General features: G+C 62.9%; 103 protein-coding genes (2 of these 103 running past the window's edge). 37 read left to right on the forward strand and 66 right to left on the reverse strand.

What is annotated here, in order from left to right:
• On the forward strand, positions 1-183 hold the 3' portion of the coding sequence (locus CEW89_RS04390; protein ID WP_096805037.1) for a GntR family transcriptional regulator. It extends 465 nt beyond the left edge of the window; 183 of the gene's 648 nt are visible here — the last part of the coding sequence; its start codon lies off the left edge, out of view; its stop codon occupies positions 181-183.
• A gap of 12 nt (positions 184-195) precedes the next feature.
• On the opposite strand, the gene CEW89_RS04395 is transcribed toward CEW89_RS04390, so the two are convergent.
• The 6 genes from CEW89_RS04395 to CEW89_RS04420 form a co-directional block, all read right to left on the reverse strand.
• Positions 196-945: a sulfite exporter TauE/SafE family protein gene (locus CEW89_RS04395; protein ID WP_096805038.1), complete on the reverse strand. Its 750-nt coding sequence runs from the start codon at positions 943-945 to the stop codon at positions 196-198.
• Positions 946-2391 (reverse strand): aldehyde dehydrogenase family protein, encoded by a 1446-nt coding sequence (locus tag CEW89_RS04400; RefSeq protein ID WP_066709207.1) that lies wholly within the window; start codon positions 2389-2391, stop codon positions 946-948.
• A 54-nt stretch (positions 2392-2445) separates the two neighbouring features.
• Positions 2446-2733: a 2Fe-2S iron-sulfur cluster-binding protein gene (locus CEW89_RS04405; protein ID WP_066709210.1), complete on the reverse strand. Its 288-nt coding sequence runs from the start codon at positions 2731-2733 to the stop codon at positions 2446-2448.
• 60 nt (positions 2734-2793) lie between these two features.
• Positions 2794-3087, reverse strand: coding sequence for a ferredoxin (locus CEW89_RS04410; RefSeq protein WP_066709213.1), 294 nt, complete (start codon positions 3085-3087; stop codon positions 2794-2796).
• 87 nt (positions 3088-3174) lie between these two features.
• Positions 3175-3468, reverse strand: coding sequence for a 2Fe-2S iron-sulfur cluster-binding protein (locus CEW89_RS04415; protein ID WP_066709215.1), 294 nt, complete (start codon positions 3466-3468; stop codon positions 3175-3177).
• Between the two features lie 50 nt (positions 3469-3518).
• Complete coding sequence (locus CEW89_RS04420; protein WP_066709217.1) at positions 3519-4250, reverse strand: iron-containing redox enzyme family protein; 732 nt, start codon at positions 4248-4250, stop codon at positions 3519-3521.
• Positions 4251-4542: 292 nt separating this feature from the next.
• Between CEW89_RS04420 and CEW89_RS04425 the strand changes: the two genes are divergently transcribed.
• Positions 4543-6072: a gamma-glutamyltransferase family protein gene (locus CEW89_RS04425; RefSeq protein ID WP_096805039.1), complete on the forward strand. Its 1530-nt coding sequence runs from the start codon at positions 4543-4545 to the stop codon at positions 6070-6072.
• Positions 6073-6120: 48 nt separating this feature from the next.
• Here the strand turns inward: CEW89_RS04425 and CEW89_RS04430 are convergent, their stop codons facing one another.
• From CEW89_RS04430 to CEW89_RS04450, 5 genes are all read right to left on the reverse strand, one after another.
• On the reverse strand, positions 6121-7149 hold the full coding sequence (locus CEW89_RS04430; RefSeq protein ID WP_096805040.1) for an ABC transporter ATP-binding protein: 1029 nt from the start codon (positions 7147-7149) through the stop codon (positions 6121-6123).
• Positions 7146-8174 carry an ABC transporter ATP-binding protein gene (locus CEW89_RS04435; protein ID WP_096805041.1) on the reverse strand — a complete coding sequence of 343 codons (1029 nt, stop codon included), beginning with the start codon at positions 8172-8174 and terminating at the stop codon, positions 7146-7148. Before CEW89_RS04435 ends, CEW89_RS04430 begins: the two co-directional genes overlap by 4 nt.
• A gap of 22 nt (positions 8175-8196) precedes the next feature.
• Positions 8197-9165, reverse strand: coding sequence for an ABC transporter permease (locus CEW89_RS04440; RefSeq protein WP_096805042.1), 969 nt, complete (start codon positions 9163-9165; stop codon positions 8197-8199).
• 3 nt (positions 9166-9168) lie between these two features.
• Positions 9169-10089: an ABC transporter permease gene (locus CEW89_RS04445; protein WP_066709227.1), complete on the reverse strand. Its 921-nt coding sequence runs from the start codon at positions 10087-10089 to the stop codon at positions 9169-9171.
• A gap of 89 nt (positions 10090-10178) precedes the next feature.
• On the reverse strand, positions 10179-11678 hold the full coding sequence (locus tag CEW89_RS04450; RefSeq protein WP_096805043.1) for an ABC transporter substrate-binding protein: 1500 nt from the start codon (positions 11676-11678) through the stop codon (positions 10179-10181).
• 566 nt (positions 11679-12244) lie between these two features.
• Here CEW89_RS04450 and CEW89_RS04455 point away from each other — a divergent pair.
• Together CEW89_RS04455 and CEW89_RS04460 are read left to right on the forward strand one after the other, a co-directional pair.
• Positions 12245-13009: an SDR family NAD(P)-dependent oxidoreductase gene (locus CEW89_RS04455; RefSeq protein WP_096805044.1), complete on the forward strand. Its 765-nt coding sequence runs from the start codon at positions 12245-12247 to the stop codon at positions 13007-13009.
• A gap of 3 nt (positions 13010-13012) precedes the next feature.
• Positions 13013-13840 (forward strand): sulfite exporter TauE/SafE family protein, encoded by an 828-nt coding sequence (locus CEW89_RS04460; RefSeq protein WP_096805045.1) that lies wholly within the window; start codon positions 13013-13015, stop codon positions 13838-13840.
• 17 nt (positions 13841-13857) lie between these two features.
• On the opposite strand, the gene CEW89_RS04465 is transcribed toward CEW89_RS04460, so the two are convergent.
• The 3 genes from CEW89_RS04465 to CEW89_RS04475 all read right to left on the reverse strand — a co-directional run bounded on the left by CEW89_RS04465 (position 13858) and on the right by CEW89_RS04475 (position 17812).
• Entirely contained in the window at positions 13858-14622 is a 765-nt protein-coding gene (locus CEW89_RS04465; RefSeq protein ID WP_096805046.1) for an aspartate dehydrogenase domain-containing protein, read from the reverse strand.
• Positions 14623-14788: 166 nt separating this feature from the next.
• On the reverse strand, positions 14789-16459 hold the full coding sequence (locus CEW89_RS04470) for a flavin monoamine oxidase family protein (protein WP_096805047.1): 1671 nt from the start codon (positions 16457-16459) through the stop codon (positions 14789-14791).
• A 57-nt stretch (positions 16460-16516) separates the two neighbouring features.
• Complete coding sequence (locus tag CEW89_RS04475) at positions 16517-17812, reverse strand: NAD(P)/FAD-dependent oxidoreductase (protein WP_096805048.1); 1296 nt, start codon at positions 17810-17812, stop codon at positions 16517-16519.
• 144 nt (positions 17813-17956) lie between these two features.
• Here CEW89_RS04475 and CEW89_RS04480 point away from each other — a divergent pair, with 144 nt between their 5' ends.
• Positions 17957-18880: a LysR substrate-binding domain-containing protein gene (locus CEW89_RS04480; protein ID WP_198403495.1), complete on the forward strand. Its 924-nt coding sequence runs from the start codon at positions 17957-17959 to the stop codon at positions 18878-18880.
• A gap of 99 nt (positions 18881-18979) precedes the next feature.
• Here the strand turns inward: CEW89_RS04480 and CEW89_RS04485 are convergent, their stop codons facing one another.
• The 3 genes from CEW89_RS04485 to CEW89_RS04495 are packed head-to-tail and all read right to left on the reverse strand — an operon-like array spanning position 18980 to position 21050.
• Complete coding sequence (locus tag CEW89_RS04485) at positions 18980-19783, reverse strand: SDR family NAD(P)-dependent oxidoreductase (RefSeq protein WP_096805050.1); 804 nt, start codon at positions 19781-19783, stop codon at positions 18980-18982.
• Positions 19780-20622: a fumarylacetoacetate hydrolase family protein gene (locus tag CEW89_RS04490; protein ID WP_096805051.1), complete on the reverse strand. Its 843-nt coding sequence runs from the start codon at positions 20620-20622 to the stop codon at positions 19780-19782. The genes CEW89_RS04485 and CEW89_RS04490 overlap by 4 nt, the downstream gene beginning before the upstream one ends.
• A 2-nt stretch (positions 20623-20624) precedes the next feature.
• Complete coding sequence (locus CEW89_RS04495) at positions 20625-21050, reverse strand: cupin domain-containing protein (protein ID WP_066709252.1); 426 nt, start codon at positions 21048-21050, stop codon at positions 20625-20627.
• A 379-nt stretch (positions 21051-21429) separates the two neighbouring features.
• On the opposite strand from CEW89_RS04495, the gene CEW89_RS04500 reads away from it, so the two are divergent.
• The 11 genes from CEW89_RS04500 (at position 21430) to CEW89_RS04550 (ending at position 34835) form a co-directional block, all read left to right on the forward strand.
• Positions 21430-22218, forward strand: coding sequence for a cyclase family protein (locus CEW89_RS04500; protein ID WP_066709255.1), 789 nt, complete (start codon positions 21430-21432; stop codon positions 22216-22218).
• 13 nt (positions 22219-22231) lie between these two features.
• Positions 22232-23797, forward strand: coding sequence for a phytoene desaturase family protein (locus tag CEW89_RS04505; RefSeq protein ID WP_096805052.1), 1566 nt, complete (start codon positions 22232-22234; stop codon positions 23795-23797).
• Positions 23794-24240, forward strand: a complete 447-nt coding sequence (locus CEW89_RS04510; protein WP_096805053.1) for a MarR family winged helix-turn-helix transcriptional regulator — start codon at positions 23794-23796, stop codon at positions 24238-24240. The genes CEW89_RS04505 and CEW89_RS04510 overlap by 4 nt, the downstream gene beginning before the upstream one ends.
• A 39-nt stretch (positions 24241-24279) precedes the next feature.
• Positions 24280-26424 carry a thiamine pyrophosphate-dependent enzyme gene (locus tag CEW89_RS04515; protein WP_096805054.1) on the forward strand — a complete coding sequence of 715 codons (2145 nt, stop codon included), beginning with the start codon at positions 24280-24282 and terminating at the stop codon, positions 26422-26424.
• A gap of 12 nt (positions 26425-26436) precedes the next feature.
• Positions 26437-27987, forward strand: coding sequence for an indolepyruvate oxidoreductase subunit beta family protein (locus tag CEW89_RS04520; protein WP_096805055.1), 1551 nt, complete (start codon positions 26437-26439; stop codon positions 27985-27987).
• 3 nt (positions 27988-27990) lie between these two features.
• Entirely contained in the window at positions 27991-29535 is a 1545-nt protein-coding gene (locus CEW89_RS04525) for a phytoene desaturase family protein (protein ID WP_096805056.1), read from the forward strand.
• 134 nt (positions 29536-29669) lie between these two features.
• Complete coding sequence (locus tag CEW89_RS04530; protein ID WP_096805057.1) at positions 29670-31211, forward strand: ABC transporter substrate-binding protein; 1542 nt, start codon at positions 29670-29672, stop codon at positions 31209-31211.
• Between the two features lie 67 nt (positions 31212-31278).
• Positions 31279-32286, forward strand: coding sequence for an ABC transporter permease (locus CEW89_RS04535; RefSeq protein ID WP_096805058.1), 1008 nt, complete (start codon positions 31279-31281; stop codon positions 32284-32286).
• Positions 32279-33145, forward strand: coding sequence for an ABC transporter permease (locus CEW89_RS04540; RefSeq protein ID WP_096805059.1), 867 nt, complete (start codon positions 32279-32281; stop codon positions 33143-33145). The genes CEW89_RS04535 and CEW89_RS04540 overlap by 8 nt, the downstream gene beginning before the upstream one ends.
• Positions 33142-34029: an ABC transporter ATP-binding protein gene (locus CEW89_RS04545; RefSeq protein ID WP_096805060.1), complete on the forward strand. Its 888-nt coding sequence runs from the start codon at positions 33142-33144 to the stop codon at positions 34027-34029. The genes CEW89_RS04540 and CEW89_RS04545 overlap by 4 nt, the downstream gene beginning before the upstream one ends.
• Positions 34026-34835: an ABC transporter ATP-binding protein gene (locus CEW89_RS04550; protein ID WP_096805061.1), complete on the forward strand. Its 810-nt coding sequence runs from the start codon at positions 34026-34028 to the stop codon at positions 34833-34835. The genes CEW89_RS04545 and CEW89_RS04550 overlap by 4 nt, the downstream gene beginning before the upstream one ends.
• Before the next feature lie 100 nt (positions 34836-34935).
• Here the strand turns inward: CEW89_RS04550 and CEW89_RS04555 are convergent, their stop codons facing one another.
• From CEW89_RS04555 to CEW89_RS04565, 3 genes are read right to left on the reverse strand one after another with little or no spacing between them, the layout of a single operon-like run.
• Entirely contained in the window at positions 34936-36234 is a 1299-nt protein-coding gene (locus CEW89_RS04555; protein WP_066709281.1) for a TRAP transporter large permease, read from the reverse strand.
• Between the two features lies 1 nt (position 36235).
• On the reverse strand, positions 36236-36757 hold the full coding sequence (locus CEW89_RS04560) for a TRAP transporter small permease (RefSeq protein WP_198403496.1): 522 nt from the start codon (positions 36755-36757) through the stop codon (positions 36236-36238).
• On the reverse strand, positions 36754-37788 hold the full coding sequence (locus CEW89_RS04565; protein ID WP_096805062.1) for a TRAP transporter substrate-binding protein: 1035 nt from the start codon (positions 37786-37788) through the stop codon (positions 36754-36756). The genes CEW89_RS04560 and CEW89_RS04565 overlap by 4 nt, the downstream gene beginning before the upstream one ends.
• A 118-nt stretch (positions 37789-37906) precedes the next feature.
• Between CEW89_RS04565 and CEW89_RS04570 the strand changes: the two genes are divergently transcribed.
• On the forward strand, positions 37907-38395 hold the full coding sequence (locus CEW89_RS04570) for a MarR family winged helix-turn-helix transcriptional regulator (protein ID WP_244906159.1): 489 nt from the start codon (positions 37907-37909) through the stop codon (positions 38393-38395).
• 17 nt (positions 38396-38412) lie between these two features.
• Here the strand turns inward: CEW89_RS04570 and CEW89_RS04575 are convergent, their stop codons facing one another.
• Genes CEW89_RS04575 through CEW89_RS04610 form a run of 8 tightly spaced genes read right to left on the reverse strand, consistent with a single transcriptional unit; the run spans position 38413 to position 45169 of the window.
• Entirely contained in the window at positions 38413-38916 is a 504-nt protein-coding gene (locus CEW89_RS04575) for a flavin reductase (protein ID WP_066709288.1), read from the reverse strand.
• A gap of 3 nt (positions 38917-38919) precedes the next feature.
• Complete coding sequence (locus CEW89_RS04580; RefSeq protein WP_096805063.1) at positions 38920-39882, reverse strand: PDR/VanB family oxidoreductase; 963 nt, start codon at positions 39880-39882, stop codon at positions 38920-38922.
• Between the two features lie 2 nt (positions 39883-39884).
• On the reverse strand, positions 39885-40643 hold the full coding sequence (locus CEW89_RS04585; RefSeq protein WP_244906196.1) for an SDR family NAD(P)-dependent oxidoreductase: 759 nt from the start codon (positions 40641-40643) through the stop codon (positions 39885-39887).
• A 2-nt stretch (positions 40644-40645) separates the two neighbouring features.
• Entirely contained in the window at positions 40646-41140 is a 495-nt protein-coding gene (locus CEW89_RS04590; protein WP_096805065.1) for an aromatic-ring-hydroxylating dioxygenase subunit beta, read from the reverse strand.
• Positions 41137-42414, reverse strand: a complete 1278-nt coding sequence (locus CEW89_RS04595) for an aromatic ring-hydroxylating oxygenase subunit alpha (RefSeq protein WP_096805066.1) — start codon at positions 42412-42414, stop codon at positions 41137-41139. The genes CEW89_RS04590 and CEW89_RS04595 overlap by 4 nt, the downstream gene beginning before the upstream one ends.
• A gap of 23 nt (positions 42415-42437) precedes the next feature.
• Positions 42438-42800, reverse strand: coding sequence for a hypothetical protein (locus CEW89_RS04600; RefSeq protein ID WP_066709303.1), 363 nt, complete (start codon positions 42798-42800; stop codon positions 42438-42440).
• Between the two features lie 57 nt (positions 42801-42857).
• Positions 42858-44009 carry an acyl-CoA dehydrogenase family protein gene (locus CEW89_RS04605; protein WP_096805067.1) on the reverse strand — a complete coding sequence of 384 codons (1152 nt, stop codon included), beginning with the start codon at positions 44007-44009 and terminating at the stop codon, positions 42858-42860.
• Entirely contained in the window at positions 44006-45169 is a 1164-nt protein-coding gene (locus tag CEW89_RS04610) for an amidase (RefSeq protein WP_096805068.1), read from the reverse strand. The genes CEW89_RS04605 and CEW89_RS04610 overlap by 4 nt, the downstream gene beginning before the upstream one ends.
• A 242-nt stretch (positions 45170-45411) precedes the next feature.
• Here CEW89_RS04610 and CEW89_RS04615 point away from each other — a divergent pair, with 242 nt between their 5' ends.
• On the forward strand, positions 45412-45984 hold the full coding sequence (locus CEW89_RS04615; RefSeq protein WP_096805069.1) for a nuclear transport factor 2 family protein: 573 nt from the start codon (positions 45412-45414) through the stop codon (positions 45982-45984).
• 73 nt (positions 45985-46057) lie between these two features.
• Here CEW89_RS04615 and CEW89_RS04620 read toward each other — a convergent pair whose 3' ends face one another.
• From CEW89_RS04620 to CEW89_RS04630, 3 genes are read right to left on the reverse strand one after another with little or no spacing between them, the layout of a single operon-like run.
• Complete coding sequence (locus CEW89_RS04620; protein WP_096805070.1) at positions 46058-47383, reverse strand: TRAP transporter large permease; 1326 nt, start codon at positions 47381-47383, stop codon at positions 46058-46060.
• Between the two features lie 6 nt (positions 47384-47389).
• Positions 47390-47902, reverse strand: a complete 513-nt coding sequence (locus CEW89_RS04625; RefSeq protein ID WP_066709478.1) for a TRAP transporter small permease subunit — start codon at positions 47900-47902, stop codon at positions 47390-47392.
• 41 nt (positions 47903-47943) lie between these two features.
• On the reverse strand, positions 47944-48999 hold the full coding sequence (locus CEW89_RS04630; protein ID WP_244906160.1) for a TRAP transporter substrate-binding protein: 1056 nt from the start codon (positions 48997-48999) through the stop codon (positions 47944-47946).
• A 530-nt stretch (positions 49000-49529) separates the two neighbouring features.
• Between CEW89_RS04630 and CEW89_RS04635 the strand changes: the two genes are divergently transcribed.
• From CEW89_RS04635 to CEW89_RS04645, 3 genes are read left to right on the forward strand one after another with little or no spacing between them, the layout of a single operon-like run.
• The gene (locus CEW89_RS04635) at positions 49530-51029 is read left to right on the forward strand and encodes an efflux RND transporter periplasmic adaptor subunit (protein ID WP_096805072.1); all 1500 of its coding nucleotides are present in this window, start codon (positions 49530-49532) and stop codon (positions 51027-51029) included.
• Entirely contained in the window at positions 51029-54406 is a 3378-nt protein-coding gene (locus CEW89_RS04640; RefSeq protein ID WP_096805073.1) for an efflux RND transporter permease subunit, read from the forward strand. The genes CEW89_RS04635 and CEW89_RS04640 overlap by 1 nt, the downstream gene beginning before the upstream one ends.
• Positions 54407-54436: 30 nt before the next feature.
• Positions 54437-55381 carry an NAD(P)-dependent oxidoreductase gene (locus tag CEW89_RS04645; RefSeq protein WP_096805074.1) on the forward strand — a complete coding sequence of 315 codons (945 nt, stop codon included), beginning with the start codon at positions 54437-54439 and terminating at the stop codon, positions 55379-55381.
• A gap of 2 nt (positions 55382-55383) precedes the next feature.
• On the opposite strand, the gene CEW89_RS04650 is transcribed toward CEW89_RS04645, so the two are convergent.
• Positions 55384-55572, reverse strand: coding sequence for a hypothetical protein (locus tag CEW89_RS04650; protein ID WP_096805075.1), 189 nt, complete (start codon positions 55570-55572; stop codon positions 55384-55386).
• Positions 55573-55742: 170 nt separating this feature from the next.
• Here CEW89_RS04650 and CEW89_RS04655 point away from each other — a divergent pair, with 170 nt between their 5' ends.
• On the forward strand, positions 55743-56081 hold the full coding sequence (locus CEW89_RS04655; RefSeq protein WP_096805076.1) for a hypothetical protein: 339 nt from the start codon (positions 55743-55745) through the stop codon (positions 56079-56081).
• 2 nt (positions 56082-56083) lie between these two features.
• Here the strand turns inward: CEW89_RS04655 and ade are convergent, their stop codons facing one another.
• Together ade and CEW89_RS04665 are read right to left on the reverse strand one after the other, a co-directional pair.
• Positions 56084-57778 (reverse strand): adenine deaminase, encoded by a 1695-nt coding sequence (gene ade, locus CEW89_RS04660; RefSeq protein ID WP_096805077.1) that lies wholly within the window; start codon positions 57776-57778, stop codon positions 56084-56086.
• A 10-nt stretch (positions 57779-57788) separates the two neighbouring features.
• On the reverse strand, positions 57789-58769 hold the full coding sequence (locus CEW89_RS04665) for an NAD(P)-dependent oxidoreductase (protein ID WP_096805078.1): 981 nt from the start codon (positions 58767-58769) through the stop codon (positions 57789-57791).
• Between the two features lie 221 nt (positions 58770-58990).
• Here CEW89_RS04665 and glpD point away from each other — a divergent pair, with 221 nt between their 5' ends.
• Together glpD and glpK are read left to right on the forward strand one after the other, a co-directional pair.
• Positions 58991-60586, forward strand: coding sequence for a glycerol-3-phosphate dehydrogenase (gene glpD, locus CEW89_RS04670; RefSeq protein WP_096807131.1), 1596 nt, complete (start codon positions 58991-58993; stop codon positions 60584-60586).
• 31 nt (positions 60587-60617) lie between these two features.
• The gene (gene glpK / locus CEW89_RS04675; protein ID WP_096805079.1) at positions 60618-62084 is read left to right on the forward strand and encodes a glycerol kinase GlpK; all 1467 of its coding nucleotides are present in this window, start codon (positions 60618-60620) and stop codon (positions 62082-62084) included.
• Positions 62085-62137: 53 nt separating this feature from the next.
• Here glpK and xylA read toward each other — a convergent pair whose 3' ends face one another.
• The 5 genes from xylA to xylF all read right to left on the reverse strand — a co-directional run bounded on the left by xylA (position 62138) and on the right by xylF (position 68186).
• Positions 62138-63442 (reverse strand): xylose isomerase, encoded by a 1305-nt coding sequence (xylA, locus tag CEW89_RS04680; RefSeq protein WP_096805080.1) that lies wholly within the window; start codon positions 63440-63442, stop codon positions 62138-62140.
• Positions 63439-64878: a xylulokinase gene (xylB, locus tag CEW89_RS04685; RefSeq protein ID WP_096805081.1), complete on the reverse strand. Its 1440-nt coding sequence runs from the start codon at positions 64876-64878 to the stop codon at positions 63439-63441. The genes xylA and xylB overlap by 4 nt, the downstream gene beginning before the upstream one ends.
• A gap of 56 nt (positions 64879-64934) precedes the next feature.
• The gene (locus CEW89_RS04690; RefSeq protein WP_066709345.1) at positions 64935-65702 is read right to left on the reverse strand and encodes an ATP-binding cassette domain-containing protein; all 768 of its coding nucleotides are present in this window, start codon (positions 65700-65702) and stop codon (positions 64935-64937) included.
• A 12-nt stretch (positions 65703-65714) separates the two neighbouring features.
• Positions 65715-66980, reverse strand: coding sequence for a sugar ABC transporter permease (locus CEW89_RS04695; protein WP_425321030.1), 1266 nt, complete (start codon positions 66978-66980; stop codon positions 65715-65717).
• 165 nt (positions 66981-67145) lie between these two features.
• Positions 67146-68186, reverse strand: a complete 1041-nt coding sequence (xylF, locus tag CEW89_RS04700) for a D-xylose ABC transporter substrate-binding protein (protein WP_096805083.1) — start codon at positions 68184-68186, stop codon at positions 67146-67148.
• A gap of 223 nt (positions 68187-68409) precedes the next feature.
• Between xylF and CEW89_RS04705 the strand changes: the two genes are divergently transcribed.
• Both CEW89_RS04705 and CEW89_RS04710 read left to right on the forward strand, forming a co-directional pair.
• Positions 68410-69717: an ROK family transcriptional regulator gene (locus CEW89_RS04705; protein ID WP_096805084.1), complete on the forward strand. Its 1308-nt coding sequence runs from the start codon at positions 68410-68412 to the stop codon at positions 69715-69717.
• Positions 69714-71222, forward strand: a complete 1509-nt coding sequence (locus tag CEW89_RS04710; RefSeq protein WP_096805085.1) for a CRTAC1 family protein — start codon at positions 69714-69716, stop codon at positions 71220-71222. Before CEW89_RS04705 ends, CEW89_RS04710 begins: the two co-directional genes overlap by 4 nt.
• A gap of 2 nt (positions 71223-71224) precedes the next feature.
• Here the strand turns inward: CEW89_RS04710 and CEW89_RS04715 are convergent, their stop codons facing one another.
• The 5 genes from CEW89_RS04715 to CEW89_RS04735 all read right to left on the reverse strand — a co-directional run bounded on the left by CEW89_RS04715 (position 71225) and on the right by CEW89_RS04735 (position 77565).
• Positions 71225-72523 (reverse strand): cytochrome-c peroxidase, encoded by a 1299-nt coding sequence (locus tag CEW89_RS04715; protein ID WP_244906197.1) that lies wholly within the window; start codon positions 72521-72523, stop codon positions 71225-71227.
• A complete protein-coding gene (locus CEW89_RS04720; RefSeq protein ID WP_096805087.1) occupies positions 72513-73346 on the reverse strand; it encodes a TolB family protein in 834 nt (277 codons plus the stop codon). The genes CEW89_RS04715 and CEW89_RS04720 overlap by 11 nt, the downstream gene beginning before the upstream one ends.
• 75 nt (positions 73347-73421) lie before the next feature.
• Entirely contained in the window at positions 73422-74465 is a 1044-nt protein-coding gene (gene mgrA / locus CEW89_RS04725) for an L-glyceraldehyde 3-phosphate reductase (protein WP_096805088.1), read from the reverse strand.
• A gap of 11 nt (positions 74466-74476) precedes the next feature.
• Positions 74477-75163 carry a D-lyxose/D-mannose family sugar isomerase gene (locus CEW89_RS04730; protein ID WP_096805089.1) on the reverse strand — a complete coding sequence of 229 codons (687 nt, stop codon included), beginning with the start codon at positions 75161-75163 and terminating at the stop codon, positions 74477-74479.
• A complete protein-coding gene (locus tag CEW89_RS04735; protein ID WP_096805090.1) occupies positions 75160-77565 on the reverse strand; it encodes a beta-mannosidase in 2406 nt (801 codons plus the stop codon). The genes CEW89_RS04730 and CEW89_RS04735 overlap by 4 nt, the downstream gene beginning before the upstream one ends.
• 216 nt (positions 77566-77781) lie before the next feature.
• Between CEW89_RS04735 and CEW89_RS04740 the strand changes: the two genes are divergently transcribed.
• Genes CEW89_RS04740 through CEW89_RS04750 form a run of 3 tightly spaced genes read left to right on the forward strand, consistent with a single transcriptional unit; the run spans position 77782 to position 80326 of the window.
• Positions 77782-78294: a TRAP transporter small permease gene (locus CEW89_RS04740; RefSeq protein ID WP_157779760.1), complete on the forward strand. Its 513-nt coding sequence runs from the start codon at positions 77782-77784 to the stop codon at positions 78292-78294.
• Complete coding sequence (locus tag CEW89_RS04745; RefSeq protein ID WP_096805092.1) at positions 78291-79613, forward strand: TRAP transporter large permease; 1323 nt, start codon at positions 78291-78293, stop codon at positions 79611-79613. The genes CEW89_RS04740 and CEW89_RS04745 overlap by 4 nt, the downstream gene beginning before the upstream one ends.
• A complete protein-coding gene (locus tag CEW89_RS04750; RefSeq protein WP_096805093.1) occupies positions 79613-80326 on the forward strand; it encodes a phosphotransferase enzyme family protein in 714 nt (237 codons plus the stop codon). Before CEW89_RS04745 ends, CEW89_RS04750 begins: the two co-directional genes overlap by 1 nt.
• Here CEW89_RS04750 and CEW89_RS04755 read toward each other — a convergent pair.
• Entirely contained in the window at positions 80323-80814 is a 492-nt protein-coding gene (locus CEW89_RS04755; RefSeq protein ID WP_096805094.1) for a MarR family winged helix-turn-helix transcriptional regulator, read from the reverse strand. The two genes, CEW89_RS04750 and CEW89_RS04755, sit on opposite strands and share 4 nt — an antisense overlap.
• Positions 80815-80895: 81 nt before the next feature.
• Between CEW89_RS04755 and CEW89_RS04760 the strand changes: the two genes are divergently transcribed.
• Positions 80896-81765: an EamA family transporter gene (locus CEW89_RS04760; protein ID WP_096805095.1), complete on the forward strand. Its 870-nt coding sequence runs from the start codon at positions 80896-80898 to the stop codon at positions 81763-81765.
• 43 nt (positions 81766-81808) lie between these two features.
• Here CEW89_RS04760 and CEW89_RS04765 read toward each other — a convergent pair whose 3' ends face one another.
• The 6 genes from CEW89_RS04765 to CEW89_RS04790 form a co-directional block, all read right to left on the reverse strand.
• A complete protein-coding gene (locus CEW89_RS04765) occupies positions 81809-83563 on the reverse strand; it encodes a SulP family inorganic anion transporter (RefSeq protein WP_096805096.1) in 1755 nt (584 codons plus the stop codon).
• A gap of 71 nt (positions 83564-83634) precedes the next feature.
• Entirely contained in the window at positions 83635-85311 is a 1677-nt protein-coding gene (locus CEW89_RS04770) for a bifunctional protein tyrosine phosphatase family protein/NAD(P)/FAD-dependent oxidoreductase (protein WP_096805097.1), read from the reverse strand.
• Positions 85312-85404: 93 nt separating this feature from the next.
• The gene (locus tag CEW89_RS04775) at positions 85405-85818 is read right to left on the reverse strand and encodes a protein tyrosine phosphatase family protein (RefSeq protein WP_096805098.1); all 414 of its coding nucleotides are present in this window, start codon (positions 85816-85818) and stop codon (positions 85405-85407) included.
• Between the two features lie 51 nt (positions 85819-85869).
• Positions 85870-86760 (reverse strand): MBL fold metallo-hydrolase, encoded by an 891-nt coding sequence (locus CEW89_RS04780; RefSeq protein ID WP_096805099.1) that lies wholly within the window; start codon positions 86758-86760, stop codon positions 85870-85872.
• Positions 86761-86884: 124 nt separating this feature from the next.
• On the reverse strand, positions 86885-87325 hold the full coding sequence (locus CEW89_RS04785; RefSeq protein WP_096805100.1) for a DUF6691 family protein: 441 nt from the start codon (positions 87323-87325) through the stop codon (positions 86885-86887).
• A gap of 1 nt (position 87326) precedes the next feature.
• Positions 87327-87773: a YeeE/YedE family protein gene (locus tag CEW89_RS04790; protein WP_096805101.1), complete on the reverse strand. Its 447-nt coding sequence runs from the start codon at positions 87771-87773 to the stop codon at positions 87327-87329.
• A 285-nt stretch (positions 87774-88058) separates the two neighbouring features.
• Here CEW89_RS04790 and CEW89_RS04795 point away from each other — a divergent pair, with 285 nt between their 5' ends.
• The gene (locus tag CEW89_RS04795; RefSeq protein ID WP_096805102.1) at positions 88059-89672 is read left to right on the forward strand and encodes a Na/Pi cotransporter family protein; all 1614 of its coding nucleotides are present in this window, start codon (positions 88059-88061) and stop codon (positions 89670-89672) included.
• An 18-nt stretch (positions 89673-89690) separates the two neighbouring features.
• Here CEW89_RS04795 and prfB read toward each other — a convergent pair whose 3' ends face one another.
• From prfB to CEW89_RS04810, 3 genes are all read right to left on the reverse strand, one after another.
• Positions 89691-90812, reverse strand: coding sequence for a peptide chain release factor 2 (gene prfB / locus CEW89_RS04800; protein WP_066709406.1), 1122 nt, complete (start codon positions 90810-90812; stop codon positions 89691-89693).
• A 92-nt stretch (positions 90813-90904) separates the two neighbouring features.
• Positions 90905-91666: a hypothetical protein gene (locus CEW89_RS04805; protein ID WP_096805103.1), complete on the reverse strand. Its 762-nt coding sequence runs from the start codon at positions 91664-91666 to the stop codon at positions 90905-90907.
• A gap of 68 nt (positions 91667-91734) precedes the next feature.
• Positions 91735-94248, reverse strand: a complete 2514-nt coding sequence (locus CEW89_RS04810) for a penicillin-binding protein 1A (protein ID WP_096805104.1) — start codon at positions 94246-94248, stop codon at positions 91735-91737.
• A 209-nt stretch (positions 94249-94457) separates the two neighbouring features.
• Here CEW89_RS04810 and CEW89_RS04815 point away from each other — a divergent pair, with 209 nt between their 5' ends.
• The 3 genes from CEW89_RS04815 to CEW89_RS04825 all read left to right on the forward strand — a co-directional run bounded on the left by CEW89_RS04815 (position 94458) and on the right by CEW89_RS04825 (position 96488).
• Positions 94458-95066 (forward strand): class I SAM-dependent methyltransferase, encoded by a 609-nt coding sequence (locus CEW89_RS04815; RefSeq protein WP_096807132.1) that lies wholly within the window; start codon positions 94458-94460, stop codon positions 95064-95066.
• 77 nt (positions 95067-95143) lie between these two features.
• Positions 95144-95656 (forward strand): hypothetical protein, encoded by a 513-nt coding sequence (locus CEW89_RS04820; RefSeq protein ID WP_096805105.1) that lies wholly within the window; start codon positions 95144-95146, stop codon positions 95654-95656.
• A gap of 190 nt (positions 95657-95846) precedes the next feature.
• Positions 95847-96488 carry a metal-binding protein ZinT gene (locus tag CEW89_RS04825; protein ID WP_198403497.1) on the forward strand — a complete coding sequence of 214 codons (642 nt, stop codon included), beginning with the start codon at positions 95847-95849 and terminating at the stop codon, positions 96486-96488.
• A 93-nt stretch (positions 96489-96581) separates the two neighbouring features.
• Here the strand turns inward: CEW89_RS04825 and CEW89_RS04830 are convergent, their stop codons facing one another.
• On the reverse strand, positions 96582-97835 hold the full coding sequence (locus CEW89_RS04830; RefSeq protein ID WP_096805107.1) for an N-acetylmuramoyl-L-alanine amidase: 1254 nt from the start codon (positions 97833-97835) through the stop codon (positions 96582-96584).
• Positions 97836-97985: 150 nt separating this feature from the next.
• On the opposite strand from CEW89_RS04830, the gene CEW89_RS04835 reads away from it, so the two are divergent.
• Positions 97986-98666 carry an SEL1-like repeat protein gene (locus CEW89_RS04835; RefSeq protein WP_096805108.1) on the forward strand — a complete coding sequence of 227 codons (681 nt, stop codon included), beginning with the start codon at positions 97986-97988 and terminating at the stop codon, positions 98664-98666.
• A 100-nt stretch (positions 98667-98766) separates the two neighbouring features.
• Here the strand turns inward: CEW89_RS04835 and CEW89_RS04840 are convergent, their stop codons facing one another.
• Positions 98767-99912 carry a pyridoxal phosphate-dependent aminotransferase gene (locus tag CEW89_RS04840; protein ID WP_096805109.1) on the reverse strand — a complete coding sequence of 382 codons (1146 nt, stop codon included), beginning with the start codon at positions 99910-99912 and terminating at the stop codon, positions 98767-98769.
• A 212-nt stretch (positions 99913-100124) separates the two neighbouring features.
• On the opposite strand from CEW89_RS04840, the gene CEW89_RS04845 reads away from it, so the two are divergent.
• Positions 100125-100892 carry a DsbA family protein gene (locus CEW89_RS04845; protein ID WP_096805110.1) on the forward strand — a complete coding sequence of 256 codons (768 nt, stop codon included), beginning with the start codon at positions 100125-100127 and terminating at the stop codon, positions 100890-100892.
• Between the two features lie 99 nt (positions 100893-100991).
• Here CEW89_RS04845 and ispG read toward each other — a convergent pair whose 3' ends face one another.
• The 3 genes from ispG to hemA form a co-directional block, all read right to left on the reverse strand.
• Positions 100992-102119: a flavodoxin-dependent (E)-4-hydroxy-3-methylbut-2-enyl-diphosphate synthase gene (gene ispG / locus CEW89_RS04850; RefSeq protein WP_066709437.1), complete on the reverse strand. Its 1128-nt coding sequence runs from the start codon at positions 102117-102119 to the stop codon at positions 100992-100994.
• A gap of 98 nt (positions 102120-102217) precedes the next feature.
• The gene (locus CEW89_RS04855; protein WP_096805111.1) at positions 102218-103426 is read right to left on the reverse strand and encodes a helix-turn-helix domain-containing protein; all 1209 of its coding nucleotides are present in this window, start codon (positions 103424-103426) and stop codon (positions 102218-102220) included.
• 109 nt (positions 103427-103535) lie between these two features.
• Positions 103536-104765 carry a 5-aminolevulinate synthase gene (hemA, locus tag CEW89_RS04860; RefSeq protein ID WP_066709443.1) on the reverse strand — a complete coding sequence of 410 codons (1230 nt, stop codon included), beginning with the start codon at positions 104763-104765 and terminating at the stop codon, positions 103536-103538.
• A gap of 260 nt (positions 104766-105025) precedes the next feature.
• Between hemA and CEW89_RS04865 the strand changes: the two genes are divergently transcribed.
• Complete coding sequence (locus CEW89_RS04865) at positions 105026-106411, forward strand: dipeptidase (protein ID WP_096805112.1); 1386 nt, start codon at positions 105026-105028, stop codon at positions 106409-106411.
• Between the two features lie 273 nt (positions 106412-106684).
• On the opposite strand, the gene CEW89_RS04870 is transcribed toward CEW89_RS04865, so the two are convergent.
• The 7 genes from CEW89_RS04870 to CEW89_RS04900 form a co-directional block, all read right to left on the reverse strand.
• Positions 106685-106909, reverse strand: a complete 225-nt coding sequence (locus tag CEW89_RS04870) for an RND transporter (RefSeq protein ID WP_096805113.1) — start codon at positions 106907-106909, stop codon at positions 106685-106687.
• Between the two features lie 388 nt (positions 106910-107297).
• A complete protein-coding gene (locus CEW89_RS04875; protein WP_066709452.1) occupies positions 107298-107834 on the reverse strand; it encodes a chemotaxis protein CheD in 537 nt (178 codons plus the stop codon).
• Entirely contained in the window at positions 107831-108868 is a 1038-nt protein-coding gene (locus tag CEW89_RS04880) for a protein-glutamate methylesterase/protein-glutamine glutaminase (protein ID WP_096805114.1), read from the reverse strand. The genes CEW89_RS04875 and CEW89_RS04880 overlap by 4 nt, the downstream gene beginning before the upstream one ends.
• A 42-nt stretch (positions 108869-108910) precedes the next feature.
• Positions 108911-112066, reverse strand: coding sequence for a methyl-accepting chemotaxis protein (locus tag CEW89_RS21395; RefSeq protein WP_096805115.1), 3156 nt, complete (start codon positions 112064-112066; stop codon positions 108911-108913).
• Positions 112067-112470: 404 nt separating this feature from the next.
• Positions 112471-113499 (reverse strand): hypothetical protein, encoded by a 1029-nt coding sequence (locus tag CEW89_RS04890; RefSeq protein ID WP_096805116.1) that lies wholly within the window; start codon positions 113497-113499, stop codon positions 112471-112473.
• A complete protein-coding gene (locus CEW89_RS04895; RefSeq protein ID WP_096805117.1) occupies positions 113489-114322 on the reverse strand; it encodes a hypothetical protein in 834 nt (277 codons plus the stop codon). Before CEW89_RS04895 ends, CEW89_RS04890 begins: the two co-directional genes overlap by 11 nt.
• Positions 114319-115343, reverse strand: partial view of a hypothetical protein gene (locus tag CEW89_RS04900; RefSeq protein WP_096805118.1) — the 3' portion only. Its footprint extends 13 nt past the window's final position; 1025 of the gene's 1038 nt are visible here — the last part of the coding sequence; the start codon falls outside the window, past its right edge; its stop codon occupies positions 114319-114321. The genes CEW89_RS04895 and CEW89_RS04900 overlap by 4 nt, the downstream gene beginning before the upstream one ends.

A 115343-nucleotide genomic window follows, 5' to 3' on the forward strand; every position in this document is an offset into this window, starting at 1 on the left:
CGCACCCTGCGCGACCAGACCGCCATGCTGTTCAAACAGGACGATCCGGTCAAGGTGCGCGAAACCTGGCGCGAGCATGCCGATATTCTCCGGGCGGTGATCGCAGGCGACGAAGAGCTCGCGGCCATTCTCGCCTCCCGGCACGTCTACAATGCGGTCGAGCCGGAACAAGCCACCGACTGAGGCAAGCCAGCCCTACAGCAGCGCCCGCATCAACAGCCCCACCGCACTGAGCGCCGACAACCCGAGAAGGACATGCCGGATCGCGCCTTTCGGCACATGCCGCGCCAGAGGGGTCGAAACGGTAAAGCCGAGCAGAAGCGCAGGGAAAAGCAAGAGACCCAGCATGAGTTGGCGCAGCTCGAACCGACCGATGGACGCCAACAGGATGAGCGACGTCGTCGCCCCGAAGAAGAAGGTAAAATTCAGCGTCGAACGCAGGGTCGCAGGCGGGGTGTTTTGCATGACGATGGCATAGGGCGGTGCACCCGAAGAGGTGATCGTCCCCATGATGCCCGACATTACACCGGCAAAGCCCAGCGTGCGCCAGTTGGCAACAATGCGCCAGCCGCTATAGCTGAGTGCGACGCCAATCAGGATCAGCACCGCGAAGAGAATGTAGAAACTGTTGGTACTGAGCATCGCCATGATGAAGACAGCGATGAAATTGCCGATGACACGGCCGGAAATCATCGTGCCTGCGGATTTGAAGTCGATGGCGGAGCGCTCACGCAACACCACCATGACGGAGAGGCAGCCGCCGAGCACGAGCAAGGGCCCCGGCGCAAGTTCGGGAAAGAACAGCGCCGAGAGCGGCGCGGAAAACATGGCAAAGCCAAGCCCGCCCACGCCCTGAAGAATGGCGGCCACGAAGACCATGGCCACCATGCCCATAAAATGCGGCGTCAAAAGATTGCCGCCGATCAACTCGTGCACAAGCTCCATTCAGCCCCCCAGATAAACGGATTTGATCCGGCTGTAGAAGTCCATGACATTCGCCCCACCCTGCTCTTTCGCGCTCTGGTTGGAGGAATGCTTGAAGCCGCCGAAAGGGGCATTCAACGCCACGCCCGTGGTCGGGCTGTTGACCTTGACGACACCGTGCTGGGTCTTTTGCGCAATCTTCAGAACGGAGGCCATGTCATTGGAAACAACCGAAACCGCAAGCCCGTATTCCGTGTCATCCGCGATCTCGATGGCTTCATCCACGTCCTCGATGGCGCGCACCGCGACCACCGGAGCGAAAATCTCGTCACGCAGAAGACGGCTGTCCGTCGGCACATCGGCGATCACCGTCGGGCGCACAAAGAACCCGTTCGACAGACCGGCGGAGGCCTCCGGCAGACCGCCGGTGGTGATCCGACCGCCTTCCTGTTTGGCGATGCCGAGATAGGCATTGACCTTGTCGAGCTGCGCCTCGGTGGCGAGCGGCCCCATGGTGACCCCCGCACGCGTGCCTGCACCGATGGTGATGCCCTCCGCCGCGCCGGTGAGTTTTTCCACCAACGCGTCGTAATGGCTGCGCGCGACCAGAACCCGGCTGGTGCCGGTACAGGCCTGCCCGGTCAGCCCGAAGGCGCCGCGGCGGATGATGTCGGCGGCACGGTCGAGATCGGCATCGCCGAGAACGATGGTGGCGTTCTTACCGCCCATTTCGAGCTGACAGCGCGTGTCGGTGGTCAGCGCCCGGGCGATCTGCATGCCCACGGCATAGGAGCCGGTGAAGGTCAGCGCGTCGATCCCCGGCGTCGATGTAATCGCCTTGCCGACCGTCGGCCCACGCCCGTGGATGAGCGCCAGAAGCCCTTTCGGCAGACCCGCATCGAGCAGCACTTCGACCAGACGTTGCCCCATGAGCGGCGTCATCTCGGAGGGCTTGAAAATCACCCCGTTGCCCGCTGCCAGCGCCGGTGCGATCTTGCGTGCAGCCATGGAAAGCGGGAAATTCCACGGCGTGATCACCGCGACAACCCCCACAGGAGAGCGCAGAGTGAGCGCGATCTGCCCCTCCGGCATCGGAAAGCTCTCGCCCTTGAGCCGCAGTGCCTCACCAGCATAGAAGCGGAAATTCGCGGCGATCCGGCTGGTCTCGTTGCGCGCTTCGGTGAGGGTTTTACCCTCTTCGCGGGTCAACTCCGCGGCGATGGCGTCGATCCGCGAGGAAATGATGTCGGCAGCCTTGTAAAGCACGTCGGCACGCGCCTCCGGGCCCTTGGCGGCCCAGTCCGGCCAGGCGTTCGACACGGTCTCAACGGCGGCGGCCACATCCGCCTCGCCACCATCGGGAAACAGCCCGATGAGATCGGTCAGATCCGCAGGATTGCGGTTTTCGAATGTCGCGCCGGAGAGGGCGGGAACCCATTCCCCGCCAATGAAATTGAGATAAGACATGGCTGTCCCTTTGATCTTGCGTTTCTTGGCTGTCGGGCCTGTGCCCACCAGCCTCTAGCCCCAGGACACTTTCACATCCCCACGGACGAAGGTCTGGCAGGCCATGCGAAAGCCGTTGGCCACATCCTCGTCGCTCAGATGCTTGCGCTCCTTGGCCTTGATGTCGTCGGTGTGCTCCAGCCCCTCGACGATCTTGCAGCGACAGGTGCCGCAGAACCCGCCGCCGCATTTGAACGGGATACCACCCTTGTCCCTGAGCGAGGCGCGCAACAGGTTGCTGCCACTGTCCACGGAGATGGTCTTGTTCTCGTTCGGAATGAAGGTGATGCTGATTTTTTCCATAGGCTCTTCAGGGCTTTGTGCGTTTCTCTTCAACGGTCCCGGCAAGCGGTCCCGGCGGCCTCAGACGAGGCGCAACTCGATGTCCATGCTGCCGTAATGGGTCAGCGTATTGAGCTCTTCGCGCGCCTCTTCGAGCGTCTCGAAGCTCTCGAACAGCTTGCTCGGGACCTTGTTGGTGATATGCGGCGGCGCGTCTTCGATGATGGTGATCCGGTCCACGCCATTGAGTTCGGCGATGGTAAAATTGGCACGTTTGCGACCGTAGAAGATGTAGTCATAGGACTCGACGGAGGTGACGCCCTCGCCCATGACGGTGTGGAATTCTTCGGGTTTCGTGGTCAGGATGACGAACATGGCTGTCCCTCGTAGAAAATGGCAGATTGTGGGTCGGGAGCGGCCCGCCTCAGACAGCGGAACCGGCGCGGCGCAGGTGTCTTGCGCTCAGACGTCCTGCGTCAACTCGATGTCCTCGGACACCCAGAGCTGACAGGCCAGACGGTAGCCCTCGTCGAGCTTGTCGCCCAACTGGCGCTTTTCCTTCCAGTTCGGCGCTTCGAGATGCTCACCGCCCTTGAGGACGCGGCAGGTGCAGGTCGAACATTTCCCCATGCCGCATTTATACGCGAGATTGGGATAGGGAAATTTCTTGATCCCGGCGCGGACGACGAGATTGGTGTTGGGATCGACATCGTCGACAAACACCTCGCCGCCCTTGTGCAAAGTGACTTTCGGCATGGGGTCTTCCGATTTGGAGAGGACGGGAAGCCCGCCCTCTCGTGACAGGATCAGGCTGCCAGACCCAGCTCGGCGAGCGGGATCTCGGAACCGACGTAATCGTTGTAGAGCGAGGTGGTGTAGAGCAGACGCATCTGGGCCCCAAGCTCACAGATCTTCAGGCATTTTTGCTGAAGCTCATAGGTGCGGGCATGTTCCAGAACGATCTGGTAGCCACGTTCGCCGTGGATTTCGTCGGAGACGATGTGCAGGTCGAAGAATTCGACCTCCTCATCGGTAAAGCCGTATTTGTCGCGCAGCGTCGGGGTCTGTTTGCGATAGATCGACGGCACCTGGCTTTCGAGACCGACGACAAGACCGGCGATGGCGACGATCGGGTCTTCGCGCATCGCGGTGTTGTAGCACCAGGCTTGCAGCGCGCGGGTGGTGGCGTTGGCGTTCTCGACGTTCTTGATGCGCTCGCGGGTGGTGCCACAGGCCTCACCGAAGCGGATCAGGAGATCGGTGTGACGATCGGCGGCCAGTTCTTCTTCATACATGTTCTGCAACATGAAATCCTTGGCCTCCTCGTACTCCGCGGGCAGGCGGGCGTAGACATAGGCGAGGTAATCGGCGAAGGGGCCGACATAGTGGTAATGGTTTTCACACCAGCGCGCGAGATGTTCGCGCGACAGCTTGCCACTGGCCCAGGCCAGACTGAACGGCGATGCGTTTGCGGTATTGCCGCGAATGGCGTTTTCGAGGGCTGTGCGAAGTTCGTCAGGATTAAGGACCTTGCCCATTTCCGTCTCCGTGTTGGTTATGCGTCAGGTTTTATGTGTCTTGTCGAGACCCTGTCGGCGTCAGGGGAATGCGAGATTCTTCAGGTCTCAATTCACCATACTGTATACCAAATTATGGGTCCATATCTTATTGAAGGAAATTTTAAAAACCACAAATCAAACTATTTTATTGTTTTTGTTGTTTAAAATATAAATCTGCAAAATTTTCAGTCAAATTATGAAATACTAAATACTAGTATTTTCCATCCACTCCTGCAAACTCAGGAAGAAAATCCAACCCCAGAATCCCAAAATGGCCTCCCAGAACAAGGACCGCACGCCCGTGACCTCCCAGACGCCGCCTCCCGCTCCCTCATCCAAGCCCATATCCTCGTCGACCAGTCTGCGCGCCCGACAAGAGGCCGTCGCCACCGGCCACCCTCTCGCCGCTCAGACCGCCATGGACATACTGGCACGCGGCGGCACGGCGGTGGACGCCGCCATCGCCGCCGACGCGATCCTCGGGGTGGTCGAACCCATGGCCACAGGGCTTGGCGGCGACAGCCTCGCCATGCTGCTGCCGCCGGGCGAGGCACCGCTCACCTATAATGGCACGGGCAAAAGCCCCCGCGCCCTGACCCCGGATCATGTGGCCGACCTGCCCGGTCGCAAAATCCCCGAACGCCATCCCTATTCCGTCACCGTGCCGGGGCTGGCGCGCGGCTGGGCCGATCTACACGCGCGCTTCGGCCGCCTGCCCTTCGCCGATCTGCTGGCCCCGGCTGCAAAACTCGCTCGCGAAGGCTTCGAGGTCGCACCGATCTGCGCTCGCGAATGGCAGATCTTCGCCAAGGTGATCCAGAACGACCCCGCTTCCAATGCAATCTACCAAGGCGGAGCCATCCCGCAGGCCGGCGAGCGCTTCCGCAACCCCGCACTGGCCGATCTTTTGGACGCCATCGCCATGGAGGGGCCGGATGCGTTTTACAAAGGCAAGGCCGCCGAGGCGATCGAGCGCGCAGCCAAAGCGCGCGGCGCACTTCTCACCGCCGAGGACCTCGCCGCCCACGAAGGTTTTTTCGACCGCCCGGTGCGGCGCATGTTCAAAGGCATCGAAATTCTCGAATGCCCGCCCAACACCCATGGCATCGGCGTGCTGAAGGCGCTCGAACGCCTCGATGCGATGAATCTGCCGATGGACGACCCGACGAGCATGGTCGAGGTGGTAAAGGCCACCCGCGAAGGCATGAAATACGCGCGGGAGACCGTGGCGGACCCGTCGGGCAACACGGTCTGCACCGCGATTGTCGACCGCGAGGGCTTTGCCGTGACCCTGATGAGCAGCATCTTCAAACGCTTCGGCTCGGGGATTGGCGTGCCGGAACTGGGGATTTGCCTGCAAAACCGCGGCCACGGGTTTTCCGCGCCTGGTCATATCAATGGCGTGGCGGGCGACAAGCGCCCCTATCACACGGTGATCCCGGCGGCGGCGCTCAAAGATGGGCGGTTTCACGCGGTGTTCGGCGTGGTCGGCGGGCTGATGCAGCCGCAGGGCCATATCCAGATGATGGTCCGCCTCGCGGCCTGGGGACAGGATGTGCAGGAGGCCATGAATGCCCCACGCTGGCGGCTCGAAAGCGACACGCAGATCGCATTGGAAACCGGCTCCGATCCGGCTTTTGCCGAGGCCTTGAAAGCCGCCGGGTTCGAGGACGCCACAGGCGCAGGCGAATTGGGCGGGCGCAGCGATTTCGGCGGGTCGCAATGCGTCATGCGCACCGATGACGGCGGCTTAATCGCCGGATCGGACCCGCGCAAGGACGGCACAAAACTGGGCCGATAAAAAAGGGGCGCCGTGAGCGCCCCTTCCCCGTCCAGCTTTCAAACGATTTCAGTCCGTAGACACATGCCAGCAGGCGGCCCAATGCCCACCGCCGTGCCTGGCGAAAGGCGGCGCTTCGCGCTGGCAATGGCCGCCCGACTTGTCGCAGCAATCGCGGTAGCGGCAGCCCGGCCCCGCAAGGTTCAGCTCAGGCGGACGATGAGCCGCAGGCGCACAATCGCCATTGCGGCGCAGCGCCGGATCGGGTTCCGGCACGGCAGACAACAGCACCTTGGTATAGGGATGCTCCGGTGCCTCGTAGATCGCATCCCGATCCGCCATTTCCACCATGTGACCGCGATGCAGGATCGCGATGTCATGGGAAATATGGCGCACGACAGAGAGATCGTGGGCGATGAACACATAGGTCAGCCCCAGCTCCTGTTGCAGGTCCTGCATCAGGTTCACCACCTGCGCCCGGACCGACACATCGAGCGCCGAAACCGGCTCGTCGGCAATGATCAGCCGCGGCTTGAGCGCCAGCGCCCGGGCGATACCGATCCTCTGGCGCTGCCCGCCGGAAAAGCCATGCGGGAAACGATCCAGCGCATCGAGCGGCAAGTTGACCAGACGCATCAGCTCGCCGACCTGATCGCGCGCCTCCTCGATCGAGGACACGATCCCATGCACCAAAAGTGGCTCGGCAATGAGTTCGAGCACCTTCATGCGCGGGTTGAGGCTTGTGTAAGGGTCCTGAAAGATCAGTTGAATGTCGCGGGTGAGACGACGCAGCGCCTCACCCTTGACGTTGGAAATATCCTTGCCGTCGAAAATCACCCGCCCGTCGGAGATCGGCAGACGCCGCAGGATGGCCCGACCGAGGGTCGATTTGCCGGAACCGGATTCGCCGACGAGGCCAAGCGTCTTGCCGCGCGCCAGATCGAAGGTGATGTTCTCCAGCGCCTGGATCTTCTTCGGCGGGCCGAAGGGGCGTTCGCGTTCGCCATCGAAGGTGACGCCAAGCCCACGTACCGAGAGGATCGGCATTTCGGGGGCGACGGGATGATCCGTCGCGAAACGATTGGACTGATCGGTCATCGCGCCTGCACCTCCGCCTGCCTGTCAACCGGCTCAGCCCAGGCCGCCACGGAAGGCGTCCAGCAGGTGACCGTGCCACCTTCCGGCGTCGCCTGGCGCGCGGGTTTTTCGTCGCATTGTCGGGAAGCGACCGGGCAGCGCGATTGAAAGGCACAGCCCTTGGGCGGATGCAACAGGCTGGGCGGCGCACCGTCGATGGACACTAGCCGCGCGCGCCGATCATCGAGCCGCGGCGTCGAACGGATCAGCCCTTGGGTATAGGGATGCTCGGCATGAGCGAACACGGTTTCCGCCGCCCCCGCCTCGACAATAGAGCCTGCGTACATCACCGCGACCTTTTCGCAAAGCCCGGCGACGATACCGAGATCATGGGTGATCAGCACGATGGAGAGCCCCATGGATTTTTGCAGATCGGCCAGAAGGTCGAGCACCTGCGCCTGAATCGTGACGTCAAGCGCCGTGGTCGGCTCATCCGCAATCAGAAGCTCCGGCTCGCAGGCGATGGCGAGCGCGATCATCACGCGCTGGCGCATGCCGCCGGAAAACTCATGCGGATATTGCCCCATGCGCCGTTTTGGTTCGGTGATGCCCACGGCGTCGAGCAAGTCGACCCCACGCGCAAAGGCCTTGTCCTTCGAGAGGCCCATATGACGGCGCAGCACCTCGACGAGATGCGCGCCGATGGTCATCAGCGGGTTGAGCGAGGTCATCGGGTCCTGAAACACCATGGAGACGGATTTGCCCCGGAGCTTGCCCGCGGCCCTCTGCCCCTCACGGGTCAGAAGCGATTGCCCTTTCCACAGAATATCCCCCGAGGAAATCCGCCCCGGCAGGCCAATGAGCCCCATGATCGCCTGTGCGGTCACACTCTTGCCGGAGCCGCTTTCGCCCACGAGCGCCATGGTTTCGCCCGGCAGGACGGAAAAAGAGACCCCGCGAAGCCCCTGAACGAGCCCCGCCATAGTGTCGAACTCCACGCAAAGATCGCGGACTTCAAGGATCGGTGTCGGTTGTGCGTTTGCCATTGTTCTGTTCCTTGTCGTCCCGTCAGGCTTTCGTGCGGCGCATCTTGGCGGCGCGGCCCCGGGCGTAGCGTTTTTCGCGTTCGGCGGGTTCGGTGCTGACACGCAGCCAGTTGGCGAAAAGATTGATCGAGAGCACCGTCATCGCGATGGCGAGCCCCGGGAAAGTGATCGGCCACCAGGCGATCATCATGTAATTCTTGCCGCCCGCCACATCGAGGCCCCAGCTCGTCGCCGGAGGTTGCACCCCGAGGCCCAGAAACGACAGCGCCGCTTCGGCGAGAATGATGTTGGTGAATTCGAGAATGCCCAGTGTCAGAAGCGGCGCGATCAGGTTCGGCAGGATGTGCTTGATGATGATCCGCGAGCTTTTGCAGCCGACCACCTCGGCCGCCTCGATGAAGGGCGTCTGGCGCAAGGACATGACGATGCCGCGCACCACGCGGGTGTAGATCATCCAGTTCGAGAAGGCCAGAACGACGATGATCGTCGTGGTCGACGGCCCGATCACCGCCACCAGCAGAAGCGTGAGCAGAAGACCCGGAAAGGCCACCTGCACATCGACGATCCGCATGATGAGCGCGTCCGTCAGACCGCCCTTGTAGCCCGCGATTAGCCCGGCCATGACACCGAAGCTGCCCGCAAGTGCCACGACAGAGACCGACACCAAAAGCGAGGAGCGCGCACCGTACAGGAGCCGCGAAAAGATGTCCCGGCCCAGCATGTCGGTGCCCAGAAGATGCCCCGGCGCACTTCCATCCATCCAGATCGGCGGCTTGAGCCGCGCCATGACGGATTGCGCCGCCGGGTCATGCGGTGCGATCAGCGGCGCGAAGAGCGCCACCAGAACCAGAAGGACGAGAAAGGCGAAGCCTGCGAACCCGGCCTTGTCACGCCACAATTCGGAGAGAAAGCGCCCGACGGGAGCGAGGGACATGAGCAGGCCTTGTTTCAGGGTCGTTTCAGGAAGCGAAGAGGTTGAAGTGATGGTCATGGCTCAGGCGTCCTTGATCCGAGGGTCGATCAGCTTGAACAGCACGTCGAGCAGAATGTTGACGAGGACGATGCCCACCGCCACGACAAAGACGATGGCCTGAAGCAGGAAGAGATCGCTCTGCCCGATGGCCTTCATCGCGGTGAAGCCCAGTCCCGGCCAGGCGAACACCGTCTCAACGACAACCGTATACCCCGCCCAGGCGCTGATGACCTCCCATCCCGCAAGGGTCAGGACAGGTACCAGCGCGTTGCGCATGGCGTGTTGGAACAGCACCCGCACAAAGGGCAGCCCGCGCGCTTTCGCGGTACGCACATATTGCTGGTTCAGCTCGTTGATCACCGAGGAGCGCACCAGCATCATGATCCGCGCCATGGCCGGCACAGCGAGCGTCAAGGCCGGCAGGATCAGATGTGCCAGCGTGCCAGTCCCCGAGGTCGGCACCCAGCCAAGCCCCACGGCAAAGATCATGATCAGCAGAAGCCCCAGCCAGAATTGCGGGATCGACAACCCGGTCAGGCTCAGCCCGACGATCAGCCGGTCGAACAGCCCGTCGGGCCGGATCGCTGCCACCGCACCGAGAGGAATACCGATCACGATGGCCAGGAACATCCCCGCCCCGATCAGCTCCAGAGTCTTCGGCAATTTGCCCAGCACTACGTCGAGCGCCGGTTTGCGTTGCCAGATACTTTCGCCGAAATCGAACCGCATGAGATCGCCGAGAAAGGCAAAAAATTGCTGGCCCAGCGGCTTGTCCAGCCCGAATTGCGCCTCAAACGCCGCGCGCTGCGCGTCGCTGGCCGAGAGCGGCAACATCACCTTGGCCGGGTCGCCAATCAGCCGGGTTGCAACAAACACCACAATCGTTACGCCAAGCACCACAAGAAGGCCCTGAACAGCTCTTCTCAAAATGAACGTCCCCATAAGTCCGCTCCATATCGTCTGAATTACGTGGGACAGAGCGGACCAGCCGCTCTGCCTGCGAGAAACATGCGTCCTGAGATCAGCAGTGATCACTCGGAGACGGACATTTCCTTGACGAGAAGTTTCGCGTCGATGCGCGGGGTCCATTCCAACCGTTCGCTCAGCCCGTAGATGTCTTCCTGATTGAGCAACGGCGCGAGATAGTCGAGCTCGAAGGCTTTCTGTGTGATCTCGGCATAGAGCGCCTTGCGGGCCTCGACATCGGTTTCGGTGCGTGCCGCCTGAATTTTCGCAGCCATCTCCTCGTCGACATTGGAGGCGTAGCTGGCGTTATACTCAAGCCCGGCGGTCAGCGGACGATCGGCATCCAGAAGCTCGTCGGAGTTGGTCACGAAAATCGCGTCCGGGCGATGTTCCTTGTCGAAGAGCTGGTTGAGATATTCGCCGAATTCCTCGATATGGATGTCCACATCCAGCCCGATTTCCGACCAATAGGCCCCCACGGCTTCGATCAGTTCGCGATCCTTGAGCCAGCGCCCGGATTCCCCCACCAAAGTGATGGTCTTGCCGGTCGCCCCCGCCTCTTCGATCAGCGCCCTGGCGGCCTCCGGATCGTAAGCATATTGCGGCAGGCTTTCATTGAAGCCAAAGCTCTTCGGGTTGACGAGCTGGCCATGGACCGGGATCGCATTGCCGACGAACAGGCTTTCGGCCAGCGCACTACGGTCGATCGCGAGGTTGAGCGCACGGCGGACCTTCGGATCTTCCATCACCGGGTTCGCGGTCGACAGGATCAGCGTCGAGGTCTCCAGCCCCTGCGTGGTGATCGCTTTCGGCACGGCGGCGGCGAATTCCGGGTAGAGGTTGCGGATCAGGTCCAGCTCCCCCGCCATCAGCCCCGACAGGCGCGTGCCCGCCTCGCCGATGAAACGATAGGTGACATCGTCGATCTCCGGCACCTCGCCCCAGTAGCTGTCGTTGCGCACAAGCGTGATGCCTTCGCCCGGTGCCCATTCGGAGAGCATGTAAGGACCGGTGCCCGCCGGTGCACGACCGAATTGTTCATCCGCCGCATAGGTCGTCGGCACCATTTTCATCCAGTACATCCGCGCGGGCAGAACCGGATCGGGACCGCTGGTCTGGATGTGAACCGTCAGATCGTCGACCGCTTCGGCCCCTTCGATCGTGCCGAAATAGGCCATCTGTTCCGAGTTATAGGCCGGGTCGATGATCCGGGTAACCGAGGCCACAACGCTGGCCGCATCGAAGGGCTCGCCATTGGTGAAGGTCACACCGGGTTTCAGCTTGAATTCCCAGGTCAGATCGTCGATCTGGCTCGGCATCTCCGCGGCAAGCCCGGGCACGAGCGTGCCATCCGTCGTGCGCTCCAGAAGCGTTTCGAAGATATTGTCGGTCACCGCCCGTTCGGCCCCGTCGTCACGCTGTTGCGGGTCGAGGGTGGTTGGCTCGGATCCGATCGCGATCGTAACACCTGCGGCATGAAGCGGCAGAGCGGTGCCCAGCAAAAGCGCAGAGACGAGCGCGCGCGATAACGCGGCACGAAGTGCAGTACGATAAGGTGCGTTCATTTGTTTTCCCGTTGGCTAGGAGGTCTGTCCCGATTTTTCGGGTTCTTCTGTTGAGCGCCGACATTCCCTGACATCAGCCTAGGGAGCGGCCGGAATCCCTGTCAACGGCTTCGAGAGCATAATGCGGCCATCCGGGCGACGCGTCGCAAAACAATAGGGTGACGCACAATAATTAAGCGGATTTCGCCCACTATTTATGCGAATTCCTGGGCAATGCCGTCCATTTGGTATTCCAAAATGGTCAAGATCTCACATGACCTTAGAGTCAGCCACTCCATGAAACACAGACAAGAATCGCTTTTCAAAACGTCACAACAGGCAGTTACGACCATATAAATTGCATATTTTTCGAAAAAATCGCATCTCCCGCCCCGCATCACCGAACGCGGCGGGAATGGCTTGCAGGAATTTTTAGTATACCATATACAGATTGCGAGTTGAGACATTCCCAAACTCATACTCAAAGTCACGCCGCGCAGGTTCGGAGGTGACGGAGCTGGCGCATCGACCTCAGGTCGACCCCGCTCGTCTCCCCGCCCGCGCGGCGTGCGCATGGAACGGAACGCATGACCGACACATTGAAACGTACCCTGATCGTCACCGGCGCCGCCAGTGGCATCGGCGCCGCCATCGCCCGCAAATGCGCGGGCCCCGACACCCGGCTTTTGCTGCACACCGGCAAGAATGCAGACACGCTTGCCGCCGTGGCCCAAGACTGCATCGCCGCCGGATCGCAGGTGATCACCGAACTCGGCGACCTTAGCGATCCGGCACTCCCCGCCCTGCTCGTCAGCCGCGCCCGCACCGCATTCGGAACGGTCGACCAGATCGTCAGCAACGCGGGCAAGGCCTCGAAAGCGCCCTTCGGCCAGTTCAGCCATGACGATCTCATACGCGATTTCGCCATGATGCCGGGCGCCTTCGCCGGGCTCGTCACGGCGGCCTTGCCGGATCTCGAAACCTCGCCCTGGGGTCGGGTCGTGGCGATCAGCTCCTTCGTCGCCCATGTCCACGGTAAGGCGGGCACCAGCTTTCCGACCACCTCGGCAGCCAAAGCCGCGATCGAGGCACTGGTCGAAGCTCTCGCCCTGCAACTCGCCCCGATGGGCACGACCGTCAATTCCGTGGTCCCCGGTTTCACCCGCAAACAGGGCGGCGGACATCTGGCCGTCACCACGGACACGCTGTCCGCCGCCATGGCCGCCACGCCCACGGGCCGCCTGACCGAACCCGATGACATTGCCGCCACCGTGGCGTTCCTTCTGTCGCAAGAGGCAGGCCAGATCACCGGCACGACCGTCCATGTCGACGGCGGACTAACACTGGGGTAAGCCATGACCGACCTGACGCTCTATCTGCAACTCGGCGCGGTGCTGATCGCGACCGGTTTCGTCGCCGGGATCATCGCCGGACTTCTGGGCCTCGGCGGCGGCATCGTCCTCGTCCCCGCCTTCTATTTCCTGTTTTCCGCCATGGGCTATGAAAGCGCCCATCTGATGCAGGTCTGTGTCGCCACCTCTCTGGCCACCATCGTCGTGACCTCGCTGCGCTCCGTGCAATCGCATCGCAAACGCGGCACGGTCGACATGGACATCCTGAGGACATGGGCGCCGGGCATCGTGCTTGGGGCGGTGATCGGGACACTGGTGGCCACGCGCCTGTCCTCCCATGTCCTTCTGGCCATTTTTGGCATGTTGGGCATGCTGGTCTCCGCCCAGATGGCCTTTGGCGGACCAAAGGAGGCCACCGAAGACCATCGCCTGCCCGGTGAACCGCTGCGCTCCGCGCTCAGTTCCGGCATCGGCTTTCTGTCGGTGCTGATGGGGATCGGAGGCGGCTCTTTCGGCGTGCCGGTCCTGACCCTCTCCGGCCTGTCGATGCACCGCGCCGTGGGCACGGCCGCCGGGTTCGGCCTTTTAATCGCCCTCCCTTCGACCATCAGCTTCGCGCTGCATGGCTGGGAACTGACCGACAAACCGCCCTTTTCCCTCGGGCTGATCAACCTCCCGGCCTTTGCCGCCACCATCGCAATGACCCTGATCTCCACACCTCTGGGCGTCGCGCTCGCCCATAAGCTGCCCGCGAAAAAGCTCAAGCGGCTCTTCGCGGTCTTCCTGTTCCTCACCGCTGCGCGGATGTTGATGAAAGCCTTCGGGAGCTGACCCCAAGGGATCGGGCGTCACGCGATGCTGAGGCCCGATCCGCCCAACAGCCGCCGCACCGAGCCGACGGCAGAGCGCGGCGTATAAGCCCCACTCACCCCGCCAAGAGATTGGGACGACACGCGAATATCCCATTCGAGCCCCTGCCCTTCGACATGGATCAGATGTTCCATCGTCGCCTTGCCCGGCTCCGCGACCACACGGCTCTGCGTCCGGTCGAACCCGATCCCGGCCAGCGCGATGGCGGCATGGACATTGACGTTGCGGGGGAATTGCAGGCAGGCCTCGCGCGCCGTTCCCTCGAACAGCGGACCCGCCGCATCCTCGGCAAGCCCGAGGCTCGGCCCGCTCTTGACCGTGGTGATCGTCACACGTTCGATCACATCGCGCCCGTCCGCCAGACCGTCGAGCGCCATGACCGCACCATGCGGCACGAAAAACCGCGTCCCCGCCGCCGCACAGGCTGCGCGCACCGCATGCTCCGTTTCCGGGCGCGACAACGCAGTGCAACTGAAGGCGCAGAGATCGCTGTTGGCGAGGAGCGCCGCACCGTGCGTATGGATCACCTCCGGCACCGCCGCTTCGATCACCAGATCGACCTCACAGCTCAGGGCCTCCGCCATCTCGGTCAGGATTAGCGCCTCCGGCACCCCTTCCGGTTTGCGGCGACCGGCCAGCATATAGACCAGCTCGACGCCTTCCATCTCCGCCAGCGCATCGTGAATGGCGACGCCGATCTTGCCGGCCCCAAGGATGCCGATCTTGCGCGAAATAGAGGTCATGAGGAGCGGCCTTCTTATCAGTTTTCAAAGTCGTGAGAATTGACCATAAATCCTCATTTTCGTCAATGAATACAGCATGTTTTAAGGTTTATTTTCAGCACAAACACAAGGCGAAACCCGGCTCTTTTGCCACGAATTTGTGCGCCCCGCCCGGATGCCTCGAAACTCACCCTGAAAGCGCCACAGGTCCCTGTTCTGCATAGAGATCGCCCGGCCCCGGATTGGCCGCATGACAGGCGCCGCCGAGATGCGCGACAATGCCCCAGACCGCGTTCAGCCCGGTCTGAACCGCCCCCTCGACCCAGGCCGGGGTCCAGCTTACACTGTCGCCGGCAAGGAAAATTCCGCGCTGTTCCACGGGCATGTCATCCTGCATGAAATGGCTGTAGACCCGGTGGTTGTAGCGGTAATGGCCCGGCAACGCCCCCTTGAAGGCACCAAGGAAATTCTCGTCCGCCTCCCAACTGATGCATTTCGGCACGCCCCGGATATGGCTTGCAATATCGACCTCCGGGTAGATTTTCCCCAAGGCTTTCAAAGCCAGATCCACACGTTTCTCATCGCTCAGCGGCAGCAGCTTGAGCGCATCCGTCATCCAGGCATACGAGAGGCAGATCACCCCCGGCTGATCCGGGCCGTTATCGAAGAAATAGGTGCCCCGGGTGATCCGGTCGGTCAGTGTCATGGACATGACGGGCCGCCCGGTCTTCGGATCCACGTCATTCCAGAACGGCCGATCCACCATGACGAATGTTTTGGCCGCCTGCATGTAACGCGTCCGGTCGAGCGCCATCCAGAGCGGCTGGGCAAAAAGCTCCTCATCCACCTCGATCGCCGTGGTCAGGAGGTGGCTCTGACAGGTCACGAGCACCGCTTCATACGCCGCCTCATTGCCCCATTGATCCGTGACCAGAAGCGGACCATTCCGATTGGAACGGGAAATCTTCATGACTCTTGAACGGGTTGCGCCACGATGCAAAGAGCCGAGCGAGGTCCCTTCCGGCCAATATGTACAAGGCGGCGCGGCGTGCCACAGACGGCGCAAGACGCTTTCGACCCCGCCGACGACATAGCGCTGATCGTCGTCAAATCCGAGCAGGTTCACCCGCAGGATTTCCAGCATCGAGTTCGGGAAATCGGAATCCCAGCCGCCGGTGCCGAAGCCCACCTGGCCGAACACTTCGCGATGTCGGAAGCTGAGGGACTGGAACGCGTCGGAACTCGTGACGAAATCGTAGAAGGTGCGTTCGTCCCAGGCCGCGACGAGGGGATTCCACAGGGATTTGACCCGCGCGGCATCCTTGGCGCGGATGGCATTCTGCAATTCGGTGAAGGCCGCTCCCCCGTCGAGCGCCTGCGCATAGGCCGTCGCAATCTCCTGATAAAGGGCGGGTAACTCCTTCAAGTCACGGGCAAAAACCGTTTCCCCCTCAAGGTCGATCACGGTCGAACCGGCGGCACTGGTCAAAGGGTTCGGGAAGGGTTTCGTCGTGAGCCCCATGAGATCGAGATAATGGTAGAACCCCGCCGAGGAGGCGGGAAAGCGCATGCCGCCCATCTCGGCAATCACAGGCGGAGAGCCTTCGAACCCCGTGCCGTCGAAACTCTCGGATCGCAGCCGCCCTCCGAAACGCGACGCCTCGTAAATGACTGGCTTCAAACCGATTTTCATCAATTCATAAGCCGCGATCACGCCCGAGGCCCCGGCCCCGATCACCGCGACCTCGGTGCCCAGTACGTCCTTCGGCACAGCGCCCAACCCCGCCGGATGGGCAAGCCAGTCGTCATGGGCAAAGGTGAAATCGGGCCCGAAGGCAGTCAGCGGCGGCAGGGTCATGGCAGGATCTTTCCGGTCGAAACGAAGGGGCGGCAAAACGTCGGATTGGCGTCGGATTTATGTCGGACCTCTGAGGGCGACACCACACCCGAAGCGCGCGGGAGAGAACGGCGCGGAATCGCGGCGCGGGGGACGTCCGGCGATCAGATCGGCAACGATCTCCGCCGTGGCCGGGGCCGAGGCGAGGCCGACGTGACCGTGTCCGAAGGCATGGATCACCTCCGGCACCGCCGAGGCCCTGCCGATCACCGGCTTGCCATCGGGCATGGATGGACGACACCCCATCCAGCGTTTCAGATCATGCGACCGACCGGCCAGTGCCGGATAACTGCGCTTCAGATGCGACAGCAACACTTCCGCCCGCGCCCAGTTCGGCGGCGCATCCGGGACGGCGATTTCCACCTGCCCGGCGGCGCGCAGCCCTCCGCGCGTGGTGACATTGGCCATTTTGCCGTCCTGCGGCATCACCGGCACATCGAGGCGAAACGGCACATCGGCGATCTCCACATGATAGCCCCGCTCGGCGGCCAGCGGCAGACGATCCCCCGCCTCGGTCGCAAAAGGCGCTGAGGCGATCCCGGCGGCGATCACCGCCCGGTCACAGGGCAGATCTCCACCCGCGCAGCGCAGCCCCCGCAATTGACCGCCTGAAAGATCGAGCCCCAGAACCCGATCCTGCCGCAGCTCCGCACCCGAGACGGTGAGATAACGCGCCAGCCCCGCGACATAGCCGCCGGGGTCGACGCAATGCGCGCCCTCGGAGATCAGGATACCGAAACCGTAGTCAGACGAAAGATCGGGAGCCAGAGCGCGCAGCCGCGCGGCGGTGCAGTCTTCCATAACAACGCCACATTCGGCCCGGATCTGCCACACCGAACATTCGGCCTGCCATGCCGCGCGATCCCGGAAAGCGTAGAGCAAACCGGTCTGGCGGATCAGATCGGACTGCCCCGTGCGGGCCGCGAGTTCCGCGTGGCGCGCCGGAGCGTCCCGCAGCAACAGGTTGAGATCCCCGGCGATGCGGGCGACATTACCCGGGCGGTTCCCGGCACGCAGGAACGCCCAAAGCCAAGGCAGCAGTCCCGGCAGATCGCGCAGCCGGACGGAAAGCGCCCCGGTCGGATCGAGCAGCATCTTCGGCACCTGCCGCCACAGCCCCGGAGCCGACATCGGCAGAACGGAGGCCGGGCTGATGAACGCGCCATTGCCATAGCTCGCGGCCTGCGCGCCCCCCGGCGCAGCGGGATCGACCACAGTCACCCTGTGACCTTCGGACAGGAGCCGTTCGGCCACACAAAGCCCGACAATACCCGCGCCGATCACGGCGATATGTCTGGAATGAAAATTGCTCATGCTGTGCTCAGATCCGGCTAATCCCGCAGAGGCAGCTTTGCAGGCCACCTGTGAGGGAGGACGTTGTCACCCTTGTTTCGGATGTGTTTGAAACAGTTTGCCAGAGGGTGCGAAAAAAGGAAGGATGCAAAAAAGCATTCCGACATGAGTTTTACTCATGAGAAAGACCGGTCCCCGATGCGCCGTTTCATCCCCTCCCTCGCCGCGCTCGAATGTTTCGAAGCCGCCGCCCGGCATCGCAGCTTCACCCATGCCGCGCAGGATCTCGGCATCACGCAAAGCGGGGTCAGCCGACAGATCGCCGCGCTGGAACAATTCCTCGGCCTCAAACTGTTTCAGCGCATCGGCTCGCGCCTCGTCCTGACCGAGGTGGGAGAAGCCTATCTGAGGGACACGCATCGCCTGCTGTCCGATCTGGAAAACTCGGCGATCGACGCGGTGCGCGGGCAGAGCCTGAGCGGGGTCTTCACCCTCGCGGCGCCCACCGGCTTTGCCACCCATTGGCTGATCCCGCGCCTCGCCCGGTTGCGGGCGGCGCAGCCGGAACTGTTGATCGAGATTCGCATGCAGGATGACAAGGTGCCACCGCAGGAGAGCCGCGCCGATCTGATTGTCCGGCGAGGTGGCGGCGCATGGGCCGGGGTTCGGGCGGAGCCGCTTGCCCCCGAAGAACTGACCGTGATCGCCGCGCCAGACCTGCCCGGACTGCAAATGCCGCTCGACATCCTGGATTTCGACCGACTGCCATCGTTGCAAAACGCCAAACGCCCGGACCTCTGGCTGACATGGCTGCGCGGCACGGCGGTGGCGTACAAGGGGGCGATCCTGGGGCCACGGTTCGACAGCAGCGCGGCGCTGATCGCAGGTGCGCGCCACGGGCTCGGGCTGGCGCTGGTGCCCCGCATGTATGTCGCGCGGGAGATCGGAGACGGGCACCTCATGGAGCCGTTTGCGGGCAAGACCCACAGCGCAGAGAGTTTCTGGGCACTGCGCCCGGAACACCTGCCGCCGCATCCGCGAAGCGCACAGGTCCTGGCCTGGCTCAAGAGGGAAATGAAAGCCGCATGAGGCGGCACGGCACACCGCCGAGACCCGACGACGGTCGGGCGCTTCACCTCCGCCCGGACAGGCGAAGGCGGGAGATGTCGTCATGCCACAGAGAATGGCTCAGAGAATGCCGGTCTCCTTCGCGACCCGGCGATAACCCGCGCCTGCGGTAAATCCGCCGTCGATGACGAAATCCTCGCCGGTGATGAAGCCGGAAGCGTCGGAGGCCAGAAACAGCACGAGCTGGGCGACCTCATCGGCCTCGCCCGCACGCGCCATCGGCGTCATGCCGATCATCGGGCCGAGATGCGGCGAATTGCGGTTGAGGTCGGTGACGATGAGGCCGGGACAGATCGCATTGACGCGAATGCCCTGATCGGCGAACTCCATCGCCGCCGTGCGCGTCAGCCCGCGGATCGCCCATTTCGAGGCGGTATAAGCCGGGTCGTAATGACCGGAAAAGGCACTGTTCGACGAGATGTTGACGATCGAACCGCCGCCGGTCTCGGCCATCATCGGAGCCGCGAGTTTGATACCGATGAAGGCCCCGGTGGCGTTGACCTCAAGCACCTTTTTCCATTCACCAACCGACATATCCGCGATGGTCTTGCGGTTGATGATGCCCGCGTTGTTGACAAGGATGTCGAGCCGCCCGGTCCAGTCGCGGATCAGCGCCAGCGCCTCGAGCCATGCAGCCTCGGAGGTCACGTCGAGCTTGAGAAATTTTGCGTCGCATCCCTCGGCGGTGAGCCGCGCGGCCAAAGCTTCTCCCTCGTCCAGCACGTCGCAGATCAGCACGGAAGCCCCGGCCGTGGCGAGCAGTTCGGCTTCGACCGCACCTTGCCCGCGCGCCGCGCCCGTGACCAGCGCGGTCTTGCCGGTCAGATCGGTCAAAGCCTCTTTGAGTTTGCCAAAATCGCTCATGCCTGCACCATCCTTTGTCTTTGTTCCCCAAGCCCCGTGGCCCCGAGCGTCATCACCTGACCGGGTTTCAGGAACACCGGCGGCTTCATCCCAAGCCCCACGCCCGGCGGCGTGCCGGTGGCGATGATGTCGCCGGGCTCAAGCGTCATGAATTGAGAGATGTAACTCACCAGCGTGGCAACGCCGAAGATCATCGTGCGGGTGTTGCCGGTCTGGCGGCGTTCGCCATCGACATCGAGCCAGAGGTCGATGTCGGCAAGATCGGCGATCTCATCCCTGGTCGCGAGCCATGGCCCGACCGGACCGAAAGTGTCATGCGACTTTCCCTTGGTCCATTGCCCGCCGCGCTCCGACTGGAAGGCACGCTCGGACACGTCATTGACCAAAGCGTAACCCGCCACATAATCGAGCGCCTCATCCTCGCTGACGTATTTGGCCCGCGTGCCGATCACCACGCCCAGCTCGACCTCCCAATCGGTTTTCTCCGACCCGCGCGGGATTTCCACGTCATCGTTCGGCCCGCAGATCGCGTTCGACGCCTTGGCAAACAGGATCGGCTCGGCGGGCGGCTCCTTACCCGTTTCCCTGGCGTGATCGGCATAGTTCAGGCCGACGCAAATGAACTTACCGGGCCGGGCAATCGCCGATCCGAGCCGAGGATCGCCCATGACCTTCGGCAGAGAGGCCGGGTCCAGAGCCGCCAGTTGAGCAAGCGCCGAAGGGGCCAAAGCCACCCCGTCGATGTCACAGACATGGGCGGAAAGGTCGCGGATCGCGCCCTCCCCGTCCAGCAGGCCGGGCTTTTCGGCCCCGGCCGCACCATATCTTACCAACCGCATGATCAGGCCCGACGATAGCCTTCCAGCGCCTCGTCCGGCACATCCGGCAGGTTGGTCACCAGATTGTCCGGCGTCCGGCAGGTCAGCCACACCAGTTCCTCGGTGGTGGACATGTTCACTTCGACATGCGGCATGAAGGGCGGCACGAAGACGAAATCGCCCTCATACATGTCGATGAACTCCTTGTAATCCTCGCCGAAATAAATCCGGCCATGGCCCTTGAGCACGTAACCGCCGGTTTCGCATTCCTCGTGGTGATGCGGCGGGGAGCGGTGACCCGGCTCGTTGGAGACGCGCCCGAACCAGATTTTCGTGGCGGGCGTGTGCTGCGGGCTGACGCCGGATTTACGGACACATTCGCCCGATTGCAGCGTGGTTTCATCGAGCTCTCCGGCCCGGGTGACGACGGGAACGACTTGGTCGGTCATGATGGGATCCTCCCTGAGGACTGCTGACTGAGAAATACGGGTGAACTGCGCAGGTTGCGCAGGGCAAGGATCAGGATGCATATTTTATTTTAAACTTCAATCTTTTTATTCTACCCATCGCATCGCAGATGCAGGCCCAAAAGGCTCGGAGAGTCGTCATCACCACATCCAAAAACCTTTCATTATCGCTTAAAATAGTGATTTTGCAGGCGCAGAAACGTAAAAATGCGTTTATTATTTATGCAAACGCATAGAGTTTCGCTTCGAAGACCCCAAGAAATTCTCTTTTGTTAATTTTTGGACTTGAAGTAAAAAAATACATGCGCTTGCATACATCCAGTCTGAAACACGACCAATACAAATCATCAGGGAGCACGAAATGACCACTCAGGACACCCTCGCACAGCTTGCGACAGGCCTGCTCACCGGCGCGATCAAGGTGATCGACTGCGCCGCCACCCTCGGCCCGAAAACGCCGCTTCTGAAACTACCGCCGGAGATCGCCGACGACACGCCGCCGATCGAGATTCACAAGATCTCCGAATATGGCGACCGCGGGCCATTCTGGGCCTGGAACTGGCTGAAACTCGGCGAGCATTCCGGCACGCATTACGATGCCCCGCACCACTGGATCACCGGCAAGGACTACCCGGACGGTGCCGTCGACACCATCGACCCGCAATATTTCGTGGCCCCAGCCAATGTCATCGACTGTTCGAAAGAGGCCGCCGCCGACCCGGATTTCCTTTTGACCAAGGACGCGCTGATCGCCTGGGAACAGGAGCACGGCGAGATCAAGGCAGGCGAATGGGTGCTGATGCGCACCGATTGGGACCAGTATAACGAAGACGCCGGCACATTCCTCAATGCCGACGAGACCGGCCCTCACACCCCCGGGCCCTCGGTCGATTGCATCGAATACCTGATGGAAAAGAAGGCGCTCGGCTGGGGCACGCAATGTGTGGGCACCGACGCGGGCGCCGCGGGGGGCTTTGAACCGCCCTACCCGGCCCACAACCTGCTGCACAAGAACAACCGCTACGGCCTGGCCTCCCTCACCAATCTCGACAAGCTGCCGCCGAAAGGCGCGGTGTTCATCACCGCACCGCTGAAGATCGAGAACGGCACCGGCTCGCCCGTGCGTGCCCTCGCACTGGTCGCGGCATAAGGGAGAGAGGCGCATGACACCGACCTGCGACATCGCAATCATCGGCTCCGGCATCAACGCGCTTACGGCGGGGGCGATGCTGGCCAAATCCGGCAAGAAGGTTGCGCTCTTCGAACGTGAAGAGGTCGCGGGTGGCTGCATGCGCACCGAAACACTGGCCGAGGGGGTGAGCTATGACCCCCTCGCCACCACCTTCGTTCTTTGGGTGACCGGGGCGGCGCATGGCGCCTTGGGCGAGGACCTTGCCCGCCATGGCGTCGAATTCTGCGCCACCGACACACCCACGGGCGTCCTGCTCCCTGATGGCAGGGCGCTCACCTACAAGATGGACCGCGCCGCCAATGTCGCGGCCTTCAACGCGGCCCATCCCGGCGATGGCGACCAGCTTGCCGCCGATCTCGATGCGTTTGCCGCCGATGCGGAACTGCTGTTCGGGCTGATGGGCGGCGATCCGTGGTCGAAATCCACCGCGAAACTCCTCACCAAAGAGGCGTGGAAACGTAAACCGCATGGGCTGGCCACGACCATGGGCGGGGCGTTGCAGTCGATGCGCGGCTGGCTTGAGACCTCGTTTGCGTCTGACCTGAACCGTGCGCTCTGGGCACCGTGGTGCCTGCATGCGGGGCTTGGGCCGGAGGCGTCGTTTTCCGGCCAGATGGGTCAGGTGATCGGCTTTGCCCTCGAGCTTGCCGGGGCTCCGGTGGTGAAAGGCGGCGCGGCCAATATGGTGCGCGGGCTGATCGCCATCATCGAAGAGCACGGCGGCACGGTCACGACCGGGGCCGAGGTGGCCGAAATCACCCTAGCGAATGGCGTGGCGACCGGTGTGAAACTGGCATCCGGCGAGGTGGTGACCGCGGGCAAGGTGCTGGCCTCGACCACGCCGAACCAGCTTTACGGCACACTTGCGCCCATGCCGGAACGTCAGGACGATCTGCGCAGATACCGCTATGGCAAGGGCGATTTCCAACTGCATTACCTGCTGAACGGGCCCGTGAAGTGGAGGACGGAAGGGATCGAGAAGGTTCAGCTTCTTCATATCACACCGGGGCTCGACGGGGTGTCGAAAGCGGGCAACGAGGCCGAGCGCGGCATGCTGCCCGAGGTGCCGACGATCTGTGTCGGCCAGCCCTCTGCCGCCGATCCGACCCGCGCGCCCGAAGGCCAGAGCGTGCTCTGGCTCCAGCTCCCCGAAGCGCCCCGCGTCGTCAAGGGCGACGCCAAGGGCGAGATCGACGTGCCCGAAGGCGGCCAATGGACCGAGGCGCTGCGCGAATCCTATGCCGACCGGATCGAGGCCATTCTCGCCGATCACATCGAGGGCTTCCGCGACCAGATCGTCACCCGCCGCGCGATCTCTCCCGCCGATCTCGAAGGCTACAATATGAACCTTGTGGGCGGCGATCCCTATGGCGGGGCCTGCAACCTCGAACAGTTCTTCCTCTGGCGGCCCTTCGCGGGCAGCAAGCGCCACGATACCGGCATCAAGAACCTCTACCACATCGGCGCCTCGACCCATCCGGGACCGGGCCTGTCGGGCGGATCGGGCTTTCTGACCGCGAAGGAGCTGGGCGCATGATCGACAACCCCGAGGAGCTTGAGGACTTCACCCCCTATCTGATGAACCGCATCATGGCGCGTTATAACAAAGGCGTCGAAGCCGCCTTGAAAGAGGTCGGCGTCTCGGTCGCCCAGATGCGGGCGCTCGCGGTTCTGGCCGAGGGCGGCCCCTGCACGATCAACGAGCTGTCGGTGATGACGGTAATCAAGCAATCGACCCTGTCACGCACTCTGGACGCGATGGAGGCCGCCGGGCTGATCCGTCGTGAGGCGGGCGAGACCGACAGCCGCATCCGCAAGATCCATCTGACCGAGACCGGCGCAGCCGCCTATCACGCCGCATGGCCCGCCATGGAACACATGCGCGACACGATGCTGGCAAGCCTCTCGGAAGCCGAGCGCGCAACGCTCAAGGACATGCTCTCGCGGGTGCTGCACGACATCCGCCACCACGATTTTTAAACGCACAGCGCCCAAACGGGAAAACCAAGGAGACACCCCATGGCTGAAAGATCCTTCGCCAAGGAAGTCCAGAAACTCAGACAAGGCGACGGGGAGGTCTTCACCGGCGAAGGCATCCTCGGCATCACCAAGGCCCTGCTGGAAAACGGCGTCGGCTATGTCGGCGGCTATCAGGGCTCGCCCATTTCGCACCTGATGGATGTTCTGGCCGATGCGCAGGAGATCCTCGGCGAGCTGGGCGTGCATTTCGAAGCCTCCGCCAACGAGGCCACAGCCACCGCCATGCTCGCGGCCTCTGTGCATTATCCGATCCGGGGAGCCGTCACCTATAAATCCGTCGTCGGCACCAACGTCGCTTCGGACGCGCTCTCTAACCTCGCCTCGGGCGGGGTCACGGGTGGCGCGCTGATCATCGTGGGCGAGGATTTCGGCGAAGGCTCCTCGATCATGCAGGAACGCACCTATGCGTTCGCCATGAAATCGCAGGTCTGGATGCTCGACCCGCGCCCGAACCTGCCCTGCATCACCAAGGCGGTGGGCGACGGGTTCGAGCTCTCGGAAGTATCGAACACGCCCGTGATGTTGCAGGTCGGCATCCGCTCCTGCCACGTTCACGGCCATTTCACCGCCAAGGACAACAAGCGTCCTTCGATGACCGTGTCCGATGCGCTGGAAAACCCGCGCCGCGATCTGAACCGCATCGTCCTGCCACCCGCGACCTATCTGCACGAACAGGAAAAGCTCACCAAACGCCTGCCCGCCGCGCAGAATTTCATTGTCGAGCGCGAGATCAACGAACGCTTTGGCAGGAAAGATGCGAAAGTCGGCCTGATCCTTCAGGGCGGCGCCTATAACACCGTGATCCGGGCTTTGAACCGTCTGGGCCTTGCCGATCTCTATGGCGACACCGAGGTCGACATGATGGTGCTGAACTGCATCTATCCGCTGGTGGATGAGCAGTTGATGGACTTCTGCGAGGGCAAGGACGCGGTTCTGGTGATCGAGGAAGGCCACCCGAATTACATCGAACAACAGATCGCCACCATGCTCTACAAGCGCGGCAAAACCGTGAAGCTCGAAGGCAAGGGCGTGCTGCCGATGGGCGGCGAATACACCGGGCAGGTGATGGTCGACAGCCTCGGGGCCTTCTTCGCGCAATACGCGCCCTCAATGCTGCCGGTTGCGAAAACCGCCACCAACGAGGAACCCGTCGCGATCCCCGATCTGTCGAAAACCCTGCCGGGGCGTCCGCCCGGGTTCTGCACCGGCTGCCCGGAACGCCCGATTTTCGCCGCCACCAAACTCGTGGAGGAAGAGCTGGGCGAGCACCACATTTCCTCCGACATCGGCTGTCACCTGTTCTCGATCATGCCGCCCTTCGATCTTGGCGCGACGACCATGGGCTACGGCCTCGGCCCCGCCTCCGCCGCCGCCTTCCACAATGAGAACAAAAAGGGCCGTCGCTCGATCTCTTTCGTCGGCGATGGTGGGTTCTGGCACAACGGGCTGACCTCGTCGGTGGGCAATGCGGTGTTCAACAAATCCGACAACGTGATCGTCATCGTCGACAATTTCTATTCCTCCGCGACCGGCGGTCAGGACATCCTGTCGTCCCGCGCCGTCAACAAGACCAAGCAGACCCAGAACTCCATCGTCGAGGCCTGTAAGGGCATGGGCGTGAAATGGGTGCGTCAGGTGGACCGCACCTATGACGTGACCAAGATGCGCGACACTTTGAAAGAGGCGCTGACCACCGATGCGGAAGGCCCCAAGGTCATCGTCGCCTCGTCGGAATGCATGTTGAACAAACAGCGCCGCGTCAAACCGGAGATGGCCAAGGCCGCCAAGGAAGGCAAACGCGTCGTCCGACCCCGGTTCGGTGTCGATGAAGACGTCTGCACCGGCGATCATGCCTGCATGCGGCTGTCGGGCTGCCCGTCTTTGTCCGTGAAGGACACGGGCGATCCGCTGCGCGACGATCCGGTGGCGGCGATCGACCAGACCTGTGTCGGCTGCGGCAACTGTGGCGAGGTGGCGGATGCCGCCGTGCTCTGCCCATCCTTCTATCAGGCCGAGATCGTCAGCAACCCGACGGAGGGCGAAAAACGCCGCGCCGCGCGCGCCTCGAAAATCATCTCCTGGCTGCAAAGCCGCCGCGACGCGAAACGCGTGGCCTTTGCCTGAGGACTATACAACATGAACATGCAAGCCAAACCGATCATCGCCCGCCGCTCCCCCGGTCCCGACGGGGAAAAGGTCATCACGCTGGCGGCCCTCGCCGTCGGCGGTCAGGGCGGTGGCGTCCTGACCAACTGGATCGTCGATGTCGCCGAAGCCAATGGCTATAACGCGCAATCCACCTCGGTCGCGGGCGTGGCGCAGCGCACCGGAGCGACGATCTATTACGTCGAAATGTGCCGCGACACCGGTCGCCAGCCGGTGTTTGCGCTCTCGCCCGCCGTGGGGGACGTGGACATTCTCATGGCCTCGGAGCTCATGGAGGGCGGGCGCGCCATCATGCGCGGCTTCGTGACGCCGGGCCGCACCACGCTCATCGCCTCAACCCACCGCATCCCCGCCGTGTCGGAAAAAATCGCCCCTGGCGACGGGCGCGCCAACGGGCCGGAGGTGATTGCCGCGATGGACATCGCCGCCGATCACGTGATTGCCTTCGACATGGAAACCGTCGCGAAACAGGCGGGATCGGTAATCTCCTCGTCGCTTCTGGGCGCTCTGGCGGGCTCCGGCGCACTGCCGTTTTCGCGCGAAAGCTATGAAGAGGTGATCCGCAAATCGGGCCGGGGCGTCGAGGCCTCGCTGCGGGCCTTTGGCGAGGCTTACGAAATCGCCAAGGGCAACAAACCCGCCCCGGTCTTTGAAGAGGCCCCGGCGAAGCCCGTCCCGGTGCTCAACGTGCCGGAGAAACTCAAGGCGAAATGGGCCACGCTGGAAAGCCGCCTGACCGCCCTGCCCCTTGAGGTTCAGGAGATGGCGGGTCTGGGTCTCAAGAAGGTCGTGGATTATCAGGACGTAGACTACGGCAGCGAGTATCTCGACAAGCTGGACGAGATCGTGGCCCTCGACAAAGCCCCCTATGAGATGAGCGTGAGTGCCGCGAAATACATCGCCCGCGCGCTCTGTTACGACGACATCCTGCGCGTCGCCGACATCAAGACCCGCGCCAGCCGGTTTGAGCGCGTCAAGGGCGAGGTCGTCGTGAAAGACGATCAGGTCCTGATGCTGACCGAATATTTCCACCCGCGTTTTGAGGAATTCACCACCACCCTGCCCAAGGGCCTCGGCACATGGGTGCAGGGCAAAAAGGGTTTTGAGGCCTGGTACACCAAACGCTTCGACAAGGGCCGCCGCATCCGCACCGACAGCCTCCGGGGCTTTCTGATGCTCTGGATCGTGTCCTCCCTGCGCCCGATGCGCCGCAAACTCCTGCGCCATCAAAGCGAAATGGCCCATGTGGCTGCATGGTTCGCAACCGTCAAAGAGGTCGCCAGGACCGATCCGGCGCTGGCCTCCGAAATCCTCGCCAACTACCGGCTGATCAAGGGCTATTCCGACACCCACGCCCGTGGCCTGTCGAAATTCGCCCGCGTCATGGGCGCGCTCGATATGCTGAAGGGCCGCACGGATGCCGCCGACTGGATGCGCCGGCTGCGCACAGCCGCGCTTGAGGATGAAAAAGGCAAGGCACTCGATGGCGCTTTGGCCACTGTCAAAAGCTTTGCGGGGTAAGTCATGAGCGAGATTGTCCTCATCGGCGCCGGGATCAACGGGCTGGTCGCCGCCGCCGAACTGGCTCTGCGCGGCAAAAAGGTCCGCATTCTGGAACGCGGCCCGACGCCGGGCGGGGCGGTGCGGACCGAAGAGCTGACGCTACCGGGGTTTCGCCATGACGTGGCCGCCATGAACCTCTCGATGTTCGCGGGCTCCGCCTTCATGGCTGCCCATGGCGCGGACATGGCGAAACACGGCATGGAATTCGTCCCGATCGACCGCCCCTTCGCCCAGGCGATGGCGCCGGGCGATTACCTTGGCGTCTCGACCGACCCCGAGGAAACGCTGGCAACCTTCGCCTCCGAGGCTGACAAGGTCACATGGCGGCAGATGATGGCGGAGTTCCCCGAACGTATCGCCGTTCTCGGCCCGCTCTTCGGCACGCCGATGCGGCGCGGCCCCCTGCTCAAATATCTCTGGAAAAGCTGGCGCGCGCTGGGCACGGCGAAGACGCTCGAGACGCTGCAATTCCTGCTCTCGACCCCGCGTGCCTGGCTTGAGGACACGTTCGAGGACCCACGCCTGTGCACCGCGCTCTCGACATGGGGGCTGCACATCGACTTTGCCCCCGACGTCGCGGGCGGTGCGGTCTTTCCCTATCTCGAAGGCATGGCGGGCCAAGCCATGGGTATGGTGATCGGCAAGGGCGGAGCGGATGTGGCGACCCGGGCGCTGGTCTCGATCATCGCAGCCCACGGCGGGCGGATCGACTGCGACACCGAAGTGACCGAGATCCTTCATGCGAACGGTCAGGTCACGGGTGTTGTCGCCAATGGTGAAAAGATTGAGACCTCAACCATTCTTGCCTCGCTGGCACCGAAACATCTCCTGCGCCTCATAGGCGGCAGTTCCGGCAACGCACGATACGACCGCGGCCTCGCCAAATTCCGCCATGCCCCCGGCACAATGATGGTGCATCTGGCGCTCGACGCGCCGGTGCCATGGCTGGCCGAGGCGCTCAAGGGCTTTGCCTATGTCCATATCGGGCGCTCCATGGATACGGCAGCGGCGACCTATGCACAGGCTCTGGCCGGGTTCTTGCCGGAGACTCCGCTTCTGGTGGTCGGCCAGCCCTCGCTCTTCGACCCGAGCCGCGCACCCGAAGGCAAACATACGCTCTGGGTTCAGGCCCGCGTTGTGCCTGCCGAGATCAAAGGCGATGAAAAAGGCGAGATTTCCGCAAGAAACTGGGCGGATGCGAAAGAGGCCATGGCCGAGCGCGTGCTCGATCTGATCGAGGAACAGGCCCCCGGGTTCCGCGCGCATATCCTCGCTCGCCATGTGGTGTCGCCGCTCGATCTGGAGGCCGGAAACCCCAATCTCGTCGGCGGCGATCAGGTCTGCGGCTCGCATCACCTGACCCAAAACTTCCTGTTCCGCCCCGTTCTGGGATTTGCCGATGGCCACACCCCGCTTGAGGGCCTGTCGCTGATCGGCGCGGCCGCCTGGCCGGGCGGCGGCACCGGGGCCGGATCGGGGCATTTCGCCGCCCAGATGATCAAATAACCTGCACAGAGCGGGCAAGAACGGGAAAATCCGGCGCATCTGCATCTTTATGCTTTAAATATGAAATAACTATATCCAAAATAAAACCAACCGAGTCCGGAAAACGGGCCGGAGATCGCCAACAGGAGAGACATATGACGGCCAACGGACATCTGACACGGCGCGGCTTCATGGGCGCGTCCGTCGCGCTCACCGCGCTTCTGGCTTCGGGTGCAAGCGTGCTGGCACAGGACGGCACGAACCTGACCATCGCCTATAACATCCCGGTGCAAAGCTGGGACCCGACCACCGGCCCCGCCGCCGTGAACCCGGTTTTGCAATCCATCTATCTGGCGGTGTTCGATCGCTACATCGCACAGGCCCCCGACCTGTCCTTCGGCCCCGGCCTGCTGACCGACTGGGGCTTCAGCGCGGACCAGTCGAAGATCACCATGACCGTGCGCGACGGCGTGAAATGGCACAACGGTGCCGCGCTCACCCCCGAAGACATTGTCTGGTCGCTGGAGCGCGCCGCCAATCCGGAGACCGGCAACCCGATGCAATTCGTCTGGTCGAAGATCGGCAATTTTACGGTCGTGGGCAACGTCATCACCGCCGATGTGCTGGATTTCGAACCGGCGCTGTTCAAATGGATGGCCTTCCTGACCGCTTTCGTGCTGCCGAAAGCCTATTACGAAGAGCTCGGCGCGGAAGGCTTCGAGAAAGCCCCCATCGGCACCGGCCCTTACATGGTCGACGCTTTTGAGCAAGGCGCCTATGTCCGGCTCAAGGCCTTCCCCGACTATTGGGGCGACGCGCCGGCATTCGAGACCGTGACGATCAAATTCGTCACCGATGCGGCGTCGCGCGTGGCCGAGGTGGAAAGCGGCAATTCGGACGTCACCGTCAACATCCCCTATGAGGAATACGACCGTCTGATCGCCAAGGACGGGCTTTCGGGCGTGGCCGTGCCAATCACCGACATCGGCATGATCTTCCTCAACGACACCGGCCCGATGCTCGACAAGAACGTGCGCCTTGCCGCGCATCACGCCATCGACAAGCAATTGATCATCGACCGGCTACTGCGCGGTTATGGCGTACCGCTTTCGACGCTCGAAGCGCCGGGCTACGCGGCCTATGACGAGAGCATTGTCGTGACCTACAACCCTGAAAGGTCGAAGGAACTTCTTGCGGCCTCGGGCTATTCCACCGACAATCCGGTCAAGTTCACCATCCAGACCACCCGCGGGCTCAAGCCCAAGGATTACGAGATGGTGCAGGCCATCGTCGGCATGTGGCGCAAGGTCGGAATCGAAGCGGAGATCGAGGTCTACGAGATCGCCAAGCATTACGAATTGCGCGCCACCGACCAGCTCGCGCCCGCCGCCTTCTACAACTGGGGCAACTCCATCGGCGACCCGTCGACCGCCACCGGTTTCTCAATGTTCGGCCCCTCGCCGCATGCGGTCTGGGACACCGAGGACCTTGTGAACAGGATTGCACCGCTCTTTGTCGAACGCGACGAGGCGGCCCGCATCCAGGGCTACAAGGACGTGTCGCGCTACATCGCCGAAGAAAGTTATGTCATCCCGCTTCTGCAATATGTCATGCCCGTCGTGTTCTCAAACACCGTCTCGGTCACGCCCTATACCTCCGGCGATCTTCTGCCGCAGGCGATCACCCCCGCGACCTGATCGCGGCGTTCAGGCCCGGCGATCTCGCCCCTTGATCGCCGGGCCCCTTTGCCAAAACGAGACACTCATGCTTCTCAAGACCGTTCTGACCCGGCTGGCGACGACGCTGGTAACGCTGTTCGGCGTGGCCGTCGTTGTGTTCACCCTCGTGCGCGTGGCGCCGGGCAATCCCATTGCGATGATGCTGCCGCCCGGCGCGACCGAAGAGGACATCGCCAATCTCACCCGGCTTTACGGCTTTGACAAAAGCCTGCCGGAACAATTCGCGATCTGGCTCGGCGGCGTCGTCCAAGGCGATTTCGGCACCTCGATTACCCTGCGCCAGCCGGTGATGGAGCTGGTGCTGGGCCGCCTGCCCGCCACGTTGGAGCTGTCGTTCATGGCGCTCGTCATCGCCGTGACACTTGGCGGTCTGGTGGCCGTGATCGGCGCGCGCAAACGCGGCACCGGCACCGAAGTCGGGCTCGATCTGACCAATGGCGCGGTGCTCTCCGTGCCGGATTTTCTCTGGGGGCTGATCTTCGTTCTGCTGTTCGGCGTGCTCTGGCCGGTGCTGTCGATCTCGGGCCGGGTCGATCCAAGGCTCGACATTGATTTCACCTCGAATTTCTACGTGATCGAGGGCCTCCTGCGCGGTCGTTTAGATGTGGTCGGCTCGACGCTGTCGCATATGCTGATGCCCGCCATGTCTCTGGCCCTGCCCTTGGCCGCGATGATCGCGCAGCTTTTCAAACAGTCGCTCAAGGAAGTGCTGCACCTCGATTACACCACGCTCGCCCGTGTTCGCGGGTTTTCCGAAACCGCCGTCATCCTGCGCGAGGCGCTGCGCAACGCGGCCCTGCCGACGCTCACGCTCGTGGGGGTGCAGTTCACCTTTCTCATCGGCGGCACCGTCATCGTGGAGCGCATCTTCGCCTATGAGGGCCTTGGCAACATGGCGATCGACGCGGTGATCAACCGCGATCTGCCGCTCATTCAGGGCATCGTCATCCTGTTCGCCGCGCTGTTCATCGTGATCAACCTTCTGGTCGATCTGTCCTACACCCTTCTGAACCCGAGGCTGCGCCATGGCTGACACCACCACCTCCGCCCCTCGCGCCCGGCGCATCGGGCCGGTCAACCTGCGGCTCTGGCTGCCGCTTCTGTGGATCGCCCTTGTCATCGCCGCAGCGATTTTCGCGCCTCTGCTGGCCCCGCACGATCCGCTGGAACAGGACCTGATGCTCGAACGCCTGCCGCCGTGGTTCATCGCGGGCAGCGAGCCGGGCTATTGGCTGGGCACCGACAGTCTGGGCCGCGATGTGCTGTCGCGGATGATCTATGGCGCCCGCATCGCCCTCATCGTCAGCTTCACCGCCGCTCTCGCCGCCTGCGTCGTCGGCACCGCCATGGGCCTGATCGCAGGCTTCTATGGCGGCTGGTGGGATCGGGTGATCTCCCGGCTCGTGGACATCTGGATGGCCTTTCCGCCGGTGCTCTTCGCCGTCCTGCTGGTGGCGGTTCTCGGCACCGGACTGGGATCGGTCATCCTCGCCATTGCGGTCATCGACTGGACCCGCTTTGCCCGCGTCATCCGGGCCGAGACCATGGTGCAGGCGCGGATGGATTACGTTGACAGCGCCCGGATCGGCGGCGCAAGGCGCATGGCCACGCTGATCTCGGAAATCCTGCCCAATATCCTGCCCTCGGTCATCGCGCTTCTGACGCTCGAAATGGGCATCGCGGTGATCGTCGAGGCGATCCTGTCCTTCGTTAACCTGTCGATCTCCTCGGACGATCCGACATGGGGGGCGATGATCGCCGAAGGCCGCGGCGCAATCCATTTCGCATGGTGGGTGCTGTTGTTCCCGCTGATCTCGCTGTTCCTGACCGTCCTGAGCTTCTCGACGCTCGGCGAAGGTCTCAAACGTCATTTCGATCCGGTGCTGCAATGAAACCCCATGCCCACACGCTTGACGTGATCAAGCTCAACATCGCCCTGCCGAACGGGCGCCGCCTTTTACGCGATGTCTCTCTGACGCTCGAACCCGGCGAGGTGCGCGCGCTGGTGGGCGAAAGCGGCGCGGGCAAGTCGATGATCGGTAAATCCGTCCTCGGCATCCTGCCGCCCAATGTGACGATCACCGAAGGGGAAATCCTGCTCGAGGGCCAGCACCTCAACATGATGACGCCGGCGACCCGGCGCAAAACCGTGGCGCAATCGGCGGCGCTGATCCCGCAGGACCCGCTGACGGCGCTCAATCCGGTGCGCAAGATCGGGCCACAGATCGTGGACCCGCTGGTGCGCATCCTGGGCTGGTCGCGCAGCGATGCCGTGGCACGTGCGCTCGATCTTCTCGACCGGGTGCATATCCGCGATCCGAAACGGGTGATGGGAAGCTATCCGCATGAGCTCTCGGGCGGCATGCGCCAGCGCGTGCTGATCGCTGCCGCCTTTGCCCCCTCGCCGCGTCTGATCGTGGCGGACGAACCGACCACGGCGCTCGACGTGACGGTCCAAAAGCAAATCCTGCGGCTCATTCGCGAACTGCAACAGGAGACCGGCACCGCCGTCCTCTTCGTCACTCATGACATGGGCGTCGTCGCCAAGATCAGCCAGAAGGTCACCGTGCTGTTTGCGGGCAAGGTGATGGAGGATGCCCCGACGCGCGAGGTTTTCACCAATCCCCGGCACCCTTACACCCGCGCGCTGATCGCTGCGACCCCGAGCTATGCCGATCTGGACCGGCCCTTTTCGCCGGTGCCCGCCGCCCTGATCAAGGATCTGCACGCGCGGATCGCACAGGACGACATGCTCTACACAGGAGGCCGCAGATGAGCGCGCTGTTTTCCGTTCGCGACCTGTGCCTGTCCTTCCCGGACCGGGCGCATAAACCCCTGTTCGGCGCCGCTCCGCGCAACGAGGTTCTGAAAGGTTTCAGCCTCGACATCCCCGAGGGGCAGATCACCGGCATCGTCGGCGAGTCCGGCTCCGGCAAATCGACCTTCGGGCGGGTTCTGGTGCGACTTCTGGAGCCCGACAGCGGGCAGGTTCTGTTCGACGGGCAAGAGATCGGCCATCTGGGCGAGGCGGCGCTGCGCCCCTTGCGCCGCGATCTTCAGATGATCTTTCAGGACCCGATGTCGTCGCTCAACCCGCGTCACAGGGTCTGGCGGATCATCTCCCAGCCGATGAAACGCTATGGCCGGGGCGGCACGAAATCGGATGCCATCGCGGCGCTCGACAAGGTCGGCCTGCCGCCCGCCTTCGCAGAGCGCTACCCGCATGAGCTTTCGGGCGGGCAGCGTCAAAGGGTCGGCATCGCCCGTGCCATCGCGCTTGAGCCGCGGTTCATTCTGGCCGACGAGATCGTCTCCGGCCTCGATGTCTCCTCACAGGCACAGGTGTTGTCCCTGCTCAAGGACCTCGCCCGGGACATGGGGCTGACCGTGGCGTTCATTTCGCACGATCTCTCGGTGATCCGCCATCTCTGTGACAATGTCATCGTGCTGAACCATGGCGAGATCGTCGATCACGGCCCGGTGGCAGAGGTGTTCGAGCGCCCGTCTTCGGAGATCACGAAAACGCTGCTGTCAGCCATTCCCCTGCCGGAGCTCGACGCGGGCTGGTTCGACGAGCCCTGACCGCCCCCGACAATCCGAAACGCAAAACACCCGCTTTTTGGCGGGTGTTTTTGAATGCGGCGGGCCTCTTGCCGGACGACCCGCCGCTCTGAACCCAGCGTCACATCATGTTGGGGACAAGCAGGACGATCGCCGGGAAGGCCAGAATGAGAACGACCCGCAGCACATCCACCAGCAGGAAGGAGGTGAGGCCCCGGAAAATGGTTCCGAGCTGCACGTCCTTGACCACGGATTTCAGCACGAAGGCGTTGAGACCGACGGGGGGCGTGATGTAGCTCACCTCGGTCACGATCACCACATAAATGCCAAACCAGATCAGATCGAAGCCCTGGGCTGCGACGATCGGATAGAAGATCGGCACGGTCAGGGTGATCATCGACAGGCCTTCAAGCACACAGCCCAGCACCAGATAGACCAGCGTGATGATCAGGATCACCATCAGCGGATTGTCCCCGACCGAAGTCACCAGCGTCTGGATGTCCCGGCTCATGCCCGAGAGGTTGACGTAATTGGCGAAGGTCAGCGCACCGAACAGGATGAAGAACATCATCGCCGTGGTCTTGGCGGTTTCGAACAGGGTCGAAAGCGTCTGAGACAGGTTGAGACGACCTTGGAGCAGCACCAGAAGGAAGGCGCCCCCTGCCCCCATGCCGGCACTTTCCGTCGGCGTGAACACCCCGAAATAGATGCCGCCCATGACGAAGGCGAAGAGACCGAGAGCTCCGGCCACGCCCTTGAGCGCCACGATCCGCTCCCGGAGCGGCAGCTTGTCCTCGACCGGCAGGTCGAAATGCCCGAAACGGATCGAGATCCGCACCGCGACGGCGTAGAGCACGACGCCCAGAATGCCCGGCAGAATGCCCGCGAGGAACAGCTTGCCGATGTCCTGCTGGGTCATGATGCCGTAGAACACGAGGATCACGGAGGGCGGGATCAGGATGCCAAGCGTGCCGCCCGCCGCGATGGACGCGGTCGAAAGGCTGTCCGGGTAGCCGAATTTGCGCATGTTCGGCAGGGCGATCTTGGCCATGGTCGAGGCGGTTGCAAGCGACGAGCCGCAGACCGAGGAAAAGCCGCCGCAGGCCACCACGGTCGCCACCGCCAGCCCGCCCTTGCGGTGCCGGAGCCAGGCATAGGCGGCGGAATAGAGATCGCGTGCGATGCCCGATTGCACCACGAAATTCCCCATCATCAGAAACAGCGGCAGGATCGACAGCGAATAGCTGCGGCTGTGTTCGAAATAGGTCTGCCCCAGCAGCGAATAGGACGGCGACCAGCCGATGATCGCGGCCGTGCCGACCGTGCCCAGAAGCGCCAAAGCGAACGAGATCGGCACGCCGAGAAACAGCAGGATGAACAGGACGAGCGTCCCGAATTCCCAATGAGCAAGCAAGGACATCTCAGTTTTTACCTCTCATCGGGTAGAAGATTTCGGCGAACATGATCACCGCGGAGACGATGCAGAGCATCGCCGAAAAATAACCGATCGGCGCGACCGGCAGTTCCAGCGTCGCCGTGGTGCCACCATAGCCCGCGACCTGCGACGCGGTCACCCAGAGCCGCCAGGCGATCATCACCTGCACGCCCACGGAGAGCAAAAGCACGATGGGGCGACGGATCTTGTCGATGGCCAGCGGCAGCCGGTCGGTGATCAGATCGACGGTGACATGTTCCCGGTCCAGCGTCGCCGCCGGAAGCCCGAGAAAGATCAGCGCCGCGAGCATCAGCTCGGTCAGCTCGGTCGCGCCCTTCACCGGGCTGTTGAGCAGGTAGCGGCCCAGTACATCGACCACCGTCAGCCCCATCATCGCGATCAGCAGCACCGCACAGGCCACGGCGATCACGCCGTGAATGGGTCGGGCTGCCTTGGGAGGCAGCCCTTGTTCATGCGGTCCGGCAATATTTTCGGACAGGTTGATCATTCTTCGGCCTCGATCTTGGCAATCTCGTCGAACAACATGTCATAGGCCGCCTGCCCGTCAATCCCCGTTTCGCTCACCTTGGCGATCTGGCTGGCCACAATCGGTGCCAGACGGTCGCGCAGCACTTCGATTTCCTCGGGCGTGGCGGCCTTGAGCGCGATCTTGCCCTCCATGGAGGCGCGGCCCTCGGCATCGACCTTGTCCCACATCTCGCCCGCGCGCCGCGCAAAGGCCTCGCCCAGAAGCGGCTCGATCAGGGCCTGATCCTCGGGCGAAATCGAATTCCATTTCGCCTCGTTCATCACCACGAACATCGCGGTGTTATAAAGCCCGCCCGGCACGGTGTAGCCGTAATCAAGAATGTCGTTGAGGTTGAAGAAGTTGACGGATTCGAACGGGAAGAAAATCCCGTCCGCCACGCCCTGGGACAAAAGCTCATAGGCTTTCGAGGACGGCCCCTCGACCGGCACGGCGCCCAGATCGGTGGCAATCGAATGCGCCAGAGCCGAGCCGATGCGGATTTTCTGACCGGAGATGTCTTCGGGCGTCTCGATCGGTTTGGTCGAGAAAATCTCCCCCGGACCATGGGTGAAAAGGGTCAGAACCTTCACGCCCTCATATTCGCCTGCGTCCTTGAGCAGCGCCTCATGCACGCGCCAGAAGGCCACGGAGGTTGCGACCGAACTGTCGGACATGAAGGGCATTTCCGCGATCATCGGCGTCTTGAACCGGCCGGGCGTGTAGCCATGCACGGAATAGGCAATGTCGGCCACGCCATTTTTCGCCAGATCGAAGGCGGCGGGCGGCGGCCCCAAGGGGGCGGGCAGCATGTTGATCTTCACACGCCCTTCGGTGACGCGTTCGATGTCGGCCATCCATGGCACGAACAGCTCGGAAACCTGCGGATGGGTCGGCGGCAGCCAGCTATTCATGGTCAGGACCGTCTCGGCCTGCGCCACGCCGGCATAGAGTGCGATGGATGCCGCCACTGAGGTGACCCGCGTGGCGATCTTTTTGAGTTTCACGTTCATTTTCACATTCCCTATTGGTGAGTGATGATGGTAAGACGCCCGTTACCGGACTTTATTATTGTTCAAACCCGCTGTTTGGACGGCCCGTGCGCCGTACAGCGTATGACAGAGGCCATGTATGACCCCGCCGACCGATCCGATGCCTTCCTCTCTGACCGATGCCTCGCGAGACACGGAACATTTCCGTGACACATGGCCCTATTTCTGGATCGACCGCGCCAATGCCTATTACATGCGCGCGCTCGACAAGCGGCTCAAACCGCTGGGCATCGACACGCCGCGCTGGCGCGTGCTGATGTCGCTCTATGAGCAGGATTACATGTCGGTCTCCGAGATCGCCGAGTTTTCCACGCTCAAGCTCAACACCACGACTAAGATCGTTCAGCGCATGGTCGCCGCCGGTCTGGTCGAGACCCGGGTGCGCCCGACCGATGGCCGGGTGACCGAGGTCTGCCTGACCGGGAAAGGCGACGATCTGCGCGCCAAGGCGCTCGGCGAGGTCAACCGCATCCGCGACGAAAGCTTTTACAACACCTCGCCCGCCGAACTTCAGACGCTCAACGAAATCCTCGCGAAGATCTCGAAAGATCTCGCCCGGATGATCTGAGGCGCAGCACACCCGCATCACTGCGACCCCGTCACAAGGTGATGGTAGTCGCGGCTGAACCAGACCAGCCCGTGTCGGGTCTCATCCGACAGGCGCACCGCCTCGACCTGACAGAAGAACACGGAATGCGTGCCCTCTTCCTGACGGCCCGTGATCCGGCAATCGAAGGCGACATTGGCGTCCGACAAAAGCGGCGCGCCGGTCGCTTCCGTCAGCCAGTCGCCATAGGAAAACCGGTCGACGCCCGCGACATAGCGCGCGAAATGGCCAGAGAGATCCTGATGCTCGGCGGCCAGAACATTGACCGCCAGCACACCGTTTTCCACGAATTTATCGTGCGCATAGGCGCTTTTGTTGATGCAGACCAGAAGCGTCGGCGGCTGATCCGTCACCGAACAGACCGCCGAGGCCACAAGCCCGTGCCGACCCGCCGGCCCGTCGGTGGTGATCAGGTTCACCGCCGCACCGAGCCGGCTCATGCCTTCGCGAAAATCGCGCTGGGTTTCCGTCAGTTCCGTCATGGCTCAGATATCCAGCACCAGTTTCGGCCCCTTGGCCCGCGAACAACAGGCGCAGATCACGTCACCGTCCTCGCGCTCCTCTTCGGTGAGGAACTGATCGCGGTGGTCGATCTCGCCTGAGAGCACATCGGTCAGGCAGGTGCCGCAGACGCCCTCTTCGCATTTCACCTCGATCTTGATCCCCTCGCGCGCCAGAGCTTTCGCGATGGTGTCCTCCGGGCCCACGGTGATGGTCACGCCCGATTGCGCGCATTCGACCTCGAAGCTGTCGCCCGTGAGTTCCACATCCGCAGAGAAATATTCGCGATGGACATTGGCCGTCGCATGACCGGCGGCCTCGGCGGTGTCGATCACCCAGTCCATGAAGCCCTGCGGACCGCAGACATAGAGATGGGTGGCGGCATTCGGTGCGGGAAGATCGCGTTTGAGATCGAGCTTTTGCGCCGCGTCCATATCGTCGAAATGGAACACCACCTTGTCGGCAAAACCGCAGCCCTTCAATTCGTCCATGAAGGCGGTGACGCCCTCGGAACGGGTGCAGTAATGCAGGGTGAAATCCTTGCCAATGGCGTGCAGGCGCTTGGCCATCGCGATCATCGGCGTGATGCCGATGCCGCCGCCCAAAAGCACGGTGGTCTCCGCCGTCTCATCGAGCGGGAAGTGATTGCGCGGGCCTTCGACGGTGAAGACCGCGCCCTCGACAGCCGTCTCATGCACCTTGACGGAACCGCCCCGGCTTTGCGGGTCTTTCAAGACGCCGATCTCGTAAAACCCGGTCTCAGCCGGGTCCGAGCAGAGCGAATATTGCCGCCACATGTCGAGATCCGGCAGGTAGAGATCGAGATGCGCCCCCGCCTCATAGGGCAGGATCGCGCCGCCGGCCTCCGGGGCAAAGCGGATGCGGGCGATGTCACCCTTGTCGTCGATCCGGGCGATGACTTTGAGGTTTTGTGCGTTATAGGTCATCACTATCTCACATAAAGCCCGCCGTTGACGTCCCAGCAGGCGCCGTTGACGAAGGCGGCTTCGGGGCTGGCGAGCATCACCACCATCTGCGCCACGAACTCGGGATCGCCGAGACGCTGCACCGGAATATTGGCAATCGCCGCCTCGATCTTGTCGCCCAGAACGCCCCGGACCATCGGCGTGTCCATCGGACCCGGCGCAATGGCGTTGCAGGTGATCCCAAACGGCGCGAGATCGCGGGCAAACACTTTGGTCAGGGTCAGGATCGCACCTTTCGAGGCGGCATAATGCGCGCCCGTCGCCGTGCCGCCATTCTGCCCCGCCAAAGAGGCCATATTGACGATCCGGCCATAGCCGCGGTCCTTGAAGTGGCGCGCAAAGATCTGGCTGCCGGCAAAGGTGCCGCCCGCGTTGGTGGCCATGATGTCATTGAACGTGGCTGGGTCGATCTCCATCAGCGGCTGCGCCATGGTGCGCGCGGCGTTGTTCACCAACACCTCGACGGAGCCGTAGCGCTCGATGCATTTATCGAGCACGCTTTGGAAATCCGCGGGCTTGGAAACGTCCAGCGTGGCGGTCACGGCGGTCTCGCCCGCAAGGTCCAGTTCGGAGGCGAGAGCTTGCGCCTCCTCGCCGGGATTGATGTCGGCGATCACCACGCGGTAGCCCGCTTTGTGAAGCGCGCGCACGACGGAGGCGCCGAAGCCGCGCGCCCCGCCCGTGACAATAGCGGTTTGGATTTTCTCAGGCAAAGGGGCCACCATCAGAACAAATAGCTGAACGAATTCAGCATCCCATCGGAGTTGAGAAGACGGATCACCTTTTGCTGGATCAGGAACCCGCCTTCGGTGACTTTGAGGATATATTCGACATTGCCCGCCCAGATGCGCTGGCGGCCGAATTTGTCTTCGACCAGATGTTCGGCACAGGAGACGGTGATCAGATCGCCCTCCGCGGCCTCGATCCGGAACCGCGACAGGGTGCGCACGGTTTGCGCGGGTGGCGCGGAGGAAATCGAGAACCCGGCATGAAACCGACCGACCCGGTCACGCCGCATCTTGGCGTTGTCGTAACACAGGTTGACGGAGTTCTTGAAATCCACCGTGTCGCCGATGGGCATGATGTACAGCCCGTCGTCGGTCCACAGATCGAGCCAGTCGTCATATTCCTTCAGGTCGAGCATGGCGCTCTCGGCCCAGATGAAGGCCGTGACATCGGCCAGCATGGATTTGGTGTCGATTTTGCTCATCTCGGTCATTGCGCCATCATCCTTTTCCACATTTTGTAAGCGGCACGCATGCCGGTTTCGGCGGAGATATGGCCGCGCGGGCCGAACTCGCCCGGCTCCTCGTCGACCATGCCCCGGTTCACGAGGATCTTGAGATCCGGGCCACCCTTGGTGCCGCGCTGGATGCGTTCCCAAACCTCGGCATCGTCGGGAGAGCCAAAGCCCATCGGTCCCTGGAAGTGTTCATGCAGACGGATGCGCGCCTGGTTCGCGGCCTCCGGGCCGCCGTCCATGCCGATGGCGATGTGACGGATGTCGGTCTGCTCCACGTTGATCGGGGTCAGCACGCGGAAGAAGGCGAGCGAGAAGGACACGTTCGGGAAGAGGTTGAGGTTGAACCCCGCCCCGCTCACCGCACGGACGATTTTCTTGACCTGATCTTCCGGGTAGCCCTCATCGCGCAGCTCCTGCGCCAGATCGGCAAAGCGTTCCGGGATCGGCGCATCGAGGTTCTCGTCGAGATCGACCAGTTCGGGGATCATGGTCATGACAGAGTGACCGTTGCCCAGATCTTCGACATAGCCGACGCCCTTGTCGAGGAAGTCGAACATCTCTTCGGTCGCGCCGTCGAGCGTCTGCATGAAGCTCTTGTGCACGATCGGGAAGTGATAGGCATCGGTGGTGTTCTCAAGCTGGACTTTCCAGTTCATCGGCACGGAGAACTGATGTTCGCCCAGCACCTTCACCGGGAAACCGCCGCCCTGTTTCATGAACAGGTCGATATATTTGCGCACGCCCTCGCCGAGGAAGTCCTCGAGCGGCTCGATGTCTTCCTTGAAGGTCGCAAACACCATGCCGTTATAGGCCTCGGTGCGCAGTTTCACGAGACCGTGCTGGGATTTGTCGAAATCGTCGCCGTATTGCTCCGGATAAGGCAGCGCACGCAGCGAACCGTCGAGGCCATAGCCCCAGCCGTGATAGGGGCACTGGAAGGAAGAGGTCTTGCCCTTCTTCACTTCGCAGACGGTGGCGGCGCGGTGGCGGCAGCGATTGACCATGCAATGGATCTTGCCCTTGCGGTCGCGCACCACGATCACCGGCTCAAGGCCGACCTGCGACAGCTTGAAAGAGCCCTTGTCGGGGAATTCGCTTTCATGCGCGACCCAGACCCAGGTGTTCTTGAAGATCTTCTCCATCTCTTCATTGAAGAGCTCGGGATCTTCGTACATTTCGGTGGCGACCTTGGCGTTCTTCTCGTCGTAGAGCACGTCGAGATCGCTGAATTTCGGCATATCGAGAGACATGTCGTCCTCCTTACGTTGCGGACTTAAAGCTGCGGGATTTCGAGAGCACGGCCCATGCGCGCCTCGACGGTCATGTATTTCCAAAGGCGATCGTTGCCCTCACCCACCACGATGGTGCGCAGAAGGTTGCAAGCCGCCATGACATCTTCGCGGGTCGGGAAATCGGCCATGATGTACCAGGTGTAGGGAAAGCCCACGGAGGCGCCGACAAAGGTCTGGTCGTCGTCGAAAGTGCCGACGATCTCGACGCCTTCCATCTGGTCGATCTTAAACATCAGCTCTTGGGTGGCTTTCCAGACCGGCCCGATCTGGTCAAACGGCAGGCTGAAAAACGCGGCGTGGTTGTTGAAGCACAACAGGGTGCGGATCGGTTTCTGGTCGCTCATGTCTCTGGTCCTCTCTGAAGGAAAATCTTTGCAATATGTCTGGGAACTGCGCAGGCGTTAAGGGTAACCCGGCATGGTCGGCTGATCGAAGAACCCGGCCCCGGCGGCGGTCCATGTCCCCTCGCCCATGAAGGCGTGCTGCGCCACGCAGGCGGCATCCACCATGCAGCGGCCAAGCGTGTGCCCCGTCGCCATCACGCCGGAACCGCCGATGACAAAGGCGAGACGCGCGGCTTCGGCGCCGTCGCGGGCCGCCTTGCTGGCCACGAGGCGCAGGCGGATTTTCATGTCCGGGCTGACCTCTCCGGTGGTTTTCAACTCGTCCCAACCGGCCTCGATCGTGTCGTAGAACGCCGCGCGGGCACCCATCAGAAGGCCCTGCGCACGCGCGAATTCCGCCTGCACATAGGGCCGCGCGCCGGGGTTCGGCGCACCGGTGATCGAGGCGCGCTGACGGGCATCCTCGACGAGGAAATCCAAGGCCTCGCGCGCCGCCCCCAAGGCCACGACGGCCAGAACCTGCGCCGCGAGCGCCATCGCCGGAAAACGGAAGATCGCATCGTCCAGAAGCGGTTTGCCGCCCCGGATGAAGGTCCATTCGGGCGCAACCACCACACCCTCGGCCACAGCGTCATGCGATCCGGTCGCCGACAGGCCGATGGTGTTCCATGTCTCGTCCACCGTCACCTTGTCGCGCGGCATGACGGCCACGCGCGGCAGCGGCGTATCATCGCCCTCAACCTTGATCCCCATGCCGACGATGGAAGACCCCATGATGCCCGAGCACCACGGCCAGCGGCCCGACACTTTGAACCCGCCCGCGACCTTTTCGGCCTTTTGCGGCGGGAACATCGCCCCCGCGAACACCGTGTCCGGGTCCTTGCCGTAAATCGCCGCGTAAGTTTCGGGCGGAAGCGCCGCGAGATAGGTGGCGGACACCCCGAAGGACGCCACCCAGCCGGTGGAGGCGTCAGCGGCGGAAATATCCTCGATCAGACGGCAGAAATCGGCGGGGCTCAGTTCATCGCCGCCAAAGCGCGCAGGCACAAAGGCGCGGTAAGCGCCGATCTGTTGCAGCTTTTTCACCATGTCGAGCGGCACATGTCGCAGTGTGGTAAATTCGGCCCGGCGTGCCCGGATCTCATCCAACACGGAGACATAGGCGGCCGTGTCGGCCTGTTCAAAAGCCAGTTTCGAAAGATAGGTCATTGGTTACGGTCCTTTGACTGAAACAGCGGGATGCAGGACGTGATCCAGCGCGCAACGGCGCAGAGCTTGGCGTCCTCGCCCTTGCGTCCGATGATCTGGAGCCCGATGGGCAGACCGGCGTTCGAACGTGCAGGCAGTGTGATGGCGGGATGGCCCGAAAGGTTGAACGGGCGCTGAAACCGGGTGAGCGAGAGGACATTCTGCGGGTCCTGAGCCTCGGCAAGCGTCGGCGGCACGGTCGGCAGCGAGGGTGTGACCAGGGCGTCATAACGCTCCAGAAGCGCGTCCACCTCGGCGGTGAAGCGGGTGCGGACCGCTTCGGCCTCAGCACGCTGCGCGTCCGTGATTTTCCGGGCATTCCTGAGCCGTGCAGCGATGTCCAGCCCGAAGGGCGCGCCCTGATCCAGCATCGGCCCGAAGTCCTGCGCCATTTCATGCGACATCACCACCATGCCCGCGTCGAAAGCCGCCTCGAACGAAGGCAGGATGTCGTAAGGCATGTCCGGATAGGCGTCCATCAGCGCGTAAACCAGCGGATCGCCCACCTCGGCGTCGACTCCTTCGGATTTGATCCGGCCCAGTTTCGGCGCATGGAGCAGCTTTTCCGGCACGAATGTCGGGTCGATCGCCGTCATGCCGCGCACCAGCATGTCCATGTCCCGCGCCAGAATGCCCGGACAATCGAGCGAACTGTGCACGGGTGTCAGCCCCTTGCGGCTCACCCGGCCATAGGTCGGTTTGATCCCGATCACGCCACAGCAGGTGGCGGGCTGGCGCACCGAGCCGCCGGTATCGGTACCCACGGCGAAATCGCAAAGCCCCTCGGCCACGGCCACGGCAGAGCCGGAAGACGAGCCGCCGGGAATGCGATCCGGCCAGAGCGGATTGACCGGCGTGCCGGTGAAACCGTTGACCCCGGTCATGCCGAAGGCGATCTCATGCATATTGGCCTTGCCGATGATCCTGCATCCCGCCTCCAGCAGGGCGTCGACCAGATCGGCGTTTCGTGCGGCGGGCGGCTGCGATGCGAAAGCCCGCGAGCCACAGCCCGTGACGGTGCCTTCGACATCAATACAATCCTTGACGACCACGGTCGGACCGCCCCCGCCAAGGGACAGCTCTCCGACCAGCGTCGCGGCGCTGGGAGTCTGTGCGTTCATCTTCTTTCCCTGTTGCGGGTCTTGGCCGTTCTCGCGGCTCTTTACGGTAACTTTCACGCAAAAAGACGACAGGTCAAGTGAAAACTGAAATAAATCCTTTACCCAAACATTCTCATTTCGTAAAAAACATTTACAGTAATTTTACCGCTTTAAATCCTGGCACACCCTCCCACCAAAGATCAAAAAACAGGCAGGGCGTGTCTTGACCACAGGGAGCGCGAGTCGCGCAAGAAAGGACAGAGATGTCACAAGACACCACGCACACGATAGAAACCCTCACCCGCCGCATCGAGAATCTCGAAGCCGCAAACGAAGTCCGCAACGTCCAGATGCGCTACATGTTCCTCTGCGACACGCCGCTGCCGGAATATGGCGTCAAGGACGACGCGGAACGCATCGACCTGATCATGGAGCTGTTCTCTGAGGAGGCCGTCTGGGAAGGCGTCGGCGAATATTACGACGGCCAGTTCGGTCGCGCCGAGGGCAAGGCGGCCGTGCGCAAGCATTTCGAAGGCTTCTGGGGCGGCAAGACCGATCCGGCGCTGATCCTCAACTGCCATTATGTGACCTCTGAGCAGATCCACGTCGCGGACGACGGCCTCACCGCGACCGGGCAATGGGTGCATATGCAACCCTGGCTATTCTCTGACGGCAAGGCGCTGCTGCGCTCGTCGCGTTTGTTCAACGCCTTCAAGAAATGCGACGACGGCGTCTGGCGCTATACCCGCAACCGGACGGAGAACGTGTTCGTCGCGCCGCTTCCGGCGACCTGGGCGTCGGATTACCCGTCGAAATCCGTGTTGATGAAACCGTAAGCGGTTCTCAAAACACAAAAAAGGGCGCCCCTCGGCGCCCTTTTTTGTGTCTGCAGTCCGATCCCCGCCGACGTCACCAAAGCGCCAGTTTCGGAAAAACCAGCGTAAGCACCAGAATGCCGATCTGCATCGCCACGAAGGGCAGAACCGAGCGGTAGATCTGGGTAATCTCCACATCCGGTACAGCATTTTTCAGATAGAACAACGCCATACCCACCGGCGGGGTCAGGAAGGACGTTTGCAGACAGATCGCCATCAGGATCGCCACCCATGCCGGATCGTGACCCAAGGCCGTGAGCACCGGCAGAACCAGCGGCGCGACGATCAGGATGATCTCCATCCAGTCGAGGAAGAAGCCCAAGAGGAAAACGATGAACAGAATGAGGATCAGCGTCCCTGTCGGTGGCAGCGGGATCGCGTGCAGCGCGCCTTCGATCAACTCGTCGCCGCCGTAGCCCCGCAACACGACCGAAAAACACGACGCCCCGAAGATCAGCGCGAAGAGAAAGGCGGTGGTCAGCCCGGTGCCTTCACAGACCTCCCGGAAGTCCGCCCAACTGAGCCGCCGGGAGGCCACCGCGATCAGGGTCGCGCCCGCCGCCCCGACGCCCGAGGCCTCGGTCGGGGTCGCGATGCCGAAGACGATGGACCCCAGCACAGCAATGACCAGCAAAAGCGGCGCCACCAGCGAACCGAGCAGATCGCGCAGGATCTCCCCCGCGCCACGCCCTGTTTCCAGCGCACGGGCGGGCGCGCGGTCAGGGTGCAGGATGGCATAAATCACCGCATAGACCACATAGGCGACGGCAAGCAAAAGCCCGGGGATCATCGCGCCACGGAACAGATCGCCCACAGGAATCTGTAACTGATCGCCCATGACGATAAGCATGATCGAGGGCGGGATGAGAATGCCGAGACAGCCGGTCGCACCGACAACGCCCAGCCCCAGCCGGTCGTCATACCCCGCCCCGCGCATCGCCGGCATGGCGATGGTGGCGAGCAACATGACGGAGGCGCCGATGATGCCGGTGGAGGCCGCAAGAACGACGCCGATCAGCACGACGGAAACCGCCATGCCGCCGGGGACAACCCGCAGCAAGGAATGCATTCGGGTCAGCAAACGCTCCGCCACGCCGGATTTGTCGAGCATCATCCCCATGAACACGAACATCGACATCGGGATCAGCGAATAGCTCGACAGCGTGTCGAAAATCCGGTTGGCGACAAAGCCGATCATCCGAAGAGACGCCATATCGGCATCGACGGAGAAATAATCGAGCATGGTGCCCAGAGAGGCAAAGCCCACGGCCACCCCGCCCAGAACAAAGGCGATCGGATAGCCGGAGAACATCACCACCAGAAAGGTCGAGAACAGCAGAAAAACGAAAAGAACATCCATCTCAACTCACTCCCGATACGTCTTGGGTCCGAAAAGGAACAGAAGAGATTTCAACAGGATCGCCACCCCTTGCAGGAACAGAAGCGACAACCCCGCCGCCATCACGCCCTTGATCAGGTAACGCGCCGGCAGGCCCGAGGGCATGGGAGAGCCTTCCTTGAGGTTCCAGGAATACTTGAAGATCGTCCAGGCCGAGCCGGTGACGTACCACAGAAAAGGCAGGAGCAGGAACACGACGCCGAGCACTTCGACAATCGCCCGCGCCGTGGGCGACATCCTGGCGTGAAACGCATCGACGCGGACATGCACGTCCTTCTGATAGGCCCAGGCGAGGCAGGACATCACGGCGATGGCGTTGAGATGCCATTGCAATTCCTCGAGCTGGATGAAGCCGAGGCCAAGCGCATAGCGGGAGAAGACATTGACCAGAATGGTGAGCATCAGAAGCGGCAGGAACAGGCTGCCGATGCGACCGATCCCGGCGATGAACCGTTCGGTATAGGAAATGAGTGCGGTCATGACGATGCGCGCCGGAGGCCCCTGCCCCCGGCGCATCTTTCTCAGCGGCGTTCGGACCAGGCGGCGGTTTTGGCGCGGTAGGCCTCAAGCGAGTCCCAGACCCGTTTGAAATCTTCGTCCGCGGCAATCTGTTCGGCAATCACCTCGTCAAAGGCAGTGTGCAGGCCCTCAAGCACCTCCGGCGGGAAGCTCTTGATCTCCACACCGGCCTCTTCAAACGTCGTAATCGCATCGCCATTGGCCGTGAGCGTCGAGATCACGGAGGTCAGGTTCACCGCCTTGCAGGTCTCTTCGATGAGGGTCTGCTGGCTCTCATCGAGGCTGTCCCATTTCGCCATATTGACGATCAGCTCGTTCATCGCCGCCGGTTGGTGCCAGCCCGGCAGGTAGTAATATTTGCCGACGTCCTGAAGGCCCAGCGTGATGTCGATGGCGGGCATCGACAGCTCGGTGCCGTCGATGATGCCCTTTTCCATCCCCGGATAGATCTCGCCGCCCGGCAAAAGCACGATGGACGCGCCGACCTTGGCCATGGCCTCGCCTGCGAGACCGGCAAAACGGATCTTCTTGCCCTTCAGATCGTCGAGCGAATTGATCTCGAAATTGTACCAGCCGCCCGCCTCGCTATCCATGAGGCCGCAGGGAATGGTTTTGACGCCCTGTTTGGCGTAGATTTCAGCCCAAATCTCGGCGCCGCCACCCTCGTAGAGCCAGCCGGTGTGGGTCAGCACATCGGGGCCGAAGGGAATGCCCCCAAAGAGTTGCACTGCCGGGAACCGGCCCGCCACATACAAGGGCGAGGTGATCCCCGCATCGAGCGAGCCCTGTTGCACCGCGTCAAAGATTTGCAGCGACGGCACCAGCTTGCCCGCGCCGTAAACCGACACATCGAGCGCCCCGCCCGAGGCTTCGTTGAGCTTTTCGCCGAGATAGGCCGCATTGGCACCCGAAGCCGGCATAGTCAGCGGCCAGGCGCTCTGGATGTCGAGCTTGGTGCCGCCGGCAAGTGCCGGGGTCGCCATCGCCGCCGTCACAGCCAGCGCGCCGAGGGTCTTCCCGAGGCTGTTTTTCAGGGTCGTTTTCATCGGTGCAGTCATCTCACGTCTCCAGTTGGATGGGGCCGGCACACCCTCGGACAAACACAGGACCTGCGCGGTCTTGCAGGTTTGGGACCTTGAAAGCCACCACACGGAACCGGTCGCCCCGAGACAGGAGCGGGCCGTATCCGGCAGGAGGTTTGACGGTGCGTTTGACCGGAACTTCCGGCAGTTTTACGTTATTATTACCGTAATAATTGACCGACATCCGAGACACCTGTCAAATGGTTTTCCTGAAAAATAGATGACAAGGCACATATTGCCCAAAAAACAAGCATGCCAGACTCCCACACGGAGCTCGGTGGCTCAGAGTGAAATCGTCACAGAAACCACCACTGACGCGCGGCATTTCCCGGCATCCGTCCCGTCCCCGTCAAGATAAACCCAGGTTATAGGGGCCTGATAAAGACAGGGAAATCGCATGGGGCAGATCGCAGCACGGGGAAGATCGCCCTTGACCCGAGAGACGCGCGCATGGTCTCTCGACCCCGACACATTCAAAAACGCACATCCATTTCGGAGACCCAGCCATGGCCACACGCACCCGTTCGGCGGCAGGCCTCGCCATTCTCGGAGCCACCCTCGCCCTCACCCTGACCGCAGGCGGTCTCGTCTATCAGGCCGCCACCGGCCCGAAAACCAATGCCGCCACGCGCAGCCCGAAAGCGCGGGCCTATACGGTCGACGTGGCCACCCTGACCCCCGAAACCCTCACCCCGGTGATCTCCGCCTATGGTCGTCTCGAGGCCGCGCACCGGCTCGAATTGCGCAGCGCGGTGGCGGGCACGCTCATCGAACTGCCGGAGAGTTTTCGCAACGGCGGGCGGGTTGCGGCGGGGGATCTGTTGTACCGCATCGACCCGGCCAGACTACAAAGCGCTTATGAGCTCGCGCAGACCGATGTCGCCGAGGCGGAGGCCAATCTCAACGAGATGCGCGCCACGCTCGAACTGTCACGGCTCGAAGCCAAGGCCGCAGAGGACCAGCGCGATCTGCGCATCCAGGCCTACGCCCGCCAGCTCGACCTGCGCGAGCGCGGCGTGGCGACGGCGGAGGCGCTTGAGACCGCGTCTCTGGCCCGCGCTGCCGCCGAACAGACCCTGATCAACCGGCAACAGGCGGTCGCAGGCAACGAAGCGCAGCTCGCACAGGCGCAGATCCTGCTGGAGCGCCGCCAGATCGCCCTCAGGGAGGCCGCCCGTGCCCTGTCGGACACCGAAATGCGCGCGCCTTTCGACGGCGTGCTTTCCGAAGTCACCGCCCTGCCCGGCGGGCTGGTGTCGGTCAACGAACAATTGGGGGTGCTGGTCGATCCCGGGCAGATCGAGGTCGCTTTTCGCCTCACCGGCAATCAATACGCTCGCCTCCTCAATGACGCGGGCGCGCTGCGCAAGGCGGAGATCACGGTGCTGATCCAGCGCGGGCGACAGGAAACCGAAGTCCCCGCCCGGCTCGACCGCACCGCCGTCGCGCTCGAGGACGGTCAGGTCGGGCGGCTGGTCTACGCCCGCCTCACCGATCCCGACCCGAGCCTTGTGCAACCCGGCGATTTCGTGGCGCTGCGCATCCCCGAAAAGCCGCTGTCGAATGTGGCCCGCATTCCGGCCAGCGCCGTCACCACCGACGGGCGCATGTTGCTGATCGGCGCGGCCAACCGGCTCGAAGAGGTCCCCGTGACTCTGCTGCGCCATCAGGGCGACGACCTGATCGTCGCGGATGTGCCCTTCGGTCGGCAATATGTCACCGCCCGCGCGCTACAACTCGGGCCGGGGATCGTGGTGACACCAGTGGTGCCCGCGCTTGCGACCGAGACCGCGCCCTCCGCCACGCCTGCAACCCCAGCCCCGGCCCCGGCGGCGGACACCATCGCCCTTGATGACACCCGCCGTGCCGCGATCGTTGCGTTCATCGAGGCCAGCGACAAGATGAAGCCCGAGAAAAAAGCGCAATTCCTCGAAGAGCTGAGCCGCCCGGAGGTGCCGCGCGCCACCGTCGAGAAATTCGAAGCCATGATCGCGGGAGGCCAGTGATGGCCGCGCCCGGCACGCCTTCCGGCCTCTTGGCCTATTTCACCCACCACCGCACCGCGGCGGCCTTTGTCATGGTCCTGATGCTGGCCTTTGGCCTCGTCTCCTCGACGAAAATCCGTTCGCAATTCTTTCCCGACGTGGTGGTCGACACGGTCACCGTCACCGTCGACTGGGACGGCGCCGGCCCCGAGGAGATCGACCGCGCCGTCGTCGCCCTTCTGGAGCCCGCGCTGCAAGGCGTCGAAGGGGTCGCAAGCTCCACCGCCGTGTCGAAAGAAGGCTCGACCACCCTGACCCTCACCCTCGATCCCGGCTGGGACATGGCGCGGGCGACCGAGGATGTGAAAGCGGCGGTCGAGACGGTCAAGAGCCTGCCGGAGAATACCGAAGAGCCGGTCGTGCGGCGCGGTGTCTGGCGCGACAAGGTGACCGAGGTGATGATCTGGGGCGACATCGGCCCGGAGCAATTGGGCCAGATCGGTGACGATTTCGTCGCCCGGCTCTACCGCGCCGGTCTGACCCGCAGCTCGATCACCGGGGTCGCCGCCCCGCAGATCGACGTCAGCGTGTCCGAGGCCGCCCGCGTGCGCCATGACATCGGGCTGAGCGACATCTCGGCGGCCATCGCGCGCCAGGTCGACACCCGGCCTGCGGGCGACGTCGGCGACAACGGCGCGCGGCTCTCGGCCGGGCGCGACACCCGCGAGGCGGATGCGCTGCGCGATCTGGTGATCCGGGTCAACGAGGACGGCTCGAAACTTTACCTTCGCAACCTTGCCACCATAGAGACCACCCGCTCCGACGCCGGTCAGGCCTATGCCGTCAACGGCCTCCCCGCCGTCTTGATCCGCGTCGACCGGACGGCGCAAGGCGATGCCATCGGCATGGAAGCCACCGTGCGCCGGATTGCCGACGAGATGGTGCCGGAACTGCCCGAGGGCGTCTCCGTCCAACTGATCAACGCCCGCGCCCAGGACATCACCGACCGGCTCGACATCCTGATGAAAAACGGCATCTCCGGTCTGGCGCTGGTGCTTGTGGTGCTGTTTCTCTTTCTCTCGGCGCGCACGGCGCTTTGGGTCGCGATGGGCATTCCGGTCTCCATGCTCGCCGCCATCGGCGTCATGTATGTTGGCGGGCTGACCCTCAACATGATGTCACTTTTCGGCCTGATTATCACTCTGGGCATCGTGGTCGATGACGCCATCGTCGTGGCCGAACATGCCGACCACCGGGCGCGGCGGCTGGGTGAAAGCCCCGACCTCGCGCCGGTCAACGCCGTGCGGCGGATGCTCGGTCCGGTGTTCAGTTCGACGACCACCACGATCCTCGCCTTTGTCGGTCTTCTGTTCATCGGCGGCGAATTCGGCAGCCTGATCGCCGACATTCCCTATGTGGTCGCCGCCGTTCTCGCCGCTTCCCTCGTCGAGAGTTTCCTGATCCTGCCGCATCACATGCGCCACGCCCTGATGCATAGCGCGAAAGAACGGTGGTACGACTGGCCCTCGCGCCAGTTCAATCGCGGCTTTACCTGGATCTCGGAGCGCGGCTTCGCCCCCTTCATGACCCTCGTCCTGCGCCTGCGCTATCCGGTGGTTGCCGCGATGCTGCTGCTCCTGTCGCTTTCGGTCGCACAGGTGCTTCGCGGCTCGGTGCCATGGGCGTTTTTCACCGCCCCCGAGCGCAGTTCGGTGACCGGCAATTTCGCCTTCCTCCCCGGCGCCACCCGCGAGGACGCGCTGGCCTTCACCCGCGAACTCGACCGCGCAGCCAAGGCCGTCGGTGCCGCCCATGAGGCCGAAACCGGCCTCGATCCGCTGGTGCATATCCTCACACAGGTCGGCGGCACGGCGGCTAAGGGCATTCCCGGCGAGGACACCATGGACCCCGACACGCTGGGCTCGATCGACATCGGCCTCGTCGGCGCGGATCAACGCGACTTCTCCGGTCAGGACCTCGTACGCGAGCTGATGGCGGAGATCAAACGCCCGGCGGGGATCGCGGTTCTGAATTTCCGTTCGCAGGGCGTCGGCCCCGGCGGGGATTCGCTTTCGGTCAATTTCTACGGCACCGACAGCGACCGCCTGAAAGCCGCCGCCACCGATCTCATCGCCGCCCTCGGCCAGTTCCCCGAAGTCACCGGGCTGCAAGACAGCCTGCCCTATGGCCGCGAGGACATCCGGCTCGACCTGACCCCCACCGGCGAGGCGCTTGGCTTTACCACCGCAGCGATCGGCGCGGAGCTGTTCGGGCGTTTGAACGGTCTGACGGCGGCGGAATTCCCGGCGGGCACGCGCACCACCGAAGTGACCGTCAAAGTGCCCGAAGCGGAACGCACCGCCGATTATCTCGACAGCACGCTGATGCAGAGCCCGGAGGGGCAATGGCTGCCGCTGGGCGAGATCGTCACGGCGGAGAGCAGCCTCGCCTTCTCCACCATCTCGCGCGAGAACGGGCGGCAGTTGGTGAGCATCACCGGCGCGCTCTCCGAGGACAATCCGGTCCGCGCAGGCGAGATCGGTCGCGCGCTCAACGACGAGATCCTGCCGCAGATCGCCGCGCGATACGATCTCGACTGGGATCTGGGCGGGCTGGTGTCGCAACAGAACGCCTTCCTCGACGAGGCGATGGTCGGGTTCATGCTCTGCATCCTCGGCATTTACCTCGTCCTGGGCTGGGTCTTCGGGAGCTGGACCCGCCCGTTGATCGTCATGGCCGTCATCCCCTTCGGCCTCATTGGCGCGGTCTGGGGCCATGCGCAGTTCGGCCTCGCCATGTCGCTCTTTACCATCATCGGCCTCATCGGCATGTCCGGGATCATCATCAATGACGCCATCGTTCTGGTCACCACGATTCAGGACAACGCCCGCACCATGCCGATCCTGCGTGCCGCCGTCTCAGGCGCGACCGAGCGATTGCGCCCGATCCTTCTGACCACGCTCACCACCGTTCTGGGCCTTGCGCCGCTGATGTATGAGCAGAGCCGTCAGTCGCTGTTTCTCAAACCCACGGTGGTGACGCTGGTCTATGGCCTCACCGTCGGCTTTTTCATCGTGCTCCTCCTGGTGCCCGCGCTTTTGCTGGTCCAGAACGATCTGTCGCAACGGCTCACCAGCCTGCGCCATCTGATCCGGGGCCACCGGATGCCCGAGCGCCTGCGCCGGGCGGCGGGGGGCACGGCTTTGGCGGTCATCGCGGTGACTCTGGTGCTGATGCTGCCTTGGGCGCTGACCGGCACGGCGCTGATCCCCCTGCCGGGCCTGCCGCCGCTCCTGTCAAGCCTGATCGTGACGCTTCTGGCCGATCTGGTGCTCGCTTGGGGCTTTCTCCGGCTGAGCCGGAAAATGGGGGATGACCGCCCTGCGCCTTCCCGGTAAGCTCGCCGAAAATCCTTTCGAAAGAAGCGCATGACCCAGCCCGTCATCGTCAACCAGATCGACCCGGAGTTCGGCCAGACGCTCCGCGCGCACCCCTCCCTGCCGCGGGTGATCGACCATTTCGACCGCGAGCAGCCATGGGACCTGCCCGAAGGCGCGCAGGCGCTCGTGACCCGCGCTTTCCGGTCCTGGCTCAAGGCCCCGGAGGTGGTCAATCTTCCGGCGCTGAAATGGGTTCAGACCTTTTCCGCCGGGATCGAGATTTACCCCGACTGGCTGATGCAGGGCCGCGTGATCACCAACGGTCGCGGCCTGAGCGCGCCGCAGATCGCGGAATATGTCATGGCTGCGATGCTCTTGGTAGAGAAGGATATTTACGGCGCGCGCACGACCTCTCTCGCCGATTGGGGCACGCGGGTATTCGGCACGCTGGAGGGCAAGACGCTTGGCCTGATCGGCTATGGCGCGATTGGCGAAGCGGTGGCGAAACGCGCGCGGCCCTTTGACATGGAGGTGCTGGCCTGTCGGCGCGGGCCGTGGCGCAAGGTTCCGGAGGGGATCACACCCTGCGCCACGCCCGAAGCGGTCATGGCCACCTCCGATCATGTGGTGATCGCCATGCCTCTGACGCCCGAGACGGAGGGCCTGGTGAATGCCGCCCTGCTCGCGCAGGCCAAGCCCGGGCTGCATCTGATCAACGTCGCGCGCGGGGCGCTGGTGCATCAGGGCGCGCTCTTGCAGGCACTCGATGACGGGCGCCTGAGCAAAGCGACGCTCGACGTCACCCATCCCGAACCGCCCGCCGCCGCCGATCCGATCTGGACTCATCCCAAGGTCCTTCTGACCCCGCATGAATCCTACAAGGGCGGCCTGTCGGAGCGCGCCCGCTTCGAACAAAAGATGCTCACCAATCTCGACGCATGGCTTGCGGGCCGACCGATGACGGATGTCGTCGATCTGACCCGCGGATATTGAGATTACGCCCCGGTGAAATTCGGCACGTCGACCGGTTCGAGATCGGCCGGGCTGACGCCCTCCTCGATCGCCTGACAGGCCACCGGGTAATGGTCGGCGGTGGTGCATTGCGACACCGGGTATTTTTCCACCTGATCGCAGGCAGCAAGGGTCAGCGCGGCAAGCGCCACAGGCAGGATCAGCTTTGTCATCTCACAGCTCCTCATGAAGTTTCGCCCTCTATGTGGGCGTTTTGACAAAACCGTCAATATGAGAAACCACTAAAAATGAACGAAACGGTTCACTTTTTTGCAACACGGAAACCCACTTCCCCTATGACCACGATCCTTTACGGTCTTCACGACACCTCAAGGGACCCAAAATGACACGCATTGCAATGCTCTCGGCACTTCTGCTCGCGGGCTGTTACGGCTTCGTCGTCGACCATCGGAGCTATGGCACAGGGCGCGGCCCCACGGCCACCCTGTCGGTCACAGCCACTCACCGGCTCGATCATTTGAGCCTTGCACATTGTGACGACAGCGCCCCGCCGCTCGTGCTGATCGCCCGCAAACGCGAGGATCCCCGCCGCGATCCGGCCTGGGCGATCACCCTCGACGCGAACACCTGCTACGAGGTTGAGGCCCGCTCGTGGCGGCTCAACTTTTACAAACGCCTCACGCTTGCCCACGATGCGGTGGAGCGGATCGAGATCGACTGACTTCAGGCGATGATCTCGAATTTGGTGACGTCCACCATGCCCCGGTCGGTGATCTTGAGCGCCGGAATGACCGGCAGCGCCAGAAACGCCAGTTGCAAAAACGGCTCTTCCAGGGTGACGCCCAAAGAGGCCGCCGCCGCGCGCAGATCGACCAAATGATCGCGCACCACTTCGAAGGGTTCAAGGCTCATCAACCCCGCCACCGGCAACGCCAGCTCGGCCAGAACCTTGCCATCGCGGACCACGACAAACCCGCCCTCGATCCCCGACAACCGGTTCGCCGCCAGCGCCATATCGGCGTAATCGACGCCAACGCAGGCGATGTTGTGATGATCGTGACAGACGGTCGAGGCAATCGCCCCCGCCTGTAGCCCAAAGCCTTTGACAAAGCCCGAGGCGATATTGCCGTTCTTGCCATGGCGTTCGATCACCGTGATCCGGGACAGATCGCGCGCCGGGTCCGGCGCCTTGTCGCCATCGACAATCGGCACGGTTTCCTTGAGGTGCTCGGTGATGATCTTGCCCTCGATGATGCCAATCACGTCCACCTCCTCGCGGTTGCCACCAGCGCGGAAATTCTCCGACACAACCTTCGGCGCCGTGACCGAGCCGCGCGCCACAGGCGCCACATGGCCGCGTGCCGCAAAGGCCTCGTCCGTCACCTCAACTCCGCCTGCGAAGACCATGGAAGCCTTGCAGTTTTCCAAACTGTCCAGCACCACAACATCGGCCCGTTTGCCGGGCGCAATCATGCCGCGATCCTTCAACCCAAAAGCTTCGGCGGCCGAAAGAGTGGCCGCGCGGTACACCGCCAGAGCGGGACTTCCGAGCGAAATCAATGTGCGGATGACGTAATCCAGATGGCCATACTCGCCAATGTCCAGCGGGTTCCGGTCATCTGTACAGAGGCACATATAGGGCGCGGTCAAATGGGTCAGCAGCGGTTGCAGCGCGTGCATATCCTTCGACACCGACCCTTCGCGGATCAAAACCCGCATCCCCTTGCGCAGCTTCTCGCGCGCCTCTTCGGCAGTGGTCGCCTCATGCTCCGTGCGAATGCCCGCCGCGATATAGGCATTGAGATCGGTACCGGAAAGCTGCGGACAATGGCCGTCGATATGCCCATCCTCAAACAGCCGGATTTTCTTCATCGCCTCGGGGGCGCGGTAGATCACGCCGGGGTAATTCATGAACTCGGCCAAACCGATCCCCGAGGGATGCCCCATCACCTCGGCCAGATCCCCGGCCAAAAGCTCCGCCCCCGCCGTTTCCATATGCGTGGACGGCACGCAGGACGACAGCTGCACCCGGATCGACATCAGCGTATGTTCGGACGCCGCCTGAAAATAGCGGATGCCCGGCAGGCCAATGACATTGGCGATCTCATGCGGATCGCAAATCGCCGTCGTCACACCGCGCGGCAGGACGCAGCGGTCAAACTCGAACGGCGTCACCAGCGAGCTTTCAATGTGCAAATGCGTGTCGATGAACCCCGGCACGATCACCTTGCCCGTCACGTCGATCTCGCGCTTGCCCTCGTAGCGTTCATAAACGCCCGCGATCCGGTCGCCGACGATGGCCACATCGCCGACAATCAGCTCGCCGGTCATCAGATCGAAGATCGAGCCATTCTTGAGCACAATGTCGGCGGGTTCCTCGCCCCGCGCCACCGCAATCCGATGTTCCAGATCCGCCATTTCCGCCTCCTTAAACCCGCACCGCCGGCACGCGCTCGACATCCTCGGGCAGACCCAAAGCCGCCCGTTCCGCATCGCGCCTTGGCACCAACCAGACGACCCGCGCGCCTTTTTCATAATCTTGCAGAACAACATGACGCTGGTCCGACAAAAGCCAGCCCTCCGTGCCATGGCTCTGCCCCACGATCACCCGTTCCGCATCGCGACGCGCCAGTTCCAGCATCGGGGCAAATTCCGCCTCGGCACAGACAATGAGATCGGCCTCCTGCAACCGCTGCACGGCGCGCAGCGTCAACAGGTCCGGGTCCGGGCTGCCCACCGGCAAAAGCGCCACGGCGCCACGCCCCGCATCGCCGGGCGCCCCGCCCGCCGCAATCGCCGCCTTGATCCGCTCCGCCGCCTCGCGTTCGGCCCCGCGCGCATACAGATTGCGTGGCGCATCGTGATAAACCCAGCGCCAGAACGCCCGGCGTTTCTCGCGCGGCACGTCCTTGGCCACCGCGTCGCGCAGCCGCCCGCCAAGCGCCACCAACTCGCCCAGACGTGGCTCCAGCATTTCCTCCAGCCGGGTCTTGATCTGGCGCGCCAGAACCGGGGCCGCGCCTTCTGTGCCGATCGCCACCACCAAAGGATCGCGATCCACCAGCGACGGCGTGTTCGCTTCGCAAAGATCGGGCCGATCCACGACGTTCACCAGCGCGCCAGCCTCGCGAACAATCTGCGCCATGCGCACATCGCAATCCTCATCCTCGGTACAGACAAAGACCAGCGCGGCGTTGGAGAACAGCTCATCCGTGATTTCGCCAGAGTGCTGGACCGCGCGCCTCTCGGTCACCAAAGCCGCCAGTTCCGGCTCCAGCTCCGGTGCCGCCAGCACAATCCGCGCTTCGGTCTTGAGCATCAGCCGCGCCTTTTGCGCCGCCGTCTCACCGCCGCCGATGATCACGACATCGCGCCCGGTCATGCGCAGGAACATGGGAAAGAATTTCATAGGGCGCGGCCTCTTGATGGACTTTCACCCAAGGTCTCCCATTGGCCCGGAAATGACAAGCCTGTCTCTTTTGCGCACCGGTCTTAACCTGTTTTTTACCCGTGCGCGCCCAAGACCCCTGCGATCGAGGACCTAAAGCTCTGGTCAAAAAACCTTTTCTTGACAATTTCGAGCCTAGGGTCACCGTGAACCCCGACAAGTTTCATTTTGCAAAGCGTGACATGACCTCCCCCAACCCGGCCTCCCCCGCCTCTGACACTCAAAACGACGACCTTCTCGATCTCTTCATCATCGGCGGCGGCGTCAATGGTTGTGGCATCGCCCGCGATGCGGCGGGCCGGGGCCTCAAGGTGGCTCTGGCCGAAATGGGCGATCTGGCGCAGGCGACCTCCTCGGCCTCCTCCAAACTCTTTCACGGCGGCTTGCGCTATCTCGAATATGGCGAGATGCGTCTTGTGCGCGAGGCTTTGGAAGAGCGCGAAGTGCTGCTCAACGCCATGCCGCATATCGCCTTCCCGATGCGCTTTGTCCTGCCGATCTCGAAAGAAATGCGGTTCGACGCCGACACGCCGATCTCGAAGCTGTTGAAATACACCATGCCCTGGCTCAAAGGCCAGCGCCCCGGCTGGATCATCCGCGTCGGGCTTTGGATGTATGACCACCTCGGCAAGCGCAAAATTCTACCCGGAACCACCGGCTATGATCTCACGGGTCGCCCCGAGGGCGCGCCTTTGAAAGACATGTTCAAACACGCGTTCGAATATTCCGACGTTTGGGTCAATGACGCGCGTCTCGTCGTGCTCAATGCCATGAACGCCCGCGCTCTCGGCGCGAAAATCATGACCCGCGCCAAAGTAACCTCGGCGCGGCGTGAGGCGGATCACTGGGAAATCGACGTCGAGGGCCAAGGCACCTTCCGCGCAAAGGCACTGGTCAATGCGGGCGGGCCTTGGGTGGCCGACATTCTCTCCGGCGTCATCGGCGTCAATTCGACCGAACGCGTGCGCCTCGTGCGCGGCTCGCATATCGTCGTCAACCGGCTCTACGAACACGACAAGGCCTATTTCCTTCAGGGCTCCGATGGCCGCATCATCTTTTTCCTGCCCTATCAGCGCGATTTCACCATGATCGGCACCACGGAAGCGCCCCATGAGGCCGACCCTCTGGTGGCCGAGGCGACCTTTGAGGAAAAGCGCTACCTGCTTGATTTCGCAAACCAATATCTCAAAACACCACTGACGCAGGCCGATGTGGTCCATAGTTTCGCAGGCGTCCGCCCGCTCTATGAAGACGGCGCCTCGACGGCCACGGCAGCGACCCGCGAATATGTCCTGTCGCTCGATGAAAACGGCCCGCCCTTGCTCAATGTCTTCGGCGGCAAGATCACCACCTACCGCAAACTCGCCGAGGCGGCGCTTGCCAAGCTCACGCCGTTTTTCGTCATGAAAAATCCGTGGACCAAAGGCGCGCCGCTCCCCGGCGGTTTCACCTATGGCCACGATCTCGAACAGGTGACCTCGCTCACCCTGCAATTTCCCTTCCTGTCGCCCGAGGCCGCCGACCGGCTCGTGCATCTCTATGGCCGCAACGCCGCCGCGATCTTCGAGGATGTGGTTGGCCCCTCCGACATGGGCCGCGATTTCGGCCATGGTCTGACGGAGGCCGAGCTGCGCTATCTCATCCGCGAGGAATTCGCCCGCGACGTGGCCGATGTGATCTGGCGGCGCACCAAGCTGGGCCTGCGCCTGACGGCGGCCGAGATCGCCGCCATCGACGACTGGATGCGCCAGAACGTCCCACTGCTTGCCGATCTCTAAACCTCAGCCTATCGTGAGCGCGGGAGGCACCATGACTGACACACTCGTCGCCCTCGATCAGGGCACCACATCCACGCGCGCCATCCTCTACGACGCCAATCTGACCCCGATGGCCAGCGCGCAGGAGGAATTCGCCCAGCATTACCCGCATTCCGGCTGGGTCGAACACGATGCGATGGACCTCTGGAAGACGTCGCGCCGCTGTCTCGCAGAAGTGCTGAAAGACGCCCGCCCCGCCGCCCTGGGCCTCACCAACCAACGCGAAACCACCGTGGTCTGGGACGCCGAGACCGGCAAGCCTCTGGCCCCCGCCATCGTCTGGCAGGACCGCCGCACCTCTGAAGTCTGCGCCAAACTGCGGGAGGAGGGCTTCGAGGACGAGATCACATCGCGCACCGGCCTCCTGCTCGACCCCTATTTCTCCGCCACCAAACTCGCGTGGATTCTCGACCAGACCGAAGGCGCGCGTGCGGCTGCCAAATCGGGCCGGGTGAAATTTGGCACGGTCGACACATGGCTGATCTGGAACCTCACCAAAGGCCGGGTGCATGCCACCGATGCCACCAACGCCTGCCGCACCATGCTCTACAATATCCACGAGGGGCGCTGGGACCGGACCATTTGCGACCGCCTCGACATTCCGATGGAAATGCTCCCCGAAGTGCGCGACAGCTCCGGCGATTTCGGTGAGACCACGCTCTTCGGCGCGCCCCTCCCGATCCGCGGCGTCGCGGGCGATCAGCAGGCGGCGACCGTCGGTCAGGCCTGCTTTACCCCCGGCATGATGAAATCCACCTATGGCACCGGCTGTTTCGCGCTGCTGAACACCGGCACCGAGCCGATCGCCTCGCAACACCGCCTGCTGACCACCGTGGCCTACCAGTTGAACGGCACGCCGACCTACGCGCTCGAAGGGTCGATCTTTGTCGCCGGTGCCGTGGTGCAATGGCTGCGCGACGGGCTGGGCGTGATCGAAAACGCCGCCGACACGCTCGCCATGGCGCAACAGGCCGATCCCGAGCAACAGCTCTACCTCGTCCCCGCCTTCACGGGCCTTGGCGCACCGTGGTGGGACGCGGACGCGCGCGGCGCGATCTATGGCCTGACCCGCAACACCGGCCCCAATGAGTTCGCCCGCGCCGCGCTCGAAAGCGTCGGCTACCAGACACGGGACCTCATAGAGGCCATGCACGCCGATTGGACCGCGCCGCAGGACACGACGCTGCGCGTCGATGGCGGGCTTTCGGCCAACCCTTTCGCGATGCAATTCCTCGCCGACATCCTCGGCGCGCCCGTCGACCGCCCCGCCAATCTGGAAACCACAGCCCTGGGCGCCGCCTATCTCGCGGGGCTCGCGACCGGTCTCTGCCCGGAGCCCGAGGCCTTCGCCGCAAACTGGCGCGCCGAGGCCACTTTCAGCCCCGAAATGGACGCCGCCACCCGTGATGCGAAATACAGTGGCTGGACCGACGCCATCCGCCGCACGCTCAGCGCCTGATCTTTTTCTTGGCTTAAATACTCAAAAAGGCAGGGTTTTCCCCGCCTTTCCCGTCAAATGAACCGGCTCACAAGGTTCTCCAACCGCTCCTGCCGCCCCGACCGCGGCTCCGGGTTGATCGCGTCGGCCAGCACCCGCGCCTCGATCCCTTCGAGATCACCGTGGTCGAGCATATCCGCATTCTCCGGCCGCCCCCAATCGGCATAGCGCGCCGCCCGGTTGGCCTCCAGCCGCCCGTCCTCCAACAGCGCCGCCGCCGCTTTCAGCCCCCGCGCGCACATATCCATGCCGCCGACATGGGCCAAAATCAAATCCTCAGGGTCCAGCGATTGCCGCCGAATGCGCGCATCGAAATTGGTGCCGCCGGTGGTGAAGCCCCCCGCTTTCAACACCTCGTAATAGGCCAGCGCCACCTCATGCGGCGCGTTCGGGAACTGGTCGGTGTCCCAACCGGACTGGTAATCGTTGCGGTTCATGTCGATCGAGCCGAAAATCCCCAGAGAGGTCGCCAGCGCCAGCTCATGCTCAAAGGAATGCCCCGCGAGGATGGCATGCCCCTGCTCGATGTTCATCTTGACCTCGCCCTCAAGGCCATAGCGTTTCAGAAAGCCATAAACCGTTGCCACGTCGAAATCGTACTGGTGTTTCGACGGCTCCTGCGGCTTCGGCTCCACCAGAATGGCGCCTTTCCAACCCCGCTTGTGTTTGTATTCCACCACCATTTCCAGCATCCGCGCAGCCTGATCCGCCTCGCGCGTCAGATCGGTGTTGAGCAGCGTCTCATAACCCTCGCGCCCGCCCCAAAGCACGTAATTTTCGCCGCCCAGCTTGATCGTCGCATCCATGCAGCTCTTGATCGTCGCCGCAGAGTAGGCAAACACCTCGGGGTCCGGGTTGGTCGCCGATCCGGCCATGAAGCGGCGGTGGGTAAAGAGGTTTGCCGTGCCCCAAAGGAGCCGGGTTTTCGAACCTTCCATCTTCTCGGCGAAATAGTCGGTGATCTCTTCGAGATTGCGTTTGCTCTCGGCGAAATCCGCGCCTTCGGGCCGCACATCCGCGTCGTGAAAGCAAAAGAACGGTGCTTGCAGGATGTCGAACATCTCGAAGGCCACATCGGCCTTCATCTTCGCCTTCGCCATACCCTCACCGAACCACGGGCGCGCAAAGGTCCGCCCGCCGAACGGATCGCCGCCCTCATAGGCAAAGCTGTGCCAATAGGCGACGGCAAAGCGCAGATGCTCCTCCATCCGCTTGCCCATCACCACCTCGTCGGGGTTATAATGTTTGAAAGCGAATTCGTTGTCGCTCGCCGGGCCTTCATATGTGATCTTCGGGATGTTCTGGAAAAACTCTGTCATGTCAGCCTCTTGAGTGCATGTTGTGCGGTCTTGAAACGGGCGAACCCGTCGTCATAAGCCGCCGTCAAATCGGAAATCGGGTCAATGGTGGCCTGGATGCGCGGCGCGGTGGCGATCTCCGCACCGCCGCCTGTCGTGGCCATCATGCCCAAACGCGCGGCACCGAAGGCGCCACCAAAATCGCCCGCCACCGGCAGGTCCACCGGCACGCCCAAAGCGGTGGCAATCGCCTCCAGCCAGTAATGCGATTTCGAGCCGCCACCGACGGCCAAAAGCCGGTCGATCCTGGTGCCGGTCGCGGCCAATGCCTCGGCGCAGTCTTTGATCGCAAAGGTGACCCCTTCGAGCACCGCGCGGGTGCCCGCCGCCGTGTCGGTCGCGTGTTCGAGGCCCGTGAAAGCGCCCCGGATCGCGGCATCGTTCAATGGCGTGCGTTCGCCGCCCAAATAGGGCAGGAATTGTGTCCTGGTCGGCGCTTTGAGCGATCCCAGATTGGCCGTCAGCTCCGCCGCACCTTTGCCGACAAAGCGACCGTACCAGTTGAGCGCATCGGTCGCGGCCAGGATCACGCCCATCTGGTGCCAGGTCTCCGGCAGAGCATGGCAAAAGGTGTGAACGGCGGTTTCCGCATCCGGCTGATAGCCGTCATTGGCCGCGAACAACACGCCGGAGGTGCCGAGCGACACGAAAGCCTGTCCGGCTTTGACGACGCCCACCCCGATGGCCGAGGCGGCATTGTCACCGCCACCGCCCGCGATCACGCAAGACGGGGACAGGCCCCATTGGGCCGCCAGTTCCGGGCGCAATTGACCGGAAACTTCGGAGCCCTCGACCAGACGCGGCATGTAACTGCGATCCATGTCTGTAGCCGCCAAAAGCGCATCCGACCAATTCCGTGCGGCGGTGTCGAACCAGGCGGTGCCAGCGCTGTCGGACATCTCACCGACGAACTCTCCGGTGAGGTAGAGGCGCAGATAATCTTTCGGAAGCAAGACCTTGACGGTCGCTTTGAAAGTGTCCGGCTCATTGTGTTTTACCCACACAAGCTTGGGTGCGGTGAAGCCCGGAAAGACGATATTGCCGGTGATGGCGCGAAACTGCGGATCGGCGTCGAGCGCGGCAGCCTCGCGGTAGGACCGCGTGTCGTTCCACAGGATGCAGGGACGCAAGACCCGATCTGAGGCATCAAGCAACGTCGCGCCGTGCATCTGCCCCGACAGACCGATGCCCTTCACGCCCGACAGGTCCGCCTTGTCGCCCAAAGCCGCCATGACCGTGTCGCAGGCGGCAAGCCAACTGGCCGGGTCCTGTTCCGACCAGCCATCCTGCGGGCGCTCGTTGGTGAGCGCCGCATTCGCCTCCGCCATGACGCTCTGATCCGCGTCGATCAGAAGGGCTTTGAGACCGGAGGTCCCGAGATCAAGTCCGATATACATGTGACATCCGTTGGTTGAGAACGGGACACCTGCCCCGTTTTATCAATGCGCCGGGTTCAATACGCCTGCGGCGGCTTTTTCCCCATGATGATCATGCCGAGAATATCCTCGTCCGTGACCTCGCCCACGTTGACCGTACCGACCTTCTGACCGTTCTTCATCACCATCGCCCGGTCGCAAAGCCGCATGACGTTGTGAATGTCGTGCTCGATGAGGAAAATCCCCAGCCCCTGCGCCTTCAGCTCCTCGATCAGTTCCGCGACCATCTGGGTTTCATGCGGGCCCAGCGCGGCGGTGGGTTCATCCATGATCAGGATCTTGGCGTTGAAATAGACCGCGCGGGCGATGGCCACCGATTGCCTTTGACCGCCCGAAAGTGCGGAGACCGGCACTTTGAACTTCTGGAAGTTCGGGTTGAGCCGCCCCATGATCTTGCGGGTCTCGGCCTCCATCGCCGGCTCGTCGACAAAGCCCAGAGGCGTCACCAACTCGCGGCCGAGAAAGAGGTTCGAGGCGGCATCAAGATTGTCCGCCAGCGCGAGCGTCTGATAGATCGTCTCGACATTATAGCGCCGCGCATCGCGGGTGTTGCGGATCTCGGCTTTCTCTCCATTGATGAAAATCTCGCCCGCATCCTTCTGATAGGCACCGGAGAGGCATTTGATCAGGGTCGATTTGCCCGCGCCGTTATGGCCCAAAAGGCCCACGACCTCGCCGGGATAGAGATCAATCGTGACATGATCCACCGCCTTGACGCCGCCGAAGGCGATGGAGATGTCTTTCAATTCGACAAGAGGCGTGCCGGTGTTCGGATTGCTGCTCATGATCGTCTCTCCTTACACCTTAATGCCAAGTTTCTTGCGGTACTGAATGTCGATCCAGACCGCGATCACGAGGACCGAGCCGACGACGATGTTCTGAAGCGGCGCATCGACACCCACCATCGCCATGCCGGATTGCAGAGATTGCATGATCAGCGCGCCCAAGATCGCCCCGTGAATGGTGCCAATCCCGCCGGACAAAGCCGTGCCGCCGATCACCGCCGCCGCGATCACGCGCAGCTCGTCCAAAGTGCCGATGTCATTGGCATGCGACGCCAGACGCGCGGAGGCGATCACCGCGGAGAGGCCACAGAGAAACCCCATCAACGCAAAAATCTTGACCGTCAGCAGTTTGGTGTTGATCCCCGACAGCTCCGCCGCATCCGGGTTGCCGCCGGTGGCGAAGATATATTTGCCCAGCCGCGTCTTCTTGGCGAGCATCGTCATGGCAATCGCCACCACGATCAGCACAATGACCGACACCGGCAGGCCGTAGGCCTCGGTATAGCCATCGGGCAGCACCTCGCCCCGCGCTTCGAACATGCGCCGCAGCTTGCCGGTCGGAATGTCATAGGCGTTGAGCGTGGCGACATAGCCAAGGATCACCGCAACGATCAGTCCACCGACGGTGAATTCGGCCCAGAGCGGCTTCGTCGGAAAACCATGGTTCTTCTTGGCCTTGCGCGCGTTATAAAGCGCATAGACAGAGGCCGCGACGGCCAAAGCGCCAACGATCCAGGACAAGGTCACCCCAAGCGTGCCTTCCGCCCCGCCCAGGACGAGATAGGTCTTGTCCAGAGGCGCAATCGTCTGGCCGTCGGTGACATACCAGCCGACATAGCGCCAGATCAGCAGCCCCCCAAGGGTGACGATGAAGGCCGGGATGCCCTGATAGCCGATGAGCCAGCCATTGAAAGCACCGATCAGCGTGCCCACGGCCAGGCATGTCAGGATCGCCAAGGGCGCGATCATCGGATTGCCGTAGTCGAGACCGATCACTTGCGGCAGCCAGCGCGCCTGCATCATCGCGCCCATGGCAGAGGCGATGGCCAGCACGGCGCCGACGGAAAGGTCGATATGACGGGTGACGATGACGAACACCATGCCGGTCGCCATGATCGCCACGGACACGGTCTGAACCGTCAGATTGAAGGTGTTGCGCGGCGTGATGAACCGCCCCTCGGTGAAGAAATTGAAGGCCAACGCAATGGCAATGAAGGCCCCCACCATCCCCATGAGACGCATGTCGAGTTCCAGTTGCCCCAACAGGCTCTTGCGCATTGCCGGCAGGCCGCTGTCCGGGCCTGTTCCCTGATCTGCCCTGTGATCTGTCATCGTCATGATCCTTTTCGCCCCTCCCAAAGGCGTCTCAGTCCCGCCGGTTCCCCGGCAGGACCTGCGCAGGCCACACCCGCGCAGGTCTTTCGGTCCCAGTTCAAGTGCGGATCAGTTACAGGGCGACGGGCCGTCCGTGACGCCCTGGCACAGCGCGTCCTTGGTGATCCAACCGGCATCCACCACCACGTCGAGGTTGTCGCGGGTGATCGGGATCGGCGCGAGGAACATGGCCTTCATCTCCTTGCCGCCCGGGGTGGTGAAATCGACCGTGCCCTCGACATCGGACGCCATCATCCCCCCTGCCAGTTCAACCGCGATCTCGGCGGCATTCTTGCCCAGCTCGCGCGAGTCCTTCCACACCGACACCGTCTGGGTGCCAAGCGCGATACGATTGAGGGCGGCGTGATCGCCATCCTGACCGGAGACCGGAATGCCCGCCATGCCCTGCGCCATGAGCGCGGCCACAGCGCCGCCCGCCGTACCGTCATTCGAGGCCACGACCGCATCCACCTTGTTGTCATTGGCGGTCAGGATCGATTCCATGTTGCGCTGCGCATTGGCCGGAAGCCAGGCGTCGGTATAGGCCTCGCCCACAATGGTGATGTCGCCCGCGTCAATCGCCGCCTGCAACACCTCTTGCTGACCGCCGCGCAGGAAGTCGGCGTTCGGATCGGTCGGCGAGCCCTTGATCATCACGTAATTGCCGGTCGGCTGGGCCTCATAGACCGCTTTCGCCTGCAACCGCCCGACCTCGACATTGTCGAAGGTCAGGTAATAGGCGCGCGGGTCCTCGATCAGCCGGTCATAGGCGATCACCGGGATCTCCTCGTCGGCGGCCATCTGCACCGCCGGGATCACCGCCTGGGTGTCCTGCGCCAGAACGATCAGCGCATCGACGCCCTGCGCAATCAGGCTTTCAATGTCGGAAAGCTGCTTGGCCGAGGACGATTGCGCGTCCGCCGAGACATAGGTCGCGCCCGCCGCCTCAAGAGCCGCCTTGATCGCGCCCTCATCCGTCTTCCAGCGCTCTTCCTGAAAGTTGGACCAGCTCACGCCCACCGTCAGCCCTTCGGCCATGGCGGACGTCGTGGCAGACGCCGTGAAACCGGCCGCCACAATCGTGGCCGCCATCAACATGGATTTACGCATGAATTTCCTCCCAAAGATTCACACCGTCGCCGCCCTCCTCCTCAAGAGACCAAACGACAGCCCGACTCGCAGCCGGATGTCAAAAGCATGCCATATTTAATTCACCTGTCAAAAAAATAATCTCGCTTTTGCCGAAAAATTAGGTGTAAATGAATCGTCAAACAGATGAAAACCGTGAAATTTCATGCTACAGAGCGGCATTTAATTAGACAGGTAAACTATAATGCCCGACACTGGACTGCCAGATACGCCCGCCGCGCCCGATTCCACGACCACGGACCTCGCCTCGGACACCTCCCCGGAGCATCGGGCACAAGGCACCGGCTGCGGACCGCTGTTTCCAACGCCGGACAGCAGCGCCAAATCGACACGTCAACAGCTTTTCGAAGCGGTACGCGCCGCAGGCGCGATCCCGCGCGTGGATCTGTCGCGCCAGACCGGGTTTTCCCCCGCCACCGTGACCCAAACCGCCGCCGACCTGATCGCCACGGGGCTGATCGAGGAAACCGACCTGCCGCGCCGCGAAGGCGATGGCGGGCGCGGTCGCCCGCCCGTCGGCCTCAAGATCCGGCCCTGCGCCGGGATGGTCGTCGGGGTCAAAATCTCCGACCGTTCGAACTCCGCCGTGGTGCTTGATCTCGCCGGTCAGCTTCTCGGCTCCGCCACCCTGCCCGCGCCGCCCACCGCGCGCAGCACCGAAGAAATCCTGACCGAGGCGGAAGTGCTCGTACAGACCGCCCTGCAAGACGCCGGACGCAGCGGTGCCCGCCCCGACGCCATCGCGCTCGGCCTGCCCGGCATGGTCGATTTCGATCTCGGTCGGGTGCTGTGGTGCCCCTTCATGGAAGAAGCCGACATTCCGCTCCGCGATTTGCTGACCGCCCGCCTCGGTGCGCCGGTGCGGATCGACAATGACGCCAACCTTCTGGCGCTCGCGGAGCTGTGGTTCGGCGAGGGGCGCGGTCTCGACAACTTCGCCGTGGTCTCCATCGAGCATGGCGTCGGCATGGGGCTTGTGATCAACCACCGCCTGCATCGCGGCGGCATGGGTCATGGCATGGAGATCGGTCACACCAAGGTGCAGCTCGACGGCGCGCTCTGTCGCTGCGGTCAGCGCGGCTGTCTCGAAGCCTATGTCGCCGATTACGCCTTGGTGCGCGAGGCGCACACCGCGCTCAACCTCGGCCATCAAAGCACCTGCGCCGACGTGATGCTGGAAACCCTCTACCGACAGGCCAAGGAGGGCAACGCCTTGGCCCGGACGATCTTTTCCCGCGCGGGGCGCTATCTTGCCGTCGGGCTCGCCAATGTGGTGACTCTGTTCGATCCGGCGCTGATCCTTCTCTCCGGAGATCGTTTGCGCTACGATTTTCTCTATGCCGAAGAGGTGCTGAGCGAGACCCGCGCGCTCACCCATCGCCCCGGCCGTCCGCCCACGCCCGTGGAAATCCACGCCTGGGGCGATCTGGTCTGGGCGCGGGGTGCGGGCGCGCTGGCGCTCGAATTTGCCACGGAGACACTGGTCGGATGACCCGCGCCCTCTTTTTCGTCGCTTCCCTCGCCCTGCCCCTCGCCGGTCAAGCCCAGACCATCCCGCAATTCCAAGACCGCTCCGACGCGCTTCCGGCGCAGATCTACGCTGGCGGCTGGGAGCATTACGTCGGCGGCGGGCTGGCGGTGTTCGATTGCAACGGCGACGGCCTACAGGAGATCTTCGCAGCGGGCGGCGCGATCCCCGCCAGCCTGATGCTCAACCGCTCTGGTCAGGGCGGCGCGCTTCGGTTCGAGCCCGGCCCCCTGCCGATGATCACCGGCGTCACCGGGGCCTACCCGCTCGACATCGACAGCGACGGCACGCTCGATCTCGCCGTGCTGCGCGTGGGCGAAAATCTCTTGCTCAAAGGCATGGGCGACTGCCGCTTCGAGGTGGCAAACGACGCTTGGGGCTTTGACGGCGGAGACCGCTGGACCACCGCCTTTGCCGCCGGTTGGGAGGGCAACAATGACCGCCCAACGCTGTTCTTCGGCAATTACGTCAACCGCGACGACCCGAACGGCCCGTTCGAGGCCTGCGACAGCAATGAATTGCACCGCCCAGCCGTGCACGGTTGGGACAAAACCCCGCTCAGCCCCGGCTTTTGCACCCTCTCCGCCCTGATCTCCAAAGGCGCGCGCGGCGTCCAGAGCCTGCGGCTCTCGAACGACCGGCATTACTACGTCAAGGGCGGCTATGAGCAGGTCTATGACCTTCAGAACAATCGCTTTCTCGATGAGAGCGACGGCTGGGAGCGGGTCTCGCTCTGGGGCATGGGCATCGCCGAGCGCGACATCAACGGCGACGCGGTGCCGGATGTCATGCTGACCTCGATGGGCGATCAGCTTTTGCAATTCGGCCACCCGGGCGGCACCTATGAGGCCGCGCCTTTCGACATCGGCACCTATGCGCACCGGCCTCACCTGGGCGATGACGGGCGCGCGTCCACCGGCTGGGCGGCGGATTGGGGCGATCTGGACAACGACGGGCGCGTCGATCTGTTCATCGCCAAGGGCAATGTCGAGCAAATGCCCAACAATGCCGCGCGCGACCCGAACAACCTCTTGCAGCAAAAGCCCGATGGCACCTTCCGCGAGGTCTCCATTGCGGCGGGGGTGGCCTCTTTCGCCAAATCCCGCGGCGCGCATCTGGTGGATTTCAATGGCGACGGGCGGCTCGATCTGGTGGTGGTCAACCGCGACAGCCCGATGGAGCTTTATGAAAACGTCACCCCTTCGGGAAACTGGCTCGACGTCAGTCTAACGCAGCCGGGGGTCAACCCGCGCGGCGTCGGGGCCGTGGTCGAGATCGCGACGGAGGGGGCGACGCAGGTGCAGGAGATCACCGTCGGCGGCTCGCATGGCTCCGGCAAGGCGGTGCCGCTGCATTTCGGTCTTGGCGCGACAGAAACGGCGCGGGTTCGGGTGACATGGCCGGATGGCACTCAAACCGACTGGGTCGGGATCGACCGGCTCAATCGCTGGGTGCAACTGGCACGCTGAGCTTACTTTTCGAAAGAAAGCCCCGAGGGCACCCGCTCCGGGATGCCCAACCGGTCCGGATCGTCCTCAAGCGCCGCCAAAAACGCCATCAGCGCGTCGATCCCGGCCTCCGGCAGCGTCCGATCCTCGACCTCGATGGCCGACAGGATCGCCGCCACATCCGCCTCGGTCTCCATAACCTCCCAGTCCTCCACCGGCAAATCCGGCAGGATCGCCTGCGCCCGATCATAGTGCAAAAGACTGTCGGCAGGCGCGAGATGGGCCACGATGAAACTCCGCAAATCGCGATAGGCCCCGGCGTGCCCATAGGGCGCGGTCAGCGTCACGTTGCGCAGGGACGGCGTGCGGAAGGCATAAAGGTCCTCCGCCTTGCCCGTCACGCGAAACCGGCCTTCATCACGGCTGCCGCGTTCGAAATCCAGCGTCTTGCCGGGGCCGAGCTGCGGCTGACCCATGGCGTGAAAATCGTGATCGGTCTGGAACGGTCCGGCATGGCAGGCGGCGCATCCCGCCTCACCATAAAACAGCGCCATGCCCTCTGCGGCCTGATCCGAAAGCTCCGCCTCTTCCCGCAAAAAACGGTCAAACGCGCTGTCATCGGCGCGGAATTCGAAGGCCATGAACCCGGCGATGGCATTGGAAATATCGGCAAAGCCGATCTCCCGCCCCGCCGCGATCTCCGGGTACACCTCCTCGAACCGCGCCTGATACTCCGGAATGCCCGAGACCTTGGCGGCGATCATGTCCCACGCGCCGCCCTCGCCGGAAAACCGCCCCATGCGGATCGCTTTCGAGAGGGGGTTTTCGCTGACATTGCCGCCCATTTCGTCGGGCGAGAGCACCGGAAACGCCGCCTGCGTCGCCAGAATGCCGGAGACTTCGGCGAAAAACCCGTCCTCGATCGGCACGCGCAGCGCTCCATTCACCCGCTCGACCCGCCCGTCATGAAACATATGGGTGAACGCGCGCGCGCCGAGATTGTAAAGCGCGGGCGCGTTGCGCGGCACCCGGTCCTCCGGCACATTCGCCGGGTCCGCGACCCGATCCGGCCCCAATCCGATGCCGCCCTCGCCCATGCCCAAAGACAGCCCGTCAGAGGTGCCAAAGCGCGGATGATGGCAGGTCGAACAGGAGATATTCTCGTTGCCCGACAGGATCGGATCGTAGAACAAAAGCTGGCCCAATGCGGCTTCAGCCTCGCTCACCGGCAGGTAATCGGCATCCGTCACGGGCGCGGGCAGCTCAAACGCCCCGGCGGCCCCGCCGAGCAGAACAAGACAAAGCGTCAGATCAGCCCGCATATTCGACATAGGCAAAAGCCTTGCCGTCCGGCGACCAGGACGGCACGTTCATCGTCCCCTGACCGCCGGTCAGTTGCACGAGGCTTTCCACCGACCGGTCCTTGCCAGTCCAAAGCCTGAGTTCAACCTGAAACCCCGAAGGATGGCCGATGGTGCCCTCTGGATAGGCCAGATAAACCACCTGCCCGTCCGGCCCCGGATGCGGGAACCAGTTGACCATCGCGTCCTCGGTCATCCGCTCAAGCCCCGATCCATCCGCCCGCACCCGCCAAAGCTCGCTCTCGCCCAGACGGTCCGAGTTGAACCAGATCCATTCGCCACAGGGCGAGAAATCCGGCCCGTCATAGCGATGCGCCCCCTCGATGATACAGGTCTCGCCCGAGCCATCCGCCTTCGCCGTGTAAATCCCGAACAACCCTTCGCGCACCGCCGTATAGCAGATCATCCGCCCGTCCGGCGAAATGCCATGGAACCACGACGGTTGCTTGGCCGTCACCTCGACAGGATCGGCCTCATCGACGCCAAGCGCCATGCGCCAGATCCGCGCCGCGCCGCCGTAGGAATGATCGGTAAAATAGAGCGTATCGCCATCGGGCGACAGGCCGTGATCGTTGTTGACGTTGACGCAAAGCCCGGTGTCGATCTCCAAAAGCTCCGGGTCGTCCAGCTCGACCCAGAACAGGCTGCCATCGCCATTGACGATGAGCGCCGTGCCATCCGGCACCCAGTTCGGCGCGGCAATTTCAAGCCCGGTCTCCAGAACAGGCATGGCCTGCCCCTCCTCAAGATCGTAGATCATCAGACGCGAGACCCAACCCGACATGGCACCCTCCCGATACATGGTTCTCCAAGGCTACACCGAGGCGCGCGCGCCGACAATGGCTTGTATCACAGGCGGTTACGCCTTTTCACCGCGCCCTTCGGAGGACATCGCCCAGAGGTTGATCTTTTCCTCATCCGCATACTTGTCGATCAGGGCCAATTCCTCATCCGAAAAGCTCAGATTGTCGAGCGCACCGACGCAATCGACCACCTGCGACGGTTTCGACGCTCCGATCAGCGCCGAAGTGATCCCGCCTTCGCGCAACACCCAGGCCAGCGCCATCTGCGCCAACGTCTGCCCCCGCGCGGCGGCGATCTCGTTGAGCGCATTGAGGCTTGCAATGGCATGATCCGACAGCATTTTCGGATCGAGCGATTTGTGCTGCGTGGCGCGCGAGCCTTCGGGAATGCCCTTGAGATATTTACTCGTCAGCATGCCCTGCGCCAGCGGCGTAAAGGCGATGGAACCGACGCCAAGTTCCTTGAGCGTATCCTTCAACCCGTCGCGCTCCACCCAGCGGTTGAGCATATTGTACGACGGCTGATGGATGACGCAGGGCGTGCCGAGATCGTTCAGGATCGCGACCGCCTGCCGCGTCCGCTCGGCATTATAGGACGAAATCCCGACATAGAGCGCCTTGCCCTGCCGCACGATCGTATCGAGCGTCCCCATGGTTTCCTCCAAGGGCGTCTCGGGATCGAAACGGTGGGAATAGAAGATGTCGACATACTCGACCCCCATGCGTTTCAGCGATTGATCGCAGGAGGCCATAAGATATTTGCGCGATCCCCATTCGCCATAAGGCCCCGGCCACATCTCATACCCCGCCTTCGAGGAAATGATCATCTCATCGCGGTAGCCCTTGAAATCGCTTTTCAAAATCTCGCCGAACGCCTCTTCCGCGCTGCCCGGCGGCGGGCCGTAATTGTTCGCCAGATCGAAATGCGTCACCCCCAGATCGAAGGCCGTGTGCAGGATCTCGCGCTTCACCTGATGCGGCGTGTCATGGCCGAAATTGTGCCACAACCCCAAGGAGATCACCGGAAGTTTCAGCCCGGATCGCCCACACCGATTGTAGATCATCTTGTCATACCGCGTCTCTGCCGGAACATAGCTCATGGCATCCTCCCTCAAAGCCAGTCGTCGTAATCGCTGACCAAAAGGTGCAGCGGGGCCGCGTCTTCGTCCAGTTGCGAAAACCGCCCAATGGGGTCGCGAAAGATGTTGTCCGTGCGGTCGTCATTCACATTCGACACCTCGCCGATCAGAACCCTTCCGCCCTCGCCCCAGAACGCATGCCAGTGCCACGGCTCCAGCGTCACGCTCTCGCCGGGCGCCAGCGCCAGATGTTCGCCGGGCTTCAAGCGCCGCACCTGACCGTCGGTCAGCACCTCAACCGGCGCGGTTTCATCGAAGCCGCCGTCGTCAGACCGGGTCCAAAGCTCCAACACCAGCGTCCCGCCACCGCGGTTGATGATGTCCTCAGTCTTCTTGATGTGGTGATGCATCGGGCTGATCTGGTTCTCCTCCGAAATCAGCAATTTCTCCGCATAGAGCGGCCCCATGCCTCGCGCCACATTCGCCGCATTACCGTTCCTGAGCGTGAACAGAAACAGCCCGAGATGTTCGAAATCCCCCTGACCGTAATCCGTGATGTCCCAGCCCATCATGTGATCCCGGATCACCGCACCACCGCCCGCCACATGCGCCTGCAACGCCTCCGGCGTCAGATAGGCAAAGGGCGGCAGGACAAAGCCGAAAGACTTCATAAACGCATCCGCCTCGCGGATGATCTCATTGACGGTCGAGCGTTTCACAGCGTGCCTCCCATGGTTGCGGAATACAGGTCTCTCAAGATGAAATTCACAGGTTTTCCAATCTTTTCCGGCACAAACCTGATGGTTACAGGCATCCCCGGCAACAGGGTCACCGCATTGGCCGAAAACCGCCCCGGCCCATCGGCCTCAAGCGCCACGAAGGGCGCGAGCGCTTTCGCCTCCAACGCAATCTCAACTTCGCCTTCCGTCTCTTTGATATTCATCGAAATTCTTGGGTCGCAAAGGTCATATTCCTTCCATGCCTTCGGAGCATAGAAATCCCCTCCGGCGCCGCCTTCATACTGCCATGTAAAGACGTAAATCTCATCGTCCTTCAGCGTCCCGGTCGGCAGATCGAACAGCTCCAGCGCCTTTGACGGCCAGGCCGACACCTCGACCTCCGCCAAGGGCCGCGCCCGGCCCGCCAGATCGACGGCGGCCACCTGCACCGTCACATCGACATTTTCTCCGAAGTCATTGACAATGAAGAAAACATCCTTTTCACCCTCGGGCACGACCAACACCGAAATCGGCGCATAAAACCGCGCTGCCATATGATGTGACAGCTTCCATCCGCCGCCATGATCCAGCGTCGACCAACTCGCACAGGGCCATGTGTCGTTGAGCTGCCAATAAAGCGTGCCCCAACACGATCCCTTCTGCGCCCGCCACGCGGAGATCGCGGTCTTGAGCGCCAACCCCTGCTGCACCTGACTCAGATAGATCACATCCTCCATGCGCTGCGGCAGGCGAAGCTCCCGCATCATCGTCGTCACGATCCGCGCGTTGCCGCCCACATTCTTCTGATGGCTTTCCATCGCGGGCGAGGACGGGTTCAGATCGCCGATCCACTCCGTCGCCACGCCCCGTGACGGAAAGGACTGAAACCCGAATTCCGACACAAACCGCGGACGCACATCCCGATACGCCGCAAACGGCTTGTTCTCATGCCAGACGTCCCATACATGCATGTCGCCCGAACCGCCGTCATGCCAGCCATCGCCAAAATCAAGCCGCCCGCGCGACGGCGAGGACGGCCACCAATTCGCCTCCGGATCGACCTCTTTCAACGCTGTCTCAATCGTCCGGTTCAGCCGATCATAGGCCACCAGATGCCGGTCCCGTTCCGCCCCGCCGCCGGTCAGTTCATCGAGCATGCCGATGATCTCATTGTCGCCGCACCACAGTGCCAGACAGGCGTGATGCGACAGGCGCTCAACCTGCTCCCGCACCTCCGCCGCCACATTGTCGAGAAACGCCGCATCCGCCGGGTAGAGATTGCAGGCGAACATAAAGTCCTGCCACACCATCAGCCCAAGCTCATCGCAGAGGTCATAGAACCAATCCGGCTCATAACGCCCGCCGCCCCAGACCCGGATCATGTTCATATGCGCATCCACCGCCGATTGCAGCAAATCGCGCACCTTCGCACGCTCAATCCGCCCCGACAGCGCCTCGGCGGGCACCCAGTTCGCCCCCTTGGCAAACACATCGCGCCCGTTGACCCGGAACTTGAACCCAAGCCCCCGATCGTCGCGCAAGCACACATGTTCGATCCGCCGGAGACCGATCCGCCGCATCGCCACAGCCGCCCCGCAAATCACCTCCAGATCGTACAACCTCTGCGCGCCTTGCCCCGCAGGCCACCAGAACTCCGGCACCTCGACGAAAAACTTCGCCTCCGCCACGCCAGCCTCGACAACCGCCTCGCGCACCCGATCTGCAAAGCGCATCTCAACGGATGCCCCGTCCCCATGCACCACATGCGTTCGCACGGTCACCGACACGCTTTCGCTCTCGATGTCATGATGCGCCTGCACCACCTCGATGCGCCCGAACCGGGTTTCCTTTGCTGGACAAATACTCACAGCACCCGCGCCAAAAGGCGCCAAGGCCGGGTTCCAGTCCCAGCCGAAATCGCATTGCTGTTTGCGCAGCATATTGATGTTGGGGATCGCGCAATTGCCCCTGTGATAGGGCACCTCGACCGGCTGTTCCGCCTGACGCCGCGCCGCCTCCCGCACTACGGAGAGAAAGCGCAATTCAATCTCGTTCTCCCCCTCCCGCGCAACCTCCGACAGGTCCGCGCGCCATGTGCGAAACGCATTGTCCGCCGTCAGCACAAGCTGCCCGTTCACCCGCACCTCGACCACCCCGTCGAGCGCCTCAAGCACCAGCTCCACCGTCCTGTCGTCCAGTGTCACCGTCCGCGACAGCACCCAGTCCCGCTCGGCAATCCAGCGCAAATCTTCGGCATTGCGACCGGCATAAGGCTCCGGGATCAGCCCCGCCGCGGCCAGAGACGACACCGCATCGAAGGGCAAAGAGACCTCGATCTCATGCCCCTGACCATCCGACAGCCGCCACCCTGTCTCCAAAGTCCGTTCTGATCTCTGCGACATGCGCGTGGCTCCCTGAAGTTTTCTGTCGCGCCCCTTCTGCCGCACCCCGTCTGGGCGCACAAAGCGGCAGAAGGTCCCTGTTGGCGCTATCAGACCCAGTTTTGACCCGACAGTCAAACATCTTTCAAAGCGTTTTGAACCCTTCGCCACCGGCGTTTTGCGGTTGACCGCCCAAGTGCAGCCGGTAAACCCGTCTCAGCAATGAGGGCAGTTCTCATGTATGACATCCTGTCGAAACGGGTCGGCCAGTTGGCGCGGCTGACGGCCTATCTGGGTGGTTTCGGATTGTTCGCGGTGATCGCAGTCACCTGCGTCTCGGTCACGGGCCGCGCGCTCGGGGGGATCGGGCTCGGGCCACTGCCCGGCGACATCGAACTGGTCGAGCTTGGCATCGGCTTCGCCGTTTTCACCGCCCTGCCTTACGCGCAATATGCCCGCGCCCATGCCCGGGTCGATCTGATCCGACCGGCGCTCGGCGCATTGCCCAACCGCCTCCTTGATCTCGCAGGCGATCTGCTCATGTTCGGCTTCACCGCCGGGCTCTCCTGGCGGCTCTGGCTCGGCACGCTCGACAAGGCGACTTACGGCGAGACCTCGTTCATCCTGCAAATCCCGATGGTCTGGGGCTATCGTGCCGCCATGGCCGCCATGGTCGTCGCCGTGATCACCGCCGGGTTCTGCGTGATCCGCTCCGCCCGCGCCCTCGTTCTGCGGGAGGCACGCGCATGAGCCGCATCGAGATCGGCCTCTGGTCCTTCCCCGTCCTTCTCCTGCTCATCTTCCTGCGCATTCCGATCGGGGTCGCCATGGCCGTCGTGGGCTTCGGTGGAGCTTATCTCCTGAACGGCAACTCCCTGATGATGCTGAGCCAGCTCAAACATCTGACCTATGGCGAGTTCTCCTCCTATTCCTTCTCGATCATCCCGCTCTTTCTGCTGATGGGCCATTTCGCCACTCTGGGCGGCATGTCGGCGGGGCTGTTCAAGGCCGCAGAAACATGGCTCGGCCATCGCAAGGGCGGCATCGCCATGGCCGCCGTGGGGGCTTGCGCGGGCTTTGGCGCGATCTGTGGCAGCTCGCTCGCGACCGCCGCCACCATGGGCAAGACCGCCCTCCCGGAACTCAAACGCTACGGCTATTCCGGCCGCCTCGCCACCGCCTCTCTGGCGGCGGGCGGCACGCTGGGCATCCTCATTCCGCCATCCCTGATCCTCGTGGTCTATGCTATGCTGGCCGAAGAAAACATCGCCAAGCTCTTTCTCGCCGCCTTCCTCCCCGGCCTTCTCGCCGCCATCGGTTACATGATCTGCATCTCGATCTATGTCCGCATCCGGCCCGATTGCTGCACCTCTCGCGCCGCCGCCACATGGTCCGAACGCCTCACCGCGCTCGCCAGGGTCTGGCCCGTCCTCCTGATCTTCGGCGCCGTCGTGGGCGGCATCTATCTCGGCGTTTTCACCCCGACCGAAGGCGCCGCCGTCGGCGCGGCTGGCACCGGGCTTGTGGCGTTGTTCTCCGGCGCGCTCACATGGCGCGGCATCGGCGAAGCCATTCTTGAAACCGCATCCTCCACCGGCATGATCTACCTGATCCTCCTGGGCGCGAAAATGTTCAACAATTTCCTCGCCCTCTCCGGCCTGCCCATGGCCGCCGCCGGATGGGCCGAGGGGCTGACGCTCTCGCCCTGGCTGATCCTCACTGCCGTTCTCCTGATGTATCTCGCCTTCGGCTGCGTCATGGACAGCCTCTCGATGATCTTCCTCACCATCCCGATCCTCTACCCGATCATGTCCGGGCTGGACTTCGGCCTGCCGCCGGGCGAATTCGGCCTCTGGTTCGGCGTCATCGTCCTGATCGTCGTCGAGGTTGGGCTGATCACGCCCCCTGTCGGCATGAACCTCTTCATCATCAACGCCTTGGACCCAGAAGTCCCGATCTCCGAGACCTTCAAGGGCACCTTGCCCTTCGTCCTCACCGACCTGATCCGCGTGGCGATCCTCGTCGCCTTCCCGATCCTGACCCTCGGCCTCGTGCGACTGGTATACTGATGCTGCCGCCCATTCACCTCTGGGGCATCTCCGCCCCTCTGGAACCCTTGGGCGGTGGGCATCGCAATGCCGTGTTCCGCACCTCCGAGCTGGCGCAAGATCTGGTCTTCAAATCCACCCGCCGCACGGAGGCGCAACTGCGCTGGCTTGCCCCCGTCCACGCCGCCGCCGAGACTGCGGGCTTTGTCACTCCCCGGCTGATCCCCGACCGGACCGGACGGCTCAACGCCGATGGCTGGACCTGCGAACCCTTTATCGAAGGCCGCCCGTTTCAGCCCGAAAACCTGCCGCAAATCGCCGAGCGCGTCGACGCCTTTCACATGGCCACGGCAAACCTCTCGCAACGCCCTGAATTTTGTTCGTCATGCGAACTCCTTACAGAAACCACCGGCGGCGACGTCGATCTTACCGCCCTGCCCGCCGATCTCATGGCGCTTTGCCGCACCGCGTGGCAAGCGCTTGGCAGTGAAACCGGCGTCATCCATGGCGATCTCACGGCTGGCAACCTGATCCACACCACCCAAGGCCCGGCGTTGATCGACTGGGACGAGGCCCGCGTCGATCACCGCGCCTATGACCGGCTCCGCACCCGGCCCGAGACCGCCACGGCCGCCGAGAAAACCGCCGCCCTGGCATGGGAAGTCGCCGCAAGCTGGCAGATCGAACCCGACCATGCCCAGCTCGTCGCCCGCATCCTCAGAGCCCGTGTCTAAAGCCGCTCCAGCCAGCCCTGCAAAAGCCCGTCGAGGGCGGAAAATTCCTCCGCACTGAGCCGATCCGTCAGCCGTTTCTGCGTCGCAACATGGTCCGCCACCGCCCGCTCGATCACCTCAAATCCCGCCTCCGTCAGCGCCACGATCGCCTTGCGTGCATCCCCTTCGTCCGCCCGGCGCTCGACAAGGTTCTGCGCCTCCAGCCGGTTGATCCGATTGGTCACCGATCCCGATGTGATCATCATCCGCGCCATCAACTGCCCCGCACTCAGCGCATAGGGCGACCCCGCCCGGCGCAGCGTCGCGAGCAAATCGAAGCTCGCCTGATTGAGACCGTGGCGCGCGAAAGTGGCCTCCATCTCCGCACCAAGCAACCGCGTCAGTCGCGCCATGCGCCCCAAAAGCGCCATCGGCCCGGTGTCGAGATCGGGCCGTTCCCGCGCCCATTGTGCGCGAATATCGTCGAGTGTGAGTGTCGTATCTTCCATCCGGTCACGGTCTCAGAAATTTATCTTGACGTCAAGATTTCACGGCTTATCTTGACGTCAAGATAAAATGAAAGACCCGACATGCCCCACCCCGCACATCCCCGCGACATCGCCCTGACCGCCCTTGCGCCCACGATCTGGGGCGCGACCTATCTCGTCACCACCACGCTCTTGCCCCAGGGCATTCCGGTCACCGTCGCGCTTTTGCGCGCCCTGCCAGCGGGGCTTTTGCTGCTCCTGATCCTGCGCAAGCTGCCGACTTGGGACTGGGTGCCACGACTGCTGGTCCTGGGCGGGCTCAATTTCACCCTGTTCTTCATCTGCCTGTTCATCGCCGCCTACCGCCTGCCCGGCGGGGTGGCCGCCACCTTGGGCGCAACCCAGCCGCTGATCGTTCTGATCCTCGCGCGCCTGCTGCTGGGCTATGCAATCCGGCCTCTGGCGGTCCTCGCGGGAATTGCCGGGCTGATCGGTGTCGCCTGTCTCGTGCTCTCGCCCGATGCCGCCCTCGATCCCGTCGGCATCACCGCCGCGCTGATCGGAGCGCTTTCCATGGCGACCGGCACGGTTCTGAGCCGCAAATGGTCCCCGCCCGTGCCGCCTCTGGTCTTCACCTCATGGCAGTTGATCGCAGGTGGCGTGCTGCTGTTGCCGCTCGCGCTCCTGATCGACCCGCCGCTTCCCGCGCTGAGCCTCGCCAATGTCTCGGGCTTTCTGTTCCTCGGGCTGATCGGCGGCGCGCTGGCCTATTTCCTGTTCTTTCGCGGCATCGCCACCATCGGGCCAGAGCGCGTCGCGCCGCTCGGGTTTCTCAGCCCCGTCACCGCCGTACTCTTGGGCGTTCTCGTGGCGCACGAGACCCTGTCCCTACCGCAAATCATCGGCATGGCGCTGATCTTCGGCTCGGTCTGGCTTGGGCAATATGCCCAAAGCCGTCCTCTCCGCTCCTGACCGCACAAAAGAAAACGCCCTCCAGTGGAGGGCGCTTTCACTCTTAAGCCGCGTCGGTTGCGGGGGTCGGACCTGTCACATCCCCCAGCGCCTTCATCGCCGCGAACTGGCTGAGGAACACTTGCCCCGTCAGGTCATGCAGGAAATGCGAGCGTTGCAGGCGATCCATCACCGGCCCTTTGACCTCGGACAGGTGGAACTTGATGCCGTTGTCGGCAAGGCGGCTGTTGACCTCTTCCAGCGCCTCAAGCGCCGAGCTGTCGATCTCGTTGATCGCCGTACACATCAGCACCACATGTTTGAGCGCCTTGTCCTCCGCCATGCGGTCGAGGATGTAATCCTCCAAAAAGCGCGCATTGGCGAAATACAGGCTCTCGTCGACGCGGATGGTCACCAGCTCCGGCGTGGTCAGCACCTCGTGCCGCTTGATATTGCGGAAATGCTCGGTGCCCGGAACAAGACCCACCTCCGCGATATGCGGTTTCGAGGTCTTGTAGAGGTGCAGCGCAATGGACAGGATCACCCCCGCCGACACGCCCACCTCGACGCCGGAGATCAGCGTCAGAACGATAGTCGCGAGCACGGCGGTGAAATCGGCTTTCGAATAACCCCATGTGGTCTTGAGGATTTTGAAATCCACCAGAGACAGCACAGCCACGATGATCGTCGCGGCCAGCGTGGCCTGCGGCAGGAAGTAGATCAGCGGCGTCAGGAAGAGTGCTGCGATGGCGAGACCGACGGCGGTGAACGCCCCCGCTGCCGGGGTTTCCGCGCCCGCGTCGAAGTTCACGACCGAGCGCGAGAACCCGCCCGTCACCGGGAAACCACCGGTGAACGCGGCACCGAGGTTGGCCGCGCCCAGACCGATCAATTCCTGATCGGGATCGACCCGCTGACGTTTCTTGGCCGCGAGCGTTTGCGCGACCGAAATGGATTCCACGAACCCGATGATCGAGATCAGCAGCGCCGGAATGAACAGTTGCTTCAGCAGCGCCAGCGAACTGATCGGCCAGGTGAAGGGCGGCAGGCTCTGCGGCACCTCGCCGACGATCCGCACGCCGTGTTGATCGAGGCGGAACACACCGACGACCAGCGTCGTCACCACCACGGCGGCCACCGGCCCCGCCTTGGTCACCACATCGGCCAGACGCGGACCGAGACCCGCTTTGCGCAGAAGCGGTTTGAGCCCCTTGCGCACCCAGAACAGGAAGGCGGTCGCCAGCACCCCGATCACCAGCGTGATCCAGTTGATCTCGCTCAGATGGGTCCAGAGGCTTTCGAGCAAGTGAACGAGCGTATGCCCGCCAGCACTGACGCCGAGGATATGTTTGAGCTGCGAGGCCGCGATCAGCACGCCAGACGCGGTGATAAAGCCCGCGATCACCGGGTGCGACAGGAAATTCGCCAGAAACCCGAGCCGGAACAGCCCGAGCGTCACCAGCATCGCCCCCGACAGGAAGGCAAGCGTGATGGCGGCGGTGGCATAGCCCGCCGTGCCCTGCTCCGCCACGGCCCCCACGGCGGCGGCGGTCATCAGCGACACCACGGCCACCGGCCCGACGGCCAGCGCCCGCGAGGTGCCGAACACCGTATAGAGCATGATCGGCACGATGGAAGCATATAGCCCCGCCTCCGCCGGCAGCCCCGCAAGCAAGGCATAGGCCAGCGACTGCGGGATCAGCATGATCGTCACGATGATCGCGGCGATGCCGTCATTGGCGAAAGCGTTGGCGTTGTATTTCGAACCCCAGTCGAGAATGGGGAGGTAGCGTTTGAAAACGCGAGGATCGAACGACACGGCGTGCCTGTCCTTTCTGGTCTTGCGGGCGACAAGGGGCGAAGTCACCTTCGCCCCCGGCCCGGTTCACATTATTTCGCCGAAACTTTTTCCGGTTTGATCATCCATTCCTTGCCGCGCAGCATCGCTTTCCAATAGATCGGCGGCAGGATCTGTTCCTTGAGCAACCACGCCTTGCGCGTCGGTTTCGTGCCATCGAGTACCCATTTCGGGAAGGACGGCAAAAGCACCCCGCCATAGCCGAACTCCGCGAGAACGATCTTGCCCTTCTCGACGGTCAGCGGGCAGGAACCGTAACCGTTATACCCGGCCTGCGGCCCCTTGCCGTCAATGTCGGCGGCCACATTCTCGGCCACGATCGGCGCCTGCATCCGCGCGGCAGCGGCAGTTTTCGCGTTCGGCGCATTCATCACATCGCCCAGAGACCAGATGTTGTCATATTCCTTGTGGCGCAGCGTGACCTGATCCACATCGACCCACCCGGCGGCATCCGAGAGCGGCGACACCTTGATGAAATCCGGCGCAGACTGCGGCGGCACCACATGGATCATGTCGAAATCGACCGTCACTTCCGTCGGTTCGCTGTCCGGCTTCGAGACCGTAAAGGTCGCCTTTTTCGCCGGGCCGTCGATGGATTTCAGATTGTGGAAGAAATTCAGGTTCGCCCCGTAGCGCTCGACGTATTTCTCCAGCGCAGGCACGTAATCCTTCACGCCAAACAGCACCCCGCCCGCGTTCATGAACTGGATGTCGATGTTCTTCAGAACCCCCGCCTGTTCCCAGTTATGCGCCGACAGGTACATCGCCTTTTGCGGCGCACCGGCGCATTTGATCGGCATCGGCGGTTGGGTGAACACGGCCTTGCCGCCCTTCAGCCCCTTCACCAGCTCCCAGGTGTAGGGCGCAAGGTCATAACGATAGTTCGAGGTCACGCCGTTCTTGCCGAGCGTCTCCACGAGGCCTTCGATCTTGTCCCAATCGAGTTTCAGACCCGGACAGACGATCAACCGGTCGTATTTCACAACCCGGCAGCCATCGAGAATGACCGCGTTGTTCTTCGGCTCAAAGGCAGCGACTGCGGATTTGAGCCAATGCACCCCGCGCGGGATCAGCGAGCCCATGGTCTTCGCCGTGGTCGCCGGTTCGAACACGCCCGCGCCGACCATGGTCCAGCCCGGTTGGTAATAATGAATATCCGCCGGGTCGATGATCGCGATGTCGAGATCGGGCTTGCGCGACTTCAGCGAGGCCGCCACGGCCACGCCCGCCGCACCGCCGCCGACGATCACCACGTCATGCTTGGCATCTTCCACAGAGTCGGTCGGGGTCACGCCGCCGTTCGCGATCCGACGCGCCACGCCGGTCATGTCATAGCCCGCAGCCTTGGTGGCCGCGAGAATGTCGACCACGGATTTCTCCTTGGCCATCGCCAGAGACCACAGCGTCGTCGTCCGCGTGCCCGTGCGGCAAAACCCGAACACCGGCCCCGGCAGTTCGGTCAGCGCCTGACGAAACGCGGTGGCGGTCTCTTCGGTCACCATGCCCGGCGTCACCGGCAGGTAGAGGAATTCGAGCCCCGCGACCTTCGCCGCCTGTTCCATCTCCTCATGGGTCGGCTGGTCGGCCGCTTCGCCATCCGGACGGTTGCACACCACCGCGCGGAAACCGCGGCGCTTGAGCTTTTCCATGTCCTCGGGCTGGATCTGACCGGAGACCGACAGGCCGTCCGTGATCTTCTTGATTTCCATTCGTGCGTCTCCTTTTTGGGGGACGGTTCGCCCCCCTCAGGCGGTCGTCCCGAAAACCGTTGTGACGGCAGGACGACGCACGAACAGCGCGCGTTATCCCGCCAGATAGGGGCGCAACCCCCGCATGTCATAGCCCGCACCCGCCGCCTGGGAGATGATCTCCTCCGGGTCCATCCGGCCCGATTGTGCCAGAGCCCAGGCGGTCGTCGAGCGCGTGCCCGAGCGGCAATAAGCATAGACCGGCCCGGCTTCCTCGCTGAGGATGCGGGCGGTTTCCTCGATCAGCTCTTCCGGGAACTGGCCGGGGAAGATCGGCAGATAGGCAAAGTTCAACCCCGCCTCGAGCGCCGCTTTCTCCATGATCTCGGACTCGAACCCCGGATCGACTTCCATATCCGGGCGATTGCAGATCAGCGTCTTGAAGCCCTTCTCCTTGAGGATTGCGACCTCTTCCGGGGTGATCTGGCTGCTGACCGTGAGCTGGTCGTTGATCTTGTTGAAATCCATTGTCGCGTCTCCTGTGCGTGGGGCCGGTTTGGCCCCACGTCAAAAGACGTCTCAGAGGCCGTTCACCGGAACTTTGAGGAAAGTCTTACCGTCCTGATCCGGCGGCGGCAATTCACCGGCGCGCATATTCACCTGCAAAGACGGAATAATCAGCCGCGGCATCGCAAGCTGCGCATCGCGTTCGGTGCGGAACTTGACGAAATCGTCTTTCGATTTGCCGCCACCGACGTGGATGTTGTGTTCCTTCTCGGCCCCCACCGTGGTTTCCCACGCGATGTCGCGACCGTTCGGGCCATAGTCGTGGCACATGAACAGGCGCATGTCGTCCGGCAGGGCCAGAACCTTCTGGATCGAGTCATAGAGCACACCGGCGTCGCCACCGGGGAAGTCGGCCCGCGCCGAGCCGCCATCGGGCATGAACAGCGTGTCGCCGGTGAAGGTCGCATCGCCCATCACATGCACCATGCAAGCGGGCGTATGACCCGGTGTGTGCATCGCGAAACAGTGCATCGTGCCGACGGTGTAGGTGTCGCCATCCTTGAACAGCCGGTCGAACTGCGAGCCGTCACGCTGGAACTCGGTGCCTTCGTTGAACACCTTGCCAAAGGTTTCCTGCACCGTGACGATATGCTCTCCGATGCCGATCTTGCCGCCAAGCGCGTCCTGGATATAGGGCGCGGCCGAGAGGTGGTCGGCATGGACATGGGTCTCGATCAGCCACTCGAGCTTGAGCCCCTGTTCTTTGATATAGGCGATGATCTCGTCGGCGCTCTTATAGGTGATGCGCCCGGCGGCATAGTCGATGTCCATGACGCTGTCGACAACGGCGCAGGCGTCCGAGTTCGGGTCTTTGACCACGTAGGAAATCGTCCAGGTCTCCGGATCGAAAAAGGCTTTGACGTCGGGTTTGACCGACATGTCGACGGGGTAGTTGGAACCCATGGGTTTCTCCTCTTCAACTGTTGCGGCTTCGGCGGCGCGTTTTGGCATGCCGAAGCCTTTCTGTTTTTTTCGACCTGTGCCCGACGGAAGTCCGACACAAGTCCGACGCTTTGCCGACCGGGTGTTATGCCCGTTTCAGGCTGCGGTTTGCGGTTTGCTTCATGACAAATTTCGCGGCGAAAATCCCTGCGACAAGTGCGCCGAAGAACACCCAGACATTCGGGTCCGTGGTGCCGAGCGCCGGAAGCGCGCCGCCCGGACAGAACCCCGCGATGCCCCAGCCGACGCCGAAGACAAGCGATCCGCCCACCAGTTTCGCGTCGATGGTCCGCGAAGTCGGCACGATGAATTTCGGCTCGAACGCAGGGGTTTCATAGCGTTTGAACAGCCAGCGGTAGCCAAAGAAGCTCACCGTCACCGCGCCGCCCATCACGAACATCAGGGACGGGTCCCAGACCCCAAAAAAGTCAAAGAAATTAAGGACTTTTGCGGGGTTCGCCATGCCAGACATGGAAATGCCGAGGCCAAAGATCAGGCCGATGACATAGGTCAGGATCAGTTTCATCTCACGCCCCTCCCAGCACATGGCGGATGATGAACACCGTCACCGCCGTGGAGGCCATGAAGGACAGCGTCGCCACGATCGAGCGCGGCGACAGGCGCGACATGCCGCAGACCCCGTGCCCGGAGGTACAGCCGGAGCCATAGGTCACACCGATGCCGACGATGAACCCGCCGACGATCAGCGCCAGTTTCGACACCGGCACCTCGACCTCGGGCATATGCCCGGTAAAAAGCATGAACGCCAAAGGCCCGGTCATCATCCCCGCCAAAAGCACCGCCCGCCAAGCCCAGTCCGACGAATTCGCCGGGGTCAGAAACCCTGCCAAAATGCCCGTCGCACCGAAAATCCGGCCTTGGAATGCCATCAGAAGCACCGCGGCCGTGCCGATCAGCATACCCCCAAACAGCGAGACCCAGGGGGTGAACTCCGTTGCAGTGATCTCGGTCATCAGTTTGCTCCTCCCGAACGAAGAGCAGGATCGGGCCTTTCGGCCCCAAAGAGCTTCGTCATATGTGCGTATCCTTTTTTCTTGCGGGTTTCCCGCTTGTCGACCTTTGTATGCGAGCGCTCACGGCTCTGTCGGTGAGTTTGTCACACACCGTCCGGTCACAGGCTCGTGAAGCCCCGCTCTGTGCCCCAATGCCCCAGATCAAGGCTCCCCGACCGGACTGAGCCTATGCTATCGTTCATCGAACTCTCGTCGTGAACCCCTTGTGAAAGCGTCATAAACATCATGTTTGCAGATATCGTAAACGCACTTGGCGGTGTCGGCCTTTTCCTGTTCGGCATGATCTGGCTCACCGAAGGGCTTCGCGAGCTGGGCGGCCCGGCGTTGCGCCATGCCCTGGCGCATTTCACCCGCACGCCCCTGAGCGGTGCGGCCACCGGGGCCGTGACGACCGCGCTGATCCAGTCCTCAAGCGCCACAACCGTGACCGCCGTCGGCTTCGTCAGCGCCGGGCTTCTGACCTTTCCACAGGCGCTCGGCATCATCTTCGGCGCCAATATCGGCACCACCATCACGGGTTGGATCACCGCCGTGCTGGGGTTCAAGATGGATTTGGGCCAGATCACCCTGCCCTTGGTGTTCCTCGGCGCGCTGGCCCGGATGTTCGGCGGGCCGCGCCTCAAATTCGCCGGGCTTGCACTCGCGGGCTTTGCGCTTCTGTTCCTCGGCATCGACGTGATGAAATCGAGCCTCAGCGGTTTCGAAGGGCTGATCACACCCGAGGATTTCCCCCGCGACACGATCTTTGGACGCCTCGCCCTGATTGGCATCGGCATGGCCATCACCATCGTCACGCAATCCTCAAGTGCGGGTGTCGCCACCGCCCTTGCCGTGCTGGGCGCCGGGGCGATCAACCTGCCACAAGCGCTGGCGCTGGTGATCGGCATGGATGTCGGCACCACCGTGACCGCAGCGCTCGCCACCTTGGGCGGTTCCACGGCGGCGCGGCGCACCGGGTTGTCGCATGTGATCTACAACCTGCTGACCGCGACCATGGCGTTTTTCCTGCTCACACCTTATAGCACGCTGATCGCCCTGCCCTCCGTGCCCGTCGATCCGCAGATCGCGCTCGTGGCCTTTCACACCGGGTTCAACCTTCTGGGCGTGCTGCTGATCCTGCCCTTCACCACACCTTTCGCGCGGCTGGTGACATGGATCGTGCGCGACCGCGGCACGGTGCTGACCGGCGCTCTGGGCAAGGAATTGCTGGCCGATCCGAACCTCGCCTACGATGCCGCCGCCACGACCCTCGACATGCTGGCGCGGGCGCATTTCAACTGTCTGTCCCGCCGCATCCTGCATCCGGAGATGAGCCGCGACGAGGCCGCCCATCTGCGCCAATTGCGCGAGGCGATCACCGAGCTGCGCGCCTATGTCGAAGGGATTGCCGCCACCGATGATCCGGCCCGCATCGCGCAACGCGCCACGATCCTGCATGTGCTCGACCACCTGAGCCGGTTGCAGTTCCGCTGCACCCAGGACAGTCGCATCGCAGCCCTGGCGCGGGATCGCCGCCTCAGCCGTCTGGCCCGGGTGCTGGCGCTATGCGTGGCGCAAACCGGCAGAGATGAAGGCCTCAGCGCCTCGGAAAGCCGGTTCAAGCGCCTGCGCCATCTGATGCAAAACCAGCGGGAGATTTTCCGCCTCCACACCATGGAGCAAACACCCGGACGAGGCCTCTCCGCCGAGGAGATGGGGCTCCGGCTCGACGCGATGCGCTGGCTCCTCCGGGTGAGTTATCACCTCTGGCGGATCACCTTCCACATGCTGAAACTGCAACAAGGCCGCGCCCCCGCCTCGCCGCAACGGGAGGCGGCGGTGGACGTTCTCACCGACTGACGCCTGATCGTTTGGGGCTTATTCGCCCTGCGCGTCGGCGCGGGATTTCCCGGCCACATCCATCGCGAGCGTCGCCGCCATGAATTTATCGAGGTCACCGTCGAGCACGCCCTGAGTGTCCGAGGTCTCGTAATTGGTGCGCAGGTCTTTCACCATCTGGTAGGGCTGAAGCACATAGGAGCGGATCTGGTTGCCCCAGCCCGCCGAGCCTTTGTTTTCATGCGCCTCGTTGATCGCGGCCGAGCGTTTCTCAAGCTCCAGTTGATAGAGCCGGGATTTCAGCGCCTTCATGGCGATGTCGCGGTTCTGGTGCTGCGACTTCTCGGAGGAGGTCACCACGATGCCGGTTGGATGGTGGGTGATCCGCACCGCCGAGTCCGTCGTGTTGACGTGCTGACCGCCCGCGCCTGAGGAGCGATAGGTGTCGATGCGGATGTCGGCGGGGTTCACCTCGATCTCGATATTGTCGTCGACCACCGGATAGACCCAGACGGAGGCAAACGACGTCTCGCGCGTGCCCTTGCCGAAGGGCGAAATGCGCACCAGACGGTGCACGCCGCTCTCGGACTTGAGCCAGCCATAGGCGTTGGGCCCGGAGATTTTATAGCCACAGGATTTGATCCCGGCCTCGGCTCCCGCCTCTTCGAACTGAAGCTCGACCGTGTAGCCTTTCTTCTCCGCCCAACGCACATACATGCGTTGCAGCATCGAGGCCCAGTCGCAGGCCTCCGTGCCACCCGCACCGGCGTTGATCTCGAGGAAGGTGTCGTTGCCGTCGGCCTCACCATCGAGCAGAGCCTCAAGCTCCTTCTCGGCGGCGGTCTCGGCCAGCGCCTTAAGCGCGTTTTCGGCATCCGCGACGACTTCCTCGTCCTCTTCCATCTCGCCCAGTTCGATGAGCTCGATATTGTCGGTCATCTCCGTCTCGATCGAGGTCGCGGTCTTGACCGCATCCATCAGCATCTGACGATCGCGCATGAGCTTCTGCGCCCGCGCCGGGTCATCCCACAGCGTCGGGTCCTCGATCATGGCGTTGAATTCTTCGAGCCGGTGCGGCGCGGTCTCCCAATCCATCCGCTGCTTGAGCAACGCCACGGATTTCTCGATCTTGGCCACGGTATTCTGGATTTCAGCGCGCACGGGTTCACCTGTCGGTCTTCGAAAGTTTGCAGAGAGATACGCGGCAAACGGTCGAGACACAAGACCCGGACAAAGCCCGGCGCGATCACAGATTACTCAAAAACGGCTCCTCCCGCACGCTCGTGCTTTTTCAACCCCTTCTCGATCCAGTTCAGAGCGAATTGCGCCGGTCCCCGGATCCCCGCCTGCGGCGCATCCGGGCGGTCCTCCTGGACATGGGCGTTCTGCATCAGGCTTTCCATCACATGACGAGCGCGCTTGAGCTGGTCCACCGTCAGACGCGGCGGCGTGTTGTGACTGACATCCGACAGCACGGTCTTGTGCACCGCCGAGGCAAGGCTCCAGACCGTCTGATAACGTAGCCCCTCCAGCATCGGATCTGCGGCGATCCGCGCGATGCAGTCGATCAGCGCCTCGAAACTGTCGATGTCGCGCCGCTCGCGCAGCATCTCGGCGGCGACGAAAATCTCTTCCGGTTCGGCACCGGGGCGCAAGCCCTCGCGCACCGGCGACAGATCGCCCAGCTCACGTGCCCGGTGATGAACCTGCTGGCGAACCGCGTGAAGCACATCCGCCCCGGCATTCGCATCGAAATCGTTGTACAAGCTGGTCAGCCGCGTGTTTTCCGCTTCCAGTTCCTCGACCTGCGCCTGGGTGGTTTCGAGCTTTTCCTTGACCTCCCGCAGCTTGATCTCGAACTCGCCGATCTTGGCGCTTTCGACGTTGCGTGTCAGAGCTTCGAGTTTTTCAGGATGGCGGATCAGCCAGATCACAACCCCGCCGAGCAAGAGCACCCAGAGCGGCACATATTCGGTGAAAAGTTTCAGGTATTGAAAAAAGACGTCGTTTTCCATGGCAGGCCTCAAGGCATTCAATCAATGCCCCGAGGATAGCACAGAATCGCAGCCTGACCTAACCCGCTCTAATACAGCCCGCCCGACGACAGAGAGTTGATCGTCGCTTTCTCCGGCACGGTGATCGTCCGCCCGGTCGAGGTCTGGACCTCGCGCGTGCCGTCTTCGCTGTCGCGCTCGCCTGCCGAGAACAGCGGCAGATCGGCGCCCATGGCGAAACCGCCGTCATACATCAGGCCGAAGATCGGTTCTTCGCCGTCGCGGAAATACTCCGCCACCACGTTCGGCCCCGAAGCGCTGTCGGAGAGGCGCGCGCCGGTGAACCGGTCGATCTTGATGAAATGCCCTCCCGGCGGGACCTTGAACTTGCCGCCGCCGTATTTCTTGACGGCTTCCTGCATGAAGCTGTTGAACACCGGGCCGCAATAACCGCCGCCCGAGGCCCCGCGCATCGCCCGCGGCGTGTCGTAGCCGATGTAGCAGCCGGCCACGATGTTCGAGGTGAAGCCGATGAACCACGCATCCTTGCCGTCGTTCGTCGTCCCGGTCTTGCCCGCCACCGGCACCGGAAGGTTGACCCGGCCCGCCGCCGTGCCGCGCTGCACCACGCCCTGCATCATTGAGGTGAGCTGATAGGCGGTGATGGCGTTGATCATGCGTTCGCGGTTCGACACGATCTTCGGCGCGACGCCGGGATCGAGCGAAGCCATGTCGCAATCCTCGCAGATCCGCGCGTCGTGGCGGTAAATCGTCCGGCCGTAACGGTCCTGCACCCGGTCGACCAGCGTCGGCTCGACCCGCTCGCCGCCATTGGCGAACATCGCATAGGCCGAGACCATCTTGAACACGGTGGTTTCTTCGGCGCCCAGAGCGGAGGCGAGGTATTGCCCCATGTGATCGTAGACCCCGAAGCGTTCGGCATAGCGCGCCACCGTGTCCATGCCGACCTCTTGCGCGAGACGGATGGTCATCAGGTTCCGCGATTGCTCGATCCCGGTTCTGAGCGGGGTCGGGCCGTAGAATTTGTTCGACGCGTTCTTGGGCCGCCAGACGCCCTGTGGCGTGTTCACCTCGATGGGCGCGTCGACAATGATCGTCGCGGGGGTAAAGCCGCTGTCGAGCGCCGCCGCATAGACGAAGGGCTTGAACGAAGAGCCCGGCTGGCGCGTCGCCTGGGTGGCGCGGTTGAACACGGAGTGCTCATAGGAGAACCCGCCCTGCATCGCGATCACGCGGCCCGTGTTGACGTCCATCGCCACGAAGGCGCCCTCGACCTCCGGCACCTGCCGCAGGCTCCAGCGGATCAGATCGCCTTCGCCATCGTTGCCCGTGGTCATACGCCGGATGTGCACCACGTCGCCCCGGGTGAAATTGTCCCGGAAACTGCCCTTGATCCACTTGATGTCCTCGCGCGGCACGGTGACCTCGCCGATCCCGTCCTCGACCATGACCGTCATGGAGGCATCGCCGATCTCGTTCACCGCCCCCACATACCATGTGCCATCAAGCGAGATGTCCCGCGCCACCTGAAGTGCGCCAAGCGCCGCCAGCCATGCGTCCGTGTCGAGCGTGGCGGGGTCGATGGTTTTGCCCGTGCCGTGCCAGCTCCCGCGCGAGCGGTCGAGCTCTTCGAGACGGCGTTGCAGCGAATGCGCCGCCACCGTCTGCATCTCCGGGTCCATGGTGGCGCGGATCGACAGGCCCCCTTCGAAGAATTCCTCTTCGCCGAAGTCTTTCGACAACTGACGGCGGATCTCGTCGGTGAAATAATCCCGCGGCGGCAGGCTTTCGCGATAGGACGGGTAATCGCCAGTCTGTACCGTTTTGATCGGCTTGGCCCGCGCGGTTTCGTAGTCTTCCTGGCTCAGGTAGCCGTTTTCATACATCTCGCGCAGCACATAGTTGCGCCGTTCCAGCGCGCCGTCATAGTTCTTGGCCGGGTTGTAGGAATAGGGCGCTTTCGGGTGGATCGCGAGGAAGGCCGCCTCTTCCGGAGCCAGCTCGGAGAGCGATTTGTTGAAATAGCTCTGCGCTGCCGCCGTCACCCCGAAAGAGCGCACGCCGAGGTCGATCTCGTTGAGATACAGCCCGAGGATCTGGTCCTTGGTCAGGGTCTGTTCCAGACGGGTGGCCAGGATCAGCTCCTTGATCTTACGTTCCGCAGATCGCGATCCGTCGAGAAGAAAGTTCTTCATCACCTGCTGGGTGATGGTGGACGCGCCCCGAAGCGGCCCGCCCCTGGCCGCCGTCAGCGCCGCCGAGGCCATGCCGCGCAGGTCATAACCGTGGTGTTTGTAGAAATTCTTGTCCTCCGCCGAGATGAAGGCGTTCTTCACCAGATCGGGGATTTCCTCCGGCGGGGTATAGAGGCGGCGTTCCTTGGCGAACTCGTCGATGATCCGGCCCTCGCCCGAATAGATGCGGGAGATCGTCGGCGGCTGATACTGCGCCAGCGCCTCGTGGTTCGGCAGATCGCGCCCGTACATCCAGAAGATGCCACCGATGACGATGGCCACAAGGAACAGCCCCGTGGTGATCCACGAAAAAATCGTCCCGAAGAAAGAAAGGATGAATCTGAGCACTGAGGTTTCCTGCAATCGTTCCCACACCCGTGCGCCCGGCTGACTCGCGTCCCCGGCACATACCTGCCCCTCCTTATACAGGGTCGACGCGATGGTCAAAACATCCCCGGCCGGATCGCGCGCAATTGTGAGCAGAAAGACGCCGCCCGTGAACGGCGCCGCTTGCCGTCCCCTTGCCGCCCTGTGCGCACGGGCCTATGTCCGGGGGCATGAAACCCGAAGACATCCTTCCCACCTATGAACGTCAGGCCCGCGCTTTCGATCTGGCGCGCGCGAAGACCCTGTTTGAGCGGCCCTGGCTCGACCGGATGCTGGGTTACACCCCCCAGACCGGTGGCAAGCGCCATGTGCTCGATCTCGGCTGCGGGTCGGGGCGCCCGATTGCGCAATATCTCTCGGACCGGCGCTGTGAAGTGACCGGGGTGGACGGGGCCGCCGCCATGGTGGCGCTGTTTCAGCAGAACCTGCCGAAGGCCCGGGCGATCCGGGCCGACATGCGCGGGCTCGATCTGGGCGAGAGCTTCGATGCGGTGATCGCATGGGACAGTTTCTTTCATCTCGCAGCCGAAGATCAGCGCGCCATGTTTGCCACCTTCGCCCGGCACCTGACCCCGCGCGGCACATTGCTGTTCACCACCGGTCCCGACGCGGGCGAGGCAATCGGCAGCGTCGAACACGAGACCGTCTATCACGCGTCCCTGTCGCCCGACGAGTACCGCCGTCTGATGGCCGATCAGGGGATCGAGGTCATCGCCTTCACCCCTGAAGACCCCGGTTGCACCGGGCATTCGGTCTGGCTGGCGCGGAAAACCGGCTAGAGGACACGGAAACGCCGCGCAGGTTTGCCGGCTCCTTCTTGCCCTATCCCCAAGGTTGAATATTTTCCCTGTCTGCGATGGTGGTTCCAAACGCCCTTGGGGCGGAAAATCTGACGGAGCTGACCTGCCCGACACAGGCGGAAAAGTTTACCGCAGCAAACTGTACCGCGCTCAGAATTGCGGTGTCTTACGAGGATTTCGCCGGGTATATCGCGCGCTGCGCCAGTATCCCCCCCGACCAAACGCCGCTGGTTTTTCTGGAACATGGGCGGTGTAAAGGGCCGCGGGGCCTGCCCGGAGACCCGCTGAAATATAGCGCCGCCGAAGCCGTGATCCTCACAACGCGTGACTACCAGTTCTTCGACTTTTACCAGAGCCTGCTCAATTTCATGGAACAGTACTGGCACGTGAAATTGGGCGCAGAGAATACCCTGATCGAAAGCCAAATAACGCGGCTTCACAATGTCGGCTGCATGATCGGCGCGGTCTGTTATCAGCACCCGGAACTGAACGCCGCACCAGAAGAGCAAATACCTCGATTAAAGCTCACGCCTTTGACCAGAGACATCAGACAAAGGCGAGGCATGTGAAACGCTTATATCTCGTACTGCGTTCCGCCAAAAGCTGTGTCTCGGGTTTTGGCGGAACGCTTTAAGCCGGGATGCGTTGCCAAGCGTGTCCCGCTGTTTCTCTCTTGCGTCGCTGTCGGCATCTCTTTAGGGAGGTTTTGTTATGTTATCACGTATCAAAATCTGTCACCAAGACCAAGGAAAGACCCCAATGCACAAGACCACCATCGCTCTGGCCTTTGCGAGCACCCTGTCGGCAGCCCTGTCCTTCGCCCCGGCTCAAGCCCACGATCACAGCGCCCACGCGCATGATCACGACGAACAGATCTACAATGGCTATTTCGAAGACGCTCAGGTCGAGGATCGCCCGCTGTCCGACTGGGCCGGCGACTGGCAATCCGTCTATCCGCTGCTGACCGAGGGCAAACTCGATGCGGTCATGGCCCATAAGGCCGAGCATGGCGACAAGAGTGCCGCAGAGTACACCGCCTATTACACCACGGGCTATGCCACCGATGTGGACAAGATCGAGATCGACGGCGACACCGTGACCTTCCATCGCGGCGCTTCCGCCACCCGTGCGCAATACGAAAGCGACGGCTACGAGATCCTGACCTATTCCAAGGGCAATCGCGGCGTGCGCTTCATCTTTGAAAAGATCGCGGGCGATGCGGAAGCGCCGCAGTATATCCAGTTCAGCGACCACCGGATTTTCCCGTCAAAGGCCGATCACTATCACCTCTACTGGGGCAACGACCGCGCCGCCGTGCTCGAAGAGCTGACCAACTGGCCGACCTATTACCCGGCCGATCTGAGCGCAGCGCAGGTCGCAAAGGACATGATGGCGCATTAAGCGCCGTCGCACAGCCGGACAGGGATCGGTTCTGATGTCACCGGTATGATCGCCCTGTCCCCGTCCCGGAGGTTCCCTGTGCCTCCGGGGCATTTATTTCCGCAACCTGTCCCGAAGCGACACCTCTTCCTCTTCCCATGCCAGCAAGGCATCGCGAATGGCCCAGGCCGCTTTCGTCCGCCAGGCCTGATCCTTGAGCTTCGCCCGATCCTTGGCCGAGGACAGGAAGCCCAGCTCGATCAGCACCGAAGGCATGTCCGGCGCCTTGAGCACCGAAAACCCGGCCTCCAGACGCGGACGTTTGTGCATGCCGACGCTCTCGTCGAGGTATTTCACCAGACTGTCCGCCAGCCGATCCGTGCGCGGCATGGTCTCGGTCCGCGCCATGTCCATCAGCACGGTGGCGATCACATCGTCCTGCCCCGTCAGGTCGACCCCGGCCAGCAAATCCGCCCGGTCGTGGCGTTCCGCAAGCTTCTGCGAGGCGGCATCGGAAGCGCGCTCCGCCAGCGTATAGATCGTCGCCCCCTCGGCGCGCCCCTCGGCAATCGCATCGGCATGGAGCGACAGGAAGACATCCGCCCCCGCCTCCCGTGCCAGCGTCAGCCGGGTTTCCAGCGGCACGAAGACATCCTCCGTCCGCGTCATCACCACGTCAAAGCCCCCGGCGCGGTTCAGCACATCCTGCAACTCGCGCCCGAAGGTCAGCATCAGGTCCTTTTCCCGCTCCCCGTCACGCTCTGCCCCCGGGTCGATGCCGCCATGACCGGGGTCGATCACCACTCGCAGCGGTCCATCGCCGAACCTGCGCAGAGGGGCGGTTTTTGCCGCCGCATCGCCTGTCTCTTGCGCAGAGGGCCGCACCAGTTGCGCATCCGGCGGCGTGCCCGCGCCCAGAGCGAATTCATCGGAGGCCGTCGGATCGAGATTGAGCGTCAGCACCGCGCCCTTGTCATCACGGCTCATCTCGGCATGCACAAGCGCATAGGGATTCGCGAGATCGAGCACCATCCGCGACCAGCCCGGAGTGAAGCCCCCGACCCGCAGCCCGCTCACCCCTTCGGCCGTGTCGAACGCTTCGGTGTCGAATCCGGTCCAGTCCACTTCGGAGAAATCCACCACCATGCGGCGCGGATCGTCGAGCGTGAAGATGCGAAACGGCACCGGCTGGCTCAGCCGCAGCATCATCTCGAGACTGTCGCCCTGATCGACCAGCGCCGAGGCACTGCTGTCGGCCCGTGCCAGCGCGGTCAGCCCGCCCGGCGGCTCCTGCGCCTCCGCCCGTGCGGCCAGAACGCCGCCGATCAGAAGCAGAGCCAGAATGAATTTCAAAACCAACGCCCGCATCACGCCCTCATGACTTATTTTGTGCAAGAGATACCATGTCTGTGCCCGAAAACCAGCCACGGACATGTGAAGCACCCCAGATAGCCCTCAAACAGTTGACCCCGTGGACGTTGCATCGCAGGCTTTGCGCAAATGACAAGGGAGCCGACCATGCGCCTGCCCGTTCTGACCGCCCTCACCGCCATGCTCTCCCTGCCCGCGCTGGCAGATCCGCTGCCGTCCTACTGGCAGGACGACCGCGATTTCTACAACGAGATCGCCGATGCCGCCTGTGTCGGCAGCGCTGACGACAGCGATTTCGACAGGCTTATCACCGCCGCGATTCAGGAGGCGAACGCCCCCGCAATGATCGCGCTGCGCTGGATGGTACTTTCCGAAAGCTGCGTGCAATACAATCCGGACGGCGATCTGCTCACCAACAGCCTGATGGTGATGGCCGCGCTTCAGGCCTATCCCATTGCTCAGAGCAATCTCGCGGGCAGCTACCTGCATGGCTATTACGGCATCGAACAGAACCCCGACGAGGCGGAAGCACTGTACGATCAGGCGATTCAGGGCGGCTATGGCGAGGCCGCCTCGGAATACGCCCGTGCGCTGATCGAAGGCGACATCCTGACGCGCGATCTGGACAAGGCGGCCGACCTGCTCGCCGTCGCCGAACGCGAAGGCGTCGAGGCCGCCACGCTCGCCCCGCTCCGGACGCGGCTCTCCGAACTGGGTGGCGCTGAGGTCGGCGAGCCGCATATCGACCCCAGTTGGGACGGTGTGGATACGAGAAGACTCGCCGAGTGGCTCTACGAAGGCCTCTACGGCAGCGACGACACGGAGTGAAGCTCCGTCGACACCCGGCCCCGGAGGTTTTCACCAGAGGCTTGCATATGGCGCGCAATCGGTCGACCCGGTGCAGGACGGCTCAATGGACGAACGGGTTTCAAACACCGCGCCCGGCCATGAACCCGGCAAGCCGTTTGAGACCTTCGCGAATATCCTCGGTCGAGCGCGCATAGGAGAACCGCAGCATCCGCGCGCCGCGCACCGGATCGAAATCGATCCCCGGCGTGACGGCCACGCCCGCCTCGGCCAAAATCTCGTCGCAGAAGGCCTTGCTGTCATCGGTATAGTCCGACACATCGGCGTAGATGTAGAAGGCCCCGTCCGGCGGCGCGATCTTGTCGAAGCCGATCTTCGGCAGCTCCTCGAGCATCAGCCGACGGTTCTCCGCATAAACATCGACCATCTGCTGGCATTCCTGCCGAGACTCCAGCGCGCCCAGAGCCGCGACCTGCGAGGCATGCGGCGGGCACAGAAAGAAGTTCTGCGCGATGCGTTCGATCACCCGCACATGATCCTCCGGCACCACCATCCAGCCGATCCGCCAGCCGGTCATGGAGAAGAATTTCGAAAACGAGTTGATCACATAGACATCGTTCGACAGCTCAAGCGCTGTGACCGCCCGGCCCTCGTACTGGATGCCGTGGTAGATCTCGTCGGAGATGAAAGCGATGCCCTTGTCATGGCAGGTCTTGATCAGCGCGCCCATCTCCTCATGGCCCAGCATCGTGCCCGAGGGATTGCCGGGGCTGGCCACGATCAGCCCGTCGAGCCCTTCGGGGATCTCGGAAGGCACCGGTTGCAGACGATTTTCCATTTTCGTCGGAATGCCGACTGGCGTGATGTCGAGACCGGTGAGAATCTGCCGGTAGGACGGATAGCCCGGCTCGCCCATGCCCACTTTCGCCCCCGCATCAAAGAGCGCCGTGAAGGCAAGAATGAACGCCCCCGAGGAGCCCGGCGTGATCACCACGCGCTGCCAATCCAGATCGACCCCGTACCAGTCCTTGTAAAGCGCCGCGATCGCCTTGCGCAGCTCCGGCAGGCCCAGAGCCACGGTATACCCCAAGGGATCGGCCTCCATCGCCTCTTCCACCCGCGCGCGCGCTTTCGAGGGCGCGCCCGTTGAGGGCTGGCCGACCTCCATATGGATGATCGAGCGCCCCGCCTCTTCGGCCGCCCGCGCCGCCTCCATCACATCCATCACGATGAAAGGGTCGACCACGGATCGTTGCGAGGTTTTCATGACGGGACTCCTGAATTTCATATCGGCCAACCCATGCCAGCCACCGGCGGGAATTGCAATGTGGCGGATCACGCGCAGGCGGTTTGCATCCCTGCACCCGCGCCTGTTGCATCTCCCTCCGCTGCGGCCTTGGGTCACGCAACTGTAGGGTGGAACCGGTCGCAGGATGTGGTAGATGCGACGGAACAGATCCTCAAACGGAGACAGACGATATGCCTTTTGCCAAAGCCTTGACCCGCCTCGGCGGCGCGGCGCTTTTCACCGCCTCCACCGCCCTTGCAGCAAGCGCTTTTGACATGGCCGACATGTCGGATGCGGAGCGCGAGGCCTTCCGCGCCGAAGTCCGCGCCTATCTTCTCGACAACCCGGAAGTGCTGATGGAGGCCGTCGACGTCTATCAACAGCGCCAGGCCGACCAACAGGTTGCCAATGATGCCGATCTGATCGCCGCCTATGCCGGTCCGATCTATGACGACAGCAACGATGCGGTCTATGGCAACCCGGACGGCGACATCGTCATCGTCGAGTTCTCCGACTACCGTTGCGGCTATTGCAAGAAAGCCTACCCGGATGTGCAGGCGCTTCTGGAGAAGGACGGCAACATCAAGCTGATCGTCAAGGAATTCCCGATCCTCGGCGACGCGTCCGTTCTGGCCGCGCGCTTTGCCGTCGCGACCAAACTCGTGGAAGGCGATGAGGCCTATCTCAAGCTCCATGACGAGTTGATGCAGGCCCGCGGAGACATTTCCGAAGGTGCGCTGCGCCGTCTCGCCAAGGATCTCGGCATCGACGCCGACAAGGTGATCGCCGAGATGGACAGCGACGGGGTCACCGCGGTTCTGGCCCAGAACCACCAGCTCGCCACCGCGCTGCAAATCTCCGGCACGCCCGCATTCATCATGGGCGACCAGATGCTGCGCGGCTATGTGCCCTATGACGGCATGGTCGAAATCGTCAAAGAGGTCCGCGCCAACCGCTGAGGCACGCCGAGTTTATCAATGCTGTGCTGAAACAAGAAACCCCGCCGGTTTGGCGGGGTTTTTATTTGAGTATTTGAGGCGGCACAGGAAACGCCGAAGTTATTCGGCGGGCTCGTCGACGGAGGCAGCGTCAAGCTCGGCGGCCTTTTTCTCCACCTGTTCGACGATATGCTCGATCATGTTGTCGTTTGACATTTTATGCGACTGAGTGCCGCCGAGATAGACCATGCCGTGACCTGCGCCCCCGCCGGTCCAGCCGACATCGGTCATCAGCGCCTCGCCCGGCCCGTTCACAACGCAACCGATGATCGAGAGGCTCATCGGCGTCTTGATATGCTCAAGCCGCTTTTCCAATTCCTCCACTGTTTTGATCACATCAAACCCCTGACGCGCGCAGGAAGGACAGGAAATGATATTCACGCCGCGGTGGCGCAGACCGAGAGATTTGAGGATCTCATAGCCGACCTTCACCTCTTCGACCGGATCGGCGGACAGCGACACCCGCAGCGTATCGCCGATGCCCATCCACAGAAGTTGCCCCATGCCGATGGCGGATTTGATCGTGCCGGACATCAGCCCGCCCGCCTCGGTGATGCCGAGGTGAATGGGCGCGTCGGTGGCCTCGGCCAGTTGCTGATAGGCGGCAGAGGCCATGAACACGTCGGAGGCCTTCACCGAGATCTTGAAATTGTGGAAGTCGTTGTCTTCGAGGATCTTGATGTGATCCATGCCGCTTTCGACCATCGCGTCGGGGCACGGCTCGCCGTATTTCTCCAACAGGTGTTTTTCGAGAGAACCCGCGTTGACCCCGATGCGGATCGAGCAATTGTTGTCCCGCGCCGCCTGGATCACGTCCTTGACGCGCTTCTCGTCGCCGATATTGCCCGGATTGATCCGTAGGCAGGCCGCGCCAGCCTCCGCCGCCTCGATGCCGCGCATGTAATGGAAATGGATGTCGGCGACGATCGGAACCGGACTTTCGCGACAGATTTCCTTGAGCGCGGCAGAACTTTCCTTGTCCGGCACGGAGACGCGCACGATGTCGGCCCCGGCCTCGGCAGCGCGGATCACCTGATCCAGCGTCGCCTTGACGTCATGGGTCAGCGTGTTGGTCATGGTCTGCACGGAGATTGGCGCATCGCCCCCGACCGGCACGTTCCCGACCCAGATCTTGCGGCTCACACGGCGGTCGATATTGCGCCAGGGGCGGACGGGATTGTGCGACATGGGAGCCTCTTTTGCGAAACGCGTTTGGCCTTAGATAGGCCTCTGCGTCGCGGGGGGCAAGCCGTCAGACCTGGCTTTCCACGTCACACCCCTGCGACTTATTCCGCGTTTTGCGCCACGCGGAACATCTCCGCCACGCTGTCATTGGCCGCGAGATCGACCGGGCCATAACCGTCAGAGACATCGGCCACGGAGAGCGCGACATTCTTGACCACCTCGCCCGAGGAACCGACCGGCCCATAGGCCTGACCGTTCACCGCAAAATAGACGCCGCCGCCATTGCCGGTGCGCAGCACGGGCGGCTGTTCCATCGCGGGCACGACATAGCGTTCGCCCGCATCGAGGATCTTCTCGAAAATCACCGACCCGTCGGCGGCCTGCACCCGCACCCAAGACGGCAGAACCGCCACCAGCGCCAATTGCGGCGCGTCTCCCGCAGTGACCTGCACAGGCGAATCCTCCGAGCCCGACAGAGCGGCATCGGCGATCAGATTCGACATATCGTTGAGAATGGATTCGCGATCGGCGGCGGCACTTTCGCCAGCCAGAGCGCCCACTTCGCGCGGATCGAGCGAGGCAATCGGCCCGTCGCGCGGCACCAGCACCGGCACGTCGAGGGCCTGCGGCCGGTAAAGCCGATCCAGCGCTTCGGCGGAAGGCGTGGCCAAGCTCACACTTTCGTCCATGCCCGCGACGACCATCTGGTCCCCGCCCAAGGGCGCCACTTCGGAGATCACGCCGGGGGCCTGATCGACCGGGGCGAGTTTGACCTTTTGAATTTCCTGCAACACGGTCCAACCGCCATAGCCGATCACGCCCAGAAGCGCGAAAAGCACCGCCGAGGAGCCGAGCGCCCCCGGCTCGATGCGCGACAGGAAGCTTTGCCCGCGCGGCACGAAACTGGCATTCGGATTGGCGAACGGATCGCTGACCGTGGATTTCTGCGCCGTCCTGGCGGGACCGCTGCGTTTCGTGGAAGCCTGCGGCGACATGCCATGGGCGACAGCGAAACCGCTTTCCTGACAAAACCGCGCAAAGGCCCAGTCGGGATCGAGATCGAGATAACGCGCATAGGAGCGCACGTAGCCTGCGATGAAACCCTGGGTTTCGAACACGGAAGGATCGGCGTTCTCGATCGCGGCGATATAGGTCGCCTTGATCTTCAGCTCGCGCTGCACGTCGAGAAGGGATTTGCCGATGGTCGCGCGTTCGCCACGCATGATGTCCCCGAGCTTCAACTCGAAATCATCAAACCCGCGAGGATGTTCCGTATCCTCGACAGGTGGTTTGCTCCACCGCCCGATCATGAGCCTGCCCCAAGTTGATCCTGTCCCGATGGGGTTCCTGACGATTCGCCGAAACCCCTTGGAACAGTGTTATCACATGCTCAAACCAGCCGCACAGCAGATATGCGGTTCAGCCGGCCAATTCGGCACGATTCAGCGCACAATGGCTCCACAAAGCGTCAAGCGCCTTGATCAGGTGATCCATCTCCTTCGGACCATGCACCGGCGAGGGCGTGAAGCGCAGGCGCTCAGTGCCGCGCGGCACGGTCGGGAAGTTCACCGGCTGCACGTAGATACCATACTGCTCCAGCATCATGTCCGACATCAATTTCGTGTGCTTCGGATCGCCCACGATCAGCGGCACGATATGCGAGCCGTTGTCCGTGATCGGCAGACCCAACCCCTTGAGCCGGGTCTTGAGGATTTTCGCCTGGGTCTGGTGCTCTTCGCGCAGTTTCACCCCGCCCTCGCCTTTCAGGAAGGCGATGGAAGCCGCCGCACCCGCCGCCACCGCCGGCGGGATCGAGGTCGTGAAGATGAAGCCCGGCGCATAAGAGCGCACGGCGTCACACATTTTCGCGCTTGCCGCGATATAGCCGCCGAACACGCCGAAGGCCTTGCCCAGCGTACCGTTGATGATGTCGATCCGGTCCATCAGACCGTCGCGCTCGGCCACACCGCCGCCGCGCGGGCCGTACATGCCCACCGCGTGCACTTCGTCGAGATAGGTCAGCGCGTTGAATTCGTCGGCAATGTCACACAATTCCTTGATCGGCCCGAAATCGCCGTCCATCGAATAGACCGACTCGAACGCGATCAGTTTCGGCGTCTCGGGATCGTCGGCGGCCAGCAACGCGCGCAGGTGATCGAGATCGTTGTGGCGGAAGATCCGCTTGGCGCCACCGTTGCGGCGGATGCCTTCGATCATCGACGCATGGTTCAACTCGTCGGAATATATGATCAGCCCCGGGAACAAGGTCGGGAGCGTCGAAAGTGTGGCATCATTTGCGATATAGGCCGAGGAAAAGACCAGCGCGCCCTCCTTGCCATGCAAATCGGCCAGTTCGGCTTCGAGACGTTTGTGGTAGACCGTGGTGCCCGAGATGTTGCGCGTGCCGCCGGACCCGGCACCGGTCGCATCCACCGCTTCTTTCATGGCCTCGATCACGACGGGATTTTGCCCCATGCCGAGATAATCGTTGCCGCACCAGACGGTGACGGGCTGCTCGGTGCCATCGGGGCGGGTCCAGGTGGCGTGCGGAAACTGCCCGCGCTTGCGCTCGATGTCGATGAAGGTGCGATAGCGCCCCTCGTCGTGCAAACGTTGGATCGCCTCGTCAAGCTTCGCCGTGTAGTCCACTTTTTGTCCTTTCGCGCGTCTCGGGTCTGCCTCTTTTAGCGGCATAAAACGAAAATTGCGACTCATATTCACAATTCGCAAGATAATACCGCCACCAAACCCCGTAAGGGCTGAACAAGCCTTATTCTGTCCGGCCCTTTTAGAATGACTAAAAACCCCTTCTGAATGATCTATGTCAACCCATGGTCTCGACTGGACACCGGGAATGAGAGGCGTAAGCTGCGGCAAAACATCCAGAGCACGATCAAAGGTTTCCGATAATGAACACACGTCTCGATCCGGTGCTGTCGCGCATCGACGACACCCTCGAACCGACTCTCGAACGCCTGATGTCCTTCCTGCGCATCCCCTCGATCTCCACCGATCCGGCGCATAAGGCCGATTGCAGGACTGCCGCGGAATGGCTTGTCGCCGATCTGAAATCCCTTGGTGCCGAGGCCGAGCTTTGCGACACCCCCGGCCATCCGATGGTCTGGGGCAAGATCGGGTCCGGTGCGCCGCACCTTCTGTTCTACGGCCACTATGACGTCCAGCCGGTCGATCCGCTGTCGCTTTGGGACCACGACCCGTTTGCCCCCTTCATCGAAGAGCGCGAGACCGGAAAAGTGATCCGCGGCCGCGGCGCCTCCGACGACAAAGGCCAGCTCATGACCTTCGTCGAGGCCTGTCGCGCCTGGATCGCCGAACATGGCACCCTGCCCTGCACCATCACTTTCTTCTTCGAAGGCGAAGAGGAAAGCGGCTCGCCTTCGCTCATCCCTTTCATGGAAGCCAACAAGGACAAGCTTGCCGCCGATCTCGCCCTGATCTGCGACACCTCGATGGTGTCCCCGGGCGTGCCTTCCATCGCCTCGCAACTGCGCGGCATGCTGAAAGACGAGTTCACCCTGATCGGCCCCTCGATGGATCTGCATTCCGGCCATTACGGTGGCCCGGCGCTCAACCCTCTCAAGGAAATCTCTAAAATTGTCGCGAGCTTCCATGACGAGCAAGGCCGCGTCACCGTCAAGGATTTCTATGAGGGTGTCGAGGAAGTCCCCGCGGAACAGCTCGCACAATGGGAAAGCTGCGGCTTCGACGAGGCGGAATATCTCGGCAACGCTGGCATGACCGTCGCCCATGGCGAGGCGGGCTATTCCGCCCTCGAACAGCAATGGGCCCGTCCGACGCTGGAAATCAACGGGCTCTGGGGCGGCTATCAGGGTCCCGGCTCGAAAACCGTGATCCCGGCGGAAGCGCATTGCAAGATCACCTGCCGTCTGGTTGGCACACAAGACCCGGACAAGATGCGCAAGAACCTGCGTGCTCATGTCGAATCCCGCCTTCCGGTCGACGCCAAAGTCGTCTGGGATCAGGATCTCGAAGGCTCCCCCGCCGCCGTGATGAACACCGCGCGCCCGGAATTCGAAGCCGCCCGTCAGGCGCTCTCGGACGAATGGAACCGCGAGGCGGTGTTTGCCGGCATGGGCGGCTCGATCCCGATCGCCGGGTTCTTCACCACCATTCTCGGCCTCGATTCCATGCTTGTGGGCTATGCGGACGACGACGACCGCATTCACTCGCCGAACGAGAAATACGGGCTCAAGAATTTCCACAAGGGCATCCGAAGCTGGGCCCGCATTCTCGATGCGGTATCGAAAGCCTGACCGCGGCGCTTGCCTGTGGCCACAAACTCAAAAGCCTCCGGCATATCCTGTGCCGGAGGCTTTCCCTTCCCCACCGCGTGGAACGGACACCGCAACTCCTTAGATCAAAGCCAGCTACGGCTCTCAGGAACAGCCCGGGAACACGGCACGTTCTATGCAGATTTCTGTGCGCCGTCCTGTGCGCCGCTGTCAAAACATGGCACCCGGATGCCTGCCTCCTCGCACCATCCGCCCACACGCATGGCACCGGCGCCCCCCCCCAAAAAAAACGCCTCAGCCTTCCGCCGGTCGCGCCCCGTGGAGCAGTTTTGCGATCAGCAACACCCAAGGCAGCCCGTGCATCGCCAGATCGAACATGTCGATCGGGCGCGACAGCGTCCCTGAGGCGAGCATTTTCAGCTTTTCCCAGACATGCGGCTCCGGCACGAAAGGCGCGAGCCCCAGCGTCAGCGCCGCAATCACAAATGTCGACAAGGGGATGGAATCGATCAGTTTCATCCCCTGTTCCTGCCCGTCTTCAGGACAAAGACCAAGACCTTTTTCACCGGGCCGATCTGCCGGGATGTCGTTCTGCGCTCTTCGCTTCCCCGCCTCACACTTGCCGCGGCAACAGACACCGAAATCGCGCCATTCGTTTTCGGGACGACAGACCGATCACAGACCTGACACCCGCCGCAGCCCGTCGTAAAACTGCGCCACACCACATCGTTTGCTCCGCACATCGCTTGCACCGCGCCATATCCGCGCGCAAAGCCCCCCGCGCCGACACATCGCTTCAATGAGGCACGTCCACACGCCTCGCCCCGCAATCCTGTGGCAACCCCACCCCTATGCCTGTGGAATATCGCCCCCCCCCCATGCGCAAAGGGCGCCTGACGGTGCGACCTCAGAACAGTTCGAGATCGCTCGTGCGTTCCGGGGTCGGCCGTTTTTCAACGATCTGCGACGCATCGGAGACCAGCTTTTGCCGGGCTTTGCCAAGCGCGGGCATAAACTCGACCCGCCGCGCCTGCGCCCCGCCAAGGCTCTGCCCGTCACAGGGAATGTTCTCGCGCTCGAGATAGGACAGCACGAAGGTGCCGTTCTGGTTCCCGGCATTCGTCAGCCCCTTGTACATTTCTGCACCGCCAAACACCTTGGCCCTGAGCCTTTCACGCCGTGCCCCGTGCCGGATCAACCCGTTGATCAGAAGCTCCATGGCATTGGCTCCGAAGGAACTGACATCACTGCGCGAGGGTGGCCCTTCGGGTAGCAGGAAATGGTTCATCCCTCCGACCCGCGCCACCGGATCCCAGAGACAGGTGGCAACGCAGGAGCCGAGAATGGTGGAAATCACCGCCGCCTCGCAATCCCCGATGGCATATTCCCCCTGAGCGATATAGGTCCGGCTGCCGGACGCACGTTTTTCGGAAATCGTCGTCATGTCGCCCTCGCATGTGCCGGGCTCTCGCACAGACGCAGGATCTCATCTCCGAACACGTCGAGATCGGCCCATTGTTCGACACCGCCCAGCTCTCCGGCCACTCGCGGCATGCCGAATACGATGCAGCTTTCCTCGCTCTGCCCAAGCGTCCGGGCCCCGGCCTGGCGAAGCGCTGCCATGCCTTCCGCCCCGTCGCGCCCCATACCGGTCAGGATGCCCGCCGCCACCCGGTGCGCCATCGGCAGGGCCGAGAGGAACATCGAGTCCACAGACGGGCGGTGACCGGACACCGGTGGCCCCTTGTGCAAGGTGACCCCCATATCGACGGGACCACTTAGATTGAGATGTGTGGCCCCTCCCGGCGCGATCATCACCAGACCGGGTTCCAATACGGCGCCATCGGTTGCCAGCCGAACCCTGGGCGCAACCAGAGGATCGAGCCGCGCGGCAAAGCTGACCAGAAACGGCTCGGGCATATGTTGCGTGATCAGGGTCGGCGGACAATCCGGGGGAAAGCGTTGCAACACACGTTCAATTGCGTCCACCCCGCCCGTCGACCCTCCGATCAGGCAAATCCTGTGAAACTGTTGCTCCCGGATCGGTCGAGACCGCGGCACTTGGGCGCTGCGCGGCCCAGGAAGACGCGCCCGTGCCGCCAGAACAACCATTTCCGAGAGCCGCGAGAAATTTTCAAGCCCATCTCCAAGCTTGGGTTTTTCCACACAATCGACCGCCCCGAGGGCCATGGCTTCCACCGCGACATCGCTGCCCCGACGGGTCAGCGTCGAGACCATCACCACGGGCATCGGACGATGCCGCATGAGGCGCTTGAGAAACTCGAGCCCGCTCATGCTTGGCATTTCGACATCGAGCGTCATCACATCCGGACGATGCGTGTTCACCGCATCCCGTGCCTCGCGCGCCGTCCCGGCCTCGGCCACCACGGCAAGGCGGCTGTCGGCTTCGAGGATCGACCGGATGAGGCGACGCATCGTGGCCGAGTCGTCTACAATCAGTACACGTAACGGTTTCAAACCATTCTCCTTTTAACAGCCCGGATGGCGTGTGCCTGTCGCTCAGAAATCTTCCCAATCGTCCTCAATCGGCGGCGCAACGGGCGCCGGGGCATTCACGACCTGTTTGACCGGAAGTTTGGCGGGCGGTTTCGGCGCCTGGGTCGCGGCAGGAGCGGCCTTCGGGCTTCGCGGTTCCGGTTTGCTGGCCGGGCGTTTGAAATCCACCTGGACGGGCGCGTTGCCTTCCGGGGCCTGCCCCTGCAGGCTGCCGATGGCAAAACGCGACGTGGTAACGTTCAAATTCTCCGCCTCGCGGGTCAGAGCGTGGCTCGCGGCTGTGGTCTGTTCGAACATGGCGGCGTTCTGCTGGGTCACCTGATCGAGTTGATTGACCGCCGCGTTGATCTCCGCAAGACCCGAGGACTGTTCGCGCGAAGAAATGGCGATTTCCGACACGTTGTGAGAAATTTCGGACACGGATTTCACGATACCGCGCAGCGCCTCGCCCGTCTCGCCAACCAGGCTCACCCCGCGTTTTACCAGCGTCCCGGATTTGGAAATCAGATCGTTGATCTCCCGCGCCGCTTCGGAAGACCGCTGCGCCAGTGCCCGCACTTCGGAGGCCACGACCGCGAATCCACGACCCGCTTCACCGGCCCGCGCCGCCTCGACCCCCGCATTGAGCGCCAGAAGGTTGGTCTGGAAGGCAATGTCGTCGATCACCGAGGTGATTTTCGAGATCTGGTCGGAGGAGGTCTCGATCTGGCTCATCGCCTCGACCGCTTCCTGCACCACCTTGCCGGAGGCTTCGGCGTTGGCCTTGGCCGTCTCCACCATCTCGGAAGCCTGTTTCGCTCCGTCCGCAGCGGAGCGCACAGAAGAGGTCAATTCATCCAGCGCCGTCGCGGTTTCTTCCAGTGTCGCCGCCTGTTTTTCGGTCCGGCGCGACAGGTCGTCCGCCGCGTTCGAGATCTCGGAGGCCTCACCCCGGATCATGTCGGCATTTTCGACGACATTGCGCATGGCCGACAGGAGGTTCTCGATCGCCTGGTTGAAATCGCCGCGCAATGTTTCGTATTCGACGGAGAATTTTTCGTCGATGCGCGAGGTCAGATCGCCCTGCGCCAGTTTCTTGAGGCCGACACGAAGCCCTTCGACGACACGGTCCTGTTGCTCCTTCATACGTTCGCGTTCGGCTTCCGCCGCCACCAGCGCCGCCTGACTGTCGGTGATGTCGGTGCCGAGAAGAATGATGCGGAACGGACGCCCCGAGGAATCCTTCACCGGGCTGAACGTGCCTTCCAGAATGGAGGTGTTGCCCTCCTTGTCGAGCAGCTTGAATCGTCCGTAGATGCTTTCACCCTTGTTCAGGCGCTCCCAAACATCGCCCCGCTCGGAGGCCATCTTGGCATTGAAGGCAAAGATTTCGTCATGTTTCATGCCGACCAGTTCGGTCGGGTCGACCCCCAGCATGCGCGAAAAATTCGCATTCGCCTTCATGAGTTTGCCATCGACACCGAATTCGGCCTTGGCCTGATTGCCATCGAGTGCCGTGATAACGGCCTCGTTGGTACGGATGTCAGTGACATCCTTCCATTCCATCACGCAACCGATCTGCTCGCCGTCGAGATCGACCACTGCATTCACATCCAGCGCGAAATGCACGTCCCCCACTTTCATATCCGTCGAGAAGGGCATCTTGCTCGTATCGGAAAGGATCGCGCGGATCCGCTCGGGATGGTGGTGGAAGATGTCGATATTCTGACCGACGATGTGATCCGCATCAAAGCTACCGAACATCTCCCGGAAGACGGGTTCATTCTGCTTGAGCAGGTCATGCACCGCGCTGTTCATGTACGTGATCGTGAAACTCTGGTCGATCATCATCAGAGCCGCCGACGACCCTTCGAATGCCGCCCCCTTGAACAGACCGTCACGGGTGGCCTGTTCCGCACGCCCGAGCGCATGGCGGAAATCGTCCAGAGCGTTGGCAATCTGCCCGATCTCGTCGCCGCGCTCGACGCCGGGAACATCGACCGAATAATTGCCTTCGGAAACGGTACGCATCGCCGTTTCCACGCGGGTCAGCGGGCGGGAAATGGTCCGGGCGATCATATAGGCGATCAGCGCCACCACGGCAGTCATCAGAGCGCCCTGCCAGGCCATGGTCCGGGCCAACGCCGTCGCAGGCTCAAGGATTTCCTCGATGGTCTGGTCGGCGATCAGCCCCCAGCTCACCCCGTGGTAGTCGACCGGAAAGAAAGCCGCGAGATGCTCGTGAATCTTGCCGGCGCCACTCTCCTGATCTTTCTCGCGCAGAATGCCCGTTTCTCCGGCGATCACCTTTTTCGCCGAATCCGTGCTCAGGGCGACGTTGAGAATCTCATTCCCCGCACCGTGGATCGTGTTGGAGCGCAACAGAAGATCGGTGCCGACCAGATAGGAATCACCGGTCTTGCCGAGCCCCGTCGGGCGCGTGGTGATCGTGTCGATCCGATCCACAGGCATCTGGAACGCGATCACGCCGCGCATCTCGCCACGACGATCCAGAACCGGGGCGGCCAGGAAAGCCGCCGGAGCACCATGCGAGGGGGCGTATTTCTCGAAATCAGCAAAGAAAACGTCCGCCCCATCAGCAGCCAGGGCCTGTTTGAGCACCGACCCAAGCCCGGTGTCGGCATATTCTCCCTCCAGGAAATTGGTGGCGAAATCCTGTTCCTTGAACACCGAATAGATCAGATCGCCGGAGAGCGAGAAGACGAAGACATCGTAATAGCCCTTTTCCTCGACCAGCTTGCGAAAATACCCGTGATAAAGCTTGTGCACCTGGCTGTAGGCCGAGCCGTCCTGCGCGTAATCGAGCTGTTGCTTGAGGCCTTGCCTGCTGGGATTGCGGTCGATGTACCAATCCTTGAGATAGGCCGTGCGATCGCCGTCGAGCGCCTCCCAGGCTTCCCCGAAGCCACGGATCGCCGAAAGCACCGTCGGGTTTTCCGCCTGGCTGCGCAGGTCTATATCAACCCCCTCGAGCCAGCCCTCCAACTCGAGCGCCCGCGCTTCCGCCACGGTCATCAGTGCCTCTTCCGCCTCGACAAGCAAGGATTGCGACGCATTGCGATAGGATACGAGATTCGCAATCGCGATGGTCACGATGGTCAGTCCGATCATGATCGCCGGCAGCTTTTTCGCCAGTTTGATCCTGCTAAAAAATTTCATCTCATGTCTCCAGGCATCGCGGTTCCGCTCCACGTTCCGGTGAGAGGCGGCCCGAGCGATATATCGGTCAGCTTTCGGGCACAGGTGCCCCGTACCTCACGATCCATGCCGCCAAGGAGTGAAGATTCATTTAAGTCCGGATATTTTCATTCGGACAATCGCTCGATTTTTCATGAAACCTGCGGTCGCAGCCGATCTGCGCGCCGGTCGCCCGCCGCCCCCAACCTCTGAAAACCTGTGCATCTCGCGGTACACCCCGCGTTTTTTCGCATTTTCTGCCAAAGTCCCGGGCCGCATTCACCATTGATAAACCTATTAACCATTTCCTGAGACCACGCGCCCGTTTGCCGCTCCGGAACCTGCGGCCTCGAAACCAAATCGCCCAATCGGGATCAGCGACAGGCTTACGCCCCAGCCACCGTCAGCGTCATCGCAACACGCGCCTTCGTACGGTCACACCCGGCCAGGAATAAATGCCTCCCCGGCTGCGCCAGCGCTTGTACGACAGCGAGAGCGAGCATGACGACGCCCGTATCTCCAAAAGTCAGCGCCAGATGGCGATACTCGCACTCCGGCGCAATCCGTCCACCAAGGCGCAGATAGCAATGCGCAAGCTCGGAGGCCCGATAGCGCCCATTCGTCCAATCGGTACAGATGTGATCGACGACTGCGTCCCGACCCGAAGACTCGAGTGCCTGATACGCTGCCTCGCTCTGGGCAGCATAGGTGCTGTGGCCGTCCTCGAGCGCGCCGATGGGCTCGAATTCGTGCGCGGTTCCGGTGATGTGTGCAAGCGGCGCTAGCTGAGGCGCAGGATCGAGCAAGAGCGCCACCCCCGCCTCGCCCGGCACAGCACTATAAGGCCGTTTGGCGCTAAAGAGCCGCCCCTCGGCCGCCCGCGCGGCAAGTCTCGTGCGACAGGCAAAACTTTCTCCACCGAGCACCAGAAGCGGCCGCCCCTGCGAAAGCGACCCAGAATGATCGTGGAGCGCCTCGGCCAGCCCCGTCGACCCCGCGGCATGAGCGGTCACGTGAAGCGCGCTTAGCCCGGTGCGGGCATTCACATCGGCCAATATCTCTGCCGCAAGCGCGCTGACCGCCTCCGCCGCAAGGCCTTCCGCCGGGGCGACCGCAGGCAAGAGGATCGCGACGGTGGCCCCGCGCGTATCGAACGCGCCGGGCGCAGAGGACAGAAGGTCGTCAAGCGCCGCCCGGGCCAGCCGCCGCGCCCGGATGAGCGCCTGCGCCCCGGCCGCGGGTTCGGCCGCAAAAGCCGCGAGTTGCGGCGCATAGGTGTCGTCGAGATAGCTGCGCAGCCGCCGGTAGGCTGGCCGCCCCTCCGCCAGTTTTGCCGCGCTGGCCGCGCGTGTCGCACCAAAGACGGTCGACACACCGCACGCCGTCAGCGCCAGAGGCCCCGTCTCAATCCGCATCGCGCAGGTCCACCCCGCCCAGATCGCCGCCACACAGCGCGGCGATCAAAGCGACGAGGCCGAGCGCGCTCTCTTCCCAACCCGTCACCACGAGCCGCTGCGGGGTTTGCAAGACCAGCTCGGGGTCGGCCTCGGCAAATCCCGCGGGCGGGCCATCGGCAAACACGCCGAGACTCTGGAGCGCAAGAAACCCGTCCTCAAGCGCGGGCGTGAGCTCTGCGGCGCGCGGAAGATCGAACAAGAGCCGCTCTTTTCCGGCCTCGCGCCCCGCACCGATATGGTTTCCGAACTGATCCATGAGCCGCGCCGCGCCCGCCAACAAGGGCGCTGTCGCGGGCATAAGCGCCGCATCGAAATCGACCAGCGCGCCCTCCCCCGTCACGAGACAGCTCAGGGCCTCGTAATCGGTGATGAAACGGGGAGAAAAGGCCTCCCTCGCGGCCTCTTCATCGCCCTCCATGAGATCAACAAGCCGCTCGAATGCACCGGGCGGAAGGATCGCGGCGCTGGCCAAAAGGCGCAGCACGCACCAAAGCGCGAAAGGATGCAGCGGGCCGCCCTCGATCCGTATCCTGAACGCCTCGCCCTCCTGCGAAAGCGTGGCCGTGACGGGGGCTGGAGCGCCGAAGGAGGCAAAGCCCGCGCCGAACAGCCCCCCAAGCGTGCTGACGGGCCATTCGAGCGCGTCGAGGATCGTCAGCGTCCGCCCCTCGGTCAGAGCTTCGGGGGTGAAGAGGCCGCGGATCTCGATGCTTCGCAGCGCCTGCGGGATCTGGGACGCAATATGCAGGCGCCCAGCAAAAACGTCGGTGCGGTCCATCATGCGCCCTCCTCCTTGAAACGGTCGACATAGGCCTCGGCCTCGCGCATGCGATCCTTATCGGATGTGTCATGGCACGGTGCCGACATGAGGCGGATCGACCGGGAGGCCAGCGCTGGCTCAAGATAGGCCCGCGCGGCGATATAGCCCGCGATCGGTTCGCCCGCGTTCAGATCGCCCCAGACCGGCGCGGGGCTGGCGGTCACAACGCGGTGCCCCGCCCGCTCTTCCACCGCACCTCCCTGCGCAACCAGCGCGGCCAGTTTTGTCTCCAGCCCCTCCTGGGCATCGACACGGGCGCAGAGATCCGCCCCGAGGTACGTCCGCCAGCCGATGTCGGGCAGCCCGGTTTGATAATCGAACAGCTCCGCCTCGGGAATGGTCGCTCCTTTGGCATCACGGCGCTGAGAGAGGCGGCGCATCTGCACAAAGGGCGCGTCATAGCGCACCTCCCGCGACAACAGCTCCACCGGCGCCATGAGCGCGGTGCGAAAGCGCAGATGGGCAGGCGGAAGTTTGTACTGGCCGAAATCCCCCGGTACCATGGCAAACCCGTAGCCACAGACCCCGGCAACAAGCGGCACCCCATCCATGATCTGATGCAAACGCGCGATCAACCCCATCGCGGCGGGATGTTCCAAGGGCATATCGAGCCCGATGAACCCCGGCCCGCCGGGGAGATGGGACAGGTCGAGTGCAGGCAGGCCCACGCCCCGCGCCCCTTCGGCCAACGTCGCTTCGGCGTCCGCGGAGAGGTGGCGATGTGCGGGCATCCCCGCCGCAACGGCGGCCCGCGCTTCCTCGCGCTTTTTGGGCGTGGCCCGGGTCAGACGAACCCGTTTGCCTGCCGTCGGTTTGATCAGCGTCAGATAGCCGATCTCCCCGCCCAGGCTCTCCATCACAGCGTCAAAAACCGCCAAGGCTGCCGCGCCGCAGTCCGGCTGGTCGAACCCGCCTTCTGTCCAAACACAAAAGCGCAGTGCGGGAAACGCCACCTGATAGGCCGAGGGTGTGCCGCGTGCTT

This window comes from Celeribacter ethanolicus (assembly GCF_002407265.1).
GTDB classification, from domain to species: Bacteria; Pseudomonadota; Alphaproteobacteria; order Rhodobacterales; family Rhodobacteraceae; genus Celeribacter; species Celeribacter ethanolicus.

Bases quoted from the DNA above. Each gene is read 5' to 3' on its own strand.
- CEW89_RS04395 (WP_096805038.1), bottom strand. From the start codon at position 945: ATGGAGCTTGTGCACGAGTTGATCGGCGGCAATCTTTTGACGCCGCAT.
- CEW89_RS04400 (WP_066709207.1), bottom strand. From the start codon at position 2,391: ATGTCTTATCTCAATTTCATTGGCGGGGAATGGGTTCCCGCCCTCTCC.
- CEW89_RS04405 (WP_066709210.1), bottom strand. From the start codon at position 2,733: ATGGAAAAAATCAGCATCACCTTCATTCCGAACGAGAACAAGACCATC.
- CEW89_RS04410 (WP_066709213.1), bottom strand. From the start codon at position 3,087: ATGTTCGTCATCCTGACCACGAAACCCGAAGAATTCCACACCGTCATG.
- CEW89_RS04415 (WP_066709215.1), bottom strand. From the start codon at position 3,468: ATGCCGAAAGTCACTTTGCACAAGGGCGGCGAGGTGTTTGTCGACGAT.
- CEW89_RS04420 (WP_066709217.1), bottom strand. From the start codon at position 4,250: ATGGGCAAGGTCCTTAATCCTGACGAACTTCGCACAGCCCTCGAAAAC.
- CEW89_RS04425 (WP_096805039.1), top strand. From the start codon at position 4,543: ATGGCCTCCCAGAACAAGGACCGCACGCCCGTGACCTCCCAGACGCCG.
- CEW89_RS04430 (WP_096805040.1), bottom strand. From the start codon at position 7,149: ATGACCGATCAGTCCAATCGTTTCGCGACGGATCATCCCGTCGCCCCC.
- CEW89_RS04435 (WP_096805041.1), bottom strand. From the start codon at position 8,174: ATGGCAAACGCACAACCGACACCGATCCTTGAAGTCCGCGATCTTTGC.
- CEW89_RS04440 (WP_096805042.1), bottom strand. From the start codon at position 9,165: ATGACCATCACTTCAACCTCTTCGCTTCCTGAAACGACCCTGAAACAA.
- CEW89_RS04445 (WP_066709227.1), bottom strand. From the start codon at position 10,089: ATGGGGACGTTCATTTTGAGAAGAGCTGTTCAGGGCCTTCTTGTGGTG.
- CEW89_RS04450 (WP_096805043.1), bottom strand. From the start codon at position 11,678: ATGAACGCACCTTATCGTACTGCACTTCGTGCCGCGTTATCGCGCGCG.
- CEW89_RS04455 (WP_096805044.1), top strand. From the start codon at position 12,245: ATGACCGACACATTGAAACGTACCCTGATCGTCACCGGCGCCGCCAGT.
- CEW89_RS04460 (WP_096805045.1), top strand. From the start codon at position 13,013: ATGACCGACCTGACGCTCTATCTGCAACTCGGCGCGGTGCTGATCGCG.
- CEW89_RS04465 (WP_096805046.1), bottom strand. From the start codon at position 14,622: ATGACCTCTATTTCGCGCAAGATCGGCATCCTTGGGGCCGGCAAGATC.
- CEW89_RS04470 (WP_096805047.1), bottom strand. From the start codon at position 16,459: ATGACCCTGCCGCCGCTGACTGCCTTCGGGCCCGATTTCACCTTTGCC.
- CEW89_RS04475 (WP_096805048.1), bottom strand. From the start codon at position 17,812: ATGAGCAATTTTCATTCCAGACATATCGCCGTGATCGGCGCGGGTATT.
- CEW89_RS04480 (WP_198403495.1), top strand. From the start codon at position 17,957: ATGAGTTTTACTCATGAGAAAGACCGGTCCCCGATGCGCCGTTTCATC.
- CEW89_RS04485 (WP_096805050.1), bottom strand. From the start codon at position 19,783: ATGAGCGATTTTGGCAAACTCAAAGAGGCTTTGACCGATCTGACCGGC.
- CEW89_RS04490 (WP_096805051.1), bottom strand. From the start codon at position 20,622: ATGCGGTTGGTAAGATATGGTGCGGCCGGGGCCGAAAAGCCCGGCCTG.
- CEW89_RS04495 (WP_066709252.1), bottom strand. From the start codon at position 21,050: ATGACCGACCAAGTCGTTCCCGTCGTCACCCGGGCCGGAGAGCTCGAT.
- CEW89_RS04500 (WP_066709255.1), top strand. From the start codon at position 21,430: ATGACCACTCAGGACACCCTCGCACAGCTTGCGACAGGCCTGCTCACC.
- CEW89_RS04505 (WP_096805052.1), top strand. From the start codon at position 22,232: ATGACACCGACCTGCGACATCGCAATCATCGGCTCCGGCATCAACGCG.
- CEW89_RS04510 (WP_096805053.1), top strand. From the start codon at position 23,794: ATGATCGACAACCCCGAGGAGCTTGAGGACTTCACCCCCTATCTGATG.
- CEW89_RS04515 (WP_096805054.1), top strand. From the start codon at position 24,280: ATGGCTGAAAGATCCTTCGCCAAGGAAGTCCAGAAACTCAGACAAGGC.
- CEW89_RS04520 (WP_096805055.1), top strand. From the start codon at position 26,437: ATGAACATGCAAGCCAAACCGATCATCGCCCGCCGCTCCCCCGGTCCC.
- CEW89_RS04525 (WP_096805056.1), top strand. From the start codon at position 27,991: ATGAGCGAGATTGTCCTCATCGGCGCCGGGATCAACGGGCTGGTCGCC.
- CEW89_RS04530 (WP_096805057.1), top strand. From the start codon at position 29,670: ATGACGGCCAACGGACATCTGACACGGCGCGGCTTCATGGGCGCGTCC.
- CEW89_RS04535 (WP_096805058.1), top strand. From the start codon at position 31,279: ATGCTTCTCAAGACCGTTCTGACCCGGCTGGCGACGACGCTGGTAACG.
- CEW89_RS04540 (WP_096805059.1), top strand. From the start codon at position 32,279: ATGGCTGACACCACCACCTCCGCCCCTCGCGCCCGGCGCATCGGGCCG.
- CEW89_RS04545 (WP_096805060.1), top strand. From the start codon at position 33,142: ATGAAACCCCATGCCCACACGCTTGACGTGATCAAGCTCAACATCGCC.
- CEW89_RS04550 (WP_096805061.1), top strand. From the start codon at position 34,026: ATGAGCGCGCTGTTTTCCGTTCGCGACCTGTGCCTGTCCTTCCCGGAC.
- CEW89_RS04555 (WP_066709281.1), bottom strand. From the start codon at position 36,234: ATGTCCTTGCTTGCTCATTGGGAATTCGGGACGCTCGTCCTGTTCATC.
- CEW89_RS04560 (WP_198403496.1), bottom strand. From the start codon at position 36,757: ATGATCAACCTGTCCGAAAATATTGCCGGACCGCATGAACAAGGGCTG.
- CEW89_RS04565 (WP_096805062.1), bottom strand. From the start codon at position 37,788: ATGAACGTGAAACTCAAAAAGATCGCCACGCGGGTCACCTCAGTGGCG.
- CEW89_RS04570 (WP_244906159.1), top strand. From the start codon at position 37,907: ATGACCCCGCCGACCGATCCGATGCCTTCCTCTCTGACCGATGCCTCG.
- CEW89_RS04575 (WP_066709288.1), bottom strand. From the start codon at position 38,916: ATGACGGAACTGACGGAAACCCAGCGCGATTTTCGCGAAGGCATGAGC.
- CEW89_RS04580 (WP_096805063.1), bottom strand. From the start codon at position 39,882: ATGACCTATAACGCACAAAACCTCAAAGTCATCGCCCGGATCGACGAC.
- CEW89_RS04590 (WP_096805065.1), bottom strand. From the start codon at position 41,140: ATGACCGAGATGAGCAAAATCGACACCAAATCCATGCTGGCCGATGTC.
- CEW89_RS04595 (WP_096805066.1), bottom strand. From the start codon at position 42,414: ATGTCTCTCGATATGCCGAAATTCAGCGATCTCGACGTGCTCTACGAC.
- CEW89_RS04600 (WP_066709303.1), bottom strand. From the start codon at position 42,800: ATGAGCGACCAGAAACCGATCCGCACCCTGTTGTGCTTCAACAACCAC.
- CEW89_RS04605 (WP_096805067.1), bottom strand. From the start codon at position 44,009: ATGACCTATCTTTCGAAACTGGCTTTTGAACAGGCCGACACGGCCGCC.
- CEW89_RS04610 (WP_096805068.1), bottom strand. From the start codon at position 45,169: ATGAACGCACAGACTCCCAGCGCCGCGACGCTGGTCGGAGAGCTGTCC.
- CEW89_RS04615 (WP_096805069.1), top strand. From the start codon at position 45,412: ATGTCACAAGACACCACGCACACGATAGAAACCCTCACCCGCCGCATC.
- CEW89_RS04620 (WP_096805070.1), bottom strand. From the start codon at position 47,383: ATGGATGTTCTTTTCGTTTTTCTGCTGTTCTCGACCTTTCTGGTGGTG.
- CEW89_RS04625 (WP_066709478.1), bottom strand. From the start codon at position 47,902: ATGACCGCACTCATTTCCTATACCGAACGGTTCATCGCCGGGATCGGT.
- CEW89_RS04630 (WP_244906160.1), bottom strand. From the start codon at position 48,999: ATGACTGCACCGATGAAAACGACCCTGAAAAACAGCCTCGGGAAGACC.
- CEW89_RS04635 (WP_096805072.1), top strand. From the start codon at position 49,530: ATGGCCACACGCACCCGTTCGGCGGCAGGCCTCGCCATTCTCGGAGCC.
- CEW89_RS04640 (WP_096805073.1), top strand. From the start codon at position 51,029: ATGGCCGCGCCCGGCACGCCTTCCGGCCTCTTGGCCTATTTCACCCAC.
- CEW89_RS04645 (WP_096805074.1), top strand. From the start codon at position 54,437: ATGACCCAGCCCGTCATCGTCAACCAGATCGACCCGGAGTTCGGCCAG.
- CEW89_RS04650 (WP_096805075.1), bottom strand. From the start codon at position 55,572: ATGACAAAGCTGATCCTGCCTGTGGCGCTTGCCGCGCTGACCCTTGCT.
- CEW89_RS04655 (WP_096805076.1), top strand. From the start codon at position 55,743: ATGACACGCATTGCAATGCTCTCGGCACTTCTGCTCGCGGGCTGTTAC.
- ade (WP_096805077.1), bottom strand. From the start codon at position 57,778: ATGGCGGATCTGGAACATCGGATTGCGGTGGCGCGGGGCGAGGAACCC.
- CEW89_RS04665 (WP_096805078.1), bottom strand. From the start codon at position 58,769: ATGAAATTCTTTCCCATGTTCCTGCGCATGACCGGGCGCGATGTCGTG.
- glpD (WP_096807131.1), top strand. From the start codon at position 58,991: ATGACCTCCCCCAACCCGGCCTCCCCCGCCTCTGACACTCAAAACGAC.
- glpK (WP_096805079.1), top strand. From the start codon at position 60,618: ATGACTGACACACTCGTCGCCCTCGATCAGGGCACCACATCCACGCGC.
- xylA (WP_096805080.1), bottom strand. From the start codon at position 63,442: ATGACAGAGTTTTTCCAGAACATCCCGAAGATCACATATGAAGGCCCG.
- xylB (WP_096805081.1), bottom strand. From the start codon at position 64,878: ATGTATATCGGACTTGATCTCGGGACCTCCGGTCTCAAAGCCCTTCTG.
- CEW89_RS04690 (WP_066709345.1), bottom strand. From the start codon at position 65,702: ATGAGCAGCAATCCGAACACCGGCACGCCTCTTGTCGAATTGAAAGAC.
- CEW89_RS04695 (WP_425321030.1), bottom strand. From the start codon at position 66,980: ATGCGCAAGAGCCTGTTGGGGCAACTGGAACTCGACATGCGTCTCATG.
- xylF (WP_096805083.1), bottom strand. From the start codon at position 68,186: ATGCGTAAATCCATGTTGATGGCGGCCACGATTGTGGCGGCCGGTTTC.
- CEW89_RS04705 (WP_096805084.1), top strand. From the start codon at position 68,410: ATGCCCGACACTGGACTGCCAGATACGCCCGCCGCGCCCGATTCCACG.
- CEW89_RS04710 (WP_096805085.1), top strand. From the start codon at position 69,714: ATGACCCGCGCCCTCTTTTTCGTCGCTTCCCTCGCCCTGCCCCTCGCC.
- CEW89_RS04715 (WP_244906197.1), bottom strand. From the start codon at position 72,523: ATGCGGGCTGATCTGACGCTTTGTCTTGTTCTGCTCGGCGGGGCCGCC.
- CEW89_RS04720 (WP_096805087.1), bottom strand. From the start codon at position 73,346: ATGTCGGGTTGGGTCTCGCGTCTGATGATCTACGATCTTGAGGAGGGG.
- mgrA (WP_096805088.1), bottom strand. From the start codon at position 74,465: ATGAGCTATGTTCCGGCAGAGACGCGGTATGACAAGATGATCTACAAT.
- CEW89_RS04735 (WP_096805090.1), bottom strand. From the start codon at position 77,565: ATGTCGCAGAGATCAGAACGGACTTTGGAGACAGGGTGGCGGCTGTCG.
- CEW89_RS04740 (WP_157779760.1), top strand. From the start codon at position 77,782: ATGTATGACATCCTGTCGAAACGGGTCGGCCAGTTGGCGCGGCTGACG.
- CEW89_RS04745 (WP_096805092.1), top strand. From the start codon at position 78,291: ATGAGCCGCATCGAGATCGGCCTCTGGTCCTTCCCCGTCCTTCTCCTG.
- CEW89_RS04750 (WP_096805093.1), top strand. From the start codon at position 79,613: ATGCTGCCGCCCATTCACCTCTGGGGCATCTCCGCCCCTCTGGAACCC.
- CEW89_RS04755 (WP_096805094.1), bottom strand. From the start codon at position 80,814: ATGGAAGATACGACACTCACACTCGACGATATTCGCGCACAATGGGCG.
- CEW89_RS04760 (WP_096805095.1), top strand. From the start codon at position 80,896: ATGCCCCACCCCGCACATCCCCGCGACATCGCCCTGACCGCCCTTGCG.
- CEW89_RS04770 (WP_096805097.1), bottom strand. From the start codon at position 85,311: ATGGAAATCAAGAAGATCACGGACGGCCTGTCGGTCTCCGGTCAGATC.
- CEW89_RS04775 (WP_096805098.1), bottom strand. From the start codon at position 85,818: ATGGATTTCAACAAGATCAACGACCAGCTCACGGTCAGCAGCCAGATC.
- CEW89_RS04780 (WP_096805099.1), bottom strand. From the start codon at position 86,760: ATGGGTTCCAACTACCCCGTCGACATGTCGGTCAAACCCGACGTCAAA.
- CEW89_RS04785 (WP_096805100.1), bottom strand. From the start codon at position 87,325: ATGAAACTGATCCTGACCTATGTCATCGGCCTGATCTTTGGCCTCGGC.
- CEW89_RS04790 (WP_096805101.1), bottom strand. From the start codon at position 87,773: ATGACCGAGATCACTGCAACGGAGTTCACCCCCTGGGTCTCGCTGTTT.
- CEW89_RS04795 (WP_096805102.1), top strand. From the start codon at position 88,059: ATGTTTGCAGATATCGTAAACGCACTTGGCGGTGTCGGCCTTTTCCTG.
- CEW89_RS04805 (WP_096805103.1), bottom strand. From the start codon at position 91,666: ATGGAAAACGACGTCTTTTTTCAATACCTGAAACTTTTCACCGAATAT.
- CEW89_RS04815 (WP_096807132.1), top strand. From the start codon at position 94,458: ATGAAACCCGAAGACATCCTTCCCACCTATGAACGTCAGGCCCGCGCT.
- CEW89_RS04820 (WP_096805105.1), top strand. From the start codon at position 95,144: ATGGTGGTTCCAAACGCCCTTGGGGCGGAAAATCTGACGGAGCTGACC.
- CEW89_RS04825 (WP_198403497.1), top strand. From the start codon at position 95,847: ATGCACAAGACCACCATCGCTCTGGCCTTTGCGAGCACCCTGTCGGCA.
- CEW89_RS04830 (WP_096805107.1), bottom strand. From the start codon at position 97,835: ATGCGGGCGTTGGTTTTGAAATTCATTCTGGCTCTGCTTCTGATCGGC.
- CEW89_RS04835 (WP_096805108.1), top strand. From the start codon at position 97,986: ATGCGCCTGCCCGTTCTGACCGCCCTCACCGCCATGCTCTCCCTGCCC.
- CEW89_RS04840 (WP_096805109.1), bottom strand. From the start codon at position 99,912: ATGAAAACCTCGCAACGATCCGTGGTCGACCCTTTCATCGTGATGGAT.
- CEW89_RS04845 (WP_096805110.1), top strand. From the start codon at position 100,125: ATGCCTTTTGCCAAAGCCTTGACCCGCCTCGGCGGCGCGGCGCTTTTC.
- ispG (WP_066709437.1), bottom strand. From the start codon at position 102,119: ATGTCGCACAATCCCGTCCGCCCCTGGCGCAATATCGACCGCCGTGTG.
- CEW89_RS04855 (WP_096805111.1), bottom strand. From the start codon at position 103,426: ATGATCGGGCGGTGGAGCAAACCACCTGTCGAGGATACGGAACATCCT.
- CEW89_RS04865 (WP_096805112.1), top strand. From the start codon at position 105,026: ATGAACACACGTCTCGATCCGGTGCTGTCGCGCATCGACGACACCCTC.
- CEW89_RS04870 (WP_096805113.1), bottom strand. From the start codon at position 106,909: ATGAAACTGATCGATTCCATCCCCTTGTCGACATTTGTGATTGCGGCG.
- CEW89_RS04875 (WP_066709452.1), bottom strand. From the start codon at position 107,834: ATGACGACGATTTCCGAAAAACGTGCGTCCGGCAGCCGGACCTATATC.
- CEW89_RS21395 (WP_096805115.1), bottom strand. From the start codon at position 112,066: ATGAAATTTTTTAGCAGGATCAAACTGGCGAAAAAGCTGCCGGCGATC.
- CEW89_RS04890 (WP_096805116.1), bottom strand. From the start codon at position 113,499: ATGCGGATTGAGACGGGGCCTCTGGCGCTGACGGCGTGCGGTGTGTCG.
- CEW89_RS04895 (WP_096805117.1), bottom strand. From the start codon at position 114,322: ATGATGGACCGCACCGACGTTTTTGCTGGGCGCCTGCATATTGCGTCC.